Origin of the sequence: Thermatribacter velox, assembly GCF_038396615.1 — a bacterium.
Taxonomy (GTDB): domain Bacteria; phylum Atribacterota; class Atribacteria; order Atribacterales; family Thermatribacteraceae; genus Thermatribacter; species Thermatribacter velox.
The window spans coordinates 1,211,099-1,326,441 of sequence record NZ_CP121689.1 but is presented as its reverse complement, the minus strand read 5'-3'; the positions used below and the strand labels follow the sequence as shown (position 1 = coordinate 1,326,441).

Genomic DNA, 115,343 nt, shown 5'->3' with positions numbered 1-115,343 from the left:
GTGTCAACCACGATTTTCATTGTATCGCCCACATCAACGTGGGTCTGCATATCAAACACAGCCACAATGGTGTGTGCGCCACAGGTAAGGTAGACAATTTGCTCAGAACCCAGGGGTTCTACAACATCGACGGTAGCGTCAATAACATTGCCATCCTGGCGGAGCATTTCTTTCGATACTGCAAGGTCGTAAATATCTTGAGGTCTGATGCCAAAGGTTACCTCTTTATTCGCGTACGGTTCCAAAGCAGCTTTGTATTCCTCTGGAACAGTAATTTTGAAGGACTGCCCATCGAGTACTAAGGAATCGCCTTCTTTTTTCAGCACGACGTCCAGGAAATTCATGGATGGAGTTCCTATAAATCCGGCTACAAACTTGTTTGCAGGTTTGTTGTAAAGTTCAAGTGGGGTACCCACTTGCTGGATGATGCCATCTCGCATAACCACAATGCGGTCTCCCATAGTCATTGCCTCAACCTGGTCGTGAGTAACGTATATCATGGTGGTTTGGAGGCGGTCATGGAGCTTGGAAAGCTCAGCTCTCATCTGCACACGCAGCTTTGCATCCAGGTTGGAAAGAGGTTCGTCAAAAAGGAAAACTTTGGGATGGCGCACAATAGCTCTTCCTACTGCCACACGCTGCCTCTGTCCACCAGAGAGCTGTTTGGGCTTTCTTCTTAAGAGTTCCTGGATACCCAGTATTTCAGCGGCTTCCTTCACACGCCTGTCTATTTCATCCTTTGGGAACTTACGCAGTTTGAGACCAAAAGCCATGTTGTTGTAAACATCCATGTGGGGGTAAAGAGCATAGTTTTGAAAAACCATGGCAATGTCGCGATCTTTGGGCGGGACATCATTCACCAGGGTGTCTCCAATGTAAATTTCTCCCTCGTCAACTTCTTCAAGACCAGCAATCATTCTTAAGGTAGTAGTTTTTCCACACCCCGAGGGTCCTACCAAAACGATAAATTCTTTGTCCTTGATTTCCAGATTCACCTTGTTGACGGCAACTACATCTCCAAACCGCTTGACTACATCTTTCAAAACAACACCAGCCATCTATATTCCTCCTTTTTAACAAAAATTAAATATGGGTACTTCAAAATATACAAAACTATTGTAAAATATCTCATTTGATGTGTAAAGATTTAGATTCTACCAATTTTTCTATTGTTCTAAGTCTTCGGTATGCTTCACCCTTAGAGATGGGAGGCTTACAAAGCTTGCCCAGTTCTTTCAGGGAAGCAAGAGGATGTCTCATTCGCAAAAGTGCGATTTCAAGCAATTTGGGTGGAAGTGTTTCCAAGTCAATTCGTTGCAACTTTTCCCTCAGGCGAATTGAGTAAGCAACAGTCCTTTCCAAATTAGCGGTTTCGCAGTTAACCCATCTGGTCAGCTCGTTAAAGGTAGCCTTCTCGGCAACCAGCTTTTCCAACATGAGGTAGGTGCGTGTTGCCCCTACGGAATGCACAAAACTGGCAATGGTGCCTATGTTCTTAGAATATAAAATAAACTTGTTACGGTAAAACCTTTTTTTAAAGTCCAGGTTCTGTTCCCGGAGAAATTCCAACACCCTATCGCAAATTTCCTCCGAAGCAAGGCGTATTTCCAGCTGGTAAGATTTGTGAGGCTCTCCAAAATAGCCTCCGGCTTCAAAAAGGCCTCTTAAAAAATGGAACCCTCCTTCATGAAGATTGCCGATGGAGTACTTCAGGTCAACCTGTAATTTTTCCCATTCCCTGCCCAGTTCAAAGTCAACCTGATAGAATTTACCTCTGTTAAGACCCCTTCTATCAAGAGCAAGAATCTGATGCCCTGGTGAGCCGCCTTGAACTTTTTTCTGAACGGTTATTATCTTTTTTATCAGGGCTATATCTTGGTGGGTGAAAAGAAGATGAAACTGGTCGTTTCTTTTTTTAAGCACACCCAAACCATGAACAATCCCCATCCACTCGGCTTCCAGGTTCTTGATATTATCGGGAATGATTGAGTAAAGTTCTTCCTTAAGAAGGTTCTGTATGTCCACTGTTTTCTGAAAAATATTCCTGAACTTTTTCTTTGAGCTTTTGGGCCAAACTCTTTGAAATTCCCAATCTTCCACTTATTTCCTGAGCATCAAAACGTATTATTTCCTCCAAATTGTTGAAAGTAGAAAGAATGAGCTTTTTCCGCTTCTGACCTATTCCTTTCACTTCCTCCAAAATAGAATGGAAAAGTCTTTTGTTTCTTTTTGCCCTGTGGGAAGCTATCGCAAAGCGATGAGCTTCATTGCGTACTCTCTGCAAAAGCTGAAGTGCTTCAGAATGAAGGGGCAACCGAATTGGCTCTTTTTGAAAAGTGGTGTAAATTTCTTCGTTTTCTTTGGCAATAGCCACCACTGGGATATACCGTTTTACCACCTCAAAAGCCCTCAGAGCAGAAGTTAACTGTCCTCGACCTCCGTCGATTAAGAACAAGTTGGGGCACTTCAGGTTGTTCTTTGTGATGTGTCTCAAATATCTTCCGACGGTTTCTTCAATCATTAAAAAGTCGTCGGGATGTTCCAATCCAGACAGGTTGAATTTTCGGTACTCACTTTTGTGGGGCTCTCCATTTTCAAAAACCACTACAACCCCTATTGCTTCTTTCCCTTGGAAGTTCGAAATGTCCACGCCGGCTATCCTTTCCGGATAGCAGTCGAGGTGTAGAACTTCCTTCAATTCCAAAAAGGATTTTTGAAGAATTCTTTCACGACGGAGTATTTTTGCTCGTTCGGAATTCAAACTCTTAACTGCATTTTCCTTAGCAAAGGATAACAGATTTTCTTCCTCTTTGCTTTGAGGTTGCCTAATTGGAAAAGGCAGATTGATTTCCTTTCGAAGCGATTCCAAAATGTGTTCTGGATATTCAGGACTCAAGCATATTTCCTCAGGGGGCAAGAACTGCCCGGAATAATACATATCGAGAAACTGTGCCAGAATTTCTTCTTCCGTCTCAAAACTGGAGACTGTGGCCAGGAAGTTTTCGCTATTTATAAGTTTCCCTTTTCTCACTTTCAAAATTACTATGGAAGCCAGGCGGGCTTCCCGCGCTAATTCCACTCCAACAAAGTCTGCATCAATGGATTCATCAAGCACCAAGCGATATCGGGAAGCAATTCTTTTCACTGCATCAATCTGGTTTCTATAACGTGCTGCCTTTTCGAACTCCCACTTCTCTGCCCTGCGCCACATTTCTCGCTCCAGCTGCTCCAGCACTCTCTGGTAGTCCCCATTCAAAAAAAGGAATGCATTGTGAAGGTTTTTCTGGTACTCCTCCTTGGATATTAGGCCTGCGCAGGGTGCCGAACACAAACCTATTTCATAATCCAGACAAGGTCGCTTGATTGGAAAATTCTTTTCGTCAAGGCTGCAGCCTCTTAAAAGAAAAATCGACCTCAAAACCTTTAACCCCTCTCTGGTCTTTTTGCTATTGGCAAAGGGACCAAAATAGAGGCCATCTCCTCCTGTCTTCTTGCGAGCGATTTTAACAGCCGGAAAGTCTCCTTCTCGCTCAAACTTTAAATAGGGGTAACTCTTGTCATCTTTTAAGCGGATGTTAAAAAGGGGTTTGTGAACTTTAATTAATTCCTCCTCGAGCAAAAGAGCCTCGTTCTCGTCCTTGGTTAAAATGCTCTGAATGAGAGCAATGCGTTCGCGCATTTCCTTTTTAAAGAAGGTGGCGTCGTTTTGAAGATGCGCCCTAACTCTTTTTTGGATGTTTTTTGCTTTGCCCACATAGATTACTTTCCCTTGTGCATCCTTAAGCAAATAGACTCCACAGCGTTCAGGCAATTGAAATACGGTTGAGGGATCAACCTCAAACCGGGCAAACTTCTCTATTTTCAAGTTTTAGCACCTCTTTAAGGAATTGACCAGTGTAAGATTTCGGATTTTCAGCTACTTCTTCCGGGGTTCCCTCTGCCACAATGTATCCGCCTTTTTCTCCACCTTCGGGTCCCAGATCGATCAGGTAATCACAGGATTTGATAACATCGAGATTATGTTCAATCACCAAAACAGTATTACCTTTAGAGCGCAGTTCCATCAGCACCTTAAGTAGTTTCTCAACATCTGCAAAGTGAAGTCCTGTGGTTGGTTCATCAAGAAGATACATGGTTCTCCCGGTAGCCACTTTTCCAAGTTCTCTGGCCAGCTTTATTCTCTGGGCTTCTCCTCCAGAAAGTGTTGTCGCGGGTTGTCCCAGCTTAATGTATCCCAGACCCACCCTCTCTAAGAGTTCGAGTTTTCTCCTGATAGCCGGTATTCTTTCAAAAAAGCGCAGTGCTTCAGAAACACTCATGTCAAGAACTTCAGCAATGTTTTTACCTTTGAACTTTATATCCAGGGTTTCTCGAGCATACCTCTTACCCTTACACTGATCACAAGTTACAAAGACATCAGGAAGAAAATGCATTTCAACTTTAATGACTCCATTGCCCTGACAGTGTTCACAACGTCCTCCTTTCACGTTAAAGCTGAAGCGTCCTGCTTTATACCCCCTGGCTTTTGACTCGGGTAGTTTTGCAAAAAGATTTCGTATTTCAGTAAAAACCCCGGTATAGGTGGCCGGATTAGAACGAGGAGTTCTACCAATCGGTGATTGGTCAATTACGATAACCTTGTCGATGTTTTCGCTGCCCAGTATAGCCTCAAATTTTCCTGGTTCTACCTTAGAGTGGTAGAGCCTTTGAGCTAAAGCTTTATAGATGATTTCTTCCATGAGGGTACTTTTTCCAGAGCCAGACACTCCGGTAATGCCCACCAGAAGACCCAAAGGAATTCTCACATCAATATTTTTTAGATTATTCGCTCTTGCGCCTTTTATGAGCAACCAAGCGTCTTTTGGTTTTTCTCGGTGCGCAGGAACTGGTATTTCTCTTTTTTTGCTCAAGTACAGGCCAGTTAAGCTCTGGGGATTGTTCATTATTTCCTGAGGCGTGCCCAGAGCGGTAATCCTTCCACCTTCTTCACCTGCCCCCGGTCCTATATCAATAACGTAATCGGCACTTTTAATGGTTTCCTCATCGTGTTCCACCACCACTACTGTGTTACCCAGGTCACGAAGCTTCTTAAGGGTAGCAATGAGCTTCTGGTTATCTCGAGGATGAAGACCAATAGTGGGTTCATCCAGCACATAGAGCACACCTACCAGTCCAGAACCTATTTGAGTAGCCAGCCGTATCCGCTGGGATTCTCCCCCAGAAAGAGTCGAAGCAGGTCGATTCAGGGTCAGGTAATCCAGGCCTACTTCTTCTAGAAACGCCAGACGGGAGCGTATTTCCCTTAACAAGGGTTCGGCTATGGCTTCTTGGGTGCCAGAAAACCGCAAATCTGCAAAAAATCTTTTTAGCTCGCTGATGGTTAGTCTGGAAAGGTCTCCTATGGAAAAACCTCTAATCTTCACTGCCAGACTTTCTTTGCGTAACCTATCTCCATTGCACTGGGGACAGGTTTTAGTTGCCATAAAAGAAGCTACTTCTTCTCTCTCCCACCAGTATTCAGAGTTTAACTTTCGTTCAAGAAAAGTGATAACTCCTTCAAATTCATCTTTACCATAGAATATGACCTTCCGCTCCTCTTCACTAAGTTTTTCAAGGGGTACATTGGTAGGTATTCCCATTCGTTCCAGCTGTTTTCTCAGCTTGTTTTGCAAATAAGAGCTTTCTTCTTCCCAGAGAACAATCGCTCCCTCTTGAATGCTTTTTGACCAATCAGGCGCTACCAGCCCAGGGTCGATAAAAGTAAGATACCCAATGCCCCCGCAAGCAGGGCAAGCTCCGTAAGGATTATTGAAGGAAAACATGCGGGGAGTTATCTCTGGAAAGCTTATGCCACAGTTTGGGCAGGCAAAATGCTCGCTGAAAATCTCCTCGCTTTCTTCTCCATCATGGTAAACTTTTACCTTCATCAGTCCCTTGCCATACCTAAGCGCAATTTCTACTGAGTCAGCGATTCGGCGATGAGCGTCCTTCTCAATCAGCAAGCGATCTACGACCAAGTCTATTTCGTGCTTTTTGTTACGGTCCAGCTCTATGTTTTCCCAATCCTCAAGTTCCCGCATCTCGCCATCTACTATCACTCTTGCAAAACCGTTTTTAAGCAGGTCACTGAGTAACTTTCGGTATTCTCCTTTCCTACCTCTTACCAAAGGAGATAAAATCGCTATTCTGCTGCCTTCCGGTAATCGCATTATCTCGTCGGTGATTTGTTGAACAGTCTGAGAGGTTATACGCTTTCCACACTCTGGACAGAAAACTTCTCCACATCTTGCAAAAAGGACCCTCATGTAGTCATAAATTTCGGTCACTGTACCCACGGTGGAACGAGGATTATGCGAAGTTGCTTTCTGATTAATTGCTATGGTCGGAGAAAGACCTTCTATTGAGTCTACATCGGGCTTTTCCATCTTTTCCAAAAACTGGCGAGCGTAGGAAGAAAGTGATTCAAGGTAACGTCTCTGTCCTTCTGCATATAGTGTGTCAAAAGCCAGGGAAGACTTTCCAGAACCACTTAATCCCGTGATAACCACCAGCTGGTTGCGCGGTATGGTAACATTGATATTTTTTAAATTATGTTCCCGGGCTCCCTTAACTACGATATATTCAGATTTCATTTCCCGACACCTTTCGGAGATTATTTTTTGTCTTTTTAAGACGCATAATTTCATCTCGTAAAAGAGCAGCTTTTTCAAATTCAAGATTTTGAGCCGCTTTCCACATCTCCTGAGTGAGAAGCTCAATTCGTTTTTTAAGGCTGGTAGAGTCGGTTTTTTCAAGAATCTGCAGAGCAGCCTCTTCTTCTCTGGTCAATCCTACAACTTCCGGTATAAGGCTTTTAATCTCCTTTTGAATGCTTCTGGGTGTAATGCCATGCTTGCGATTGAATTCTTCCTGAATTTTTCTCCGACGCCTGGTCTCTTGCACAGCTCGCTCTATCGATTCAGTCATCTTATCAGCATACAGAATGGCTCTTCCTTCTACATTACGAGCTGCCCGACCAATAGTCTGGATTAAGGCAACCTCCGACCGTAAAAAACCCTCTTTGTCTGCGTCAAGAATGGCTACTAACCCCACTTCAGGGAGGTCAAGTCCCTCACGCAGCAAGTTCACTCCCACCAGCACATCAAATTTTCCCTCTCTCAGCTCTTTAATTATTCGTGCTCTTTCCAAAGTATCAACTTCTGAATGCAAATATTTTACCCGGATTCCTTCTTCATTTAAGTAGTCACAAAGGTTTTCTGCACCCTTCTTAGTAAGGGTGGTTACCAGTGTTCGGTTGCCCTTACGAATTTCAGAACGAATTTCTCCCAGTAGGTCTTCAACCTGGCCAGTCGCAGGTTTTACTTCCACCTGGGGATCCAGCAACCCTGTTGGGCGAATGAGCTGTTCAACAACCTGGTCACTGATTTCAAGTTCATAGTAGCTTGGAGTAGCGGATACAAAGAGACACTGGTTAATTCTGCTGGTGAATTCTTCAAAAGTCAAAGGCCGATTATCAAACGCAGAGGGAAGACGAAAGCCAAACTCCACCAAAGATTCCTTACGAGAACGGTCTCCTTCGTGCATTCCTTTGAGCTGAGGGACAGTAACGTGTGATTCATCGATTATAACTAGAAAGTCTTTGGGAAAATAGTCAAGAAGTGTGTAGGGCGGTTCGCCAGGATTCCTTCCGTCCAGGTGGCGAGAGTAGTTTTCGATTCCCGGGCAGTAGCCGGTTTCTCGAAGTAGTTCGAGGTCATAAAGAGTCCTGCGTTTTATCCTCTCTGCCTCAGTAATTCTGCCCTGGGAAAGAAAATACCGCACCCGTTCCTCCATCTCTTCTTCTATGTTTTTCAGCGCTTTTTCAAAAATGAGTTGATCGGCAAGGTAGTGTTTCGCCGGGTATATAAACACTTCGTCAAGTTTTTGAATAGTCTTACCGCTGACTGGATCAGTAACCTTTATGGTTTCCAGCTCTTCTCCCCAGAACTCAAAGCGGAGAGCCTTTTCGCTGTATGCCGGGAAAAGCTCGATAGTATCACCTTTAATTCTGAAAGTACCGTTTCTAAATTCAATCTCGTCGCGTTCGTAGAGGAGATCGACGAGTTTTTTAACAAAAGCGTCCCTCGAATAAGAGTTGCCTCTTTTAAGATGAAAAACTCTTTTCTGATATTCTGTTGGAGAACCAATTCCGTAAATACAGGACACAGAGGCCACTATGATTACGTCCCTTCTTTCCATGAGTGAACTGGTTGCCTTGAGGCGCATTCTGTCTATCTGCTCGTTGATGGAAGCATCTTTTTCAATGTACAGGTCGTATTCTGGTACATACGCTTCAGGCTGATAGTAATCGTAGTAACTCACAAAGTATTCAACAGCGTTTTCGGGGAAAAAAGTCCTCATTTCGCTGTACAGCTGGGCTGCCAGGGTTTTGTTGTGGGATATAATGAGTGTAGGCCTCCCCAAAGCTGCGATGACATTTGCCATGGTAAAAGTCTTTCCTGAACCCGTTACCCCAATCAGGGTCTGGTACTTATACCCTTTCTCAAAACCGGTTTTAATTTTCTGAATGGCTTGAGGTTGATCGCCACAGGGCTTGAATTGAGAAACTAACTTGAAAGTCCTCATAGGTTGCCTTGCTTCCTTTCTCATCTGAAGAAAAAACCAGTTTATTTTTTATCTATTCCCACTCAGTGGTTGCTTTTGCAACCCAAACGGATGTGAATAATTTCCATCAACCTTCGAACTTCGGGTTCCAACTCTTTCAGGCAACCATAATTATTTTCAATAATCAGGTTTGCTCTTTTCTCCAGACATCTCTGGAAAAACTGGCTTTGCACCAACCATTCTGCTTCGGAAGCGGACAAACCCCTTTTACGAAGTCTTTCTTTTTGCACTTCAGGATGTGCTCTAACAACCACAAGGTAATCCAGCATTCGGTAAAATCCACCTTCCCAAAGGGTAGCTCCATTAATAACAATCAGAGGGTAATTGCTTGATTGGGCAATAATCTTTCTCGTTTCTCGGTATATGAGGGGATGTGTTATCTGGTTAAGTAAAAGTAACATCTTTCGGCTCTTGAAGACTATCCTTCTCAACTTATGTCGGCAAAGGTTGCCCCTCGAGTCAAGAATTCCTGTTCCCCAAGTTTTAACAATCTCTTTCCAAATGGGACCCCCTTTTCGGGAAAGATTCTTGGCGACAGCATCCAGGTCAATAACTCTGGTTATTCGAGGGTCAAAGAACGAGCACAGAGTATTCTTGCCGGTGCAGCTACCACCACTGACACCAATAATCAAGGGTTTTTCAGGAGCTGTAGTATAACTCGACATACTTATCGATGGCCTTATCCCACGAAAAATCAGATTCCATAGCGTTTTTGATTATCAGCTTCCATAAATCTTTGTTGTGCCGGTAGATTTCAAAGGCCCTCTGTACGGTTTTCAGCAGTTCCTCGGTTTTATATTCGTAGAAATGAAAACCGGTATTAAGTCGCGGATTGAACGGGTAATCTACAATTGTGTCAGCAAGTCCTCCCACCTTCCTGGCCACGGGAATACTGCCGTAACGCATTGCAATGAGTTGACTTATTCCACAGGGTTCAAATCGCGACGGCATCACAAATATATCCGATGCGCCATAAGCCAAACGGGCCAGTTGTTCATCAAAACGTATTTCCACCCTCACATTGGAATACCTTTTTTCTAACTCCTTAAGTCCCATCTCGTAGATTTCCTCTCCTGTTCCCAAGAAAAACCAGAAAGCGGGGATTTGAAAGAAAGAGTCGGGCTGGGCAAGAATAAGTTCTGACCCTTTCTGTCTAACCAAGCGTGCAATCATGGTTAAAAGCGGTTTGCTTTCAAAATCGGTATCAACTTTCCAGTTAAAGAAATCCTTCAAAAAGTGCCTTTTGTTCTCCAGCTTACCTTCCAGATTGTTTGATGAAAACCCTTTCACCAGGGAGGAATCACTCTGGGGATTGTATTCTTCGATATCGATACCATTAACAATGCCGACGAATCTTTTTTTGCTGGCGAGAGCTCTTATTAGACCGTCCAGGCCTTCTCCAAACTCGGGAGAAGTGATTTCCTTAGCGTAAGTGGGGCTCACAGTGGTGACTATATCTGCAAAAATGAGGCCCGCCTTTAGGAGATTAAGGTTGCCATAATATTCGAGGTATTCATGGCTAAAGAAGTTGTAAGGCAGATTTAACAACCGGAGAAGATCGCTTTTGCCTATCCCCTGATAGGCAAGGTTGTGAATTGTGAAAATTGTCTTTGCCGGTTTGCCCCGGTAAGGAGGCCAGTAGATTTTGATGTAAGCGCAAAGCAAGGCGCTTTGCCAGTCATGGCAGTGAAGGATAAATTCTTCTTCCTGAGTACGCACCAGGTATTCAAAAATGGCTCTCGAGAAAAAGATGAACCGTTCTATATCATCCTGATACCCATAGATGTGTTCACGGTTGAAAAACCGGTCATTACAAACTGCAATCAAGCTCTGTTGAGGTCCCAGTTCCAACTGGTAAAAGCTTGCCTTGATGGGGGTTTCTCCAAACAGGAAATCCACATCTTTCTCCATTGCCTTCAAGGGGTAATCAAAAAGACCTGGATAGCCTGGAACAAAAAGACGAGTTTTTATTCCGCGTCTGGGAAGGTATTTAAACAAAGCTCCCACTACGTCACCCATTCCACCAGCTTTAGCATAAGGATATGCTTCTGGAGATACCAGAATTACCTCCATTACCGAACCTCCTCTACGGCTTCTTCGTTAATGCGGACATGCACTTCAAAACGACTCTTTGTTTCGAATTGAATAACCCTGCAAACGGGTAGCTGAGGACCATGCTTCATCAAAAATTCTGATAGAGTGGGCAGAATTTCTTCCCCATAGGGTACTGCTATTGTTTCTCTCCCGATATTTATTTTTTCAAAATTACAACAGAGAAGAGCCCATAAAAGGGTTTTCTTGAGTTCATCAACCATGATTGTTGTGAGTTGTCTTCTGGTAATTTCCTGTTCTGCTTTTGGCAAGTATCGCAATCCCAAAAAAGTCGGATAGCGTATCCAATTTTTCCAGGTTTCATACCCTTTTCCTTCAAGAACTTGCTCGCTTTTCCTGCATAGTGCTAAAGTATCTATGGTAAAAAGGATTCTGGAATTCCATTCAAAAAGAGAGAGTTCTGATTGGGTGGTAAACAAGTTCTTCGTTTCCTGACCGGAAAAAAGAGAATCCATTCGAACTTTTGCTGACAATCGTCTTTGCAAAGTTAATTCGACCTTCAGATAGAATTCAATCAGAGAAGGTTGCACTTCGAAATTTTCTTTCGCTTTCTCAAATATTTCCCAATAACGGCTAAACAACGAAGGCTGAATTGCAAAAAGTGTGTTACCAACAAAGATTCGACGCTCTTCCACCAAAGTTGGAAAACTTAAAAAGAGAATCGTTTCCGCGTTCAGATACTTGAGGGGTTTTTCTTTACAATAACTCACAAGTTTCTCGGAAGAAGCAAAAACCGGGCTATGTATCATAACTGTTCCGGGTGTTTTTTTAAGTAGTTCTGCCAGTTCCTTCTCCTCAAGCTGTAATCCCCCTGTTTCCCCTTGAAAGAAGTAGTAGCGGGGCTTCTGGTTGGAAAAGTGATCGGCAAAAACCAGACTCAGGGTTGGCGTCGAGGAACGGCAGTTACTGCCTGCATCTTGAGTATGGGAGTACTCATCGCGTTTTTTGATAAGCCTTTCGATAATTTTATTGAACTCCAGATTCTGGAGTTTGGCAAAGAGAGCATCCCAATGCACACTTTTCCAGCTCCAGGGTTTGGTTAACTTTTCCCAATCAAGAGATAAGTCTCCTTTTATGGTTAAAAGTTGGCGGTTTTCATCAATAGTAGCTATGTTTTCCTGAATGGCCTTCTTCAATCGAGGCGGCAAGCGCTCGATGTGTTTTATCAAGTTATCCAGGTCGCCAAATTCTTTAATGAGGCGCAGGGCGGTTTTTTCTCCAATGCCGGGTATACCCTTTATGTTGTCCGATGGATCACCACAAAGAGCTAAACAGTCAACAATTTGTTTTGGGGATATTGACCACTCTTTCACAAAATCCTGTAGATCTATTTTTCTAAGCTGGGTTACTCCCTTTAAAGGTTTCAACAAAGTTGTATTTTCATCAAGGAGTTGCAAAAGATCGAGGTCTGAACTGAAAATAAGAATTAGGAATTTACCACTTAACCTTTTCTGGATGCTTCCTATGATATCGTCAGCCTCATAACCGGGTTTTTCGATAACCGAGAAACCCAGAAGTTCGGCAATTTCTTTTGCGTCCTCTATTTGGAGCTTTAGGTCTTCAGGCGTCGCAGGACGCTGTGCTTTATAGTCTTTTTGAATACGATGGCGAAAGGTTTTTTCGGGATGATCGAAAGCAACCACTACCGAAAAGGGCTGGTGGTCATCAAGTATGCGCAGAAGCATGTTGAGAAAACCGTAAGTGGCGCCAGTAGGTTTGCCTGCCGAAGTTTGGAATCGTGGCAGGGCAAAAAAAGCCCTATAAAGGAGCGAATTCCCATCAATGAGGACGAGTTTTTCTTTTTTGCCAGCCATATTGACAGTGCGTTCCTTTTCCTTATAATTCTTGATAGAGTGCCGAAGTGGCGGAACTGGCAGACGCACTAGACTCAAAATCTAGCGAGCCTTGCGCTCGTGCGGGTTCGACTCCCGCCTTCGGCACCAATTTAGGGTTGATTAATAAAAAAACCAAGCCCTGCTTCATCTCCGCTTTCTTCGGTTGAAACTATCCCTTCTGCACTTATTTCCAGAGTCTCCGTTGTTGCCGCCTTTTCTTCTGAAATCCCTGCTTGATGCGCAAACAAGAGAGTGAAGATTTTTTCAGTTTCTTCCCGAGCGATGAGGTTTTTCTCCTTCAAATAAAAGAGCAGCTGATAGGTAACTATATCCCCCGGCTGAGGATTGTCCGATATGTTTTGGATCGCTCGTTTCACGGCAGATCTAAGGTACGGAGCAAAGAGATTGCTTACCTTTTGAGTTGCCCAGTCAAGCGTCTGAATTGCAAGCAGCAACTGGTCAAGACTTTCACTTCTGCCCAACACGATTGCTCGAGGAAGGAATTCCTTCCACAGCTTTTCTAGATCCAGCTGATTTTGTCCACTAAGTAAGGAAGTAAGGTCAACATCGTTGCTACCCCAAACCCGGGGAGCATACACAACCCACTTCTGAAATGCATCCCGATTACTGGGAGAAGAAACAAGAATCATAGTCCACTCATTCAAAGCTTCAGGCAAATCACCGAGTTGCTCCAGAGTTTTGCCCAACCAGTAGCGCGCCTCCCAAAAATCAGGATCAAGCTCCAAAGCTTTCTGATACGCTTCCTTGGCTTGTTCGAATTTCTGCTGGGAGAAAAAGAGATACCCATTTTGATAATATGTTTTTGCTTCGTTTTGCGCTCCGAGAGAACCAGCCAGAAGGAATAAAGCCCACAAAACGACTGCCAGAAGAATAAAATAGCTTTTCACCATTTTCGGCTTCAAAAGGCCTCACCTCAGCCAGTAATCCAGATTTGATTTTTATCCACAACTCCTTCCAGAGCACTGATTAAATCCTCATTCCAGGCGACCCGAAAGTTCTTGCCAAGTTCTATGGACCACTTCTTTTCCCTTTCGGCGAGATTGAGTACCACGGGATGTTTGCCTGGAAACCTGGACAGACAGTCTTTTAAGTAATGAATGGTTCGACGTATATCTTTCGAGGTTTCCAGCTCTATAAATATACTCGGATATGCCTCCTGGGATAGTTCGTCAAGACTAATCAGCCTCTCTGCAATGATTTTATTGTCACTGTTATCCATGGAGTCGATTTTACCCTCAACACACAACACATTATTTACTGCAAAGTTCTCCTGAAACTGCTCAACAAGATTCGGGAAAACAATAGCCTCTATAGCGCCTGATTCATCTTCCAGGGTCACAAACAACATGTCCTGCCCCTTTTTGGTTACTATTTTACGAATAGCAGTAACTACTCCTACCAGGCGCACGTTAACCTTATCGTTCAGAAGTTTTGCGTCTTCGATGGACAAAAAGTTCAGATGTGGATACTGAGAAAGTATTTTCGATACCGGATGATCGCTAACGTAAAGCCCCAAAGTCTCCTTCTCCATTCGTAAGATTTCTTGGTGTTCGAGTTCTCTGGGTTCTTTAAGCAAATGCTCTGGGTTTTCTGCGTCGTGCTGGTCATTGCCAAAAAGAGAAATCTGCCTTTTAGAGTCTTTCTTTTTACTTTGTGTGTAATGTTTGATAAGGTCTTCAAGTGAATCCAAAAGCTGTGCTCGGTTGGGGTGCAGGGAATCAAAGGCACCAGCTTTTATCAAGCTTTCCAAAACCCTCTTGTTCACTATTCGGTTGTCGACTCTCTGCAGAAAGTCGAAAATGCTCCTGTATTTTGATTCTTCACGATGGGAAAGGATTTCCTCGACGGCATTTTCACCAACATTTTTAATCGCTGCAAGACCAAAACGAATCTTTTTCTCGCCCACCACGGTAAAATTCGCCAGACTTTCGTTAATGTCAGGAGGTAAAACCTTTATGCCCAGGTTCTTACATTCCGTTATAAACTTGGCTACCTTATCGGTGTCGCTGGCTACGCTGGTCAAGCAAGCGGTAAGATATTCCGTAGGATAGTGAGCTTTCAGGTAGGCTGTTTGATAGGAAATCAGTGCGTAAGCCGCACTGTGGGATTTATTAAAGCCATAGCCCGCAAAATACTCGATAAGATCAAAGATCTCCGCAGCAATTTTGGGATCATAACCTCTTTTACGAGCTCCCTCAATGAATTTTTCACGTTGTTCTTTCATAACTTCGGGTTTTTTCTTACCCATAGCTCTCCGAAGGATGTCAGCTTCTCCCAGGGTAAAACCAGCCATATGGCTGGCAATTTTCATAACCTGCTCCTGGTAAAGGATAACGCCATAGGTTTCTTGTAGAATCTCTCTAAGATGAGGATGGGGGTATTCGATCTTAACTTTTCCATGTTTGCGCTGGATGAAATCGTCAACCATGCCGCTTCCCAGGGGTCCAGGGCGATAAAGAGCCAAGAGAGCTATAAGATCTTCAATACCTTCTGGTTTTAATTTTTTCAGGAGCTCTTTCATGCCCGAACTTTCAAGCTGAAATACCCCGGTTGTCTCTCCTCGCGCCAGAAGCTCTAAGGTTTGAGGATCGTCAAGGGGTATATTGTCGAGGTCGATTTCCTCCTGCTGCGTTTTTTTGACAATGTTCAGCGTTCTTTCAATTACCGTCAGGGTGCGCAAGCCAAGAAAATCCATTTTAAGGAGACCCAGCTCCTGGAGAGAGTCCATATCAAATTGGGTTACTATTTCCTGGCCGTTCATTTTTTGAAGCGGTACATAGTAGGTCAGTGGTTTATCAGAGATGACTACACCTGCCGCATGTACTGAAGCATGTCGGCACAATCCCTCAACTTTGAGAGCAATCTCTAAAAGCTTCCTGGTCTGTGCATTGTCTTCCCAGAGCTTGCGCAATTGAGAATTTTCCTTTAATGCCCTTTCCAGTGTTACTCCTGGCCCCCCAGGGATTAACTTTGCTATCTTGTCAACATCCCCATAACTCCAACCCAAAGCTCTTCCTACATCTCGAATTGCCTGACGAGCCATCATTCTACCAAAGGTAATAATCTGTGCAACATTGGTGCTTCCGTATTTTTCAGCAACGTATCTTATGACTTCGTCTCGACGCTCAAAACAAAAATCGATGTCTATATCCGGCATGCTCACTCTTTCCGGGTTTAAAAAGCGCTCAAACAAGAGACCGTACCTGAGTGGATCAATATTGGTTATTCCCAGTGTATAGGCGACAATACTCCCTGCTGCAGAACCCCTGCCTGGACCTACCATGATGCCCTTTTGGCGCGCGAAATTTATAAAGTCCCACACAATCAGGAAATAAGCAGTATAACCCATGTCGTGAATGATTTTTAACTCGTATTCCAACTGTTTCTGGGCTACTTCAGGAGGAGGATCTCCATATCGCTTTTTCAGGCCCTCAAGACACAGGTGACGAAGGTAGCCGTGAAGATCAAACCCTTGGGGAGGTTTGAAATCTGGAAGCAGGGTTTTACCAAGCTCAAGTTCTACATTGGACTCAGTCGCAATCAACAAAGTGTTTTCCAGCGCATCAGGGATGTTTTGAAAGCTCTTTATCATTTCTTCTTTAGTCTTTAAATAAAACTGCTGAGTGGGAAAGCGCAGCCGTTTAGGGTCTTCAAGAGTGGTCGCAGTTTGAATAGCCAGTATAACATCATGTACGGCAGCATCCGCAGCTTCCAGATAATGAGCATCGTTGGTAGCTATCAAAGGAATACCCTGTTTGCGGCTTATTTCCAATAAAGCTTGATTAACGACTTTTTGTTCAGGTATGAGATTTTCCTGTAGTTCGAGAAAGAAATTACCCTTGCCAAAGATTTCTTGGTATTCAAGGGCAATTTGAGTTGCCTTCTGAAGTTCACCAGAGAGTATCGCCCTTGGTATTTCACCAGCCAAACAGGCAGATAAAGCAAACAAGCCTCTGGAGTGTTCTCTGAGTAATGTCTTATCAACCCGGGGCTTATAGTAAAAACCCTCAAGATATGCCTTACTTACCAGCTCAACCAGGTTCCGATATCCTTCCTGGTTTTTTGCTATAAGTACCAGATGATAAGCTGGTTCACTTCCTTTAAGAGCTGTTTTTTCAAATCTACTACCTGGGGCAACGTAAACTTCACACCCTATAATGGGTTTGATTCCTCGGGATTTGGCCTTTTTGTAAAATTCGACAATTCCATACATGACGCCATGGTCAGTAAGGGCCACGGCTTCCATATCGTTTTGCTGGACTTTGTCTAACAGGTCATCAATGCGAATTGCCCCATCTAAAAGGCTATATTCACTATGGACATGAAGATGTACAAATTTCATTTTCCGCCTCTTTAATCCTCTCCAGAAAGTTTTTTAACCAAAATGTTTTTAACCATCTCAGGATCAGCCTGCCCCCGTGTTGCTCTCATAACCTGGCCTATAAGATAGTGCAGCGCTTTTTCTTTGCCACTAAGGTAATCAGCCACACTTTGCGGATTCTTTTCTATGACTTCGAAGACGATTTTTTCCAGTTCTTTCTCGCTACTTATCATTGAAATGCCTTTTTTAGCAATGATTTCCTTCGCTGTCAAACCACTTTTGAACATTTCCTCGAGAATTTCCTTGCCTATATTAGCGGTTATTTCTTTCTTTTCAACAAGCTTCAAGAGTTCCACAAACTTCTGAGGTGTTATTTTACTTTTATCAATGCTCTGGTTCATCATATTTAAGTTTTTACGCACTTCTGTCACAATCCAGTTGCAGATAAGTTGAGGTTTAGGCATAAGCTTTACACACTCTTCAAAAAAGTCAGCAATTTCTTTTTCCTGGGTCAGAACTTCAGCTTCGCCTTCTGTAAGTTCATACTCTACCATCAACCGTTCTTTTCTCTCTAAAGGTAACTCTGAAAGGGTATTTTTTATTTCTTCAACAAGTTGGCTATCTATGGTAATAGGTAACAAATCAGGATCGGGAAAATACCGGTAATCTTCTGCTTCTTCCTTGCCGCGAGCCGAAACCGTAACCTGCTTCGCTTCGTCCCAGTGTCTGGTTTCTTGCTCTATGGTCTGGTGGTTCAAGAGCATCTCTCTTTGTCTCTCGACTTCAAATTTCAAAGCCTTGTAGACCGAACGAAACGAATTCATGTTCTTTACTTCTACTTTAGTCCCCAGACTCTGTCCGGTTAAAGAGACGGAAACATTGGCATCACAGCGTAGCGACCCCTCCTCCATGTTTCCATCACTTACTCCAATGTAACGCACCAGGCGCCGAAGCAGATTTAAAAACTCCCGAGCTTCCTCGGGAGAGGAAAGATCCGGCTCGGTCACTATCTCTACTAAGGGAATCCCACAGCGGTTAAAATCTACTCCTGAAGTTGAAGAGGGTAAGTCCGGGCCTTCATGGATTAGTTTTCCAGCATCCTCTTCAAGATGCACTCTCTTTATGTTGACCCTTTTGCGCTTGCCCTGAAAGGAAAATTCCATAAAACCGTCCTTGCCAACAGGCAGGTCGTATTGCGAAATCTGATACCCCTTGGGGAGGTCCGGATAAAAATAGTTTTTGCGATAAAATACCGCCTGAGGAAGTATGTCACAATTTAGTGCCAGAGCAGTTTTAATTGTTAATTTGAGCGCTTCAGCGTTAAGGACTGGCAAGGAACCGGGCAAGCCCGTGCATACCGGACAGATAAGGGTATTGGGCTCTTTTCCTATATAGTCGGTTGCACACTGGCAAAAAAGTTTGCTTTTAGTCAGTAGCTGACAATGGATTTCCAGACCTATGGTTACAAAAGCTTCTGTCTGTTCACTCATAGGTGTTCTCCTTTCTGAGAGGAATTTCTGGAAAAGGAGCCCCAAGAGCAAGTCCTTCTTCGATTAACAACCCCAAACCGAATAACAACCCTTCCTGAAATGGTCTGCCAATAATCTGAAGGCCAACGGGGAGGCTCCTGGCATAACCACAGTTAATCGAGAGTGCCGGTATGCCAGCCATTGCGGAAGGAATCGTAAACACATCTGCAAGGTACATTTGGTAGGGATCCTGGGTTCTTTCCCCAAACAAAAAGGGAAGACACGGCGAAACAGGTGTGAGCAGAAGGTCACAAACCTCAAAAGCTTTTTCAAAATCCTGTCTTACCAAGGTTCTGACCTTCATTCCCTTGAGATAAAACTCATCATAGTAGCCAGAGCTCAAAGAATAGGTACCCAAAATTATACGCCTTTTAACCTCTTTACCAAACCCTTGAGTACGGGTTTTAAAATACATTTCCTGTAGCTCGGCTGCTTCCTGGGCTCTGAAACCATACAACACCCCGTCGTAGCGAGCCAAGTTGGAACTGGCTTCAGAAGGAGCAACGATGTAGTAGGCTTCCAAGGCGTAAACGGTGTGGGGCAGGGAAACCTCAACCAGTTTAATGCCTTCTTTTTCCAGAAAATCTATGGTGTTTTGAATGCTCTCGATAATCTCAGAATCCACGCCCTCCGAGAAATACTCTCGGGGCAATCCTACTTTTAATTTCTTGACCTCCTCTCGAGAAGGTATTTCCTGGGCTTGAAACGCTGGATAGGGAGCGCAAGTTGAATCTTTTTCGTCTTTACCACTGATGACTTCAAAAATAGTTACACAATCCTTAACCGTTCTGGTAATTGGTCCTATTTGATCCAGAGAAGATGCGAAACTAACCAGGCCAAAGCGAGATACCCGGCCATAGGTAGGCCGTAAACCCACCACTCCACAAAAAGCAGCTGGCTGCCTTATGGAGCCCCCGGTATCTGACCCCAAAGATACAGGAGCTTCCAAAGCAGATACGCAAGCACTTGAGCCTCCACTTGACCCCCCGGGTACTCTATTAAGGTCAAAAGGGTTTCTGGTGGGTCCAAAAGCGCTATTTTCAGTTGAAGATCCCATGGCAAACTCGTCCATATTGGTCTTGCCAAGAATAAGAGCCCCCTGAGCCTTGAGTCTGGAAACTACAGTGGCATCATAAGGAGGAATAAAACCCTCCAGGATTTTAGAAGCACAGGTAGTTGGTATATTTTGGGTGCAAATATTATCCTTGATGGCAATTGGAATTCCAAAAAGAGGTGGGATTTCCTCAGGATTTGCTTTCTCGAGCTGCTCATCCAGAGATTGTGCTTCATCAAGAATAGACTCCCGATTAACAAATAAGAAAGCGTGCAAATAGGGGTCAACGTTTTCAATTCTTTGCAAAAATAGCTGAGCCAGTTCTTTTACCGATATTTCCCTGTTTTTGATAAGTTTTTGGTAATCTTCCAGGGAAAAATCCTTAAACTCCTTGATATCCATTGCTTTCCACCTACTTGTCAACTATTTTGGGAACGATAACATAATTGCCACTAACTCGAGGAGCACGTTCCAGAATTTTCTGGTAATCAGGCCACTGTACCGGTTGGTCTGGATTGGTCGGGGGAGTGCTCCAAGAAATATGGGATGTTGGTGAAACATTTTCCAGATCCAGCTCTTCAAGCTTGGCAAAGTGAGAAACAATGTTGTTAATATCTTCGAAAAAAGTTTGCAGCTCCTCTTCTTTAAAACTGAGTTTTGCAAGCTGTGCCACTTTCTTTATCTCTTCCAAGTTGATTTTTGGATCCACAACAGTCACCTCTCTCTTTCAAGGGGAAACTTAGCCTTCCTGGTCCAGGATTCTGTAAAACTCTTCCTCGGTTAAAATGGGGATTTTTCTGCTCTCTGCCTCTCTCAGTTTAGAACCAGGGTTCTTGCCCACTATAAGGAAATCTGTCCGCGAGGAAACGGTATTGGCTACTTTTCCGCCCCTTTCCTCAATAATGCTTTTGGCTTCATCTCTGGAGAAACGCTCCAGTGCACCAGTAATGACAAAGGTTTTATCAGCAAAGAAGCTGCTCTTGGGCTTTTCTTCCAAGGGTTGAGGCTCAATACCCAGGTTAAGTAACTCGTCAATCATTCTCTGGTTTTCAGGGTTAGCAAAAAATTGTGCTATTGAATCTGCCACGATAGGGCCTATGCCCTCTATTTTTAAGAGGTCCTCTTTGGTTGCCTTCCTAAGTTTTTGAATATCTTTAAAATGTTTGGCAAGTAACTGGGCTATATACTCTCCAACATGCCTTATGCCAAGGGCGAAAATGAACCTGAAAAGAGGCCGCTTTTTAGAACGCTCTAAGGCATTGATAAGGTTTTCGGCAGATTTTGGGCCCATTCGTTCCAGCCGCTCCAGCTGGCTTTTGGTTAATCGGTAGAGGTCGGGAATGCTTTTCACAAGCCCTGTGTCCACCAGTTGTTCTACAATTTTCTCTCCCAAACCCTCTATATCCATAGCTGCTCGAGAGGCCCAGTGTTTTATTCTCTCTTTGATTTGGGCTGGGCAGCTGGCATTGATACAGCGCCAAGCGACTTCTCCTTCTTCTCTGTATACACGGCTACCACATACCGGGCACTTATCAGGCATAGTGAAAAACTTCTCTTCCCCACTTCTCCTTTCTTTAATTACCTTTACTATTTCTGGAATTACTTCACCTGCTCTCCCCACAACCACCCAATCTCCTATACGCACGTCTTTTCTGCGAATTTCGTCTTCGTTGTGCAGTGTGGCTCTTTTAATAACCACCCCACCCACTTCTACTGGTTCCAACACGGCTACTGGGGTAAGGGTTCCAGTCCTTCCTACGTTGACTTCTATGTCAATTACCCGGGTTATTCCATAAGTCGGCTGAAATTTAAAAGCAATGGCCCAACGGGGGCTTTTGGTCGTCGCGCCCAGCTTTTCTTGCTGGCGAAGAGAATTAACCTTTACAACCAGGCCGTCTATATCGTAGTCCAGAGATTTTCTTTTCTCTTCCCACTCCTTATGGAGGCGTATTACTTCTTCTACAGAACTGACCAGTGTGGAGTGAGGATTCACTTTAAAACCCAACTCCTTCAGATATTGAAGCGCTTCCCAGTGAGTTTCAGGTTGGTAGTCGCTTTCGATGAAAAAGGCTGAATACACAAATATATCAAGATGTCTCTTAGCGGTTATGCTGGGGTCAAGCTGCCTCAGGGAACCAGCAGCAGCGTTTCTGGTATTAGCAAAAGGCACTTCTCCATTGTTCTTTCTCTCTTCGTTTAATTTTTCAAAGTCTTTTTTGGGCATAAATACTTCGCCCTGAACTTCTATTATGCGCGGTGGCGCAGAACCCTGAAGTCTTAATGGAATGCTCCGTATAGTCCGGAGATTGGGGGTTACATCCTCTCCGGTTAACCCATCGCCTCTGGTTCCACCTCGAACAAACACTCCATTTTCATAGCGCAGGTTTACCGCCAATCCGTCTATCTTGAGCTCTACAACGTACTCAATCTCGTTTTCTCCAAGCCAGCGCTTCACTCGCCGATCGAATTCTCGTATTTCCTCATCTGAAAAAGCGTTGTTTAAGCTCAACAGAGGTCGACTATGGATAAACGGTGGGAAAGCTTCCTGAGGCTTTCCTGCGACTCTCTGGGTGGGAGAGTCAGGGGTAATAAACTCCGGATATTTCTGCTCCAATTCTTCAAGCTTTCTCATTAGGGCGTCATATTCAGCATCGGAGATTTCCGGAGAGTTCAACACGTAGTATCTGTAGTCGTGGTAGTGGATTATCTCCCGGAGCTTTTCAATTTCCCGGCGTACTTTTTCTTTTTCTTCCACAGGGACCACGCTCTTTCAAAATAGTTCTTTCCTTATTATTGTATCACGTCTATCAGGACCTACCGAAATCAACGCTACCGGGACACCGCTTAAGTCCTCGATGAATTCTATGTACTGTCTGGCTTCCAGGGGGAGATTGCGGTATTCTCGTATACCAGAAATATCTCCCTTCCAGCCCGGAAAAGTTTCGTAAATCGGTTCACAATAGGTCCAGTACAGAGGGTTGACGGGAAACTCTTCAACTTCAGTTCCCTCTATCTTGTAGGCTCGGCATATTTTCACTTCCGGCAGGTTGCTTAAAACATCCAGTTTGGTAAGGGCAAGCCATTTAATGTTGTTAATACGTACCGCGTATTTGAGTGCCACCCCATCAAGCCATCCGCATCTTCTGGGACGACCGGTGGTAGCTCCAAATTCCTGACCCTTTTCTCTAAGAAGCGTTCCAGTTTCATCTCTAAGCTCTGTGGGGAAAGGACCCTCACCAACTCTTGAGGTGTAAGCTTTGCAAATTCCTACCACTTCAATGTTTTCGAGCAGCCCTATTCCTGAACCCAATATAGCACCGCTTGCTATGGGATGCGAGGAAGTAACGAAGGGGTATGTACCGTGATCGAGATCCAGCATTGAACCCTGTGCTCCCTCAATTAGGATTTTCTTTCCCTCTCTGGCTGCTTGATAAACCATCAGCGAAGTATCTGCAATCCACTCTTTAAAAATCTGGAAATACTCATAATACTTACGCAATATTGCATCAAACTTCAAAGGAGGATGTCCAAAAACTTTTTCAAGAAGGGCATTCTTATAGCATATAGCCATTTTGAGTTTGGTAGCAAAGTTTAGCTCATCCAGCATATCTCCTACTCGTATTCCCCAGCGGGCAACCTTATCTTCATAACAGGGTCCAATCCCTCTCCCTGTGGTACCTAGTCTCTGTTCACCCCTGAACTCTTCAACCAGCCTATCCAGGATTTTGTGATACGGCATCACCAGATGAGCTTTACCGCTAATACGGATACGCTTTACGACTTTCTTGTCCTGCTTTCGTAAAATATTAACTTCTTCAATGAGTGCTTCCGGGTCTATGACCATCCCGTCACCAAGTATGCATATACTATTTCGGTGGAGGATTCCCGAAGGCAAAACGTGGAACACATATTTTTTACCATCCACCATAACTGTATGACCAGCGTTGCTACCTCCCTGGGCCCTTACAACCAGGTCCGCATTTTCGCTAAGATAATCGACGATTTTCCCTTTACCTTCATCGCCCCAGTGAGTACCTACAATGATATAAACAGACACCCAAAAAACCTCCTATCATTCCCACTCGATTGTTGCAGGTGGTTTGGAAGTAATATCGTATACCATGCGTCCGATGCCTTTAACTTCATTAACCACTCTTCTTGCAATGACATCCAGAGTGTCATAAGAAAGACGAGCCCAGTCCGCAGTCATTCCATCTTCGCTGAGCACCGCTCTCAACACCCCTACATACTCGTAAGTTCTTTCATCACCCATAATACCTACGCTCCGCACCGGAACCAGCACTCCAAAAGACTGCCATATTTTGCGGAATACCGGTGATTTACTCAGTTCCTGAAATATTATATAATCCATTTCTCGCAATATTTCCAATCGCTCAGGCGTCACCTCTCCCACAATTCTCACTGCCAACCCAGGTCCCGGGAAAGGCTGTCGCCATACTATTTTCTCGGGTATCCCCAGCTGTTGCGCCAGAGTCCTCACTTCATCTTTAAAAAGAAATCTGAGCGGTTCCAAAACCTTAAGCTGCATGCGTTCAGGTAAACCTCCTACGTTATGGTGGGTTTTAATGCGAGCAGAAGGACCCCAAACTGAGGTACTTTCTATGACATCCGGATAAAGAGTACCCTGGAGAAGATAGGTTATGTTTCCCAGCTTCGCTGCTTCTTCTTCAAAAACTTCGATGAACGCTTTACCTATTATTCTTCTTTTTTCTTCAGGATCAAGGACCCCCCGAAGTCTGGAAATAAAGCGCTCTCCAGCATCTACGTAAATAACTCTCTCTTTGCCCAGAAGCTTTTGAGTACTCTTCAACACTTCTTCAGCTTCGCCTTTTCGAAGCAATCCGTTATTTACAAAAATGCAACTTAGCTGGTCTCCAATAGCTCGGTAAGTCAACACTGCTGCGGTTACCGAATCCACGCCACCGCTCAATGCACATACAACTCTTTCCTGCTTCACTTCGTTGCGGATATAATTGATCTGCTGTTTCAGAATGGACTCTGGAGTCCATTCTGGATTACAACCGCATATGAAAAATACAAAGTTGGCTAACATTTCCTTGCCCAGAGGGGTATGAGACACTTCGGGGTGGAACTGGATTCCCCATATCTTCCCATCCTCACTACGGATTGCGGCAAACTCGCAATCCTCGGTCTTCGCAATCTTTACGAAACCAGGGGGGAGGGCAACGACGCTATCTCCGTGACTCATCCAGCAGATAGTTTCTCCTCCCATTCCCTCAAACAACCCCTTTTTCTCAAGAATGGTCAGGAGAGCCCGTCCATATTCTCTTTGGGCGGCTCTTACGACTTTCCCGCCCAAGCTCTTTACCAGAAGCTGCATTCCATAGCAAATCCCCAGGACTGGTTTCCCGCTTTGCAATACTTCTCCAGGAAGGGTTGGAGCTTCTTCGCTGGTCACACTGTACGGACTTCCTGAGAGGATTATGCCTTTGACTTCTGGACTGTTCAGGTTATACTCCTGACCCTTCATGTGACAGGGCCACACTTCGCTGTAGACTTGTAGCTCTCTAATCCGGCGGGCGATAAGCTGAGTGTATTGGGACCCAAAATCGAGAATCACGATTTTATCCATGCTGTTTTCATCTCCCCATTCCCACGCCCTGGCTTTTTTGAAGCAACTTCCCCTCAGTCCATATACTTGGAGATATAGCAATCTCTACCTGATGCATTTCTTGAATGTTTTTTGCACCCAGAGACCCCATTGCACCCTTGAGTGCTCCAAAGAGATTCATGGTACCGTCGGTAAGATGGCTGGGGCCAAAAAGTATTTCCTTTAATGAACCTTTAATGCCTACTTTCACCAGAGTGCCACGTGGTAAACTCGGATCAGGGGTCGCCATACCCCAATGGTGTCCTTTGCCCGGCGCTTCTTTAGCACTTGCAAGGGGTGAGCCAAGCATTACAGCATCTGCTCCACTAGCAAAAGCCTTTGCTATGTCACCCCCTACTCTCATTCCTCCATCGGTTATCACTGCTACATAACGTCCGGTTACACTGTAAAAATCATCCCTGGCACAGGCTACATCTATGGTTGCGGTAATCTGGGGTACACCTATACCCAGCACTGCTCTGGTGGTGCAAGCTGCTCCAGGACCTATACCTACCAGAATTCCCGAAGCTCCAGCTTTCATAAGCTCCAGGGCCGCTTTGTAGGTTGCACAGTTGCCAACGATTACCGGCACATTGCTTTCTTGGCAAAACCTTTCAAGATCAAATTCCTGTTGTGTCGAAGAAACAAAACGCAAGGTGGTAACTGTGGATTGAATGACGATCACGTCCGCACCAGCTTTTAAAGCCAGCTTACCCAGTGTTGCGGCTTTGGAAGGGGTGCAAGAACAGCAAGCAAGAACTCCTGAAGATTTAATTTCCTGAATTCTTGCGAAAACCAATTCTTCTTTCACGGGTACCTGATAAACCTTTTGAATAAAACTGGTTACCTTTTCCTTGGGTTGAGCTATAATCTCATCGATGATTGAGTAAGGGTCTTCGTATTTGGTAAAAATACCTTCCAGATTCAGCACACCTAAGCCGCCCATTTTGCCCAATTCCACAGCCATTTTGACGTCAATAACACCGTCCATGGCGGCTCCTAAAAGAGGAATGCTTAGGGAAACATTGCCTATCCGGGTAGAGATATCCACATCTTGTGGGTCAACAGTAACTTCACCAGGAACCAGCGAGACATCATCAAATCCATAGGTCATCCTCGCTGTGCGGTTTCGTCCTATGAACCAGTTTTCCATCACAGCTCACCTTCCTGTTTTTCAAATTGCTTATTTCTGTTTTATTGGAAAAAATTGGTCCTGTGCAAGTGATTTAGAAATTATACTATCGGTTTGAGATAATCTCAAATAAGAAGCTCGAACGTCTGGATTAACTTCCCCAGGAACCGCTTTTGAGTGGTCCCTGGGGAAGGTTTATTCTTTCAACTCTGCAACGATGGCCTGGGTGGTTAAAACAAGAGAAGCCATACTGAATGCGTTTTGAAGAGCGGTAAGTACTACTTTAGTTGGGTCTACGATACCTGCATCTTGCATTTGAACAAAGTTACCCGCCATGGCATCAAAACCCCATCCAACCGGTTTTTCTTTTATGGTAGCCACCACAAGCGCACCATTAAAACCCGCGTTCTCTGCAATTCTTTTTGCGGGTTCTTCCAGAGCTTTGCAAATTATATTGGCTCCCACCCGCTGATCTTCATTTTCAAAATTTAGGTTACTAACTCTTTGAGAAGCATGTACCAGAATAGCTCCCCCACCTGGAACTATTCCCTTTTCTGTCGCTGCCTGGGTAGCAGCGAGAGCGTCTTCAACTCGAAATTTTTTCTCTTTAAGTTCTGTCTCGGTTGGTGCTCCAACTTTAATAACGGCTACGCCTCCTACCAGCTTAGCCAAACGCTCACGAAGTTTTTCTCTATCATATTCGGAAGTAGCTCGATCGATTTGGACCTTGATTTGCTTTATACGTTCCTCAATGTCTTTTTTGTTCCCCTTACCCCCTATAATGGTGGTCTTTTCTTTGGTGGCCACAACTTTGTCAGCTCGCCCCAGAAGGTCAAGAGTCACTTTTTCAAGTTTCATGCCCAACTCTTGAGAAATCACCTGAGCTCCGGTCAACACTGCTATATCCTTAAGAATTTCCTTTCTGCGCTCTCCAAAGGCAGGAGCTTTTACCGCCAGGACCTTCAAAACACCCTGGAGTTTATTGACCACCAAAGTAGTTAGGGCTTCTCCTTCCAACTCCTCAGCAATGATGAGCAAAGAGGCTCCCCTCTGGTGGATTTTTTGTAAAAGAGGAAGCAGGGCTCTGCTAGTACTTATTTTAAAATCCGTAACCAGTATATAGGGGTTCTCAAGCACTGCTTCCATCTTTTCTGGATTGGTGATCATATATGGGGAAAGGAAACCACGGTCAAACTGAATCCCCTCTACTAATTCCAGAACAGTTTGGGATGAAGGTGATTCTTCAACGGTGATCACTCCATCTCTACCAACCTTTTCCATTGCCTGGGCAATGAGTCTGCCAATTGCAACGTCGTTGGCAGAAATGGAAGCCACCTGAACAATCTGTTCCGAGCTTTCTATGCTGATACTTGAATTTTCTATAAACTCAATCACCTGCTTGAGCGCTTTTTCCATGCCTTGTCTAAGTAAAACCGGATTGCACGCTATGGTTGTTGCTTTGAGGCCTTCTTCGATCATTGTTTGGGCAAGTACCAGGGCAGTCGTGGTGCCATCACCAACAACGTCGTTGGTTTTGGTGGCTACCTCTTTTGCAAGTTTACTACCCAGCTCCTCGAGGTAGTTTTCAATTTCCACCTCTCTGGCTATAGTCACACCATCATTACTAACCAACGGAGGACCATACTTCCTCTCTATAACCACGTTCCTGCCTTTGGGACCAAGAGTTAGCCTTACCAAGTTTGCTACTTTGTTTATCCCATTTTTTATGGCCTTCTGAGCCTCAATTCCAAGAACTACTCTTTTTGCAGCCATTCAAAGCACCTTCCTTTCCGGTACCAGCTAAGGTTAAAGTTACCCAAAAGTTGCTCAATCTATGATAACAGAGTGCCCAGAGAATGCAAGTTTCTCGGCTTAAAAATCAGGTTATGCCAAGTTTCGGATCTGGTTCCAGTGTTTTAACCGAGAAATAGCGCTGAGGGTTTCGAACAAAATGAAAATAACCGCACGCGGCTACCATTGCTGCATTGTCGGTGCAGAAACTTTTTGAGGGGAGATAGACCTCGAGTCTTTCTTTCTGGGCTTCTTCCTGTAACCTCTTTCTGAGAGCTCTGTTCGCAGCCACTCCCCCTCCTACGACTATCTTTTTGACGTTCAGTTTTTTGGCAGCGAAAATAGTTTTTTTAGTAAGCACCCGAACCACACTTTCCTGAAAGGAAGCTACCAGGTCTTTGATGTCTCCAGGCCCAATTTCCAAGCTCTGATAAGCCCTTATTACCGCTGTTTTGAGACCGCTAAAACTAAACTCAAAGTTGTCTTCATCTTCGAAGCCTGCTTTAAAGATAAAGCGCGATGGGTTGCCCTCTTGACTGAGGAGGTCAATGATTGGCCCCCCAGGATAACCAAGTCCCAAGAACTTGGCTATCTTATCAAAGGCTTCTCCTGCCGCATCATCTCTGGTTCGCCCCAAAAGATGATAGATGCCCCACTCTTTAACGGCTATCAATTCGGTATGTCCTCCCGAAGCGATTAGAGCGACAAAGGGAGGGACAAGGTTCTGATGTTCGAGGTACGCTGCAAACAGGTGGCCCTCAAGGTGGTTCACACCAACGATAGGTACATTGAAGCACAGCGCCAAAGATTTTGCCCAACAGGTGCCCATAAGTAGCGAGCCCATCAAGCCTGGTCCCATAGTTACTGCTATCAGATCTATAGCTTCAAGACCAATTTTTGCCTGAGAAAGTGCCTCCTGGGTCACCCAGGGAAGAAGTTCCAGATGTTTCCGTGACGCCACTTCAGGGACCACTCCTCCATATTTGCGATGAAAATCCACCTGACTGGATACTACACTGGAAAGAATCTCTCTCTCATCTTTAAGCACTGCACAACAGGTATCATCGCAGCTGGTTTCAATTCCTAAGACGTACACTTTTGCCTCCTTTGTCTACAAGTTCTTTCTCATAACCAAAGCATCTTCTCCATCACTATAATAAGCTTTGCGAATACCTATTTCAGAAAACCCAAACCTCCGATAAAGCGCTTGGGCAACCTTATTGGAAACTCTTACTTCCAGAAGCACTTCTTTACAACCTTTGCTCTTCGCAAACTCAAGCGCATAATGCATAAGTTTTGTACCATAACCCTTTCTACGAAAGTTAGGATGAATAGCAAAAGTTGTAATGTGGGCCTCGCGAAGATAAATCCAGAGCCCAACATATCCTATTACTCTGTTACCCAGGAAAGCGACAAAATAGTGAGCTATTTTATTGGAAAGTTCACTCAAAAATAGAGAGTAACTCCAGGGATGTTTGAAGGACTTCTTTTCGATGGCCACCACATAGGGCAGGTGCTGGAAATGCATCCTCTGAATGGTAAATGGACCTCCAGCATTAGCTGGTTGCGTTTCATTCTTAAAAAAGTTTCGCACCATAGATGGGTCCAACACGAAAAACGTTTTCAGTACTTGCAATTTCTCTATTTCCGCGTTGATGGTAAAGCTCGATTAATCGTAAGGCTTGTGGAAAGGCCTGCATAAAGAGAAGGTTGCCTTCGCACCCCTCAAAATGGCTCTTGAGAAAGGAAGAAGGAGATACAACCAGTCCCCTGTAGCGGGCATACTTTGCTACAAAATCCTGAATATTCCCGGTTTCGACTTTGGTAATTGGCTGTATTTCTTTCCAGGGCGTTTTCCAATCTAAGTCTACCCAGAAGATTTCGTCCTTTTTATGGTGAATTATCGGGAAGATTTTTTCAAAGTCCTTTGAGAAAAAGCTTGACCTCATTGCTTCGAGAGCCAAGCTTTCCAGGGTGGAAAATCCCACCAAAGGGAGCTGATAACCAAAAGCGATCGCTTTAGCAACACAAACTCCAATCTTCACTCCGGTGAAGGAACCAGGCCCTATCCCAACTATAACAGCTTCCAGATTAGTGGACTGCAAAGCATACTCTTTTTTAAGATACTCAAGATGATCAAACAGATATCTGGAATGGTTCTCACGAGCATAGTGCAGTAAAGAAACTTTTACTTCCTGGCCTTGAGCAAGGGCCACAGAGAGCCAGGGGGTACTACTATCAAAGGCAAGAATGTATTTTTCGTATTTGTCGGCTTTCATTTCCAGTACTCCACAATTATTTCTCGAGCAGATAAATCCTTCCAGGATATTTTAACTGTAATGTAAGGATTTGGAAAATGATGCATGAATTTATCGGCCCACTCTACCACCACTACCCCAGATCGACTGGTATATTCTTCAAAACCCAGCTCCAGCACTTCTTCCCAACTATCAAGACGATAGAAATCCATGTGGTACATAATCCCCTGCTGTCCCTGGTACTCGTGTATCAACGCAAAAGTGGGGCTGGTTACTTTTTCTTGTGGAATACCCAGCGCCTCTCCAATACCTTTGGTCAGGGTAGTCTTACCTGCTCCGAGAGCTCCCACAAGCAAAATCAGGTTTGTTCCATATTGCCTTGCCAAATCCAAAATTCGTCTCCCTACTTCGAGGGTTTCCCTCTCCAGCACGGTTTTAACACACAAAAGTATTTCGCCTGTTCTCTTTTCTTCTTTCATATTACTTTCCGACATTCAATCTTTCCAAAATTGCAAAGTATTTCGTGAGGAATGGTTGCAGATCTTTCAGCCAATTCTTCAGGGCGAACCATTTCGCCACCGTCTTCACCCATGACAGTAACCACATCCCCCTTTTGTACCCCTTCAACCTCGGTTACGTCAATCACGACTTGCTCCATAGTAATGGTTCCCAGTACGGGAACTCTCTTCCCCTTAAGGATGACTTCTAATTTGTTGGACAGATTGCGCGGTAATCCCCAGTAGTAACCAATGTGAGCAATTGCCACCTTGGTAGTCCTCCAGGTAGTAAAAGTAGCTCCATAGCTTATTCTGTAGCCCGGAGGGAGTTCTTTAAGATGAGTCACCCGGGTTCTGATGTTCATTACCGGCTTTAACCCTAACTCCTCAACTTGTGAATAATCTGTAGTTGGAGAAACACCAAAAAGAGCTATGCCTATTCGAGCCCCATCAAGGCGAGCTTCAGGTAAGGTTAAAAACGCTGCACTATTGGCACAGTATCTTTTCAAGGGTTGTCCATAGATTCTTTCCATCTTATGGCAGGTTTCAATAAACAGATGCAACTGCGCTCGAGTGTATTCGGGATCGGTTTCAGCACAAGCAAAGTGTGTCATTATTCCTTTTAATTGAGGAAGCAATCCAAAGAAACGTTCTTTGAAAGGTTCTGCCTCCAGCTCCAAAGGCAAGAAACCCATTCTTCCCATCCCAGTATCTATGAAAAGATAGAAACCCAGTGGTAGTTTCTCAGAATTTTCTCTCAAAAGTTCCAATTCTTCGCAGGAAGAAACGACAGGCGTCAGTTCATAAAAAAAAAGAGCTTCGATCTCTTCTGGCATGATGCCTTCCAAAACTATCACTTCTCCCTTAATACCACTTTTTCTAAGTTTGACGCCTTCTTGCACACTACCCACTGCAAAACTCGAAAGACCACATTCTGCAAGAACTTTTATAGCCTCAACGCCATGTCCGTAAGCGTTGCTTTTTACTACACCAATTATTTTGTATTCCTTGTTTTGGACCAGTTCATTAAGAATCAAATAGTTATTACGCAAGTTCTGTGCGTTAATCTCCATCCATGAAGGGTATTCTATATTGTCCATCACGAACCACCTTCTTTGCTGCAGGAATTTGGTAGGCTATCTCCTTGGCAGTAATTTCTTTTTTGTTTCGAGCCAGCATATCTCCTGCTAATCCATGTAGAAAAACACCACAAATAGCACTTTCTAAGTGTTTCCCTGTCTGCGCCAGTATGCCCGCAATAACTCCAGAGAGAACGTCTCCACTCCCAGCGGTGGCCAGCTCTGGACCGCCAGTGGGGTTTACGAATATATTTCCTGAGGGATCGGCTATCAACGTTGCTGGCCCTTTCAAAACCGCTATACACTGGAAATAGTCAGCTAACTGCTTAACCGCCTCAAATCGATTTTCCGCCACTTCTTTTGGAGAGCTTCCAAGCAATCTCGCCGCTTCTCCGTGGTGAGGAGTTATAATCCAACCCGAGAGTCTCCCTTTCCACAACTGCCGTTCGCCGGCTATGCAGTTTAGAGCATCCGCATCAATCACTCCACCAATATGAGAGCTGGCCTGAACAATTTTTTCGACAAAAAAAGACGTTGCAGGAGATACTCCCAAACCCGGCCCAATTATCAAGCTCCTGCACTTTCTCTCTGCAAAGTTTTTTCCGAGGAATTCTGCAACGGAGGGCATATAATAGCGCTGTGCCTGAGTACTTTCAACCAAAGGTGTTACCACTTCAGGCAAATGTATTTTAACCAACGAAGCAGCGCTAAAAGGTAGAGGCCAAACTACCATTCCCGCACCAGCACAATAGGCCCCCAGGGAGGCTAAAATACCTGCCCCAAGCATTGATGGGGAACCAGCAATTACACCCACCACACCTGCGCTTATTTTGTGAACATCGGGATTGCGTTCTGGCAAATATTCAATTATAAGATGCGGCGTGATGAGAATATCTTTGATCGGAAAAGCTTCTTGAAGGATAATAGGTATACCTATGTCAGCTACTTTGATTTTCCCTGTGTATTCCCTGGCAGGAAAGACAAAGAGCCCTCTCTTGGGTAATCCAAGGGTAACTGTATAGTCAGCCTTGACGGAGGAACCCATCACTGCACCCGATGTAGCGTTAATTCCCGAAGGAACATCAACCGAGAGCACAAAAACGTCTCTGGCGCTGTTAATCTTTTCTACGGTTTCCCTGTAAAGACCTGTAACGGGCTTGGATAGACCAGTGCCCAACAATGCATCAATTACCAGAGATTGTGGATAAATTTCTATATCTTTCACAGAAGCAACTTCTATTATTCGGGCTGACGTGTTTTTAAGCACTCGATAGTTATAAAGAGGGTCCTTCTTTAGTTTCTCCGGATTGGCAAGAAGGTAAACGGTAACGGGATACGCTGAAGATACACTGAGTAATTGTCGTGCCGCTACCAGTCCATCGCCGCCGTTGTTGCCTCCTCCGCAGAGGATGATGACTTGTTTGAGGTTTTTCTCTTTTAAAATAGAAAGCGCTTCATTGGCTACATTTTTCCCTGCATTTTCCATGAGTAACAAAGTGTCTATTCCATATTGCTGACAAAGGTGCTGCTCTATTTTCTGCATTGCATCAGAAGTCACCAGATGCATTTTTGGCCTTCGCCTCCTCAAAACAAAAGCCCACAGCCACTGCACATACCTCCTTAGGAGTGTGAGTAACCGAGAGGCATATCTTTTCAAAAACGGGTGGCACCTTGCTGCTGATTTTCACCGCAATTTTTCTCTTGTGGTCGTGCAATATAAAAATATCCTTCCAGCCCGGGTTAATATCTTTTTGCAAATAAAGCTTTTTCACGGCTTCTTTACTTGCAAAAAGGGTTGCCACTCCCTCCAGGAGGCGCTTAGGGGTATAATAATGCAACTCTTCTTCATTAAAAAGCTTTTCTAAGAACCGACTACCAAACTTCAGAAACGCCTCTTTTACTCTCTCAATATCTACCAAGTCCACACCTATGTAAATATCCGGGATTGTCAACCCTCTTCTTTTTCCTTTCGAGCTTTTTCAATGATGGCTTCAGCAATTTGTGGAGGAACTTCTTCGTAATGGTCGAATTTCATGGTAAAAGACCCTCTACCCTGGGTTATGGAACGAAGATCGACAGAATATCTGAAAAGTTCAGCCAATGGAACCAGGGCCTGGATTTTTTGGTACCCGTTCTGGGGTTCCATTCCCAGAATTTTACCTCTTCGACTGTTGAGATCACCTATAACATCACCCATATTCTCTTCGGGAACCAGGACCTCTATTTTCATTATTGGCTCCAGCAACACAGGATTTGCTTCCTGGGCTCCTTTCTTAAAAGCCATTGAACCAGCTATTTTGAATGCCATATCTGAAGAGTCAACAGGATGGAAAGAACCATCAAAAACAGTCACTTTGACATCTATAACTTGGTATCCGGCCAAAATCCCTTCCTGCATCGCTTCCTGTACGCCTTTTTCCACCGCCGGGATGTAATTTTTGGGTATGACTCCTCCTACAATCTTGTCCACAAACTCAAAGCCCTGTCCCCGAGGAAGAGGTTCGATTTCCAGCCAGGCGTGACCATACTGTCCCCTTCCACCAGATTGCCGTTTGTACTTCCCTTCTGCTTTCGCACTCTTTTTAATGGTTTCTTTATAAGGCACTTTGGGGATGCTTAGTGTCGCTTCTACTCCAAATTTGCGCTTCATCTTATCAACCAGCACATCAAGGTGGATATCGCCCAGACCATACACCAGTTCCTCCTTCGTATCCGGATCCCGGGCCACTTTCAGAACTGGGTCTTCCTCTATAATCCGAGATATTGCAGCGCTGATTTTCTCCTCGTCACTTTTACCCGCTGGTTTGATAGCGGCTATATAGTTGGGTTCGGGCAACTCAAGAGGAGGAAACACAACAGGATTCGCAGGATCAGAAAGGGTATCCCCAGCACCAATGTTAGCCACTTTAGCTACCACACCAATGTCTCCAGCTCCAATTTCCTGGGTTTGCTCCTGATGCTTGCCCCTCAAAAATAGCAGCTGACCAATCTTTTCTTCGCTATCCCGGGAAGCGTTGTAAAGTTTGGCATCCGCTGTAATTTTCCCAGAAAAAACTCTAAACATTGCCATCTTACCCACATAGGGGTCGCTGATTATCTTGAAGACAAAAGCAGAGAAAGGTGCTTCCTCACTGCAGGGTATTTCCACTTCCTCTTGCGTTTTGGGATTTAACCCTTTAACCTTTCCTCTCAAGCCCGGATCAGGCATAAATTCAACGATAAAATCGCTTAAGAAACCAACTCCTTTGTTTTCTAAACCCGAACCGCAAAGAAGAGGAAAAATTTTTCTTTCCTTTATTGCCTCTTTAAGGGCTTTTTTGAGTTCCTCGTTGCTTATTTCCTGCCCTTCGAGGTAGGCATTCAGAAGGTCGTCGTTAGTTTCGGCGACATTTTCGAGAAACCTTTCCCGAACCTCAGCTACTACTTCTTCAAGCTGGGACGGGATTTCTTTCACAGACACCTTACCTTCTGCGTCAAAATACAGAGCCTGCATGGATATTAAATCCACAATACCCTGAAAATTGCTTTCCTTTCCGATGGGAATGGTTATTGGAGTTATTTTTCCAGAGAGCTTACTGGAAAGCTCCTGATAGGTTTCTTCAAACTTTGCTCCCTCACGGTCGATTTTGTTAACAAAGAAGACCACAGGTAAATTTTCTCGCTCAAGATACTTCCAGGCTTTCTCAGTACCTGCTCCCATGCCTGACGCAGCACATACAGCAATTATTCCAAAATCTACTGCTCTTACTGCTGCCACCACATTTCCTTCAAAGTCCATATACCCCGGTGTGTCTATAAGATTTATCTTGCAATCTTTCCATTCAAAGGGCAACAAAGAAAGGTCGATGGACATTGTCCTTTTGGCCTCTTCTGGCTGCCAGTCCGAAACAGTATTGCCATCTTCCACTCTTCCCCTGCGATTGATGACTCCAGCGTTATAAAGCATGGCTTCAGAAATCGTAGTTTTACCTGAACCTGCGTGACCAAACAATCCTGCATTTCTTATGTTGTTCATGGAAAACTTTTTCACTATCAATTTCCCCCTTTCTTCTCAAGCTTTGGTAAATCGAGTTTGTTTTGGCTGGTTCGATATCGAAACAGTTCCAGCTTAAGTAATTCCCAATTCTCTCACTTTTGCAGATACGCCTCACTCAACAGAAAAAACCATAAACTCACTGCCAGAAGTAAGGCATACCAAAGAATGCCATACTCCTTTTTAACTCTTTTAAAAAGAAACTTTTTGAAGGATGTCAACCAGCCTTTGAACCTGCTAAAACTAATGATTTCCTCATCATACCTTTCTATACAGAATTTTAAGCATTTTTTTAAGAGCGGGGGTCTCGATACCCCAGGCCATTTTACCATGTACCGCTAAAGAAATTTTACCGGTTTCCTCGGAAACCACAATAGCCAGTGCATCAGTTTGTTCAGTTATTCCTATACCGGCACGGTGCCTGGTACCCACCAGTTTTTTGCCCTCTACCACTTCAGCAAGAGGTAAAATGCACCCTGCAGCTAAAAGGCGATTTTCTCGCAGTATGATTGCCCCATCGTGAAGTGGTGATTCCACCAGAAAGATGGAAATCGCCAGCTCTGGCGAGAATACTGCATCAATAAGTATTCCAGTTTGTATGAAATCTTTCAGACTATTAGAACGCTCAAGAACAATGAGCGCTCCTATTTTCTTTCTGGAAAGAGTCTGGCAAGTTATCACCAGGTCGTCTATCAGCTTCCCACGTAATTCTTCGTTGTGGAAAAGCAAGCCACTCATCACTGGAGTGGTTTCCCTGTGGTAAGCGCGGTTGGTGTATATTCGCCTTATCTCAGGTTGAAAAACAATGAGCATTGAGGCAACATATCCGGCAAGCAGGACTTTCCAGAAAAAGTTAAGCTCCTTGAGTCCTGCAAAATTTGATACACCGGCTGCAATAAAGATAAAAGATAAAAAATTAAGTGGTGCAACTAGCGGCGTTCCGTGCAGAAAACGGAGCAGGTAAAAAACAAAGCAGTACAGAACTATGAGTTCAAGTATGTGACGCCATCCTAAAGCGAACAACGCTGCCTCCACTCAACCTAATATTAGGGCTAAAATGGCTTTCTGGGCATGAAGACGGTTTTCAGCCTGTTCGTAGACCACGGACTGTGGACCGTCCATTACCTCATCAGTGATTTCTTCTCCTCGGTGTGCAGGCATGCAGTGCATCACTATAGCATCTTCTGCAGCTTGGGAAAGCAAATCGCTGTTAACTTGGTAGGGTTTGAAGTGCTGAATTCTGGTTTCATATTCTGCTTCTTTGCCCATGCTTACCCAGACATCAGTGTAAACCACGTCAGCATTTTCTACAGCCTTGCTGGGGTCAGCCTCATAAACAATTTTGGCTCCGCTCTTTTTAGACAAGCTTTCTGCCCACTCCCACACCCCAGCATCAGGTTTATACCGAGGAGGCGTTGATACCCAGGTTTCCAACCCTAATACAGCACTGGCAACGACCAGAGAGTTACAAACGTTATTACCATCGCCTACAAAGCAAATCTTGAGATCTTCAAGCCGCCCTTTTTTCTCTTTTATGGTAAGCAGGTCGCCCATAATCTGACAAGGATGATGAAGGTCAGACAACCCATTGATAACTGGTACAGTAGCATAGTTTGCGAGTTCCAGCACATTACTATGGGCAAAAGTACGTATCATTATTCCATCAACCATTCTGCTTAAAACCAGAGCAACATCTTTGATAGCTTCGCGTTTTCCCAAACCCACCTCTTGAGGGCCAAGGTAAAGAGCTTTTCCTCCTAACTGAAGCATAGCCAACTCGAAAGATACTCGGGTACGCAGAGAAGGCTTTTCAAAAAGAAGAGCCAGGACCTTCTCCTTAAGAAGACTTATCTCCTGTTTAAGAAACAGCCTTCTTTTAAGCTCTAAAGCAGTGTAGAGAATGTATTCTATTTCTTCTTTGCTGAAATCAGCAATATCTATAAAATCTCGGCCTTTAAAGCTTTGCATCTTATGTCCTCCTCCTGGCTTTGGGATTCAAAAGTAAATTTTACTGACATACGGTGAAAGAAAAGCCCTCAAAACGGCTCCATACCCAGCCCTGAAACTCAGGGTATCACCTGGCTTGTAATTTTGAGAACTTTTACTTACATCCAAAACGAGATAATTGCTTGTTGCACCAATTATTGTAACATTTTTATCTTCAGGGTATAATTGGTTTTCATCAACATCCTGTTTCCCTATGGCTACCAATGCTCTCTCTTTTTCCTCCCCGCTAAGCAAAAAAGCTGATGTTTTACCAAAAGCATCGAATCCCCTGGCTTTGCCCCAGAGAGGTTGCTTCCGTTTAACTTCCACAATTTCAGCCACTACCTCGAAAGCGTCCTGATTCAACCAGGAAAAAGCCTTCTTCCTGCTTATATCGTGGCCAAACAGGAATGCTTCCCCCATGCGGATTTCATCGACTCCTCTGGGAAGTGGTTCTCCTTCCCACAATTCCAAAAAAGTGGTCCCTCCTACCGACAGCGTCAACTCTTTATCAAGTTTTTCCTCCAACTGCTTTTTAAGCGCGACCAGTCGGGTAACGATGTCCAAGTCAGGCAATACTCCATTTAAGCAGGCTAAAGTGGTGCCTAATCCAACAATGTCGACGTACTTTAAGGCTTTGAAATTGAAATTACCAAGTATTTCTTCTTCAAGAAATCCTTCCCTTGCGTCCCCTCCCTCGACCGCCAGAATCACCTTCTGAAACTTACCTACCTTATACGCTGCATGATTCAGCAGTTGTAAGCTCTCGAAATTCGATACGAAAGGTACTATATTGTTGTCAACAATGAGTTGAATTTCCGAGCTCATGGGGAGGCGAATCAGGTAAAGCTGCAAATCGCTATTTCTGGTAGAGAAAGTGTGTTTGATTTTCAGCAAATTGCCGGGATTAGAATCTCCAAAACAGGTAATTCCCTCTTCCAGAAATAGTTTGACCAGAGGCAAATCGGCACAAAAACCTTTGGTAATTGCCACCGCCCTGAGCTGCCATTGGTTAAGTTTTTGCAGAATAGCCCTTATGTTGTGCCGAATAGCTTGCGTGTGAATCTTTAAAAGAGGATAATGCATCATTTTTCGTCAGGAAGCAACTGGTGAAACTGGTCGAAGACAAAAACGAATAAAAAAACACAATAGGCTTTCTCCAGCTGGAGAAAGCCTATTGTGTTTATCGCTTTGAGAACTGGAAGCTTTTTCTTGCTGCGGGCTGGCCATATTTTTTGCGTTCTTTCATTCTCGGGTCACGGGTTAAAAGCCCAGCTTTCTTAAGAGTTGGTTTCATACTCTCATCAATTAAAAGCAATGCCCGAGCAATACCATGGGCTATGGCTCCTGCTTGCCCACTCAATCCTCCACCTTCTACCTTTGCTTCTACGTTAAATCTGCCCTCGCTTCCAGTTAAAACAAGCGGTTTCTCTACCAGAATTCGATGAGTCTGACGTGGGAAATAATCTTCCAGAGAACGGCCGTTTACAGTTATTTTGCCACTACCCAGGGTAAGCCATACTCGAGCTACCGAGGTTTTTCTTCGTCCAGTCGCATAATATTTCATGTTTTTTTCCACTGCTTTCACTCCTCAATCGCAAGGGGAATGGGTTGCTGGGCTTGATGAGGATGCTGCGGACCAGCATAAACTTTAAGCTTACGAATTAAACGTCTTCCAAGGCGGTTGTGGGGAAGCATCCCCCATACTGCCCGGCGAATAACTGCTTCGGGCTTACGAGCTAAAAGGTCAACTAATTTCTCTTCTTTAAGATGTCCAGGGTATCCGGTGTGATGACGATATAACTTCTGCTCCAACTTCTTCCCGGTAACTTTTATTTTTTCCGCGTTAATGACGACCACAAAGTCTCCAGTATCAAAGAAAGGTGTATAGTTACTCTTGTGCTTTCCCATCAAAAGAGTAGCAATCCTGGAGGCTAAACGACCCAGAGTAAGCCCTTCAGCATTAATGAGATACCATTTTCTTTGTATCTCTTGAACTTTCGGGATATAAGTTTTTTGCTCCATGTTTCCTTCTTCTCCTTGATTACTTTTCGATGTTAGTACCTATAGATTTACCAGGCCAAAGACAAGTTGAATTTTAAGGTAGGCTGGGGTAAATGTCAAGAAGATTGTTTAGAATTTATTTTTATCTCCATTGCAATTCCTGGTTCTTCATGTTAAAATGCAACTCGCACTTCTTTCAAATACTACGAGAGGTGATCAGAGTTATGCCAAACACTAAATCGGCGCTAAAGAACTTGAGAAAAAGCGAACGGAGAAGATTGCGCAATAAGTCAATAAAGAGCGCTACTAAGACCTATATCAAAAAGTTCCTGAACATGCTTCAGAGCGGAAACATAGATGAAGCAAGGGAGTTCTTTCTGAAAGAAGTTGTAAAGAAAATTGATATGGCTGCCTCAAAGGGCGTTTTTCATAAAAACAAAGCAGCCAGACTGAAATCCCGTCTCTATCAAAAGCTTAATAAAGCGCTTGCTTCTTCCCAGGTTTGAATCAAAGACCAGTCAGTTTTATTACCATATCAAGGAGTGTATCTTCTGGTGGAACTGAAGATGTTTTGAGTATTCTATCGCTTTCTCGCAGAATGCGGAAAGCGGTTTTGATTTTTTGGAGTGAGAATTTTTTACATTGTTGTGCAATTTTGCGTAATTCATAGTTGCTTACTTTTCTTTCTGTCCAGAGGTCAACCGGTTGCTGTTCCTCCAGACACTGTAAGATTAGCCTTAACTTTCTGGTAAGGTTGGAAACTAAAAGCGTATGAGGAAACCCTCTCTTTAATAGCAAATCGAGATAGGTTAGGGCCTTCTCTGTTTTCCCTTCGATAGTAGCATCCAGAAAGTGAAAGAGAATGCTTTTTTCCTCACTTTCAAAATACGCTTCCACATCTTCTGGTTTTATGTTCTGCAAATTGGGGAAACAACCCAGAAATTGAATCACATCTTCTTCTTTAAGGTCCATTTCATGCCAGTAATGAATAAGTTTTTTAACGGAAGCTGAAGGCATTCTGGATAGTGACTGGGCAATGGAGCGCGGAAGGGTGTTGGCCGGGGAGAGATTGCGCAACACAACCTGTGGTACGTCATGCAGGCGTTTGGGTTTGTTCTTCAAGACGCCTATAAGAATTAAAGCTGAGTCGTGAGTTAACAATTTCTTGACTTTGAAGAACGTGTCTTCCTCTGGCTCCTGGAAGAGAACGATGGTTCTCTGATTTCCAAAAAGTGATGCCTGCAGCAAATCCTTGCTTTGCTCTTCCCATTCCTGAGGTGTTTCTATCTTAATAATTCGGGACACACCAAAATGTTTCATCAAAGGTTCGAGATAGGCTTTTCTGAAAAATTCCTGATTTACCTTCCCGACAAAAAGAAGAGCATTACCCTTAAACTTCTCCTGGAGCCACTTTTCAAAAGCGGTTGCCTTTACCCTGGCTTGCAAAGCTCATTCCTCCTCTCGGTGCCGTCCAAAAACAAACTGCTCCTTCTTTCCGGGTTACCAGCGTTTTTATGTCAAGTTCATTAAGTAAAGCTATTGTTTCAGGGTTGGGATGTCCAAACTCATTTTCGCCACAGGAGATTATTGCTAAACGTGGCTTCACCTTGTCAAGAAACCATCTCAAGTTTTGAAGATACTTACCATGGTGTGGCATAACTATGACCTCGCTCCTCAAACTTAAAAGAAAAGGAGCAAGTTCGGCAATTCCCTCTTCTTCAATGTCTCCTGTTACCAATATACTAAAGGAAGGGAAGCATATTTTGAAGAGCAGTGCCTGGTTATTGGTATCTCCACCAGCTTTGACTGGGAAAATTTTTAGCACAACGTCCTCAAAAATTGGCAATTCCTGGTAAGAAGATAGCTCAAAAACAGGTCGGACGCCCTGCGCAAGATTTGATTTCCCAGACGCAGGAACAAAAGTAGAAAAACGCCCAAAGGCATTCATTAATCCCGTTATTCCATTGGTGTGGTCTTTGTGGAAATGGGTTATAAACACACTATCGATTTTCTTCACACCTTTGAAATGCAAAAATCGTCCAATGACGTTTTTGCCAATATTCCCATACCAAGGCACATAACCACCGGCATCTATTAACACAGCTTTCTCCCCTTTGATCACTCCTATGGAAAGGCCCTGTCCCACATCAAGAACCCAAACTTCGGATTTATCTAAAGGTTTCCATATAAACACCGTCAAATACAAAACAAGGCCTGAAAAGACCAGCACTAATACAATTTTTAACCAGGCTGTTTTTTGCTTTCTAAACAGGGACAAGCCAATTGGAATCATCAATAAAAGAAACCAGAATAACCATCCTTTGATTACATCTTTTTGAACGGAAAAATCCCAGAAAAAATGAGGTAGAAAGGTTAATTCCTGAGCTATGAAACACAATGCTTTAAAGAGATGGTACAACATTCTTCCCAAGTACTGTGACATTTGGGGGGTAATAAAAGCGACAGGTTGGATAAAAAGCGAGAGGACAAGAACTACCTCCAAAAAAGGAGCAACTACGAGATTGCCTACAAAAGCCAGACTGGAAAAAGTGAATCCCTTGACAAGTAAAAAAGGCATATTGAAAGCTATGGCAGAAAGGGTTATTCCCAGTGAATTCCAAACCACCTTTAAGTACACGTTGAGAAACGAAAGGGAACGGATTTCACTCTGGAGAAAGAAAATGATTCCCAAAGTGGAAGCAAAAGAAAGCTGAGCGCCAGTATCGAATATAAGCCCAGGATCCAGAGCGACCATCACTAATAGGGCTACCAGGAAATAACTTATTTGACTTGTGTTCCTACCCAGGCGCTGGCTTAAAAGGTAAGAGCTAAACATTATCCAGGCTCGCAAGGCGGAAGGAGCCATATTGGCCATGCAGAGATACAAAAAGGTGAACAAAACAACTATCAGGAAAGAAACAAGGTGTCTGTGTGGAAAGAGTTTTTGAACCAGCCAGAGTACAAGACCCCCAACCAATCCGAGGTGAAGTCCCGACACGCAAAAAAGGTGAAAAACTCCTACTTCCTGAAAGACATTGCTCTGTCCATAGAATTCCCTCGTCTTTTGTCCTGTTAAAAGGGAGAGAAACAGCGGGAAGGTTTCCTTAAGGTAAGCATCCCACTTCTTAAAAAGTTTCTCCCTCAACTTTTCTACTGCCCCCATAAACTGATACCAAGGGTTATTTTTCTGGATGGATATAATTTTGACCTTCTCTAAGTATCCCACTGTACGCTTCTGGAAATAAAATGTCCGTACATTGGTAACCCCTGGATTAGCACAGGAAGGGAATAACCTGAAGACCCCGCTTAGCTGCACTTTCTGGTAAGCAAGTTTATTAGTTAATTCGCTGTTTCCAGCGATAAGTATCTGTGGAGAATACACGAAAAATCTATTAAGGTTGACCAGGAACAGGTTTTCGTTTTCAGGAAGAAGAACCCCCTCAAGTGTAATCTGCTGTCTGTCGAGCTCCAGAAAAAAGTCAAAAGGCTCTAAAAAAGTTACCGAATAAAACATCGTACCTCCCAGCATCCAGAAAGCGAAGAAGGCTACAGCAAACATCCAGCGTTTCTTGAAAGCTAAAAGCATACAAGTAGTGAGCATAACAAGTGCCAGAACCCATACCTTATTGAAAGGCTTTTGCAGAAAATGTCGAGCAAGAAAAAAGCCAGCAAAAAAAGCACTTGCAAGCTGAAAAACGGGATAATGCTTAAAGCTGAGCAGGGAGGGCTTATTCAAGGGATGACAGTGCGTTTAACCGGGGGTAGTACCCCCGGTTAAACTACCACTCTGTCGCTTTCTGAAACTTCTTCTTGAAGGCATCCTTACTCAATCCGCTTAAGCTGGCCAATTTATCCAGGGTGTTAGGATCTTCAAGGTCCTCTTTTTCAAGTCGAATCATAAAGGAACGAGCCACGCGATATGAGTAGGAGTTAATATCCACCGTTCGTACCTTTGTTCTCCCGGTTTGGGGATCCCGAATCTGCTCAAAAGGTATGGGATTAAGTTTACCCTCAAAAATACTAATTAGAGCTCCTTTCTGTTGATTCTTCAAACTATATTCATTGCTTAAAAGATATTCAACCGCTCCGAAGCCCAACTCCCTGGTGTATTCGATATCAAAAGCATTCGGAGGTGCACAGCGCAGTTCGTAGCCGATATCTTTGGTCACAATGGTAATCTTTTCTCCACGCTCGTTGAACCTTCTCTCTATTTCGCTTTTCAAAAGCTCACCAAGCGGTACTTCGGCAAGCCTCACATGACCATGAGGGTCCCTGGGTATAGGCTTGCCAAGAATTTGCTCGATTTCCTCAACGCTTCCAAACTTAAGAGCCACTCCTTCAGCAATGACGGCTACTCCGTCCTTTCTTCCCAGCAACCTCCTCTTAAGCATGGCTCCTTCTAATATGTCACAGACATCCTCTACTCTGATTGTCTGCTGACCAAATTCCTCAGGTATTATGGTCAGGGTCGCTCCTGCTGATTTCCCAACCCCCAGGGCAAGATGACCTGCAGATCTTCCCATCATCACCACAAAATACCAGCGATTTGTGGTTTTCGCATCTTCCATAAGGTTTTTGACCAGTTGAGTAGCCAGATCTCTCGCGGTCTGAAAGCCAAAAGTAGGCATGTTGCCTGGGAGCGGTAAGTCATTATCGATGGTCTTGGGAACATGAGCAGTGAGAAGTGCTCCCTGCATTTCTGAATCCAAAATGCTGGCGCTGTAGGCGGTATCGTCGCCTCCTATGGTAACCAAGTAGCTTATTCCCAGGGTTTTCATTGCTTTCCTAACATTGGCTACTTTTTCCGAATCTATTTTTCCTCCCTTTACCAGGCTGTCTCGAGCGGTACGGAGAATAGAACCTCCCTGAAGGTGAATACGGGAAACATCCTTGATTTCCAGCTTCACAGTATGCTGTACGGGGTCAAAAGAAGAACTGGAGATCCACTTGAAACCGTCATAAATTCCAATTACTTCCAGACCTCTCAGATTGGCGGCAATGGCCACCGAACCTATGACGCCGTTTATTCCCGGTGCTGGGCCTCCTCCCACCAGAATACCCAATCTCTTTTTGTGCTCCATTCTGGAACCTCCTTTTGTCGAAATTGGCGGTAGAGTTTTTTCAGGTTTACAGCTTCACGAGAAAAGATATCAGAAAAGCCATTGCTGGTCAACCTGAATCATCGACGCTATCAAAAGAAAGTAAAAGATGAGCTCTGTGCTCAGGCGCTCGGGATATCGGTAAACTATCGATTACTGGCTACCAACAGCTTCTGAATCCATTTCCTGTGAGTGGGGAAAAGATTGGAGGGTAACTCATCCAGCGCAAAAAATCTGGCTTCTCTAATCTCTTCTCCATCAGGACGAGGTTTACCATTGAGAGCCCGACATTCATAAACTACCACCACAAACTGGAAGGGTTTCCCCAATTCCTTTGTAAAGACCAGTTCCTCGGGATCCGTAAACACCCCCCTGCAAATTATCGACTGGGGGTCAATACTGATTCCTGTTTCTTCGCGAAGCTCTCGCTGAAGACACCCAGTGAGCGTTTCACCTATTTCCATCGTTCCAGCTGGCAATCCCCAATCTTTACTGCCTCTTTTAAGAGCAAGAAGTACTCGTCGTTTACAATCAAGAACTATGCCACAAGTAGCAACTTTTATTCCGTCGGGAAGGACTGGGAAGCTCCTGTCCAAATGCATTAGCTCCGTGACTCGCTTTTCTTGAAGTTCTTCGAAGTCCTGGACCCACAAATCTGGATTTCGCGGATCTCCCGTAGCGGGAAAATATTCAAAGTGCTGAGCTACCAGTACGGATGACATGCGCATCCAATGCGCACCAACTATATCGGTCTGGGGATTATCACCAATCACGACACAGCGCAATTTTTTGAGAGAGAGCTCTCCAAGCGCCGCAAAAAAGAAAAACGGATTCGGTCTACCCAAGCACACAGCTCTGGTAGAAGTCATTTTCTCAAGAACATCCACAATTATGCCGGTACTCGGAACAACTCCCCAGCAAGTATTAAACTGGTAATCGGGATTGGTAGCTATTAACGGAATACCTTTTATTGTGAAAGCGGCTGCTTCCTTTATCTCCCGAAGGGAAATTGCTTCGTCAAAACCAACCACTACTGCCTGGGGATCGTGTTGCGTAACTTCAATGCTTGTATCAAGCAGCTCTTTTCTTAACTCCTGATTCCCTAAAAGATATATTTTGCCCAATCTTTGAAATTTGAGAAAAAGCTTAAGTACCCAGCCGGGAGTGATAATTTCCTCCAGGGTAACCTTGAATCCTAATTTCTGCAGTTTTGCATATATCGATTCTCTGGAGTAGTAGGGATTGTTGGTTAGCAAGCGTAGTGTTTTTCCAGCTTCGTGAATCTGGTCAATTACCTTACCTACTTGGTGGTGCACGATTTCGTTGTGCACGAACCCATCCAGACTTATGAAGAACACATCAAAGAAATCTAATATCCTTTTCATGAACAATGAAATAAACAATTTGTTTTCCAAAGTCAAGGGATAGCCAGAAAGACACTTTCGTCCCAAGGGGAAATTCAATCCGCAGAACCGCTTTGGGGAAAAAGATGGTGCCGGGCGCGGGATTTGAACCCGCACGGGCAAAAACCCACTACCCCCTCAAGATAGCGTGTCTTCCTGTTCCACCAGCCCGGCCCTATCGCGAAGCAATTATAGCAAGTAAAGGCGGGATCGTCAATCTTTACAAGTGAAAGCTGGTAACAAAATTTGGAAGGTTACCTTCCCTCCTTTATGAAGTTTGAAGTCCCAGGCTCCATTTCTTTTTTGCAGAATTTTGCCAACCAGAAGCATTCCCAATCCTTTTTCAAGCGCTTTTTTAAGTCGATAGGAAACTTCTCCCAGACTGCTTCCCAGGTCACCCGTTGCGTCTATGTGGTTACTCAGCTCTATCAAGCAACTGTTGCTTTTTGGGGCATAGGAAAGTTCCAGGCTAATGGCACTCCCTTTTGGGCTGAACTTTACCGCGTTGGAAATAAGGTTGGAAAATAGCAAAAAGGCTTCCCCTTGGCTGAGGCCAAGATGCAAGGACTCATTTTCTGGCCTCATTCGGAAGTTCGTCATTTCAAAGTGGAGCTCCTTCTCGTCAATTTCTTCGTGCCATTGCGTAACGATTTCCTCAATTATTAAAAAAAAGTCCCGCAAAGGGAGTTTTGAATCTGAACTCTGATAACCAAGATGCTTAAGATATTTCAAGATGCTTTTTATTTTCTGGATTTGCTTTTGCATTTTGGGCACGAAATGATGCCATTTTGTTTCTTCCCCCTCGAGTATCTGAAGATATCCTTCAATGATGGTCAGTGGGGTTTTAATTTCATGCCAGATACTTGAAAGAAGAAATCGCAATTCCTCCTGATCATTGCTTCCAGCCTCTTCAAGTATGAAAATTTTTTTTCCTTGGTAATCAAGGCTTTTCAAAAAATACGAATTGCGATCGCTTGTAAAAAGCAATTTTTTAGTGTTTAGTCCCTTCTCAAGCAGAGGAACATCCAGAGAGTTTACAACGAATAATCGTTCTTCTGATTCTGAAATAGGGAGGTTTAGAATTTTCCCCAAATAAGCGTTGTATAACACTATTTTTGTTTCTGGATCGAAGATGAAAGCTGGTTGAGCAAGCAAGCCCAATAGGCGATGCAGGAAGTGCTCAATATCTTCTTGATGTTCTGTTTCTCTTATCTTATCCTTTTTTTGCTTGCGGTTGGAAACGTAATTTTTTGCAGTATAACCACCCACTAAAAGAGAACAAAAAAACAATATTGACAACCAAAGCACTTCATTTAGGGACAAACCGGTACCCTACCCCCCTTACAGTTTCTATTTGTTGCCCGTATCGGCCAAGTTTTTTGCGCAAATTGGCTATATACACATCAACTATCCGATCAGTGACAAATTCCTCTTCGCCCCACACCCGATCCAGAAATTGATTCCTTGATATAACCTGTTTAGGATTTTTCATAAAAAGTTCCATTATTTTATACTCCCTCAGTGAAAGAGGTATCTCTTTTTCTTCTACCTGAAGAGAAAAAGTATCCCGATTCAAAACCAGCTTTCCTGCACTCAGTAAGTTTGCTGAGGAGGTTTTTTCTTTCGAAATTCTCCGGGTAACCACTTTGATTCTGGCCAATAACTCCCGGAGGTTAAAGGGCTTGGTAATGTAGTCTTCTGCACCAAGCTCCAGACCGAGCACTATATCAAGCGTGTCATCTTTGGCCGAGAGTATGATTACTGGAACATCTTTATAACGTGGTTCCCTCTTGAGGTATTTTAAAAATTCTACGCCGTCCATCCCAGGAAGCATGAGATCAAGAATAAAAAGCTGAGGTACTGGTAGCTCCTGCACTTTTTCCAGGAAGCTTTCAGCGCTTTCAAAGGTCAAAGTTTCAATATTTTCCTTTCGCAAAAAGTGGGCAATGATATCGGCAATTTCGGTTTCGTCTTCGATGACGAAAACTTTCACCCTAAATCCTGACCATCCAGTTTTCGCAACCTAAGGCTTTTCATGTTCAAATTATAATGGTTTGGGTTAAAATTGTCTTAAGGATTTTTTAAAAAGCTTTAATTTTTGAAAGGAGGTCATTTTGGTGAAACAAACCTTTGGTTTGATTGTAGGTAATCGAGGATTTTTTCCTGATGCCTTGGCCAAAGAAGGTAGGGAGCAAGTCATTAAAGTGCTCGAAGATATGGGTTATGGAGTGGTAACCCTTACCCCCGAAGACACCAAGTTTGGGACCGTAGAAACCTGGGAAGACGCTCGAAAGTGTGCACGGCTTTTCGAAGAGCACCGAAATGAAATTTCGGGTGTTATTGTTACCCTTCCCAATTTTGGTGATGAAAAGGGAGTTGCTTATGCGCTTCGTTTTTCAGGGCTTGGAGTGCCGATTTTGGTGCATGCCTTTCCTGACCAGAATACCGCCATGGACATTACGCAGCGCAGAGATAGCTTTTGCGGAAAACTGTCTGTATGCAATAATTTGAAGCAGTTTGGAATTCCCTTTTCGCTAACCACGCAACACACTGAAAATCCTGACAGCGAGCTTTTCAAGGAAGATGTGAGTTGGTTTGCTGCAGTATGCAGAGTTGTCAACGGTTTCAAAAATCTGAAAGCGGGTGCTATTGGAGCAAGGCCGAACGCCTTTAACACGGTGCGTTTTTCAGAAAAAATACTTGAGCACCACGGTATCTCGGTTGAGGTCGCCGATCTTTCCGAAATTTTTGCTCGAGTTGGAAAGCTTACCGACAACGACTCCAGGGTGCTGGCAGAACTTAAAGCTGTCAAGGATTACATTGACACTACTGGCATTCCCGAGGAAGCCCTGGTTAAGATGGCTAAGTTGCGGCTGGTTCTCAAGGAATGGATTGAAGAAACCGGGGTTTCGCTTATCTCCTTCCAGTGCTGGACTTCCATTCAGGAAAACCTGGGGATTATGCCCTGTACAGTCATGAGCATGCTTAGCGAAAGCTTAATTCCTGCTGCCTGCGAAGTAGACCTGACCGGTGGTTTGGCCATGTACGCTTTGCAGTTGGCCTCTGGTACACCGTCTGCCTTGGTGGATTGGAATAACAACTTCAACGATGACCCGGATAAAGCGGTGCTTTTCCATTGTAGCAATTTCCCAAAGTCGCTACTTCAAAACCCGCGTATGGGCTACGGAGACATTATTTCTTCTTCTGCGGTTCCCAAAGAGAAGGCTTACGGTACCTGCTACGGTAAAATACCGGCTGGTCCCGTAACCATTAGTCGCTTGGCCACTGACGATGTTTCAGGAAAAATTATTGGTTACGTGGCTGAAGGAGAAATCACCGATGATGCAATTGATACCTTCGGTGGTTGGGGTGTAGTAAAAATTGAAAATTTACAAAATCTCCTCTATGTTATGTGTGACAATGGGTTTGAACATCATGCTGCCATGAACCTTTCCTGGGTGGCTGATGCGCTGGTTGAAGCCTTCGAGAAGTACCTGGGATTTGATATTTATTGGCACAACGCAGAATAGAAAGAGTTCAGTTACCGGGTAGGAAGTATCCTACCCGGTAACGATAAGCATTCCCAGAAAGATTAAAGTGGCGATGGTTGCCACATAAAGAGGTATAAACTGTTCAACAAAGCGAACCCACAAAAGGTGTACCGCAAACATTATTACCACGCCGATAAAAATGCGATCCCAGAGATTACTTTTAAAAGGTAAAATGCGCATGTGTTCTCCACTCCTCAGTCTTTAACTGCTCCAAAGGTAAGACCTGCAATAATATGCTTTTGGGCGATGCCAATAAAGATTACAGCCGGTATCAAGCAGACCATCGACACTGCAGCCATCTCTCCCCAGTTAGTGCCGATAACAGTAACAAACTCAGCAAGGCCGGTGGTAATGGTCCGAGCATTGACGCTGGTTAGTATGGATGCAAAGAGATACTCATTCCAGGCAAAAATCCAGGTGAGTATTGCGGTTACCATAATCCCTGGCTTAGCAAGGGGAAGGATAACGTGAGTTAACACTCCCCACAGGGAACAGCCATCGATCAATGCTGCTTCGTCCAGTTCCTTTGGAATAGCATCCATCATTCCCTTGAGCAACCATATAGCAAAAGGTAGATTAAATATACAGTAAAGCAGTATCATGCCCAGTTTGGTATCTCTCAAGCCCACTCTGGTAAAAATAAGGAAAAAAGGTACGATAAACACTGCAGGAGGAGCCATACGGTTGGTTATGGTCCAGAAAAAGATGTTGTTGGAACCTGATATACGAAAGCGAGAGAAAGAATAAGTTGCCAGAACAGCAAGGGCAACAACTAAAGCTGTATTGCCGGAAGCAATGATTAAAGAATTTAGAAGGTATCTACCATAAATATCTTTAAAGAAGGGACGATAGTAGTTCATAGCGTAAAAAGAAGTTTGTATAAGCCTGGGGCCACTGAAAACTTCCAGTTTGGTCCGGGCAGACACCACAAACATCCAATAGATGGGAAAAAGAGTCGCTATGGCAATAACAATGGAAACGACATAGATAGCAAGCAACCTTAAGCTTTTTTTGCTCATTTAGGAAGCCTCCTGTGAGGATGATATAAAAGTCAGGAGTAACCAGCACATTACGATGGTCAAATATAGCAAGAACAATGACATTGCAGAGCTATAGCCGTACTCCATGGACTGTAGAACCAGCCGCACCAGATGAATGCTAACATAGCGAGTGGCCGTACCAGGACCACCACTGGTGAGCATCCATACCTCGTCGAATATTCTGAAGGTATCCATAATCCTTATAAAAAGAGTTGTCAGGAGAATCGGCTTGAGAAGGGGCAAAGTAACATAACGGAAAGTCTGCCAGCGATTGGCCCCGTCCACTAATGCAGCTTCGTAAGGCTGCTTGGGCAAACTTGATAGGCCAGCCATTAGGGTAAGAGTTACAAAAGGCGTCCAGTGCCAAACATCAACCAGCACAGTGGTAAAGAAAGCCTGGGAAGCATTAACACCAATATTGTAATCGATACCTACTTTTCTTAAATAAAATGGTATTGGTCCAATATCAGGATTAGTGAGCAAAACCCACATACTACCAATGCTGATGGGAGCCATAGCCAGAGGGAGGGTCATTATGGTTCTAAAAATCCCTTTCCCTTTGAATTCGAAGGTTAGTAAATTTGCTATCAGCAAACCGAGGGGCATTTCTATAGCGCAACACAGCACCACAAAAGTGAGCCCCAAGCGTAGAGACTTCAGAAAGTCCTGGTCGAACATTAATTTTCGGAAGTTGTTAAACCCGGTATACACCATTCCAACTCGTGAAAACACGTTGTACTTGAAAGCACTGAGATAGATAATGTATAAAACCGGAATTACGCCAATCAGAATCATTAAAGTAAGCGTGGGGGCAATAAGCCCCCACGCTTGTGCTTTGTTTTCTCTCACGGTTCTACCTCCAGTTAGTAGCCCAGCTCTTCCATCAGTTGGTCTACTTCCTGAGCAAGATTATCAAGGGCCTCTTCGGGGGAAATTTCCCCAGCTACTGCCTTGGAAATCCACTTAAGGTAAATTTCGTTCAGTGGCCGATGCATGGGGAGAGGAGGAGCACCAGCGAAGAGGTGACCCTGCTCTTTCAACAAGGTGAAGTAACCACCCATTTTGGGATCCAGTTCCTTAATGAGCGGATCGTCAAAAGTGGATTTACGTACCACACGAGTGGCCAGTTTGGCAAATTCTGCTTGCCACTCTTTGCGGGCACACCATTGAATGAACAACCAGGCTGCTTCCTTGTTCTTAGCACTGTGGGGTATTCCAAGAGCTCCACCATCATAATATCCTATGTAACCCTTGCCCGCCTTGGCTTCTTCAAGCACTCCAGGTGCAGTAGGTGGAAGTGCTACTCCAATTTTGCCAATTACTGCAGACCTGGTGGGGTCAGTTGCCAGCCAGCCTATGTTCTCAAGGTAGATAAGCCCTTGAGCAATTTTCCCAGCTCCAAAAACGGCAGCGGTCTCATCCCAGGTATAGGTACGCACACCAGGAGGAGCGTACTGAAGCATATCAACATACCACCTGAAAGCTTTCTTGGCTTGCTCGCTGTTAAGGGTGCCACCCTTGTCCACACTGGCTCGCATGGTTTCTAAATTTATACCCCAGTTGTAAATGCCCCATGCTGGCCAGATGCTCTCGCACATCTCATATGCCACACAGGGATGAGTCTTGGCCTGTGCAACGTGACCGTAAAGCTCTATCCCCTTTTCTTTGCCGTATTCTGTAAAGAACTTAGCGATATCGGTATATTGATCCCAGTTAGTCGGCACAGCAAGGTCGTATCCATACTTTTCTTTGAAGGCTTTCTGTATTTCTGGATCTTCAAAAAGGTCCTTACGGTAGATGTAGGACTTAAGGAATGCCTCAAAAGGAATGGCAAAGATGTTTCCTTCGGCGTCTTTGAAGTAATTGATAAAGCTGGTAAAGTCATCCAGGTCGAAGTTGGGTTCAGTTATTGCGGAGTTCTGAATGAAAGGTGTAAGGTTGGTTAACCAATTTTGCTCCAGGTAAGCGTAAATTATGTCCTGTTCGACATATATAAAATCATATATTCCTGCCCCAGACTGTAGGTCCTGGATGGATTTGTTGTACATCTCGTCCCAGGAAGTTACTTCAAACTGAACTTTAATACCAGTGAGCTTTTCAAACTCCGGAGCTGCTACTTCCACCATGGCTTTTGAAGGCGGCGTGCTTTCTGAAATACCTTTAATAACAACTCCCTTGTAAGGCTCAGCTGCTTTCTGCCACCATTCCGGATTGGCCACTTGTGCAAAAGCTAACCCTCCCAATCCAAGAACCAGCAAGACAACCAACAACACATTAATTCCCTTTCGCATGGCTTCAACCTCCTTCATCAAATTAAATAATTGTAGTGCTTGATACTTAAAAAGTACCTTTACCCGTTAATACGACTTAAAATCCGGTTACATCACCTCCTTACCATATTGTATACCCTCCATCCATCACCAAAACACTTCCCGTTACATATGAAGAAGCTGCAGAGGCCAGGAACACACACGGTCCTTTAATCTCCTCTGGTCGGCCAAGTCTACCCATGGGGGTTAACTCCTTCCATATGCGTGCATAATCGGGATAGCTCTTAAGAAGTTCAGCAACCAGTTTGGTCTCCATATATCCGGGAGCGATTGTGTTCACCCGTACATTGTATTTTACCCATTCCGAAGCAAGGGATTTGGTGAGCATAATCACTCCGCCTTTTGAAGCATTATAGTGGGATTGAGGCTGGGGTGTATTGGCAATCAGACCTGACATCGAAGAGATGGTGATGATACTCCCCTTTTTTCGTTTGATCATCTCTCTGCCCACTGCCTGACAGCATAAAAAAGTGCCAGTCAAATTAACATCAATTACTCTTTTCCAGTCCTCTTCACTCATCTCTTCGGCTTTCCTCCACTGGCCTATGCCTGCAGAGGTAATCAGAATGTCGATTTTTCCAAAACGAGATAAAGACTGACTAACCATTTGCTCCACTTGCTCTTTACTGGTGACGTCAACTCGAAGGGCCAGAGATTCTCTGCCTAAGGCCTGAATTTCGGAAGCAGTCCTTTGTGCAGTGTTTATATCCAGGTCAGCAATTACTACGTGCGCACCTGCTTCTGCAAGCCCCAGGCTCATTTCTCGGCCTAAACCTTGTGCACCACCAGTTACGATAGCCACTTCGTCTTGAAGAGAAAAAAGCTCTGCGATACTCATGAGGTATCCTCCTTAAAGAACTGGTTGGAAGGAAACTGGTCGGGGCGAGCCGATTTGAACGGCCGACCTTTCGCACCCCAAACGAACGCGCTAACCAGGCTGCGCCACGCCCCGACTCACATAAAATTTATAGCAGAGGGCTTTGTGGTTTGTCAATAGCGGAACAGTCTTCCATCGGCTGACTCTCCAATAAGACCCTTGATTTCTAAGGCCAGAAGTACTTTGTAAAAAGTGCTTTCCTCGAGCTTACTTTGGAGTAACAACTCTTCTTTATGGATGCCATCAAAGGGAATAAGTTGCAACAGATTTTCTTCTGCCAGGCTTGCTGGTTCTAAATGTTCTTCTCTGGTTGCTGTTTCAAGGGGTAGCTGAAAGAAATCATAGATGCTCTTTACAGAGACTACCGGATATGCGCCCTGAGCTATAAGGAGGTTGCTCCCTTCACAGGTTCTGGAAAATATTGGACCCGGCACGGCCAGCACTTCTCTACCCTGTTCCAGTGCGAAATCAACAGTAATCATGGTGCCACTTTTAATTGGAGCTTCGACAACCAGCACTCCATGAGACAACCCGCTGATTATTCGGTTCCTTTGCGGAAAGCTTTCTTTTGAGGGTTTTGTGGAAGGGGGGTATTCCGAAACCAGAAGGCCTCCTTTCTCAAGGATTTCCTGAGCAAGCTTTTTATGTATACGAGGATAAAGATGGTCAAATCCTGAACCCAAAACCCCAATGGTAGGCGCATCTGCATCTATAGCCCCACGATGGGCTTCTCCGTCAATGCCTGTGGCCAGACCACTCACTATCACTATGCCCTTTTCTGCAGCCGAACGAGAAAGAATGTGTGCAGCTCTGAGACCATAAGGAGTTGGTTTCCTGGTGCCGATTACGGCCAAGAAATGCTTAAAATCTTGAAAGTAGAAATCTCCCTTGCAGTAGAGAACATAGGGTGAATTACTAATTTCTCGCAAAAGCGGGGGATAAAGATTGTGATCTTCCAGAGTGAGTACTTGTATCTCCCTGGCCACTATTTCGCGATACAGTTTTTCCGGTTGCAACTTCTTCTTTTGCTGGTTTATCTCATAGGTCAGTCTTTCACCCAAAACGAGAAGCATTTCTTTCTCTGAAGCGTTCCAGGCATTGCAGGCACTGCCAAAATGGGAAAGGAGCTTTTGAAAGCGACTCGGGCCTATCCCTTTAACGTGGCTGAAAGCAACCCAGTGAGCTTTCTCCAGTTCATCCATTGTATCAGTACTCCAGGCGTTTTTTATCAAGCATGCGATACTGAATCGCTTCCGCAACGTGATGCTCCTGGATGTGCTCTTTACCCTCGAGGTCTGCTATAGTACGAGCAACTTTGAGAGTACGATGGTATGCTCGAGCGCTGAAGTCAAGCCTCTCAACCGCGTCTTTTAGAAGTTTTACTGCTTCGTTCTCTGCCACACAATATTTTTTAATCTGACGTGGATTCATTTCTGCATTAAGCGAGATCTGTTCCTTTTTGAAGCGTTCTTTCTGAAGTTCTCTCACTGCCTCAATTTTCTCGCGTACTTCTGAAGAGGAATAATCACTGTTTTCGGAAACCATCTCTTCAAAATCCAACCTGGGTATTTCTATTTGCAGGTCTATACGGTCCATTATCGGCCCGGAAAGCTTGTTGCGATAACGAATTATTTGCTGATAAGAACAGGTGCAATGCTTCTTACTATCCCCAAAAAAACCGCATGGACAGGGGTTACAGGCGGCCACAAGGATAAATCTGGCTGGAAAGGTTACCGCCATATTAGCTCGCGATATGGTTATCCTGCCCCATTCCAGAGGTTCTCGCAGAGCTTCCAGCGCATTTCTCTTAAATTCCAGCACTTCGTCGAGAAAAAGCACTCCGTGATGGGCCAGGCTTATTTCGCCAGGTTTGGGCCATTGGCCTCCTCCAATCAAAGCGACGTCTGATATAGTATGATGGGGGGACCTGAAGGGTCGATGAGTTATTAGAGGTGCATTGTGCTCCGAGAGACCAGCTATACTGTGAATTTTGGTTATTTCAATGGCTTCTTCAAGACTTGGCACAGGAAGAATCGAAGCCAGAGCTTTTGCCAGCATGGTCTTTCCAGCCCCTGGTGGACCCATCATTAAAAGATGGTGTCCTCCCGCAGCACAAACCTGCAGGGCTCTTTTACCTCTCTTTTGCCCTTTCACATCTTTTAAATCCAGCGCAAAATCAAGTTTTTGAGAAAAATCACACTGTAAAACGCTTTCTTTTTCAACTACTTCTTTTCCCTCAAGGAAAGCACAGGCGTGCACCAAAGACCTCAGCCCAAACACTGATGGATTCTCAAAAAGAGCCGCTTCTTTTGCATTGGCTTTGGGTAATATCAGTTGAAAGGATTGGTTGCTTTTGGAGAGAAAATGGGCTATGGAAAGAACTCCCCTGACTGGTTTTAGCTCTCCTGACAGGGATAACTCTCCAAGGAAAATTTTTGAGTGTTCTTGATCAAAATCAATTTGCTTACTGGCTTTGAGGATACCCAGGGCTATTGCCAGATCAAAGTCACTTCCTGTCTTTTTGAGAGACGCTGGAGCCAGGTTTACAGTTATCCTGCGGGCTGGGAACGAGAACTGAGAATTTTTGATAGCGCTACGCACTCTTTCTCTGGCTTCCTGAACGGCAGCATCCGGAAGTCCCACTATTTGAAAAGAAGGCATGCCCGAACTTACATCCACTTCTACTTCCACCAGTCTGGCTTCAATTCCTATCACTGTGGCGCTTCGTACTTTCGCCAACAAAGTGGCTCACCTCTCTCTGAGCGGATTAAAAAGCATCTGGAATACAGCGTATGTTGTAGTCTTTACCCTGCTTTTGAATAGCGACAATCCAGAAACTAAAGGTCGTATTCTCAGGATTGATACCCTTTTTCATCATAAAATGAATTGCAGTTTTTCGAATTCTGCCTTGTTTTAAGGAATTCACTGATTCCTCGGGATTGCCCATTTGAGTCGAAGTCCTCAACTTTACCTCAAAGAAGACAAAAGCATCGCCCTTTTGAGCAATTAAATCGATCTCGCCAAAAGGTGAGCGATAATTTCTGGCGATAATTTTCATTTTGAGTTTTTTCTCAATCCATTTGCTGGCTATTTCTTCTCCAAAGTGGCCTTGCGCTTTTGGTCTCATAGTTTTTACAAAAAGATTGGCGGTGACATTTTGCAATACCCAGCTTACGTATTACCTGAGTGTGTACCTTGGTTGCATAACCTTTATGTTCGCAAAATCGGTATTCGGGAAAAGTATTGTGATATAGCTCTTGCATCAACCTGTCTCGAAAGACCTTTGCAACAATTGAGGCTGCTGCCACGCTTTGACTCTTATCCTCGGCTTTGGGAAAAGCTAAGGAGGGTATGGGGATCCCCTTCACTTCCAGCCAGTCAAAGATTAGAAACTCTAAAGGCCGGGATAGAGTTGCCCTGGAGATGGCTTCTCTAAAAGCGTATAGGTTTGCGGCATTGATACCCAGAACGTCGATAAGCCTTTCACAGGCCATGCCTATACCTATGGCAATAGCGTGCTCGCAAATAAAAGAAAAAAGGTCTTCACGTTTTTGGGGGGAAAGGGTTTTGGAATCCTTTAAAAAGGGAAACGAGCTGAATGGGGGTAAAACAACGCAACTTGCAACTAACGGACCGCCAAGTGCTCCCCTACCGGCTTCGTCAACTCCTCCAATAAACCGATAGCCTTCGCTCCATAGTTTTTCTTCAATTTTTAATGTAGAAGCCGAATTTTTTGCGGAGGCCAATATACCAGAAAAGCCTTTCCCAAAATATTCTGCCTGGGCACGTAACCCCAGAAGCGGCTGTCGTCGCTGTTTTTGCTGTTGTCGCCCAATACAAAATAGCTGTTTTCAGGCACGATATGCTCTCCTTCTCCATAATACCCTGCTTCGTAATAAGTCCTGTTGAACAGCTCACCTTCCAGAGGCACGCCATTTACAAAAACTTTCCCGTCTCTTATCTCTATGCGCTCACCTGGTAACCCAACAACCCTTTTAATAAGGTTTCTCCTTTTATCTATGGGATAACGAAAAACAACGATGTCACCCCGCGAGGGCTCTGTAAAGCGATAAATAAACTTGGCCACCAGCACCCGTTCTCCAGGCACTAAAGTGGGGGCCATTGAGCTCGAAGGAATGTAATAACCTTCTATCACAAAGTAACGTACTAAAAGAGCAATGACCAGAGCCCATACTACAGTTTCAATTATTTCTCGCAAAGCAGACTTTCTCTTGGCCTTAGCGTCTCTCTTCAAGGCGAGATTCTTTAGCACTTTTCTCTCTAAGGTAGTATAATTTTGCTCGACGTACCTTGCCACTCCGCAAAACTTCTATTTTTTCTATACGAGGAGAATATAAGGGGAAAGTCCTCTCCACACCTACTCCAAAGGATACTTTGCGCACCTTAAAGGTTCGACCAGTACCTGAACCCCGGACTGAAATGACCAGCCCTTCAAAAACCTGAATTCTTTCTTTGTCGCCTTCTACAACCTTAAAATGCACTCGTACTGTGTCACCAGGTCTTATTTCGGGAACTTCTTTCAGATAAGACGCCTCAACACTTTGTATGATTCTCGCTTTATCCATCTCCATTATCTCCTCCCTCTACGTTGTAGCCCGGCTGCGAGACGGGAAATACTATATCATTCTTTCTCCTTTTTTACAAGATTGAGAAGTTCAGGACGAACTTTTTTTGTTTTCTCAAGCGCTTTTTCATACCGCCACTTGGCGATAAGCTGGTGGTTCCCAGAAAGCAAAACTTGGGGTACGGAAAGATTTTGAAATACTCGAGGCCTGGTAAACTGGGGAGGACCCAGGAGGCCGTCAGTAAAAGAATCATATTCGATGGATTCACCGTCTCCAAGCACACCTGGTATAAGTCTCACAACGGCCTCAATAATAACCAGGGTAGGAAGTTCTCCTCCTGACAAGACATAATCTCCAATGGAAATTTCTTCGCACTGTAAAAGGTCCAGCACTCTTTCGTCTATGCCCTGATAACGACCACATATGAAAAGTAAATGCCTCTCTTTGGCTAATTCTTGGGCCTTTTTTTGATGGAAAACCTTGCCCTGTGGACTGGGCAAAATTATTCGAGGAACACTCCGGGTGTAACTCCTGATAAAGTTGACTGCCCTGTAGATCGGTTCTGGCTTCAGCACCATACCTGGACCGCCACCAAAGGGATAGTCATCTACTGTTTGATGTCGGTCCAGAGTAAACCAGCGCAGGTTATGAACCTTTATTTTCACCAGGTTTTTCTCCTGAGCTTTTTTTAATATGGACGCACTGGTATAGTTTTCTATAAGTTCCGGGAAAATAGTCACTACGTCAATTCTCATTCCCAGAAACCTTCGGGGCAACTAACGATAACATAGTTTTCTTGCAGGTTAACCTCTCTCACGAACTCTTTGATAAAGGGTACAAAACTCTCTTTTCCTTGGTAGCTAACTACCAAATAATCATAGTTTGGCCCTTCTATAATATCCGTAACTTCTCCCTTAAACTCGTTTTTTTCAAAAACGCGAACACCAATTAGCTCAAAGTGGTAAAATTCTCCCTCCGGTAGAGGCGGCACCTGTTTTCTGTCAACGCTGAGCAGTGCTCCTTGGAACTTTTCTACTTGTTCTCTTGCGGTGTAGTTTTGAAAGCGGACGAACATAAACCCGCTTTTTTCGCTTCGCACGTCCTCAATTTTTACTTCTACGGCTTTCCCTTCCGGAGTTTCCAGCCAGAGCACTGCTCCCGGAGCAAAACGTCCAGGAAAAGAGGTAAAGGTGGCAATCTTAAGCCACCCCTTAAGACCTTGTATTCTGACTATCTTACCTACCACTACCCTGTCTCTCTTTTTGGTAGGCATGTTCAAATGAAAATTTCACTTACTCAAGTATTTCCACAATCGCCTTTTTACCGTTTTTAACACAGGCGGCTCGGACGATGGTTCTAATCGCTTTGGCAATCCTGCCTTGTTTGCCTATTATCTTTCCCATATCTTCTGGAGCCACTCTAACCTCATAGATTACCGACTGTTCTCCCTCGACTTCCGTTACCCTGGCCTGTTCAGGGTTATCAACCAGAGCTTTCACCAAATATTCGACCAATTCTTTCACTGTTTTGCTGCCTCCTCTGCTTTAAGGGTGCTTCTAAGGATTGATTGAACCTTAGGAGTGGCTTGTGCTCCTTTGGATATCCAGTACTGGACCCTTTCAGGTTTCAGGCCCCACACTGGTGGATTAGCAATCGGTGAATAGTTGCCCAAAACTTCTATCGGTTTCCCATCACGAGCTTCTTTTGCATCAGTAACCACAATTCGATAATACGGGGCATGCTTTCTACCTATCCTGGTTAACCTTATTTTGACTGCCACTTTTTATCGACGCTCCTTTCTCACCATTTGGACTGGTATTCTTATATTTTCCATCCAAAAATACCCCTCTTGCGCAGGGGAGAAAACTTGCCTTTGTGCATTTGTTTCCATAGTTTTTTAAACTCTTCAAATTGCTTAAGCAATTTATTTACTTCCTGAATGGAAGTACCACTGCCTCGAGCTATCCTTTTTTTACGGCTTGCATTGATTATAGAAGGGTTCTGTCTTTCCTGGGGAGTCATAGAGCATATAATCGCTTCTACTTTCTTTAAATTCTTTTCCCCGTCCACCATGCTCAGGTTGCTACGCAAGTTTCCAGGAAGCATACCTACTATCTCTTCAAAGGAGGAGACGCTGCGTAACCGTTTGATTTCGTCCAAAAAATCATTAAGCGTTATTTCTTCCTTTTTAAGTTTCTGAACAAGTTTTTCTTCACTTTCTTTTTCAATGGCTTTTTCTATTTTTTCTATCAAGGTCAGCGTATCTCCCAAACCCAGAATCCTGCTAGCCATTCTGTCAGGGTGAAAAGTTTCTATTTGCTCCAGCTTTTCACCTGTGCCTACCAGCTTGACTGGCCATCCAGTTTGAGAAACTATCGAAAGTACCGCTCCCCCTCTGGCATCAGTGTCTACCTTGGTGAGTATTATGCCAGTTGGTTTCACCCACTCTTCGAAACTCTTGGCCACTTTAACGGCTTCTTGTCCAGTCGTTGCGTCCAGAACCAAAAGTGTTTCCTGAAAACTTTCCTGCTCAACAAGTTCTCGAAGCTCTGCCAGGAGCATTTCTTCAACGTGCAACCTTCCCGCCGTGTCTACAATTACAACGTCATTGCTTTTTTGGCGAGCAAAAACACGAGCTTTCTTTACCACCTCAAGTGGCGATGTGGCATCCGGTTCGTCGAAGAAGTCAATCTGAGCATTCTGGGCCAGTGTCTTCAGTTGTTCCTTAGCTGCTGGACGCCTGGTATCGGTAGAAACCAGCAAGGGGAAGTGACCCTGCCTCTTAAGCCTCAAAGCAAGCTTGGCGCAAGTAGTGGTTTTCCCGGAACCCTGCAAGCCCACAAGAAGCAGGAAAGAAGGCAGTGCAGATATGTTAAGATTTTGAGTCTCTCCTCCCAAACATTTGCGGATTTCATCCCAGAGAATTTTTATAACCATTTCACCTGGGGTTACACTTTCCAGAACTTCCCTGCCTACCGCTCTTTCTTTAACTCTGTTAATCAAGTCCTTAGCAACTTTGTAATGAACATCTGACTCAAGAAGTACCATCCGCAATTCTTTAAGTATGCTCTCCACTTCTTGAGGAGACAATTTTCCTTTGCTTCTCAGCTTTTTGAAAATGCCGGAAAACTTATCAACCAAACTTTCAAACATACGTTTATATCTCTCTTTCTCCTTCCGAGTAATTTAGACGTTTGCTCAAAAAGAACAGATAGATAATAATCGCCCACACCTTTTATGTCAAGGAAGGACTTTTGTTGTAATCAATAAATTTAGTAAACAATCGCTCTTACAAATTCTTCAGGATCAAATACAAATAAGTCTTCTATCGTTTCGCCCGTTCCAACCAGCTTTATAGGTAAAGCAAGTTCTTGGTGGATTCGAAAAACGATTCCGCCTTTGGCTTGACTATCCCATTTAGTGAGCGCAACACCGGTGATAGGAATGAATTTGGCAATGTTTTCAGCCTGTAGGAAAGCATTCTGCCCAGCCAGTGCATCGATTACCAGGAGGTTCTCTACGTTTGAAGATGGTATTTCCCGGTAAATAACTTTAGATAATTTCTCAAGCTCGCTGAGCAAGTTTTTATTAACGTGAGAACGTCCTGCAGTATCTACGATGGCTACCGTATCGCCCCTCTTCTTAATCAACTGCAGGGCATCGAAAACGGCTGCTCCAGGATTGGTTCCAGAAGACGACTTTATTATATTTACTCCTGCACGCTTTGCCCAAATTTCGAGCTGTTCTTGAGCGGCAGCTCTAAAGGTATCTGCTGCAACAAGCGAAACCTTTTCTCCTTGGTCTTTAAAGAAGCGAGCAAGCTTTCCGGCAAGAGTTGTTTTACCCGCTCCGTTGATGCCCATCAAAACCACAATCTTGCTGAACTGTGGGTCAGCTTCCGGAAAGAGGCGAGCGTCGTTTTTTTCGATAATCGAATAGAGTTTCTCAAATAAGCAGCTCTGCCAGTCCTTGTGTTCGGATTTGGTGGCTTGAAGCTCTTCAATTATCTCCATGGCAAGGCGGGGTCCTATGTCGCTTTGAATAAGGGTTTCCTCAAGCTGTTCCCATTCCTCCTCAGTAATAGCTTCTCGGTTCCAGACTGCGTTTAAGCGTTCTTTAATTTGTTTCTTCATAGCATCGAGATTGCTCAACCACTTCTTAAAAAGTCCTTTTGCTGCGCTCACTACTCATTCCTCCCCAAAGTGTCTGCGTGGCTTATGTAAGCTTCAGAATCAATGTTTTTGAGATAAACGGCTTTTGACACACCGTTTTCCATGGTGATACCGATTATCCGCTGAGCTACCTCCATCACTTCTTCCTGGTGGGTTACCACTATGAGTTGCCTTTGCTGGGCAAAACTCTGAAGGAGCTTGGCTGTTTTCTGAGCATTAAAATGGTCTAAATTGGCATCCGCTTCGTCCAGCAATGCAAAAGGTAGCTCTGCTACCTCAAGTAGTGCAAGCACAAAACACAGGCTGCACAGTGCTTTTTCGCCACTTGATAAAAGCACGAAATCGCGTTCTCTTTTGCCAGGCAACTTTATGTAGGTCTCGACACTATTTTTTTTGAGAACCAAACGTGCTTTCCCACTCTCAAAAATTTCTGCAAAGTTTCTCATAAAAGCCTTTTGTAATTCCTTCATAAACCTCTCAAAACGATAGGTACTCATAGCGTAACACTTTTGTATCTCATACTGAGCAAGGGTGATCAATTTCTCAAACCCGGCTATCTGCTCGTTTAGCCATTGTTCTCTCTCTAAAAGGCGTTCCATTTCTTTTATAGCACCCTGTTTGGGTGAAAGGCTGGAAATTAACTGTTGCTTCTTTTTAATCATGTTCTTCAAGTCTTCAGGAGGTTGTTTTGCTGCTTCCAGGAATTCTTGGCTCTTTAAGTCGATGTTGCCCAAAGTTGCCCTTTCGGCTTCCAGTTCTTGAATTTCCTGCTGTATTCTCTCTTTGCGCATCAGGAGGCTGTTATAAAACCTTTCCTGTTTATGTAACCTCTCCTGCAGCGACCTGACTGCCTCACGCATACCCCTTAATTCTTCTTTAAGAGCGTTCTGCTTCCTTTGTTTTTCTCCAACCAGCACTTTCAGTTTTTCAATCAGCATCAGTACTCTCTGAAGCTTGGAATTTTGAAGATGCCAACCAGGGTTTGATACTTGCTCGAGGTCCGTAGAACCAAAATATTTTTTTATAAACTCTATTTTTTCTCTCAGCCTTTCAATTTTGGATAGATAGTTCCTTCGGGCAGCCTGGACTCGATCCAGTTCTTGTACTTTCTGCTGTTTTTTGTGGAGGATCTCCTTAAGCTGGTTTATTCTCCGCTGGAGTTTTTTTTCTAAGTGTGCCAGCTCAGCAAGGCGCTTTTCTCTTGCTTGTAATTCTCTGACAACCTTTGCTTTGTGCTTTTCTCGCTCCAAAACAAAGTTCTGGTTTTGCACTTTCTGGTCCAGAAAAAACTTCAATTTCTCTTCCATCTTGGCACAGTGTAACTTCTGTTGATGGAATGCTTGTTCTGCTTTTGAAAGCGAGTTTTCTGTGCTCCGCAATTCCTGCTCTAAAGCCCTTGCTATATCTTGCAATTTTTCTCTGCGCTTTTTCAGTACAATATGGGTTCCTGACCGTTTTCCTTGCAAAACGATTCTTTTTGGAAAAATTACGATCGCTCCACCCAGAATGATCAAATCACCTTTGGCGGTAAGTAGATTTAGCGGGGGAAGATTATCCCAAGCAGTCCCCGAAGATAATTCAAGTCTGCTTTCTTTCTGTAGGAAAGATACAAAATGCGGTGACAGGAAAAATTTGCCCGTTTTTTCGGAATCCTGGGCATAAAGCAAAGAGGGAGGTAAAACTTGAAGTTTGTCCAGTAACCAGGATATTGCCTCTATACTCTCTTCCGTAAATCCCTTACTGCGTAGCTCTCTTGCCAGGTTAATGATATGGTCTGCGATTTCTCTTTTTTCCTGGAAAACGCTTAGTTTTTGCTGTACTTTCTCTTCAAGGACTTTCAGTCGAGATAGTTTTTTCAGAAGTTCTCCCTTTCGAGCTTCAAGAGTTGAAATATGTAGAGACTTTTCCCGTATTGCCTGTTGTTCCTTCAAAATAGCATTTCTTACTCGGACAATTTCTTCCAACAAGGTCTGTAGCTTTTTTGTAGAGCTGGAGAGATCGCTTTCCAGATTTCGTTGCCAGCTAACCAGGGCAGCAATTTTTTCTTGAAGTCTAACCTTGTGCCTTCTTGCAGCACTCAAAGACTTGAGGTGCCTCTCGAGTTTTTGCTGTAGCATTTTTATTTCCTCAAGCAAACCCGTTTTGTTTTCAGCCAACCCAAAGCAAGGCAAGTTCTTCTCCAGTGCTGAAATTTCCTCTTCCACTTCAAGCAACTTATTTCGTGCTGCCAGAGCGGTCGCAATAGCCTCTCGTTTTCGCGTAAGATAAACATACAGTTCTCTCTCTAAGACTTCTTTCCTCATAAAAAGCTTCTCTTGGAGTTGTTTGATACGTTCTATTCTTCGAGAGAGCGTTTCTAATTCTTTTTCTTTAATGGTGTTTTGCTGGTAACCAGAGTTTATTTTTTCTTCCAACATTTGGTTTTCAAGAAGTACAGCTTTTTGGCGATTTATTAAATCTTTAAGAAGTGCTTTTTTGGAGACTATTTCTTTTTCCAGGTATACCGCCTTGATAAACCGCAATTCTTCCAGCTCTTTAAGATAGCACTTTTCTTCCTCTACCAAGGGTTCAATTTGCTTAACTTGAAATGCCACTTCTTTAGCTCTTTCTTGCAACCGCTGAAATTTTGCTTTAATTCTCTCAAGCTTCAAGCGCAAATTCGTCAGTTTTTCTTCCCATTCTTCAACCCCGCTTATGCTTTTTAGAAAGTGAAATCTCTCTTCAGGCGAGGAATGGAAAAATATCTGAAGCTGCTCCTGCCCAAGTGCCATAATCCTGGTTTTGGAAGAATTCATTCCTCTTCTGGCCAGTTCACTTTTAAAATCCCTATACCTCGTGGACTGTCCATTCACCAGGTACTCGGAGATACTGGAAGCAAAAACTCTTCTTCCTATGGAGAACTCATCTTGAGCGGGGTCACATACCAGCATTTCCACAAAAGCCATCCCCAACGAAGAAACAGTGGAAGAGCCCTGAAAAATAACTTCGTGATTTCTGGTGGTTCGAAGGAACCTTGACGGGTTAGCCAGGAGCCAGTTCACAGCGTCAATAAGATTGCTTTTGCCAGAACCATTGGGTCCTACAATAACATTCAGTCCCCGATCGAATTCTATGCGGGTTGGATTAGCGAAAGATTTGAATCCCTGCAAGAAGAGCTCTTTAATTTGCATGTATAGTGGACTAATGGGGTCTATGATTTTCGGCAACCAGGGCTTCCCAAGCTTGCCTCGCTGCAGCCTGTTCAGCCTTTTTCTTGTTAGGTCCTTCTCCGTAAGCGACTATCTTCCCATTTATTTTTACCCCTACCAGATATCTGGGGAAGGCCTTGTCTTCCTGAATTACCTCGTATTTAGGAATACATTCCATCTTCTGGAGACACCACCTCTGAAGCAAACCCTTGTAATTCAGAGGCAAGAACAAAAATTCCAGACTTTCTTCTTTTAGGAATATTTTTTCAAGCACCTTTTTGGTAGCTTCATAAGAACCTGAATCTACAAAGACAGCTCCAACTACCGCTTCCAACGTACTGGAAATTATGGAGTCCTTTTCTCTACCTCCGCTTTTTTCCTCTCCTTTTCCCAATTTCACAAAACTTCCTAAATCAATCCTACGCGCTACTCTCGCCAGGCATTCCTCACTGGCCCACTTTGATTTCATCAGTGAAAGCCAGCTCCGGGGTTTATCATAGTTATAAAAGAGGTAGTCGGCTATGAATAAGCCGACTACCGCATCCCCTAACCATTCGAGCTTATCGTTACACTCTCCGTCTCTACCTTCCAGGGCCGACTTGTGCTTCAGGGCAGTTTCCAACCACTTTGGATCCCTGAACTTGTATCCTAACTTTTCTTCCAGCCGTGACAGATTTTCACAAAACTGCCCGCTCATGAGCCCAGAGAGAATTCAATCAGCTGATTTTGGATTCTATGTATTCTACAGCCTCTCCGACAGTGGTGATTTTTTCTGCGTCTTCGTCTGGGATATCAATGTCGAATTCTTCTTCAAAAGCCATTATGAGCTCCACAATGTCCAGAGAATCTGCGCCCAGATCATCTATAAAGGACGCATCGGGAGTTACCTCGTCCTCATCAACACCAAGCTGGTCTACAATAATTTCTTTTACTTTGGAGAAAACGTCCATTGTTTACACCTCCTAAAGGAGAGCTTTGAGAATTTATATTATAACATCAGCATACCACCATTGACATGGATGGTCTGCCCTGTGATGTAACCCGAAGCTTTTGAAGCGAGGAAAGCAACCGCTTCTGCAACGTCTTCAGGATATCCACCTCTTCTCATAGGTATTTGGTCTATCCACAATTTTTTGACTTCTTCAGGCAACCTGCGGGTCATATCAGTGTCTATAAAGCCTGGTGCCACAGCGTTGACCGTTATACCTCGTGCAGCCACTTCTCTGGCTAAGGATTTGGTAAAACCAAGTATTGCCGCCTTAGCGGTGGAGTAGTTGGTCTGTCCCGCATTACCCATGACTCCCACTACAGAAGAGATATTTATAATGCGGCCGTATTTTTGTTTTACCATATATTTCAAAACTTCTTTGGTAAAGTTGTAGGTTCCCTGCAGGCAAACATCGATAACTTTTTGCCAGTCTTCGTCCTTCATTCTCAAGAACAACCCGTCTCTGGTGATGCCGGCATTATTTACCAGGATGTCTATCCTTCCCCAAAAACTTATTATATCCTCTATCATTTTTTGCACTGCATCTCGATTGGTTACGTCCACGAGATACCCTCTGGCCTCTATGCCTGCAGAACGAAATTCTTCCACAGTTTCGGTTATCTCTTCTGGCTGACCAACATCATTGAAGGCAATACGGGCTCCACCTTTACCAAGTTTCAGAGCAATTGCTTTACCAATTCCTCGCCGTCCTCCAGTTATTATGGCCACCTGATTTTCAAAAGCACTCATGAAAGTTCGCCTCTTTCCAGTAGTTCTTTCAAATTCTTGCTCGTATGAGTAAAGGCAACTCTCACATCTGGATATTGTTTTTTAAGGAGGTTACCAAGGACCTTTCCAGGTCCTACTTCTATAAAAGTCCGATAGGCATGGTGATAGAGGTAATCAATTATCTCTCTCCAGCGAACCGTGCTGGTCATCTGTTCTATAAGTAGTTCCTTAATAACCTGAGGTTCTTCCACAGGCTTAGCGGTGACATTGCTTATGTAGGTATATTTTGGTTTTTTAAAGTCTATGTTTTCAAGAAAAGCGGCAAATTTATTTTTAGCTGGTTCCATAAACGAAGAGTGAAAAGGAGCGCTCACGTTTAAGGTTACCGCTCTTTTAGCCCCTCGTTCTCTGGCTCTGGACAAGAGGTCATTTTCAAGGGTCTTTTCCAAGGATATCACGACCTGATCCGGGCCATTAATGTTCGCAATTTCTATTCGTCCTTGCTGCAAAAGCTCACTAACCATCTCTTCCACTTCTTCTAAATCAAGGCCAATTATCGCCACCATGATACCTGTATTGGCTTCCACAGCTTCTTGCATTAACTTACCTCTTTGATGTACCAGGAAAACTGCTTCTTCAAAACCGATACTCTTTGCACAGGCAAGAGCCGAGTATTCCCCCAGACTGTGTCCGGCCACTACTTCAGGCTCAAAAGCATGTTTCTCCAAAATTGAAAAAATTAAAAAGCTGGTCGTCAGTATAACTGGTTGCGTGTAGTAAGTCAAGCTTAGCTCTTCCTCAGGTCCTTCCAGTGCAAGTTTCAGAAGGTCTCGATTGCAGATTTGGTTCGCAGTCTCAAATAGCTTTTTGGTTTGAGATGGAAAATCTTCTAAAAAAGTGCTTATCATACCTACTTTCTGAGAACCCTGACCAGGAAACAGAAACACAGATTTCTTCATTGCTCCACTACCTCAGCGTATAATCTGCTAATAGTCTGTTTGCACTCCTCCAAAAGCTCAGCAATAATTGCTTTAACGGGTTTGATATCATTAATCAATCCTGCAATCTGTCCCATCATTACTGACCCATCCTGAACATTACCGCAGGTAGCTTCTTTCAGTTTGCCAGCACCCAGCGCCTCTATTTCTTCCCTGCAAGCACCTTGCTTTTCCAGAAGTTCAAACTTACGAGCAAGCTTGTTTCTGAGACAGCGTACAGGATGTCCCGTAGATGTTCCTGTTACCACAGTAGAACGGTCCGAAGCTTTCACTATAGCTTCTTTGTAGGCAGGATGCACTTCACACTCCTCACTGCATATAAAACGGGTTCCTATTTGAACACCCTCTGCTCCAAGAGCAAAGCACGCTGCCATACCCCTTCCATCTGCTATTCCTCCTGCAGCAATAACTGGTACATCCAGAGCGTCTACCACCTGGGGAATCAAACAGAGCGTAGTAATTTCTCCCACGTGTCCCCCTGACTCCATTCCTTCTGCAATGACCATTCTGGCACCGTTTTTCTGCAAGCGCTTCGCTAAGGATACAGAAGCAACTACAGGAATGGTGATTATTCCGAGCTTTGCAAAATCCTCTATAAGGTGACCAGGATTGCCTGCTCCAGTAGTGACCACAGGAACTCTTTCTTCCTTAACCACCTTTATCTGCTCCTGAATTTGAGGAGAAAGGAGCATCAGGTTAACTCCGAATGGCTTGCTGGTAAGCGACCGGGTTCTACGGATTTCCGAGCGCAGCTCCTCTCCAGTCATGTTGCCGGTACCAATGACCCCCAATCCACCGGCTTCAGATACCGCAGCAACCAGTGGGGCGGTAGCCACCCAGGCCATTCCTCCCTGAATGATGGGCACATCGATTCCCAGTATTTCAGTAACCCTTGTCTTCATTTTGCACCTCTTGCCTCTTCAGTGTTGAGTCTGGATAGTCGTTCTCGAATAGCAGGAACTATGCCATTTTCCACCAGTTCTTTGGCTTTCAGAATTGCGCTTTTAATACCTTTTGCCCTTGTTTTCCCATGACATATCAGGCAGACCCCCTCCACTCCGAGCAATGGTGCTCCACCATATTCACTCCAATCGAAAGCCTTCCAGGTCTCTTTGATTCTCATTACCAAAGCTGGTTCTGTGACGTTCTCCCGTATGATTTTGAAAATCAGTTCTATGATGCCTTCTCCAAACTTAAGCAACGCATTCCCCGTAAAACCATCACAAACCACCACATCTGCCTTGCCATCAACAATGTTGTAGCCCTCAACATTACCAATAAAATCAAAATTAAGCATATGCTCTCTACTTTTTAGGAGCTTATAGGCAGCCTTGGAAAGCTCGTTTCCCTTATTCTCTTCTTCACCTATGCTGAGGAGACCTACTTTGGGGTTGTCCAGACCCAGGGTGATTTTGGCATATTCTGCTCCCATAACTGCAAAGTGGAGCAGATGTCGGGGTTTACAATCAACATTAGCCCCTACATCGAGCAGCAAAGTATATGCCCTGGAGTTCGGTATAGAGGTAACAATGGCTGGTCTTTCTACGCCGGCAATTCTCTCCAACCCCAGCCAGGCAGCTGCCATTACAGCTCCTGTGCTACCTGCAGACACAAAAGCATCGACTTTTTTCTCCGCCAGCAACTGAATTCCTCTACATATACTGGACAATGGTTTTTTGCGCACCGCTTCAGTAGGGTTCTCGTCCATGGCAATAATCTGGGGTGCATTTTCTATGGGAAACCTGGCCTCATCCATCTGGTATTCCGAATAAAGGCGGATTAGCTGTTCCCTTGGACCAACCAGGATTAAGCTACAGTCTTCAGTGTAGCTTTCTTTTACTCCTTTTAAGATCTCATGGGGTGCAAAATCTCCACCCCAGGCGTCAATCGCTATTTTCATGGGTGACGATGATTACTCCTCTTTTTCAACTATCTGCTTACCGTTATAGTACCCGCACTCAGGGCAAATTCGATGAGGTAGTTTGGGCATGTGACAGTGGGGACAACTCACCAGGTTCGGTGCTTTTATGACCCAATGAGTTCTTCTTTTGTTTCTCCGACAGCGAGAAGTTTTATTGGTCAAATTCGCCATGATATCACCTCTTCCAATCCAGGTTGTAGGATAGTATAAAACATTTCTCGACTGCTTGCAAAAGAAATACTTGGTTAAGGTCGCCAGTTTTTCAATATTGCAAGACGAGGATCTATTTCCTCCCTCTGACAACTACAGCTTTCACGGTTACGGTTCTTCCCGCAAACTGGACAAATACCTTTGCAATCCGGCTTACAGAGAGGCTTCATAGGCAAGTTGACGATGACACTTTCCCTGACTTCCTGAGTTATATCAAGGTAGCTCTCCTCTTCGACAAAATATTTTATTTCGTCAGCTTCTTTTGCTTCTGCTTCGATTTCAGATGAGCGGTGCAAGCGGTTCAAATTGCGACATTCAAGGCGTAAGTTCGCTGATAGGTCGTAAACAAACGGCTCCAGACATCTGGAGCAGGTGAGTATTAAAAGAGTGTTGATTTTGCCCTCGATCATTATTTCGGTATCACAGTTGGTTATATCCAGCGAAGCATGAACTTTATCGGCAAAAAGAATCTTTTCCTGACGAAAATAAAAGGAATCCATTACTTCCTCTATTTCTTCGTGACTTTTCCCCCCGGCTCTTTTTTTAACATCCCCAATATAAACCTTCACTTCTGTCACCTCTTCTGAGCAACCAGCCTCCAGGTGTCCCGGGCAATCATCAGTTCCTCATTGGTAGGGACAACCATCACTTTTACGGGTGCCCCATCTTGGCTAATAACCGCCTCTTTTCTCCGAACGGTGTTTTTTGCTTCATCAATAGTTATACCCAGATGTTCAAGTCCTTCACATATTGATTTCCTGATATATGAGGAGTTTTCTCCGATTCCGGCCGTGAAAACCAGAGCGTCTAAACCACCCAGTACAGCATAATAGGCTCCAATGTATTTTTTTGCCCGATAGGCTATGAGGTCCAAGGTGAGTTGTGCTCTTGGATTGCTGGGTGCAGCATCTTCGATATCCCGGGTATCACTGCTGATTCCAGACACACCCAGAACTCCACTTTTTTTGTTAAGGATTTCGTCCATTTCTTTGATGGAGAGACCTTCTTTTTCCATCAAGAAAAGAACTATGGCAGGGTCAATATCTCCACAGCGAGTTCCCATTATCAGTCCCTCCAGGGGAGTAAAACCCATAGAGGTGTCAATTGATTCCCCGTTTTTTATCGCTGCAAAACTCACTCCGCTTCCCATGTGGCAGGTAATAAGTTTTAGAGAAGACAGGTCTCTTCTCAGTATTTTTGCAGTTCGTTCAGCAACGTAGCGGTGGGACGTTCCATGAAATCCGTATCTCCTGATGCGATACTTTTCGTAATATTCATAAGGAATAGCATAGGTATAAGCATGGGGTGGCATAGTGGCATGGAAGGCAGTGTCAAAAACTGCAACTTGAGGAACATCAGGCAATACTGAGCGACAGGCTTCAATGCCCAGAATGTTGGGGGGATTATGAAGCGGAGCAAGCTGAACGTACTCGCGAACGGCTTCGATAACCTTATCGTCAATCAGCACTGACTCGCGGAATTTTTCTCCTCCATGTACCACTCTATGCCCTACTGCTTCAATTTCTTTCACATTCTGGATAACGCCTATTTGGGGATCAGTGAGCACCTCCAGTATCCACTCCAGAGCAACTTTGTGATTGTTCACTTCGCGTTCCCTAATTACTGATTTTTCATCATAATAGTGCTCAAGACGGGAACCAGGCAACCCTATGCGTTCCACAATACCCTTAGCAATGACCCTGCCCTGTTCTGGGTCTTGCATGTCAAAAAGCTGATACTTGACGGTAGAACTTCCACAATTTACAACCAGTATGAGCATCTTTCTACATCCTTTCTATTTCGTGGTTTTTATTCAAAATTGGGTTTGTAGCACAGTTACCGCTATCTGCAGCACAATATCTTCAGCCTTGCAACCTCGAGAAAGGTCATTAACCGGTTTCGCCAGGCCTTGCAAAATTGGTCCTATAGCCGTAGCTTTAGCCAGACGTTCTGTAAGCTTGTAAGCAATATTGCCAGCGTTGAGGTCTGGGAAGATTAAAACATTAGCCTTACCGGCAACGGGGCTATCTGGTGCCTTCCTCTGCCCCACTTCAGGAACTAAAGCCGCATCCGCCTGCAATTCTCCATCCAAAAGTAGCTCTGGGTTTAAAGAACGTGCGATTCTGGTAGCTTCTATCACTTTATCTACCAGTTCATGCTTGGCACTGCCCTTAGTTGAGAAAGAGAGCATGGCGACACAGGGAGTTACCCCGAGTAAAAGCTGTGCAGTCCTGGCAGTGGTTATCGCGATATAAGCCAGCTCCTCGGCACTGGGATTGGGGTGAAAGCCAGCATCTGCATAAAGGAAAGTTCCGTTTGCGCCATACGGGCAATCAGGAACCACCATCAAAAAGCAACTTGAAGCAAGTTTTATTCCTGGTGCGGTTTTGATGATTTGCAGAGCGGGTCTTATTACATCCGGGCTGGAAAGCACTGCTCCTGCAACGACCCCATCTACACGCCCTTCATAAAGCATCATACAGGCATAATACATTGGATTTTTCAACCATTCTCTGGCTTGATCCAAGGTAAGTCCCTTTTGCTTTCGTAGCTCGTGAAGTTTCTGGGCATATAGCTCCTTTTTTTCATCATCTTGAATGTTGAGGATTTCCACTTTCCCAAGGTCCAGACCCATGCTTTTTGCCTTGTTGCGTATGTTTTCCTCTTCTCCCAACAGAGTTACAGTTGCCAAGCCCTCGTTGGCAGCATCGTGCGCTGCTTTAATAACTCGTTCGTCATCGCCTTCTGGAAGAACGATCCGCTTTTTAAGGTTCTTGGCTTTTTGTTTTAATTTTTCCAGAATGTTCATGTTGCGATCTCCTTTCTATGTTTGAAATTTTTCTTTTAATTTTTTTTCAACGAAAGGGGGAACCAGCTTCGCTAAGCATCCTCCAAAGCGAGCTATCTCTTTTACCACAGTCGAGTTCAGATAAGAGTATTCAGAACTGGTAGGCAAAAACAGGGTTTCTATCTCGGGAGCCATTTTGCGATTTATCACAGCTATTTGAGTTTCGTATTCGTAATCCGAGATAGCTCTTAGTCCTCTGATTATGATGCGACATCCTTTCTGGCGTGCGAACCGTACCAGAAGACCACTAAAGGTTTCAATCTGCACGTTGGGTAGGTGTTCGGTGCTTTTTTGAAGCATTTCTTTGCGCTCTTCCAGTGTAAATAGCGGGGTTTTCTGAGGGTTGCTGAGCACAGCAACTACAAGCTGGGGAAATATCTTGCTCGCTCGCTCTATTATATCCAGGTGTCCGTTGGTAACCGGGTCAAAACTACCCGGATATATGGCGATTTCTGCCTTCGTAGGACATACCTTATCCTCCATGTACTTCTTCCTCTCTTTTCAGGTGTCCAATTAAGACCACGTTTTTACCGTATTCGCGTTTGTCTTCGACTTTAAAGAAAGGCAATTCTCCGCTCTCTGAATCTTTTGTTCTGGAGTAGCGTATTACAATCAAAGATTGCCCAAAAACCACCCTAAAATTATACAACTTTTCGATGGTTTTTAAATGGTTACTTGCAAAAGGAGGGTCAACAAAGGTTAGAGAGGGTCTCTCCTCAAGGTGGGGGAATTTCCTAAGTTTCAGGAAATCCAGACATAGCACCCTGGAATGCTCTTTTAGGGAACAGATTTCCAGATTTTTTTCAATCACCCGACAAACACGAGGATTCTTCTCCAGAAAATAAGCTTTTTTAGCTCCCCGACTCAGAGCTTCAATGCCCAGCGCTCCACTTCCTGAAAATATGTCGTAAACCACACTTTCTTCCAGCTCAAATTTAAGGATCTCAAAAAGAGCTTTTCTCAAAAAACCTTGCATCGGCCTTACCGCTTTTCCAGAAGGAACCAGAATCTTTCTTCCCTTTAATCTTCCACCCACTATGTGCAGGTAACCCATTAGCTTACCTCACCCAGATCGAGGTACTTTCCAAATTTTCTTTCCATTTCCCGGCGCAAGTTCTGGTAATTCCTGAGTTCGGGATCTTTGGTAAGTATAGCTTCTGCTTCCTGGTGTGCTTTTTCAAGTAAAGGCCAGTCTTCAAAGGGGTCTGCCAGATAGAACTCCGGAACGCCGTGCTGCCGCACACCGTAAAACTCGCCTGGTCCCCGTAGACGGAGATCTTCTTCGGCTATTCTAAAACCGTCTTCAGTAGAAGTCATTATTTTCATTCGCTGCCTTGCTTCTTCTGTGGTGGGATTGGCCAGCAAAATACACAAACCACGCACACTTCCTCTCCCTATTCTCCCCCTCAGCTGATGCAGCTGAGCCAAACCAAATCTTTCCGCATTTTCAATGACCATGCAGGTGGCGTTAGGCACGTCAATGCCCACCTCAATAACTGAAGTCGACACCAGAACATCTATGGCACGCTTCTCAAAACTGGCCATAATCTCCTCTTTCTCTTTTGAAGGGAGCCTTCCGTGTATGATGGCAATTCGCAAACCCTTAAACCATTTTTCTCGCAGCATTTCAGCTATTTCCTGAACGTTGCTGATTTCTTCTTCGCTTTCCTCGATAGCAGGACAAACTACGTATGCCTGTTCACCTTCTTCTATTCTGCTTCTCACTCTATTGTAAGCTTTAAAACGCTCCTTTATCGGGAAAAAGAGAGTTTCCACACCTTTCCGACCTACGGGTTTTTCGTCAACAACCGAAACATCCAGATCCCCATAAAGGGTTAGTGCCAGGGTACGGGGAATGGGAGTGGCCGTCATGACCAGGGTATGGGGAACGTGGGCCTTCTCTTTTAGTCTCGCCCTTTGCATGACTCCAAAGCGGTGCTGTTCGTCAACGATGACCAGGCCCAAGTTAGCAAACTGTACTTTCTCTTCTAAAAGTGCGTGAGTGCCGATAATCAGATTTATTTTCCCCTGAGCTATCTGGGATAATAACTCTGCTTTCTGCTTGCTATTGCCACCCTTGATTAGAGCAACCTTCAAGCCGAGTTCTTCCAAAATGTCCCGGTAACGATGATAATGCTGTTCAGCAAGTATCTCAGTGGGAACCATGAGTGCTACCTGTTGCCCAGAGTCAATCACTTTCAGAGCAGAGAGAATAGCAACCAGTGTTTTCCCGGATCCCACGTCTCCCTGGATAAGTCGGTTCATAATAAATCCACTTTCCAAATCTCTGGATATCTCTTCAAAGACTCTCGATTGGGCACCAGTAAGTTTAAAAGGCAGTTTTGCAGTAAATTCTTTTACCAATCTCGAACCTGATGGGCAGGGTGCCACTCTCAGCTTTTGCAACATACTTTTGCGAAGCTTCAAACTTAGGGCAAAAAGGATAAATTCTTCAAAAATAAGAGTAAGATGAGCCCGACTCCGGCGTTGTAGTAGTTCTTCGATGTTTTCCTCGCCAGGGTTATGCAGAAGATAAATAGCCTTTCTTTTCGGCAACAAATTGAGCCTCTGAACAGTCTCCTCGGGTAAGGTTTCTTCAAGGCTCGGCAAGTAGTTTTGCAAGGCGTACTCTACCAGGGAACGAATCTTTTTTTGGGAAAGCCCTTTGGTCAGACTATAAACGGGCACAATTTTTTCGAAATTCTCTTTTTTAACTCGAGAAGCTGGCTCATACTCGAAATTGCTGGTCTCCATGCGGCCGCTGACAGAAGACCTTCTGAAGCGTCCCGTAACCAAGATTCTGGTTCCAGGACGCAGTATCCTACTCAGGTAATCTTGGTTGAAACACAAAAGGTCTGCAAGACCTGTATCATCGCCAATGGTTATTTTCAAAAGAGTACCCCTACGGATGTTTCTTCTGCGGACACTTATGACTTTTCCCTCTACCGTTTGGAGCATTCCTTCTTTAAGCGTGTCAATAGTGGTAGGATGTCCTCTATCCCGATAGGTTCTGGGGAAGAAGTAGATGAGATCTTCAAGGGTTTTAATATTAAGTTTGTTCAGCTTTCTCTCAAGAGCTGGACCAACCCCTTTGAGATAACGTACGGGTGTTTCAAGGTTTAAAGGCTTTTTTTGAGAGATAGATGCTCTGCTTCTTTGCGGTGCTGTTGCATTATTTTTTTGCAGAGCAGAGATGGCATTTTCTATCTCTTGTAGAAATCTTATTTTTTCGCTTTTTGAGAATAAAGGGTAGTTTTCTGCTTCTTCCACTAAATCAGAGGGTAAAATTGTAGACAGATGGTTTTTGATGAAACGATTGAACCCACCAATTACCGACAAGTTGTCTAACTTTTCTTTTTCCCTATGCAGGACTTTTTGCAAAAAACTCTTTTCTACACTCACAAACTTTTATTTTAATACTTTTTTCAACAATGAAAAGTCGAATTGCCCCTTGCCTTGTTTATTCTAAATTGTTAATATTGTAGCCAGTTGTAACCACAGAAGCAGAAAGAGGGTGACAGCATGGCCAAGTGTGAAATATGCGGCAAGAAACCGTCTTTTGGAAATCAAATCAGCCATTCCCATCGGGTAAGCCGTCGGATATGGCGTCCCAATATTCAAAAGGTAAGAGCTCTGATTAATGGCCAGCGGAGAAAAATAAGTGTATGCACTGCTTGTCTTAAGGCTGGAAAGGTTCAAAAAGCTTAAAGAGCGTGGTTTGGGCCACGCTCTTCTCGGGGGTTCTTAAAAACAAGGAGCCAAAGTTCTTAAGCCAACAAAACCCGATGGGATTTAATATGGCTTTATTTTTAAGGAAAGCCGTCTTACTTTTTCTTCAATTGCTTCTTCATCCGAAAAAACCAGCGATCCCGCAACAATAATAGAAGCTCCCCTTGAAGCCAGATATTCGATATTTTCTTCTTTTACTCCTCCATCAATTTCAATCTCTGTCCTCAAACCCCTGCGGGCTATTTCGCGGCGTAACTTGAGGATCTTTTCATCCATACCAGGCAACAATGTTTGCCCTCCAAAACCTGGGTTCACAGTAAGCAACAAGACCATTTCCAGCTTGGAAATAATCTCGGATACAAATTCTACCGGTGTTCCAGGGCAAAGAGCCACCGCTGCTTTTTTGCCGTGTTTTTTAATCAGGTTTATCGTTGCATCGAAATCCCTTTCGGCTTCCACGTGAAAACTGATGATATCAGCACCAGCCTCTGCAAATTCAGATATGTAACGACGTGGGGTTTCAATCATCAGATGCACGTCTATAGTGGCCTGAGGTAAAATTTTTTTCACCGCTTTGACGATGGGAACACCAAAGGTTATATTGGGTACAAAGTGGCCATCCATGACGTCTACGTGGATTACCTCTGCTCCTCCAGCTTGAGCAGCAAGCAATTGCTCCCTCAAGCGGGAAAAATCACAAGACAGTATGGAAGGCGCAAGTTTTGCCATCCCCTCGTCCCCCTTCTTTTATCGCAATTCTTTCTCCCAGTAATAATAATCGTTAAGGTATATAATCACCCTACCAGCACCCTTGCTGGGAATGCTGATTTCAACCGTTTCTCCCCCTTGGTGGATACGACGATAGGCAACTCTTTCTCCAAGCTGGTCGTTAATGACCACCTTGACTTCTATGGGTTGTTTTGCCTCAGGAAGAGGGAAGCGCAGTTTTACTTCTTTCAGTCCCTCAATCTTTTTGTTGACCGTAAGATTAATAACTCCTCCTGGGGCAAGTTTTTCTCCTGGCAGGGGTTTTTGTGCTATCACTACTTCAGGAGCCTTCTCTGGAACCTCCACTTCTTCTATTTCGCCCAGGCGCAGTCCTCTTTGCTGGATGACGTTCCTGGCTTCCTGGATTCTTAAGCCTACCAGGTCGGGAACTTCAATCAGCGCAACCTCCTCTTCTCCTCCTTTGCTTACCAGAAGATTAATTGCCACATCCTTGTTTACCTTGCTTCCCGCAGGCGGACTCTGTGAGATAACGCAGCCTCTGGGCACTGACTCATGGAAAACTTCCGAAATTTTACCCACTTTTAACCCTTCGCTTTTTATAAGCTCTTCAGCTTCCTCCACCGGGAAGTTGCGTAAATCAGGAACAACGATGGTCTCAGCAGTTTCTCCAGGCCCTCCTTCCTGAGAAGAGGCAACGCTCACCTGATTGATGACTACTTTGACTCGGTTACCCTTTTTCAGCTTGCTCCCCGGAGGAGGTATCTGATGGATAACCACCTGAGGTGGTAGCTGAGGGTTACTTTCGGTTCTCATTACTTCCACATAAATGCCCAGCTTGTTTGCGGTGTTCAGGACGCTGAGCAAATCCTGGTTGGAAAAATCTGGCACTTCTATTTCACTGGTTGCGAAATAGGCGTGCAAAACGAAAAGGCCAAGGTAGCCGCTCAAAAGAAGACCAAAACCAAAAAATATGGCTGCTACAAAAGGACGAATGAGTTTCCAGACAAAAGTTTTCCCGACTTTCTTTTCCTTCTTTTTCACCCTCATCTCTTTCTCCAGGCAACAATAAACAGTCCATCCGAGCTAAAGTAGTGAGGCCATATTTCAATGCCTTTTTGCTTGTTTTCTACCAGGACCTTCCACCGCTCACTGTTTCGAAGCCTTTTTCTGATTCCTTCTGGCAGGTAAATTTCCAGATTTACTTTTTCCAGGTTAGGAACATTTTTTTCAAAAAACTCTACAACTTCCCAAGTTTCTTCATCGGTCAGGGTACATACACAGTATACCATGGTGCCCCCTTTTTTAAGATAGTTTGCAGCGTTACAAAGCATCTGTTTTTGAACCTCGGCTAATCTTCGCAGCGTTTGCTGATTGTTACGAAAGAGCACTTCCGGGTTTTTCCTGATAGTTCCACATCCAGAACATGGAGCATCCACCAGGACCCGGTCAGCAGTTTCCTTAAGCTCTGGGATGGGCGATGTCGCATCCCTGGACAGGGGTTTTACAATTTCAATCCCCATACGTTGCACATTCTTGAACAACTGTTTCAAAAGTTCCTTCTGTTTATCAATGGCAATGATTTCTCCTTGATTTTGCATTAGTTGGGCAAGGTGGGTCGTTTTACCTCCGGAACCACAACCCACCTCGATCACTACTTCTCCTGGTTGAGGCTGAAGCAAATGTGCTACCAACTGAGAAGAAAGATCCTGAATGTAAAACATTCCATTTCTATATTCCTGAGTTTTGCAGAGCTCATGGTAATCACCCTTTTTTACTGCCAGTGCCTCGGGTGGAAAAAGTAAAGGTTCGGCCTCAATATCTCTTTTCGAAAGCAAATGGGCAAGCTGGTCAGCACCCACCTTAAGGGTGTTGGCCCTCAGAAATAACACAGGTGGCAGAGCAAGAGACTTCACTACGTTCTCCAGTTCCTTGCCAAGTTTGTTCATCCATTGCTCGTGGAGCCAGGGAGGAAGCTCTACTCCTCCTTCCAAAATTTTAAGGTACTGATCAACCTGTCCAGCGATGTTTCTAAGTGTAGCGTTAACCAGGGCGGAGAAATTTCCAGCGTATAACCCTTTACTTATTTCTACAGCTTCATTTACCACAACGCCTTTAGGAGTGCTTACATTGAAGAGAAGTTGGAAAGTAGCCAAACGTAGCAAATTCTGGATGGATAAAGGAAGCTTCTCCCATTTGGGAAGAAAAGTCCGGCATATAGAGTCGAGTTGCAGGGAGTGTTTAACCACACCCCTGCAAAGCCTTATCAAATTTTCTTTATCCGTTCCCCGGTTCCTGGAAGATTTTAAATAAAGGTTGTATGCCTGGTCCAAGCGTTGAACCTTGCCCTGATAAAATGCATCGAGTATTTTCAGTATATCTCTTTTGAGAACTATAAATTCCTGCTTCAATCTCTGCTCTCACGCAACAAGAAAAGTCTAAGGAGTTGTAAGGCGGCCATTGCAGTGGCTGCTACATAAGTCAGAGCTGCCGCATTAAGCATTTTTTTGACCAGTGGTTTCTCATCTTCGCCGACTATACCGGCTTGGGCAAGGAGTACATAGGCCCTGCGACTGGCGTCGTACTCAACTGGCAAGGTAATTAACTGGAAGAGCACTGCTGCACTAAAAAATATGATTCCGATATCCATTAAAACAGGGATGTAAAAAAGAAAACCGATGAAAAAAAGAGGCAACGCTAATTGAGAACCAAAGCTGGCTACTGGTACCAGAGTTGAACGTAGAGAAAAAGCTGGATACGCTTCCCTTTTTTGTAAGGCATGGCCCACCTCGTGAGCAGCCACGCTATAGTCGGCTACAGAGCGTCCCCGAGCCACAGAATGTGAGAGCCGCAAAACTTCATGGCGAGGATCGTAGTGATCATTGAGTGTTCCGGGTATTTCCTCAATCCGAATTGGCAACCCCAGATTCTGAATCAAGAGCTGGGCTACTTCTTTGCCGGTAAGACCCGTCCTGGCTCTCCTCCTGGATAGCTCTGCGTAGGTTCCAGAGACCTTGCTTTGAGCGTAAAAGGCAAGAATCAGAGCCGGTATCAGAAGTAAAAAGGTGTAATCAAAAAAGAAGGGATAAAACATGCTGCTCACCTCCTATTCAAAGCGTTCTCCAGTTTTCAAGCGATAGCCACAGCAAAATTCCCAGGAGTAAAGAGGTTTCTTGCTCTCCGGATGTAGCCTTTCAACCAGTAGATTTTTATCCAGAGCACTCACGACAATCCCCTCTTTTCTGATGTCTACGATAGTCCCTGGTTCTTGGATGCTTTGAGTGGTGTCTTCTTCAAGCCTGATTTTAAGGATTTTTACCTTCCTACCTCGAAAATAACAGAAAGCCCCGGGAGTTGGTGCAAAAGCTCTCACCTGGTTAATGATTTCCAGAGCTGGTTTGGCCCAGGAGATTCGCAACATTTCCTTTTTTATTTTTGGTGCATAGCTGGCTTCTTCTTCACTTTGGGGAATGGGCTTTATCCCACCCGACACCCAAGCAGGTATTACCCTAAGTAACTCCTGACCGCCGATTTGTCCCAGTTTTTTAGTGAGACTGCCGTAATCATCTTCAACCTCAATGGGAAGTGCTTTCTGGCCGAGTATTGGTCCAGTATCCATTCCTTCATCCATAAGCATAATTGAAACGCCGGCTTCCTTCTCCCCGCGAAGAAGCATCCATCTTATTGGGTCTGCTCCTCGGTAACGAGGTAGTAAAGAAGCATGCACGTTGATGCATCCCCACTTGGGAATTTCCAGCACTTCTCGCTTAAGAATCTGCCCATAAGCAGCGACAACGATCAGATCTGGACTTTCCTGTTTTAGGAACTCTACAAACTCTCGTTGATTAACTTTTTCTGGTTGAAAAACGGGGATCTCTTTGTTTTCAGAAAGAACAAATCTTTTCAGAGGAGGAGGCATTATCCTGCGTCCCCGCCCACAAGCGCGGTCAGGCTGAGTTACTATGCCCTTAATTTGATCCTGAAACTGACTTTCAAGAAGGACTTTAAAGACTTCTACCGCAAATTCCGAAGTACCCATAAAAAATATTTTCATGGTTCTTCCTTTTCTCTCCGAGCTATCTGTTTCAATTTCCCATTGATAAGCAATCTTCTCGCAGGGGCCAGACGGTCTATAAAAAGCGTTCCGTTTAAATGGTCAATTTCATGCTGGAGAATTCTTGCCAACAGACCTTCTGCAGCTATCTGAATCTCCTTTCCATTGATATCCAGAGCCTTAACAAAGGTCTTTTCGGGTCTCTCCACTTTGGCATACAAGCCTGGCAAGCTCAGGCAACCTTCTTCCTGAAGTTCTCCATCACCGGATTTTTCCACTATCTCCGGATTTATAAGGTGCAAAACTTTTTGTTGTTCCGGGTGCACCAGAGTCACCAGGCGCAACAGAACTCCCACCTGGTTCCCAGCAAGCCCGATACCTGAAGAAGCCAGCATGGTCTCTTCCATATCTTGAAGTATGGAAACGATTCTACCATCTATCGAAGTGACGGGCTGCGCCTTCTCTCTTAATAAGGGGTTCCCATAGAGAACTATTTTACGAACCATTTTATTTTTCCTCCACTTTTTCTATCTTCCTAATAGGATACCTTACAGCGCACCTTTACGCTACCTGCTGATTTGAGCAGGGGTTCGGCCTTCAGATATATATCTTCCAGGTCCTCTTGAGGCACCAATACAGTAAGCTCTGCCTGCAGTGTGCCTCTTTTTCTAAAGCCTTCTCCAGAATAGGGACCAAAGATATCAAATTTCTTCTCTTGAGCGCTCACTAAAAGCTCACGCAATTGATTTAAAACCTGAAAAGATTGCCTTTTATTCCTTCCCTCTGCAGCAATGCGAACCATAGCTCTAAGGGGAGGGTAACCACCTCTCTTGCGTTTCTCAATTTCTTCTTGAAAGAGCGTTTGCCACTTTTTGGGAAACTGGTTCAGAAAATCTTGAAACTGCTTTCTGGTCTGGATAATGATTTTTGTTTGGTAAGCAGGCACGTCTTCTCCCAGAAAAAGAAACGCTTTGTAAAAGGACAAAAGAAATCGTTCTCGGGCTTCAAAGTCGGGCAAAAGAAACCAATCTTCCAAAGACTCTATTATTAGTAAGGAGGACTGACGCAGTAATTTTTCCTGCAATATCGAAGTGGTTCCTACCAGAAGAAGCGAATCTTGGTGAATTTCAAGCTTGCCTTTTTCAAGAGTTTCAAAATCAATTCTTTGAATTCCTACCCCGGGAAAAAGTTTTTTGAGCTCTTCTTCAACTTTTTCTGTTCCTGCTCCCCAACCCTCAAACCAGGTTCCTCCACAACGTGGACAAACCGGAGCCGGGGATAATTTCTGACCACAGAGGGGACAAATCAGCTGCTTGGAATGGGCGTGGAAACGCATGGCTATGTTACACATCGCGCATGAATAGTAAAACCCGCACTCTTTACAACCCAGTGCGGTAGCATATCCGCTTTTTTGAACTAGAATTAAGCTCCTGGTACCTGCTCTAAGATTTTCTGAGATGGCTTTTTGAGCAAAAAGAGAAAAAATCTTACCGGGTTTTTCTTGGACCACAGTAGTTACCTTTTTGGAAGTAGCACCTCGAAGTTCAAAAACAGGCTTGAGAGAAGCCCATTTTCCTTCCAGGAGACAAAAATACAGATAAAGGTTTGGAATACGACACAAGGCTATCAGCGTGCCTCCAAAGACTTTGACTTTGGCCTCCAGAATAGTCAGGGAATTGTAATAAGGATGTTTCGAAGAAAAGTGACCTCGCTCTTCAGGGTCGATAATAAGGTAATTATGAATGCCCTGGGTTGGTAGAAAGAGAGAAAGACATGACCCTGCGATAATGTCAAAAGTTCCGGCTACAGCCTCTTGATGAAGCTTGAGTCTTTTGGAAGGGGATACTCTGCTATCAAAGCGAATGAGCTTCAAACCTGGAAAGTTTTCCTGTATAAACTCTACATAGCGGTCCAGCATCGCAAGCTCGGGAAAAACGAGGTGAACTTTCTCTTTTTTTTCTGCAACACGTTCCCGCAGAAACTGCTTTAAAAAACGTAATCGGTCTTCTTCAAAGGCCAGTTGACAACATAGGAACTGCTTGTGAGGCAGGAAACAATCCCGAGGACAAGATTCCTTACTCGGTAGAGCACTTCTCTTAAGGGTGCTTACTTTGGGAACATACAGAGCTAATATTTCGCCAAACGGCGCAAAGAAAGCTATGGAGAGTCTTTTTGCCAGATCAAGGTAAGCAGTCGTCAATGGCTGCAAAGGTAAAGGCTGCAAGATTTCCTTAAAGTTCTCCACGTCGTGGTATTCGGCAAGCTCAACTACCACTCCAGTTAGCTTTCGAGAATGAAATTCTACCTGAACAATGCTTCCAGGAATTATTTCGTTGATAAACCTTTCTGGAACGAGGTAAGAAAAAGTTTGGAAAAGGGGTACTGGCAAAGCAACCTGTGCCAAAAGCATTACTGTTGCAGGAAGTCTTTTAAATGCAAAAAAATCTTTTCTGCCAGGTCTCTTTTATCAAGAAGCGGAAGTTCCACTTCTTTACCCTTGCGGTCTATTATCCAGGCCTTGTTGGTTAAAACCTCAAAACCAGATTTGTCTTTATCGACCAAATTGGCAACTATCAGATCAAGATTTTTTTCCTGCAGCTTCCTCCTACCCTCTTCAAGAGGATTATCGGTTTCAGCGCAAAAACCCACCACCACTTGCTCAGGTCTTTTAGTTTTACTCACCATCGAAAGGATATCAGGGGTAGGTACTAATCGGAGTTCAAGCGTTTCCTGCTGATGCTTCTTAATCTTCGAAGGTTTCTGCGTCTCGGGCCTGAAATCCGAAACCGCTGCACTCATAAACAGGAAGTCATAGCTCGGAAAAAGCTTTTGAGTCTTTTCCGCCAGTTGCAAAGCGGTGTCTATTTCCTCCCTCTCCACAGAAGCGGGAACACGAAGGTGAGTCTTGCCGCTAATCAAGGTAACCTCCGCACCCAGTGCTTTGGCCTGAGCAGCTAAGGAATAACCCATGATGCCGCTTGATGGATTAGAAACATAGCGCACAGGGTCCACCCATTCACGTGTTGCTCCCGCAGTGACCAGTACCTTCTTCCCCAAAAGAAATTTGTCGTTGTATACAAAATAGAACATTTTTTCGATTATATTCTCTACTTCAGGTAGTCTACCTTCTCCTTCTTCCCCACAGGCCAGCTTTCCACTCTCCGGTAAAAGAACACCAATGTTCCGCTTCTTAAGCACATTCAGGTTTTCCTGTACGGCTGGGTTTCTCCACATTCTATGGTTCATAGCAGGTACAATGAGCAATTTCTGTGGTTCTACCAAACACAGAGTTGATAGCAAGTCGTCTCCAATGCCACAAGCTATCTTAGCTATTATGTTAGCTGTAGCTGGTGCAACAAGGATCAGATCGTTTTTTCGAGCTAATTCTATATGCAGAATTTTTCCTTCGGCATTAAAAAGGTGGTCATAGACTTTTCTGCCTGTAAGAGCTTCAAAGGTGCTTTTGCCAACAAAATACTGGGCATTGTCCGTCATCACTACCTGAACGTTGGCTCCAGATTTTACCAGGTAACTTACCAGATGCGCTATTTTGAATGCAGCGATACCTCCACAAATCCCAACCAGGATGTTTTTATTCTTCCAGAGGTTGCTCGGGTGATAAATCATCTTCTTGGGGTTCGTAAAACTCAATTTTGTCCTCAACTACTTCCTGAATAGCTACAAAGATAGGCTTATGAGGTTTGTCCAGCTCTACCAAGGGGGTGGCTCCTTCGCTTATTTGTTTTGCCCTTTTGGCAACAACGGTGGTCAAGGTATATCTATCTCCAGTTTTTTCAAGCAGTTTATCTATGGGAATCATGGCTACTTTTCGCCTCCCCAAAAATGAGGTTTCCTTATCCTGCACCGTTCAGCAATGATAATTGACAATAATTTGTTTACCGCTTCTTCAAGCTGGTCGTTAACCACTAGATAATCATAATCAGAAATGCACTGCATTTCAATACGTGCATTAGTCATGCGAAGGAGTATTTCATCCTCGCGATCCGTATTCCGCTTTTTCAACCTTTCCTCCAAGGCCTTAAGTGAGGGAGGTGCTATAAAGATAAAAACTCCTCCCTTAAAATTTTTTTTGACCTGTTTCGCTCCTTGGACATCTATCTCCAAAATTACGTCTTCCCCTTTTTTCAGCCATTCCTCAATGGGTTTGCGAGGGGTTCCGTAGTAATTACCGTGCACTCTGGCCCATTCCAGGAACTCCCCTTGGCGTTTCATCGCTTCAAAAGTCGAAAGATCCACAAACAAATAGTCTACCCCATTGATTTCGCCTTCACGCGGAGGCCTGGTAGTACAGGAAATGGAGTATCGAAGCCCCGAACATCTTTTCATTACTTCTTTTCTAACCGTGCTTTTCCCCACCCCTGAGGGTCCCGAGATGACAAAAAGAATACCCGCCATTTTATTCTATGTTTTGAACCTGTTCCCGTAGTTTCTCAAGAGCTGTTTTGAGGTCAATAACCATTTCCGATATCCTCAAGTGAGCCGATTTAGCTCCAATGGTGTTCACCTCACGATGTATTTCTTGCAACACAAACTCCAGTTCCCTACCAACCGGACCTTCGGCATTAAGAAGAGAACGTATTCTTTCTACGTGGGCCTTTATGCGCGTTATTTCCTCGTTGATATCGCTTCGTTCAACGTAATATACCACTTCCTGGGCCAGAAGAGTTTCGTTTACAGGCAACTGCGGTAATAGTTCAGCAATTCGCTTGGATAGTTTCTGGCGAAAAAACTCAGTAACCTGGTCGTTGTGTTTTTTTAGTTGTTCTGCAGCTTTGCTAATCTTTTCCAGGTGTTTCTCTATATCCTCTTTCATCTTTAGGCCTTCGCTCTCTCTTGACTCCAAAAAAGCTTGAATAGCTTTTTCAAAAATTGCCCTAAAAAGATCCCACTCCTCTTCCCAGCACTGATTCTCCTTGTTCAGTTTGATTATTTCTCCCAAACTGAGGATAAGCTCTATATGAGGGCTAAAGTTGAGCCCCAGTTCCTTGCAAAGAGTTTCAAGGGCATCGAGGTAAGAACGAGCAAGCCGGGGATTCACTTCAATGGTAAAGTTTTCCAGCCGAGGCTCAAAGTCAATGCGCAACTCAACCTTTCCCCTGGAAATGCGGGATTTTATAGACTGGTTGAGCAGTTCCTCCCAAACATAGAGTTCTCTCGGCATTCTGATGTTTATATCCAGAAAGCGGTGGTTGACACTTTTGATATGCACTCGGTAAGTGCCAAGTGTGCCCTCACCTTCGGCAAAACCAAAACCGGTCATGCTTCTCATATGATGACTCCTTTACAAAACTGGATACTTGTCGCTATATTACTTGAAAAAGCTTAAAACTGTCAACGGATAGAAAAATGCAAACTCTGGAAGGATTGCCCCTGAGATTTTTGATTAAGGAATTAAAGACCACGATAACTGGAGCTCGCATACAGGATGTTTTGTTGCTTCCTCAGAAGGGCTTTGCTTTAAGGCTTTACACTCAAAACACATCCAGTGGTTACTTGGTTACTTATTTTCACCCCAATGTGAATGTCTTATTTTTCTCGAGTCAGTGTCCTGATAAGAAACTCAATCTGGTTAACCACTGGATACAAACTACCAAGAAAAACCTTGTAGGTGGTCATATCACGGAGATAGAACAGATTGGTTGGGACCGGGTGGTGAGATTGTTTATCAGAAATCCCAGTCTATGGGAAAGTGGCGAAAAACAGTTTTACTTGATTTTTGAACTAACCGGCAGAAATGCCAATTTGGTTCTTGTCGAAGCTGACTCACAGCGTATTTTAAGTGCTGCACGGTTCATCGGGCAAAAGGAAAGCAGTCTCAGGCATATACTTCCAGATCTTGTTTATTCCCTACCTCCTTATCCAGAAGGTAAACTGGACCCCTTGCTTTTTTGGGAAAGCAAGGTTTTTGTTCCAGGAAGTGAAGCAATAGTTGTTGATGGACCAGGCTGGTTTATCAGGAATTTTGAAGGCGTGGGTTCTTTTCTTGGCAAATACCTGTGGCGTAAAATAGGGGACAGACCCACTTCACATCAAGAGATACGGAAAGCATGGGAAGAAATCCTGCAACCCCTGTTCAAGGAAAACTACAAAGTTTATCTTTTCTTTGAAAAAGCACACCAAAGACCTCTGGGCATCTTCTGGAAAGAAGATGGGTATTCCGATGCCCAAACACTGGCATTTTCCACCTTCTCCGAGGCGGTGGAAGCTTATCTTCGTGCTTTGCACAACTGGCAAAAACAGCATGCGTTGAAAGAAAGTCGACTTAAGGAACTCCAGAAAGAGTTAGAAACTATAAGGTGGGAGAAAGAAAAAATTGTTTCTTCTTTGCCCGATGAAGAAGAAATAGAAACAACGCGCCTTAAGGGAGAGCTCCTCAAATTGTGGCCAAATCTTGAAATTGTTAAGAGAGACGATGCGGGACTAATCGTTCGCAATATTTTTTCTCCCTCTCAAGAAGAAATTCACATCGCCTTGGATTCTGCTTTGAGTGTTACCCAGAACATGCAGAATTACTTCCAGCTTTACAGGAAACTTTTGAAAAGGGCTACCATGGCAAAAAAGAAACTTGCTATACTTGAGAAAAGGGAATCAGAAATACTGGGCAAACTTGAAAGCCTCGCTGAAGATAGCACAAAAATAGCATATTATGAGCAAAGTGAGGGCGGAACCTTTTCCCCACGACGTTTTCCTCCAGGTATAACAGGCTACCGTACACCCCAAGGCAATTACATTTTGATAGGAAAGAACGCCAGAGCTAACCACCTTTTAATTAGCAAAGTGGCTTCCAGGAAAGACTTGTGGTTCCATGCTCGAGACATACCCGGTTCTCATGTAGTCTTGAAAATTATAAACACCTCACAGAAATTGAGAGAAGATGTGGAACGTGCGGCCAAATTGGCAGCTTTTTATTCCAAAGGAAGAGCCGAGAGTAGCGTTCCAATAATCATGACTGAAGTAAAGTATTTACGATTTGCTCCCGGAAGCGATTTGGGCAAGGTTTTGTTTAGGAACGAAAAAACGCTTTTTGTACAGCCAGAATTTCCTCTGGGGTTGGAAGCTTTTTAAAGTGTTTAAGCAAGAACTCCTTCATATCCTCGGGAAGATCTGCGTAAAAAGCGAGTTTCTCACTTCGAGTAGGGTGTTCCAAACTCAGGGAAAAAGCATGAAGGGCTTGCCTTGGCATTTGCTGGGCACCCCAGGCGGTACCGTACCGCTTGTCCCCTACAATTGGATGACCGATGAAACTCAGGTGGACACGTATTTGATGAGTACGGCCAGTTCGGGGACTAACTATAAGCAGTGAATAGTTTTCCCCGCTCAGGTAGGGTTTAATAAGCGTGTGAGCCTCTTTGCCCTGCTTAAAATTGACTTCCATCAAACAGGGATTCTTTCTGTTTCTGGAAATGGGTAAAGTCAGTTCAGCTGAGTTTTCTTCCCATTTCCCTTCAACAATGGCGAGATAAACTTTGTTGACTTTCCGTTTTCTGAATTCCTCTATCAGTTTGAGGTAGGCCACGTCTGATTTGGCAAAAACCATAACTCCAGAAGTTTCCTTATCAAGACGGTGCACAACACCTGGACGCAAGGGAGCTCCATACCGAGCCAACCCTACCCCGTGATAAAGCAGTGCATTGACCAGGGTATTTTTTTCCAGAAGGCTCACCGGGTGAGTGGCTATGCCCGCTGGTTTGTTGATGACCAAGATATCCTCATCCTGATAAACTACTTCCAGGGGAAGAGGGAATGGCTCAAGTTCTAAAAACTGTTTTCCTTCCCAGGTAATTTCTATGACGTCTCCAGGATTCACTTTCTTACTGGTTTTCGTGATAGTGGTGCGATTTACTCTAACCTTGCCGTCTTTGATGAGTCTGGCAAGTAGAGAACGAGATGCTTCGGGAAAGTTTCTTGCCAACCAGGCATCCAAGCGGGCCCCCGCTTCATCATAAACCAGAATCTTCTGCTTCTTCATCCTTTCCTCTGTAAAGAAAACCTAACAGGATAAGCCCCATTCCCAAAACGATCAGAACGTCGGCCAGGTTGAAAGTAGCCCAAAAAGGCGTATAGAAGAAATCAACAACATATCCCAGACGTAACCTATCGATAAGATTGCCCCAGGCTCCCGATATGTAGAAGCTCGCACCCCAGGTAAAGAGGCGCTGATTTTTGGGGTTTCCTGCCTTATCCAGCGCAAAAAAGAGAAGAAATACGACAGTTACAGCAACCGTAATGACGAGAAGCTGGGGTGTACTCAAAATCTTTATTCCAAAGGCACTACCCGGGTTGTGCCTTAAGCGCAGCTCAAAAAAACCCCTTATCAAGGGATAGGGAAGGTTAATGAAATTCTGTATACACCATTTCGACACCTGGTCAGTGGCAATGCCCAGAGTGACAATTACGATGATAATCAGCCACTTCCGGCCCATTTCACTTTTTTTCCTGAAAATCCTCGAGAGAAAAACGGACAACTTCCCCAATTGAGTCCTGCGATGCATTGGAGTCAAGAAGTAAAGAAATTTCTGGTAGTTCTTTCTCATACTGGTTCAAGCTCTCCAGGAAAGTTTGCAAAAGGGCCTTAAAGCGCAATTGGAACTGCCGATACTGCTCCAGTAACTTCCGATACTCAAGTTCCAATCTGTATTTCTTTCTTTCCGCTTCGCCGAGAAGATTCTGGGCTTTCAGGCGAGCTTCAGCAACAATCATCTGAGCTTCCTTCTGGAGCAAATCTTTCTCGGCTTCAATTTGTTTTTTCAATTCTTCCTGTTTGGCTTTTAGTCTCTGGATTTCTGTTTCCTGTTGATGAAGTTTTTGTTTCAGAAACTCATTTTCTTGAGTCAATTTAGCTTGTTGATTGAGCAGTTCCTGAAAATAGCTGGCTATCTCTTCCAGAAACTCATCTACTTCCTCTCTGTTATAACCTCGAAAGGCGGTTCCAAATTCTATCTGCAAAAGGTCTTCAGGTTGTAAAGACATCTGACTCACTCCTCAGAGGTTAAACTTTTAGCTCGATTAAATGATACCTCAAGGGCTTTCATAACCGTACTCTTTAGCTTGCCCTCTTCGAGGGCATGCAGCCCAAAGATAGTGGTACCTGCTGGAGAAGCAACTCGACTCCGGAATTCTCCAGGATGGAGGGCTTTTTTCTTCAAAAGTAGTGCTGAACCCAATACTGTCTGAATAGCAACTTTGAGGCTTTTCTCCCAGGGTATTCCCAGCTTCACTCCTCCGTCCATCATTGCTTCTATGAAGAGTGCTACAAAAGCAGGACCACTCCCACTTAAAGCAGTAAGAGAATCAATTTCGGCTTCCTGAACTTCAAAAACCCATCCCAGCGATGCCAGAAGGAACAGTAAGTCTTCTCGGTGTTCTTGAGGAACAGTATCCGAAAACACTACCGGGATCACCGCTTCTCCAACTTCAACGCAAAGGTTGGGCATTATGCGTACGTATCCTTGTGCTCCAGGTAACGCCTCGCTAACTTTGTTTATACTGGTTCCTGCCAGAAGAGAAACAATGGTGCTTCCAGCCAGGTTCTCAAGGAGTGGGGTCACTGAAGGCAAGTCTTTGGGCTTGACTGCCAGAAATATGAAATGGTACTGTTTGCCATCAAACGGGGGTTTGGCGGTTTTCAGGTTGAAACGCTGGGATAGCACCTCTGCTCTGGAAGGTATCCTGTCAAAAAGGTGGAACTCCATTTTTTTGTGCCAGCCGTCTTGGCACAAACCCTCTACCAAAGCGCTACCCATATTTCCGCAACCTATAAACAAGATTTTCTGAGTAAACTGCTTCACTTAAGGGTACTCCTTTCTCCAAAGATTGCCCTTCCTAAACGTATCATAGTTGCACCTTCTTCTATGGCAATTTCGAAATCCTCGCTCATGCCCATAGAAAGTTCGCGCAGGTAAACGCCAGGTATTTTCAGCGTGTTAATTTCCTCCTTCAATTCCCAGAGCTTGCGAAAGACCCGACGTGTTTCTCGCTCATCCACTGGATAAGGCCCTATAGTCATCAAGCCCCGAACATCCAGTTCTGGATATCTGACCGCTCTTTCTATAAGAGGAACAAGCCCTTGCTCATCAACCCCACCTTGCGTCTCCTTACCGGTAAGGTTTACCTGAATCAGCACTGGGAGGCGACTCTCAATGTTCAGTTTAACCGCTTGAGCATGTATTGCTTCTACCAGCTTTATTCTATCAAGAGAATGGAGATAATGAAAGTGTAATAGCATCTGTTTCACCTTGTTGGTTTGAAGCTGCCCCACAAAATGGAACTCGAGTCTCTGGTGAGGCAAAAGAGGTATTTTCTCGAGTGCTTCTTGAATCCGGTTTTCTCCTATCCGTACTATACCACATTCAACCGCTTCCAGTATCCTCTCCGGGCTTTGGCCTTTAGTAACAGCAACAATCTTTATCTCGCTTTCGTCCCGACCCACCTTATGACAGATTTTGGAAATTTTGCTAAAGATCTTTTCCAGGTTTTCTTTTACAGATGATGGGTTCAAGCTGGTTCACCTCAATCTCCGGTGGGGTTGACACAAAACCCAGGGATTAATATCCCAGATGTGGACTGCGGAAAAGAAAAAGTGACTGTTTGCCAGGGCTTGAATCCCTCTTTCCAGGGGTTGCGAGCCCATTCTCTTATATCTCTCTGCAGTTCCTTGAGCAAATCACGCCAGTGACCCAGAGAAAAGGGATGACTGTAATTGAGCAACTGGGGTAACTTTTCAGCGAGCTTTCGGTCTCCTCTTGACAAAATAAGCTGCACCAGAGAAAGCCTCGGACTCTCTCCAGCAAAGTTTATTTTCAAATGTTGCAAGCCTTTTTGGAAAGCTTCGCTTTCTTCTAACCACTTCTCAAGGTCTGGAATTTCCAAATCTTCAAAGGGGGTATGGGGTTTGGGCACCAGGAAACTATAGGAAACCGAAAGCAACTCTTTCCTTCCGGTGACGCCAATGATGGTACGTAAAAAGTCAAGGTGTTTCTGGGGAGAAAGTACTGGATGTCCTAAAAGAAAATACAATTTTACTTTAAATTTTTTCTCCAGAAGTTCTCTTATCAGATCCAGCCACTCTTGGTCCTTTAGGTTTTTGCCCAGAAAGCGCCTACCTTCCTCGTCTCCGCACTCCGGAGCGAGGGTAATGGTTTCATGCTGAAGGGAGGCAAGCAAAGTAAGTAATTCCTTTTTCTTGTAAAGCATCAAGGCACTGAGAGATGAAGTGGTTACCCTGGCCTTCTTTTGAAGAAGAAAACTTAGGATTTCTTCAATCTGAGGATGTCCAAGGATGTCCGAACCGACCAAACCTATTTTGTGGGTGAATTGAAGTCCATATTCGAAACTCTGCTTAATTCGGTCTAAGTTTCTGTATCGTACCGGAGCATAAACCTTGCTTACGGCACAAAATTTGCAGGCATATTTACATCCTCTGCTTATTTCCACCAGAAACGTGTTTTTGAAGTAACCGCAAGGAGCATAGATAAAGCTGTGTGCCCCGAAAGCGTCAACATCAGTTCTCTGGGCCACTACGGGCAAGGAAGAAACTCCATTTTTTAGGCTGAAATCCACTATGAAATCTCCTTTGTACACCGGTTCGACAAATTCAGGCACGTACACTCCAGGCAACTGAGCCAGCCGCAACTTGGTTTCTTTTCTGTCTTCGGAGCTTGAGAAAGAATTCCCCAAACTTTCAAGAACCTTGGGGAAAGTTTCTTCGGCTTCTCCCACAATTAGGAAATCCGCAAAGGGAGCAAAAATTTCCGGATTCAGAGAAGCTGCTACTCCACCAAAAACAACCCATGGGTCACGATCGGTTCTCTCTCGAGAAAAGAGAGGAATACCTGAAGCTTGAAGCATCTCTATCGCCTTAAGCAGGTCTGTTTCGAAAGGGACCGAAAACCCCACCAGGTTAAAGTTGGTCAAGGGTATTCCTTTTTCCAGAGAACGGGGTAAAGTTTCCGGAAATGCTCGCTCCACTCTCCACTCAGGCACCCGATAAGCGGTATAGAGCAGGGTCTGAAAACCCAGATTGGCCATGCCCAGAGAATAGCCTCCCGGAAAACAGAGAACGAAGGAAAAAGCTCCACCCTTGGAACCAAGCCTGATACCCAGTTCTTTTTCGGTGTAGGAAGTGAGCCTTTCCTTCTTATCTCCTTTGGCCCGAGGCATGTGCTACTCTAACTTTGCTTTCGCCAGAAGGCTGGTATATCAAGGTCATCTGGTGAAAAGGTGGCAGCGTCGTCTTTTTCTTTCTTGTCGCTTTTCTCTTTTTGCTGGTCAAAGCCAGTAGCAATAACCGTAACTCTCACTTCATCTCTTATTCTTTCGTCGATTACTGCCCCAAAGATTATGTGTGCATCATTGGAGGCTGCCTTGGTAATGATATCGGCTGCCTGCTTTACTTCAAATAAACCCAGATTGGCTCCTCCAGTAATATTGAAAAGAATGCCCCTTGCTCCCTCAAAAGAAGACTCGAGCAAAGGACTACGAACGGCATTCTGAGCCGCTTCCTTAGCCCTGCCTTCACCAGTTCCTCTGCCAATACCCATCAGGGAAGTTCCTGCATTACTCATAATCTCTTTTACATCAGCAAAGTCGAGATTGATCAAACCCGGTGTATTGATTAAGTCGGAAATACTCTTTACTCCCTGCAGGAGCACTTCATCGACCATCTGAAACGCTTCAACCACTGAAGTCGAGTGGTCCGCTATCTCCAGAAGTTTATCATTGGGAATGACAATGAGCGCATCAACTACCTTTCTCAGGTTTTCTATTCCTTCCTTAGCCTGACGGTTTCTTTTCCCTCCTTCGAAAGCGAAAGGTTTAGTAACCACTGCCACAGTAAGAATGCCCAGCTCCTTAGCTATAGAGGCCACCACTGGTGAAGCGCCGGTACCAGTACCTCCTCCCATTCCTGCAGTGATAAACACCATATCTGCTTTTTCAAGAAGTTCGTATATTTGCTCTCTATCTTCTTCGGCAGCTTTTCTGCCAATTTCCGGATTGGCTCCAGCTCCAAGACCTCGAGTCAGCTTTTTTCCTATTTGTAACTTGGTTTCAGCAAGAGAACGGCTCAAAACCTGAGCATCGGTGTTCATAGCCACAAAATGGACGCCTTCAAGACCCGCTTCAATCATGCGGTTAATTGCGTTGCCACCACCACCACCAATACCAATGACTTTTATCTTCACGTCACTACTCTCTTTCATTCTTCTATTTTTTGTACTGGCCATAAGACTGTCCTCCACTCTATTCCAGCATAAAATAATCTTTTAACTGCTGAAGAAAGTTTTTACCTTGATTTGCCTGACGGTGGAAGAAAAACCTCGTACTATCCTGAGAAGAACCTAAAAACGTTCCCAGCTGTAGAAGACCACAAGCAGCAGCAAACATGGGATGGGAAAGAGTTTGCACCATACCATCAAGATTTGTGTTTTCCGGCACACCGATCCGAGTAGGCAAACCAGTAACCGCACTAAGGAGGTCGCTAAAGCCTTCCAGAGCTGCCGCACCCCCTGTAATGACCAATCCTCCTTTCAGAGAACGGTAAAGGCCCGATTTACGAATCTCTCTTGCCAAGAAAGTTCCAATCTCCCTGGCTCTGGCCTCTATTATCTGACACATGAGTTTTCTGCTTATAGATTGAAGAGAGGAACTTCCCAGATCTCTTACTTCAATAGTGTCCTCTTCACTCAAGTGGTGGCTGAAAGCGCAACCATGTTGCACCTTGATAGTTTCAGCTTCTTCTTTAGTAGTCCTCAGGCCAATCGCCAGGTCCGAAGTAATATGTTCTCCTCCCAGCGGTATCACTGCAGAATATCTGACCACGTCCCTGTGGAAGATTACTACATCAGTGGTGCCGCCTCCAATGTCTGCAAGCACGACACCCATTTCTCGCTCAAGCGGCGTGAGGACAGAAACAGCAGAAGCCAGAGGTTGAAACACCAGTTCAGAAACTTCCACACCCGCTTCCTGGAAGCTCTTCAGAAGGTTATGATACTGGGTATCCATAATGCTTATCAAATGAACATATGCTTTAAGCCTGGTGCCAATCATTCCCTGGGGATTGGTAATTCCCTTTTGCTCATCAAGCTGATAAGCCTGAGGAAGCAGATGGATGACCTTTTTCCCTGTAAGGTCAACTTGAGCTTTTACCCCCTGGATAACCTTCTCTACTTCTTTTAGAGTTACCTCTTTGCCAGTTCTACCCAGCAGAATTTCGTTTTCTACATTGGCCGAACTCCAATAACTGCCAGCAGAGCTGACCAGGAAAATCTGCGGCTCCTCCTGTGCGATTTCCTTTGCCAAGAAAATCGCTTCATTGATTGCCCGAGAGGCTTTCTTAATGTCGATAATATTCCCCTTGCTAATGCCTTTAGCGCTACTTAATCCTATGCCCAGTATCTCTATGCCTTCCTGTTTTTTCTTGCCAATGAGAGCACAGATTTTAGTCGTTCCCACGTCTATAGCTCCGATTATCTGGTTGCTCCTGTCTTTAAGGTTCCAGATTTTCATTTCTCTCCACCAGAAGGAATAACAAAAATTTCTTCACCAGTGCGTATATCAAAACCTCCAACCTGGATGGCTTGAATCACGGCATCTTTGAGAACAGCTTCAAGAACCAGAGCTTTTTGCTCTAAATTGCTGGCACTCTCGCATTTAATAAATATACCATTTTGAAGTTTTAAAATAAACAATTTCTCATTTATAGCCTCGACTTCTGCAAGGGGGGACTGAAACTTTTCCCGCCAGACCCTCACCAGCGCCAAGGATTCTCGAAGTAAAATACTTTCGAGTCTGGGAAGACGAACCAAGGGTTTTAGTGATTGCTCACCTTCGGAGCAAGGAATTTCTTGCCCCTGCTCATCTACACAAAAAGATTGATTTCCAACTACAACCAGAGCAAAAGGTTCTCTTAGCTGCACAACTATTTTCAGTGTGTCAGGCAGTACTTTTTCCACGCGAGCTTCTTTCACCATGGGAAGCAACTCAAGCTTTCTCTGGATTTCCCAACCCTTTACACGAAAGATGTTTATCCCGCTTGGCATGTCAAGAACATCTATTATAGTTGCTGGATTCTCTACGCCGACTATCTCAAGATGCTTAACTCTGAAAACAGCGCTCCTAAAAAACATGCTGAAACCGAAAAAGGCAACCAGTCCTATAAGGAGGTAAAAAAAAAGATATCCCTGAAAATGGAAAACCTATCTTTTATTGTTAATCCCATAGCTCCACTTCTCTTTCCAAGAATAAATTTTCGCGCAAGTATATTTCTTTCTGCACCCATTCTATAAGATACCGTATCTGAGAGGCGGTTGCCCCTCCCAGATTGACCACAAAATTAGCGTGTTTTCTGGATATCTGGGCCCAACCGAGTCTGAGACCCTTGAGGCCGTGTTTTTCTATCAGCAAAGCTGCGTAACCATTGCGGGGATTTTTAAAAACACTTCCTGCGGAGGGAAACTCAATAGGTTGAGTTTCCTTCCGTTTCAGAAAGTAAGTACGAATCCTATCTTTAATTGCCTCCCGTTCTCCCGGACTTAAATTTAGGACAACTCCAGCTATTATGGCTTTACCCTGCAAAGAACAGTAGCGGTAACCAAAATCAACTTCTTCTCTGTTGACTTTCAGCACTTCACCGTCTCTATTAACTATCACTAAGCTATCCAGAAGCTCTGCTACCTCCCGCCCAAAACACCCTGCATTGTTGATAATTGCCCCTCCTACAGTACCTGGAATGCCAACTAGAAACTCGCTACCCGTCAGGCTTTCTCTAATGGAAAAATTTATCAATTGCTTAAGGAGCACTCCCCCTCCACACTCTACAAAAGATGATGCACTTCTTTTAATGCCAGTGAACTCACCATCAAGTTTGATTATTACACCATTAAATCCCTGGTCTCTCGGTAAGATGTTTGAACCATTACCAATCACTCTCCAGGAAAGCTCCTCTTCGTTTAACAACCGTAGGCAACGAACTAACTGGGACAGATTGGCAGGTTTAATAATAGCAAGCGCCTTACCTCCAACTTTCCAGGTGGTGTAGTGTGCAAGCAAGGGATTTTCAATTATTTCCACCTGATTTCTTCTTAGCTCTCGAGCAACATTTTGCCACTTTCTCTGCACATGGCAATAGCTATCTTCCATACGTCTCCTGCTCCCATGGTAATAAGGATGTCGCCGGGTTTTATGATTTTCAAGCAGTACTCGGTAACTTCCTGAAAGTCTTCAACCAGTCGGACTTCGGAATATCCTGCCTCAAGCAGTTCTCGCAAAATAAGCTCGGAAGAAACCCCCTCTATAGGAGCCTCTCCAGCAGGGTAAATCGGCAACAAAACAACCTGGTGTGTATTCTGAAGGACTTGAGCCATTCTCTTATAGAGCCTTCTGGTTCTTGTGAAACGGTGAGGCTGGAAAACCACTATCACCCTACCTTGAGCCTGCTCCATGGCAGTTTTGATGACTACCTCCATTTCAGTAGGGTGATGCGCGTAATCATCCAGAATCGTGGCGCCATCTATTTCTCCAACTTTCTGAAAACGCCTTTTTACGCCTTTGAAAGAAGCAAGCGCTTCTTTGATGAATCTGGTGTCTATACCGAGTTGTAGGGTAGTCGCAATGCAGGCCAAAGAATTGCTGACGTTATGCAACCCGGGAATGTTCAGAACGAATTTTCCTATCACTCCAGAAGGACTTTTCACCTGAAAGCGAAACCCGCAAGAAGTTTTTTCCAGAATTTGAGCCTGGAACTCAACGTCGTTACTTGTCAGGCCATACCTAAAAATTTTGGTATCGAATATCTCTTGCGCAAGTATTTCCCGAATTTCAGGGCGGTCTCCGCATACTACTGCAAAACCACTGCGTTCTACCCTTTTCAAAAAACCAACGAAGGCTTGGCGTGTTTTTTCAAAGCTTCCGTAATAATCTATGTGGTCGTCTTCTATGTTAGTTACCACCCCACAGAAAGGTTTCAAATAAAGGAAAGACCCATCACTTTCGTCAGTTTCGGTCACGAAAAAGTCACCGTTGCCACTTTTGGCATTGCCTCCTATATCTTCGAGTTCGCCTCCTATAACTACCGTGGGATCCAAATTTGACCATTCCAGCACCATAGAAATCATGGAAGTTGTGGTGGTTTTACCATGAGTTCCAGCAATAGCAATGCTTTTCTTCTTGCTGCATAGCTGAGCAAGCAAATTTCCACGATGGATAACTGGAAGATTTAGCCTCCGTGCTTCTTTTAGTTCCTCGTTATCATTAGGAATTGCTGAAGAAACCACTATCGCTTCCTGCTGGTTTATTCTCTCTTTAGAATGCCCTATAAAAACCTGTATTCCTTTCTTTCTCAGGCGATTAATAGCTTCATTTTCCACTATATCCGAACCACTGACCTGGTATCCCATCTCATGAGCTATGAAGGCCAGAGCACTCATTCCCGTACCACCAATGCCTATGAAATAAAGGTTTTTAGGCAATTTCGTAAACGCACTTACCAGTTCATTCAAAACTTTTTCCTCCTTTTAAATCTTCAACAATTATCTCAGCAATGATTCTTGCAGCTTTTTCCAGACTCGGGTTGATCGTTTTTACGTCCAGGTCTTCCCGGCGTTGCTTCGTATTCTCTTTGCTTGACTGATATAGCTTTTTAATAGCCTCTTTCAAAGAATTGGGAGTAAGTTCTTCTTCCTGAATTATTTCAACTTTTTGCTTTTTTTGCAACCACAGCGCATTGTAGTATTGATGATTTTCGGCTGCCTCTTTCAGAGGAACCAGGATACTCGGGATGCCAAACCAGAGCAATTCGAAAATTGTGCTGGCACCAGATCTGCATATGACCAGATCAGAAGCAGCGTAAAGAATGCCGGGCGAATTTGAAAATGGAATCGGCCGGTAACGCTCTGAAGAGGTAATTTTACAAGCAGTGGCAAAGTCTCGGTTGCCGGTAATATGGAGGATTTGAAATGATTCACGAACCAACTCGTCGAGTATTTTCCACAAAGTAGTGTTTATTATTTCCGCTCCCAGACTACCTCCCATTACTAAAATAGTAGGGTTGTCGGGCTTCAGGGCTAACTTTTCACGTGCTTCAGTTTTACGATTCTTCCAGCACAGCAAGTCTTTTCGCAGGGGATTTCCAGTAACAACTACTTTTTCCTGTGGAAAGTGAGGCTTACTTTCAGGAACTGACACGAAAATTCGTTTAGCCCACCTGCCTACAATCCGGTTGGCCATGCCCGGAAGTGCATTCTGTTCGTGCACAAAGATGGGAATACCCAGAATTTTCGCCCAGAAAGCGGTAAGCAAGGAGGGATAACTTCCCATGCAGAGGAGAGCATTAGGACGAGTTTTCAAAATCACATAAAAAGCCTGCCATATGCCCACTGCATTGGTAACCAAGGCCTTCAACAGGTCAATATCCAGAGTTCGGTTCCAACCTCTGGCTTTGATGGCGAAAAAGGGAAGCTTTTGTGACGCAAAAAGTTCTTTTTCCAGCTTTCTTGTACTCCCAACGAAAAACACTTTTCCTCCCGGATTTAACTCCCGAAGTTCCTCCACTATTGCAAGGGAGGGAAATATGTGTCCACCCGTCCCCCCTGCAGCAATAAGGATGTTAAAGCCTGTCATTTCGTAATTTATTCTCATAGGCTATGTTAAAGAGCATACCCATCTGAAACATAGTAATAATGAGAGAGGAGTTTCCATAGCTTACCAGGGGTAGCGTTATCCCGGTAACAGGGATAGTCCCCGTTACTCCTCCTATATTGATAAAAGCTTGTAGTGCAATACTGGCTGTAATGCCCATCCCCAAAACAGCTTGGAAATTATCTCTGGAGCTGGTTGCTATTTTCCAGCCTTTCCACAAGATTATCAAAAAGAGGACGAGCACCAAAACGGCACCTACAAAACCCAATTCCTCTCCAATAATAGCAAAAATAAAGTCGGTATGTCGGTCTGGTAAGAAGAAAAATTTTTGCCTGCTTTCCCCAAGACCTTTACCAAAGATACCACCGGAACCAAGCGCTATCAGAGATTGAATGATTTGAAAGCCCTTTCCTTGAGGATCGTTCCAGGGGTTGAAAAAGGCTTCTATGCGCCTCATCCAGTAATCTTTACCACTGAAAAGTATTAAAAATATGCCACTGGGAAGTAGGGCTCCAGCACAAACGAAGAGATGCAGAAGTCTGCTTCCACCAATAAACAGCGTTATTAGTGTTATCGCAATGATGAAGGAAGCAGTACCCAGGTCCGGCTCAAGGAGAATAAGCAGGCATATGGTGCCTATCATAAGAAAAGAGGGCAAAACTCCCCACCAAAAGTCTTTGATTCTCTCTTGATGCGTGCTTAAAGCAGAAGCCAGGTAAAGCAGAACGCTAAACTTGGCAAACTCCGATGGCTGAAAGTTAAGTGAGCCAAATGAAAGCCAGCGCGCCGATCCTCCCCCTTCACGTCCAATGACTGGAACAAAAACCATCAAAAGTAGTAAAAGGTTAAGTAGAAGAATTCTCGAGCTCAGTTGTCTAAGCTTCTGAAGAGGAAACAGGGAACCAAGAAGAAAAAAGGGTAAAGAAAGCAAAACACCAAAAAGATGCCTTTTTAGGAAAAACAACGCATCGTGGTAAGCATATATACTGGTAGTCATACTGGCGCTGAAAACCATAATGATACCTAACGATAGTAAAATCACTATACTCCAGAAAAGCAGTGGCTCTGACTTCCAGCGCGCAAGCCAGTGCTCTCCTACCCTGCTTAAACTGGTTGATGACATTTTTTGAGTGTCAACCTTTGACAAGTTCATGGACAATGTTTTTGAAATGTTCTCCCCTCTCTTCAAAGTTTTTGTACTGATCCCAGCTGGTACAACCCGGGGAGAGCAAAATGGAATCCCCCTTCGAGGCTTTGAGAAAAGCCTGCTGCACCGCCTCTTCGAGGTCGCTGCAAAGTGAAAGGTCATAAAAACCTGACAGGGACTGGTAAAGGAGTGGTGCTGATTCTCCAAAGAGGATTATAGCTTTGACTTTATCCGGTTCAGAGAGTGCTGTAAGTTCAGAAAAATCTTTTACCTTAGCCCTGCCTCCCATTATCAAAATTATCGGTTTGTTCAAGGCTTCGAGTGCTACCTTGGTTGCTGAAGGCGTTGTTGATTTGGAGTCGTTAAAAAAGGTTATTCCTTCGATTTCACATACCTTTTCCAAACGGTGAGGCAATCCCCGAAAGCTATGCAGAGAATTAGCTATTGCATCAGGGCTTATTCCAGCTCGACGACAAATCGCTGTCGCACAGGTCAGATTTTCAAGGTTGTGTTTACCAGGAAGACTCCAGCCCGAAATATGAAAAAGGATTTTTTTGATTCCACTTTTCTTTTCGCACAGTTGATTCTGGTCTATAAAGAAACCCTCTTGCAGAGCTCCAGTCACCGAAAAGGTTACCAGCTGGGACTTCAGATCAGGGATATTCTTTGTTACCCATTGAGGATGGGTCAAATTAATAACTGCTATATCTTCTTTTCGCTGGTTCACAAATATTTTTCGCTTGACAGAAAAATAGTTTTCCATGTCTCCATGTCGGTCAAGATGGTTGGGGAATATGTTGAGCAGGGCTGCAATGTGAAAGCGAGCGTTGATAACCCTTTCCAATTGGAAACTGCTTACTTCCAGAATTGCCCACTCGAAAGCAGCCTCGCCAAGCAGGACTTCAGCAGCTGGCGTTCCAAAATTCCCTCCCGTAAAGACCGAAATTCCATTTTCTTTGAAGATATGGCTTACCAGAGCAGTGGTTGTGCTCTTTCCGTTGGAACCGGTTATGGCAATGGTGGGAATTTTCAACTCTTCCATAACCAGTTCTAAATCGCTAATCACTGGTATCCTGGTTCCAGACAATTCATCGATAAGAGGATGTTGCCCAATGCCCGGACTTACAATGCATTTTGCAAGGGGAATATCTTTTACTTTTTGCCATTCTGATTTAATCAGAAAAGAGAAGTTAGGATTTCGAGCCAGAAAAGCTGGTAGCTCGTGAATAGTTTTATAATCATCCGTTGCCCAGACCCTTTCTCCTCTTGAGAGAAGCAATCTGGCAACCGAAACACCTGCTTTTCCCAAACCTATCACCAGATAATCGCTCATCTTTATCTCCCCATTCCATAAAAAGCTAACAAGCAACCCAGGGCCTGAACAATCCAGAAACGAGCAGTTATCGCACTTTCTTTCAACCCTTTGAGCTCAAAATGATGGTGAACTGGACTCATGAGAAAAACCCGTTTTTTGAAAAGCTTGAAGTAAAGAACTTGGATTATCACTGACAACGTATCGACGATGTAAATAATGCCTGAAAAAACGAGCAGTAGAGATTGTCCCGATAATAAAGCCGCTACAGCAATGAGAGCACCCACAAAAAGAGACCCCGAATCTCCCATAAATATTTTTGCCGGCCAAACGTTAAAGTATAGAAACGCCATCAACGAGCCACTTATCGCAAAGCAAAACCCTGCATACTGGGGCAAGTCTTTGAGAAGGAAAAAGCTACCCCAGAAAAGCATGGTTAACATTCCACACCCTCCAGCCAAGCCGTCCAAACCATCGGTTATATTAAAAGCATTAGTGGTAGCAGTTAAAAGGAAAATTCCGTAAAGAAGAAAGGACCAGGGTGCTAAAGTAAACTGTTTTTCAGAAAAAGGAATGCCCACCTGGGCAGGGAAGACGCTTTTACCCAGAACCATTATCAGGGTACTGAAAAGGAGCTGGAAAAACAGTTTGTTCCTGGCTTTTATTCCCCAGGGATGGTTATAAAAGGTTTTCAGAAAATCATCAATGAGACCTATTCCAAAGAAGCCCAGAGTTCCCAAAAAAACAGGAATAAGGAATGAATGACCAGCTGTTCCAGAAAACAGCAAAACAACCAGGGTGGTTATCAAAACAATGACCACACCACCTCCACTGGGCGTGTTTTCTTTGTGGAGATGCAATTCTGGCCCTTCCTTTTTGATTTTCTGGCCTACCTTTCTTTTATTTTGCCAGCGAATGTAAAAGGGGAAAATGGCAAAACTCAACGCAAAACTGACCAGGAATAAAAGCACAACTTCTTTTAGAGCCGGATACATTCGTTTTGCCTCCACTCTTTAGGAATGGCCTTTTCTATTTCGATTTGTCGTGAAGCCTTAAAAGCTACCACCCACTTATCTTTTCTAAAAGACAGGTTTTCAACCAGAATTTCTCGAATCTCCTGGTGAGAATGAGCAAGCTGAAACTTTTCTTTTTTGGAGAAGAATTGTTTGGTTAGTTCCCAATAAGCTTGATGCATTTGCGTTCCAAGCAGGATGGCCTTGTTAATAGGTGATTCGGCAATGCTCTTGAGCAGTTTCAGGTGTTCTTCCAGAGAGTAACTTCCCAGCTCAAGCATGTCTCCAGCAACGAGCCAGGTTTCCATCTGCAAGCTGGAAAATCTGGTAAGAAGATTGAGCATCTTTCGGTAAGATAACGGGTTAGCATTATAGGCATCGTTGAAAACGATGCCTTGGTTATAGCGGAACCAGTTACCCCTTCCTGCTGGCAGGGTTAGTTGGGCGATGCCCTCGTATATGGTATCTTGAGGTACTCCCAACCTGGTAGCAATGTCAATGACTGGAGCAAGCAGAGAGATCAATTCAGGAAAAAGCAAAGGTGTTTGGTAGTTAGCGATCTTTTTGTTTCCCCACAGAAGCTGAAAGCAGCTTTTCATGCTATCCAGCTTTAGCTCAATATGTGCAATTCGGAGCCTGCTTTCAGGGTTCTGACCGAAAGTTATCACTGGTATTTTGTGTTTCAAGGCCTCTTGCTTAATAATTGGCCACCAGGTATTATCGATGTTAAGGTAAGCAAGTTTGGTGTACTCACCCATGAGCTGTGCTTTTTCATATGCTACTTCCTCTTCATTGCGCAAGCCCTCAAGATGCCCCCTCCCCAAGGCTGTAAAAATCACAATCTCAGGCTTAATAACTTGGGAAAGCTCTGCCATCTCGCCTTTTTGGCTGATGCCAGCTTCGAAAATCCAAAGGTCACTCGTTTCTCGAAAGTTGCACGCCGACCAGGAGACGCCTATCAGGGTGTTGTAGCTTTTGGGGGTTATATCTACATTTAAATTTTTACCCAAAATCTGATACAAAAAGTTTTTACAACTGGTCTTACCAACGGTACCAGTTAGGGCTATTTTGGTCTTGGGATATTTGATGATTATTCGTTCAGCAAGCTTTTTCAATGCCTGGACGGTATCCTTTACCTTGAAAACGTAGACCTCTTTCTGAACCGTTGAAGAGAGATCCTTTTGCACCACCAGCCCGCTGGCACCTTTATCCAGCGCTTCCTTTACAAAGTAGTGGCCATCGCTTTTCTGACCGGGAAGCGCAAAGAACAACTGATTCGCTCTACATTCTCTACTGTCAATGGCGATTCCTTCGAAAAATCCATTAACACCTCTTTGGGCGGGTTCTACCTGAAAAGCTGTTGCAACTTCTTCAACACTAATCTTCATCTTCTCTCAAAAGCTCCTTGGCAACCTGGTAATCATTATGGGGAAAGCTACGATTGGCAACTATTTGAAAGCGTTCGGGTCCCTTTCCAGCAAGGAAAACAACATCTCCTCTTTGTGCTTCCTTCAAGGCTTTGCGTATAGCTTCTCTGCGATCTGGCACAACGTAGTACTTTACTGCTTTTTGTCCAGCTATCTCTTTCACACCCTCCAGAGCATCCTGAATGGTTTGCATCGGGTCTTCATTGCGAGGATTGTCGGTGCTTATGACACAAACATCACTGTATTGGGCAACAACTTTACCCATCAGCGGTCTTTTAGCACGGTCTCGCTCTCCCCCACATCCAAAAACCGTTATCAGTTTACCCTTTGCATGCTCACGAATTAAAGATAAAGCCTTCTGTAAGCCATGCCAGTTATGTGCGAAATCAACTATTATCTCTACACCCTTTTTATTTTCTACTCTTTCCCACCTTCCAGGTATCTTTCTGGTATTTTCGAGGCCTTCCCCAACCTTTTCAAGAGGTACACCGGCTGCAAGAGCTATCCCCGAAGCAGCCAGTGCGTTGTACACGTTGTGTTCTCCAGGAAAGTTGATGACGACTTTCATCCTTCCCCATGGAGTGTGCATAACAAAGCTGGTCTGATAAAGCGAATATTCGATGCACTCAGCGCTGATGTCCGCTTTTTCTTTCAAACCAAAGCCAAGACGAGCCACTCCCAATGATTGGAACATTTTTCGGCAATTCTGATCATCCGCGTTAAAAAGTGCCATGCGGGGATAGGGCTTATCAAAATTTTCTTCAAGCATTTGAAACAGCTTCCTTTTACTCTGAAAGTAATCCTTAAAATTACGGTGAAACTCAAGATGCTCCGGAATAAGGTTGGTTATCACTGCATAATCAAATGACACACCTTGCAGTCTTCCCAGGGCCAGACCGTGTGAAGAAACCTCAATTACAGCATTCCGAATGCCCATCTCTACCATGGTACGAAGGTGATCCTGGATGTTTATCGATTCTTCAGTGGTGTTTGCAGGCTCAAGTTCCAGAGGCCCCATAGCGTTCAAGCAGGTGGTGAGAAGACCCGAGGGAGTTCCCGATGCTTCCAGGATATTTCTTAGGAAGAAACAAGTGGTTGTCTTCCCATTGGTTCCAGTTACCCCAAAGATTCGCATCTTTTGAGCAGGGTTACCAAAGAAAGGACCGGCTATTGCGTTCAGCGCATCCCGAGCTCTTTCAACGAGCACCCAAGATACCCCTTCCTGCTTTGGCAAGGAAGAGCTTCTCTCCACTATCAAAATCCCTGCTCCCCGTTCCAGCGCCTCCTGAAGGTACTGATGTCCATCCACGTTGTTACCCGGAATAGCAAAAAAAGCAAAACGGGGTCTTACCTTTTTAGAGTTTATGGCAATACCCAGAATTTCCTCTTCAGGATCAACTATGTTTTTTGCCTTGTAAACAGGGAAAAGCCCCACGAAATCTTTCACTTTCACATCGTCTTTACCTCCGCGTCTTCTGGCATGATGTTACTGTATACGGCTATGTCCTGAGCGATGTTTTTGAAAACAGGAGCCGCCGTATCTCCTCCATAATATTCACCTTGAGGTTCATCGAGCACTACAATAATACCAAAACTTGGCCGGGGAAGAGGAAAAAAGCCCACAAAAGAAGAAACAAATTTATTGTTGGCATAGCGACCATCAGGGTTAACCTTTTGCCCGGTGCCGGTTTTTCCTGCAATGCGGAGACCCGGCAGCGAAGCCTTAATACCAGTTCCTTTTTGTACCACCTTTTCCATCATGCTCAACACTTTCTGCGCTGCTTGTTTGGAAATTACGCGTTTATTCGCTAAGGTGCCATTCTCCGACAGACTGGAAAGAGAATCGCTGTCTTTGATGATTCGAGGGGGCACGAATACACCCTGATTGGCAATTACTGAAAGAGCCACCAGCATCTGAAGAGGGGTAGTCATGATTTCTTGGCCTATGGATATAGCTGCTGGAGAAAGACCAGACCACTGCTTTGGGGGACGCAAAATACCGGTCTCTTCCCCGGGAAGATTTAGGGCTGTTTTCTGTCCCAGTCCCAGTTCTTTTAAATAAGCGTAGATTTTTTCTGGATTCAAGCGCATCGCTATGGTTATGATGCCCGTGTTACAAGAGTTGATAATGATATCTTCCAGCTTTTCTTTACCGTGAGATTTAATGTCCCTAATCCGGTGTCCTCCGACCTTTATGGAACCATTACAATAAAACTCTTCTTCAGAATCTACCACTCCTTCTTCAAGTGCCAAAGCCATTATGAGGGGCTTTACAATGGACCCCGGCTCGAAAAGTAAGGCAGTAGCTAAATTCTTCCAGTTTTCACGGGGATAGTCTGCAAAGTGGTTATTATCATAACCAGGGTAAGAACACATAGCTAATATTTCTCCCGTTTGGGGATTGTTGACGATAACCACTCCCCTTTTGGCATTGGTTCGAGCAATTGCTTCTTGTAACCTTCTCTCTGCAAAAAACTGAATGGTGCTGTCTATGGTGATTGTCAGATTTTTCCCGGGCACAGGTGGAATTTCCCTGATAGTGGTCGGAATTTCCTGCCCCAGTGCATCTTTCTCACTAATGCGGTATCCAGCTTTTCCGGACAACAGTTTGTTGAAAGCAAACTCCAGTCCCTCCAGACCCCGATGGTCAGTGCCTACAAACCCCAGAAGATTGCTTCCGTTAGGAGCCTGAGGATAAAAACGAGCATATTCTCTTACCAGGCCAATACCCTGCAATTTAATCCTGTCCAGTTGTTCACAAACTGTAGCTGGAGCCTTTTTGACGATGAGTACTGAACTCAATTCGGAATTCAGTTTCTGGTAAACTTCTGTATAGGGAATTTTTAGTATCTGAGAGAGTGCCCTGGCTGTTTGCTCCGGGTCTTTTATTATCTTTGGATAGGCATAAAGGGATACGGTTTCAACATCTCGAGCAAGAACGTTTCCCTCACGGTCTACAATCTCACCGCGCGGAGCGGGTATTTCCTCTATCCTTAGACGCTGAGCCACCTTTTCCAAATAAAAATGATTATTGATTACTTGAAGAGAAAAAAGGCGGAAGCCAACCAGCAAAAAGAGCCCAGTAATAAATACGCTCAAAAATAAAGACCGGTAGAAAAAGCTCCTTTTGTTCACTGCAGAAAGAATCAGTCTGTTATCTCAAAAGGATGTTGTTTCTCAACTACACGCGCAGTCGCAGATTGAGGTATTCCGGGTAGACTCGCCAGAAAAACCCTTTTTGTGGGGGGTTGCATTCCCAGTTTTTCTTGAGCAATTTTCTGTATGCGCTCCAGAGAAGCTAAAAATTTGACTTCTTTCTCCAGTTGCTCAGTTTGTGCCTTCAAAGTAGTAATCTTTTGCTGACACGCCTCAAGCATAAGGGATTTCTCAAGCAATTTAGCCTGAAGATAAAGATAACCAATCGACAGAACACAGATTAGGACAACAGACGTTAAAATGTAGAGGTTGACCTTTGAGCCTTCCATCTCCGTTTCCCCCTCTATATTTTTTGTGCTGCTCGGAGACGTGCGCTCCGAGAGCAGGGATTTCCTCTGCGTTCCTCAGGACCTGGCAAAAGAGGTTTTTTGGTAAGCACCGCCAGTTCTGTTGAGCTTTTAAAAAAGTTTTTGACCACCCTGTCTTCAATTGAATGATAGGCAATCACTACGATTGTGCCTCCCTTTTTGAGGAAGGGCACGCTCTTTTGAAGAGCCTGTTCAAGGTTTTCTATTTCCCGGTTAATAAAAATTCGCAAAGCCATAAACGTGCGGGTTGCTGGATGAATACGATGTCTGCCAGGAGGATATGTCTTACTAATCAGCTCCGCTAATTCTACAGTTGTTTGTATAGGTCTTTTCTGGCGCCTTCGGACTATAGCTCGGGCAATGCGCCTGGCAAAGCGTTCTTCCCCAAAGACAGAAATGATATGTTGTAATTCTTTCTCGGGGGCTTCGTTTAACAGCTGATAAGCGGTTTCCCCCGGAGAAGAAGTATTCATTCGCATATCCAAAGGGCCGTTTAGCTGAAAACTAAAGCCTCGCTCGGGTGTTTTAAGTTGATGAAGAGATACACCCAGATCAAAGAGAATGCCCGAAATGTCAGTGATCCCAAGACTTTTCAGGATCTGGTCCACTTGGGAAAAATTACCTTTAACCAGAGTTACTCTTTCTGTAAAAGGAGCCAACCGTTTGCGAGCGAATTCTATGGCTTCTGGGTCCTGGTCTATACCAATGACACGAACTGCCGGAGAGGAACGCTTTAGAATTTCCAGGGTATGTCCGCCTCCCCCCAATGTTGCGTCAACAAATATTCCCTCCTCTTCAGAGAGCGGTAGGAAACTACAAACTTCCTGAACCATTACCGGTTTGTGAAAAATTTCTTCCATGGAATTTCTCACAGGTTGGTTTCAAATATTATCTTTTCCGCAATATCTCCAAATTTTTCCTCAACTTCTTTCATGTGTTCTCTCCAGTTCTGTTCCGACCAAATCTCGATTACCTTTCCGGCACCAGCAATAACTGCTTTTTTGTCGATTGAAGCATATTCTCTGAGGTGTCGGGGAAGCAGGATTCTACCCTGAGAGTCAATTGATTCTTGAGAAGCGTTAGCGAAAAAAAAGCGGGTAAATTCTCGAGCATCTTTTTTGGTGAAAGAAAGGTTTGCCACTTTTTGACACAAGTTCTGCCAGGATTCTTCGGGGTAAACAAGGATGCATCTTTCCACTCCTTTAGTTAGATATGCTTTGTCGCTCAAATCCTTACGAAAGGTGCTGGGAATGGTTATTCTCCCTTTGGCGTCTACGGAATACTCGAACTGACCAAGGAACATTATTCCCCACTTTCCCCCACAAAAAGACATAACACTCCACAAAAAGGATAGAACATGAGGGTGAAAAGAGAAACAGAACAAAAGTTTGAGTACTCAAGAAAGCCAGAAAAAAATTAGCTCTGATGTGGAAAGAATTTCCTGGTGGTCAAGGCCTGGAGCAATGACGTCCAATCTCTTTTTTGAATTTCAAGTAGTGTGAAGGTACGACCAATTTCGGAAAGAGAATGGGCGTCAGAAAATGAGACCAGAACGTACTCTCCGAGACTAACATTTCCTCGAAGGGTTTCTGCTTTCTGCCAGGAAGAGATTTCTATCGTTTCAATACCCCACTCCCGTGGTATAAAACCCAGGTTGGCAAGCACGCTGTAAGAAGCTCGGTCAATGTGAGAGGGAACGACAAATCCCTGGTATTTGCGAGCCAAAGTAATGAGTTCTTCTGCCGACAATTGCGTTGGATACGTCAACAGGTATTTTTTCTTCGCTTTAATCCCACCTTCTTCATCAATAACCCACTCCTCGCCCCATATTTCTTCATTGATAGGAATCCGTGAAAGATTAGCGTCGACTTCTCGGTTGAAGAGAGCGAGCAAATCTAAAGTAGGGAAAAAACACAAAAAGTGTATTTCTTCTTTGCTTTCCACTTCAATCCCTGGTACCACCCATAAACCAAAGCGTTGCCCTAATTCCATGGTGAGTCCAACGTTTTCGCACGCATTATGGTCTGTTACCGCAATAACGTCCAGTTTCTTTTGCAGGGCTTCAAGAACTATGCAGTGGGGCAACATTTCTCTCTGTGCACACGGTGAAAGCACAGAGTGAATGTGAAGGTCAGCACGCAACAAGGTTTCAGGCATTGCGTCTTAAGCCTGGTAAACCAAGCCGAGAAAGAACAGCAACCGCTTGATAGGTGGTAAGAGGGGTTTTGAGAATGGTAATACCTTCTTTTTCAGCGCGCTGCGAAGTTTGTTCATCAACATCCTGGAAGTTGGTTACTACGATACAGGGGATACCAACCAACTTTGCTACTGCGACAACGTTAGGGTGGGATTGAATAGTCACCCAAACAGAGCTTTCTTTCGCATTTGCTATAACATCACTTAACAGGTCTCCTGCATAACCTCCAGAGACTTCCTGTTGTTCCAGATCACCTTTTGCAATAACTTGAGCCTGGAGAGGTTCAATAATCTCGATTATCTTCATGTCAATCCTCCTTCTTCCCAGCCATGGTTTGAGGAACTCTACTTGCTAATTCCTGAATTTCCCTGGCTTTCTCAAGCAGTTGCTCTCTTAACAGAAAAGGACAATCGGTTTCCAGGGCTTTGCCAAGCACTATATCTTCAGCAAGAGCTCTGCAGGTCGGTGAACCACACGCTCCACAATCAAGCCCTGGCAATTTTTCAGTTAGCTTCTCTATTGTTTGATACTTTTGCATGGCTTTTCTAAAATCTTTGTCAAGTTTTAATACTTCCTTGGCCTGATATGGGGTACTTCTCAGCAGTATCCCTTTTTGTTGCCACTCCAAAAGTAAATCTTTTTCTATGGGCTTGTAATTACTGTATTTTTTAATCAAGTGGTTTACGCTAACTTTGGCGATAAAGGGATTGCGAACCGCTAAAACCCCGCCAATGCACCCTCCAACACAGGCCTGGGCTTCGCAATAAACCACTTTCGAGAGCTCTCCCATTTCTATCTTTTCCAGAACTGAGATAACGTTATGAATTCCATCCACCGCCATAAACTCCCCCTCCCCCAGGGATTCCTGTTCGCCACCTGAGCGCGCCCATCCTATACCCTTCCAGCTTGCCATCTGAAAAGAAGCAGCAGGCTTTGCCTGGTCAAGCCTATTGACGAGTTGAGAATAAACTTCCGAAATGGATATGGCGCCATCAATTCTTGAAAGGTCCTCTTTACTCTGCCTTACCTCGGTAACCTTGGCAGGACAGGGAGTAATAAAAAAAACACCTACTTCTTCAGACTTAAAGCCCTGCTTGAGTGCTTCCAGGCGGGCAATTTTTGCTGCTACTCCCAGAGGCGAGTCCATCGGCAAAAGGTTTTCAATGAGCGAAGGAAACTTCACTTCGATAAGTCTTACCACAGCGGGACAGGCCGAGGAAATGACTGGTTTTGGAACCTCTTTTCTGGACAAGTATTCAGCCGTGGCTTCAGCAAGTATTTCAGCTCCTCTGGCAACTTCAAACACACTTGAAAAACCCAGTGTTAGTAGTCCACCAAGTATTTTCTCCAAAGGGGTATCCACTCTGAACTGGGCATAAAAAGAGGGAGCCGGAAGTGCTACCGAGTATTTAAACCTTCGAATGCTTTCCAATGGGTCGCTTTGAGCATATTTTGCATGGTTGGGACAAGTCCTGATACACTCGCCACAATCTATGCAACGTTCTTCATCAATGCGCGCCTTTCCTCCCCTCACTCTTATTGCTTCAGTGGGACAGCGCCTGATACAATGAGTACAACCTTTACATTTTTCTTCATCCAGGCGTACTGAATGAAAAAAGGTAGCAAGTTCCATAAACCCACCTAAGCCTTGTTTTTAAGAAGAAAGTCCATAATCACCTTAGTTCCTTTTCCAACCTGGGTTTCGATGTTGAGCTGGTCTGAGCATTTCTTCATATTGGATAGTCCGTATCCTGCTCCAAAACCCATTTCCCTTATGTGGGGTGGAGCTGTCGAATAACCTTCCTGAAAGGCTAACTCCAAGTCTGGTATACCAGGTCCTTCGTCGTCCACCACAATATGTACTCGGTCGGGATATATATCTACAGAGAAAACACCTCGATAGGCATGGATTACAACATTCATTTCTGCTTCATAGGCAGCAATAACCACTCTTCTTGTAAAGTTAGGCGGAAAACCGGTTTGCTGAAGGATTTTTTTTATTTCACTGGAAATATCCCCTGCACTCTGAAAATCTCCACCGTTTATGTTGCGCTGCAAGGAAATAAGCGGTTCATTGTTTGTCTGTTTCATCGGGCGTACTGCAGGCAGTAGAGTTTAGTTCACTACAGCCTTTAAGGCCTTTCATATAAAGTCTTCCACAGGCTTCATACATAGGTAGTTTGGTAGCCAAAAGAGGTATTTTCTTGATGTTGGCAAGCTCTATAGTTGCAGAATCAGGCTTTTTGCCGCGTACGAATATTATCCCCACCAGATCACTCATTTCTGCAGTGCGAATTACCTGGGCATTGGTTAAACCAGTAAGCAACACCGATCTCTCTTTTGTAAAAGCCAACACATCACTAAGCAAATCACTACCACACGCTGATACAGGTTCCTGATCCAGAAACTCTTCCCCTGCAAGGACTTCAGCATCAAGAATTTCCTTGATTTCTCTTAAAGTCATGACCAACCTCTCCTTATTTACCGGCAAATGCTTCTATGCCCTGACTGGCAAGTTTGCTCACTGTTTGTTTGGCCTCTTCGAAAGTGGTAAAGCCGTATATTCTCACTTTGTAAACATTGTTGTCTTTTTCTATAGAAGCTGTAAAACCAAGTTCCTTTAGCAAAGAGCGCATCCTTTCTGCATTGGCAATTTGGGAAAAGGCTCCAGCCTGAACGTAATAACCTTCTTTCTGCGACACCGAGCTCGCCTGGTCCGACCGGGTTTCTGAAGCGGGGCTTTTCTGAACGGGAGGTGCTGAGGTAGGTTTGGGCGTGCTTTGATTTTCTATCTGAGAAACCGTTATTGAGTCCGACTCCTTTTGAACTGTTTGCAATGGGGATGGTGGAGGTGTCTCAGGCGGAGGCAACACTTCGGGACTTTTCTGAACATTCAGAGCTTTCTGTCCAGTGCTTCCAGAAACTAATCGGCTGGCAGGACCAGTGTCTGCCCTTTCTTTTACCCAGCTTCCTGTTATCATGGAAGTATAGGCTTCAAGGTCTCCACGCGCTGCGAAAAAAGCAAAGACCACTATTACCAGGCCACCTGCCAGAATAACAATAGTTTCAACAGGGTCTTTTTTCCTGAAAGGAGAAATCATCATTTTGCTATAGCCTCTTTCAGGCGAACAAGCTTGGCTTTCTCTGCATTCAGCTCAGAAAATCTCCGCTTTTCTCTTTGCACGGTTTCTTCCGGAGCCCGATTCAGGAAATCTGGATTGTTGATTCTTCTGGAAACTCTTTCCAGCTCTTCATCAACTTCTTGAATTTTTTTCTCAAGACGCTGCAATTCCTGACCAATATCAATGGCCCCTTCAACATTAAGGTAAATTTCTGCTCCCTTAGTACTGGATATTGCAAAGCCTTCTGGTCTTTCCAAGCCAACACCTATTTCTTTAACAGTGCACCTGGCCAGCGTTTCAATGTAGTTCTTATAGGTGTTAAGTTCCTCTACGGGAGAGCTGGCATCGGTAAGGTTGATAATCACTTCGCTTTGGTGCGTAAGCGGTATGCGTAACTCAGACTTAAGAAAGCGTATTTCACGAATAATTGCTTGAAAGATACCAATCAACTCGTCTACCTCGAAGTCAATCTTCTCGGGCGAGCTTTCGGGCCAGGGAGCTATCATGATACTCTCAGCTTCGCTGAGGGGAAGATTTTGCCATATCTCCT

General features: G+C 44.3%; 111 protein-coding genes and 3 tRNA genes (2 of these 114 running past the window's edge). 5 read left to right on the top strand and 109 right to left on the bottom strand.

The genetic code is table 11. The features are described from left to right. From QBE54_RS06585 to QBE54_RS06550, 8 genes are all read right to left on the bottom strand, one after another. Window positions 1–1,058, bottom strand: the 5' portion of a protein-coding gene (locus QBE54_RS06585; protein WP_369017407.1) for an ABC transporter ATP-binding protein. The gene continues 49 nt to the left of window position 1, outside the view; only the first 1,058 of its 1,107 coding nucleotides appear in the window; its start codon is at window positions 1,056–1,058; its stop codon lies off the left edge, out of view. 70 nt (window positions 1,059–1,128) lie between these two features. Next, a complete protein-coding gene (gene whiA / locus QBE54_RS06580) occupies window positions 1,129–2,025 on the bottom strand; it encodes a DNA-binding protein WhiA (RefSeq protein ID WP_369017406.1) in 897 nt (298 codons plus the stop codon). After that, window positions 2,003–3,865: an excinuclease ABC subunit UvrC gene (uvrC, locus tag QBE54_RS06575; RefSeq protein ID WP_369017405.1), complete on the bottom strand. Its 1,863-nt coding sequence runs from the start codon at window positions 3,863–3,865 to the stop codon at window positions 2,003–2,005. Before uvrC ends, whiA begins: the two co-directional genes overlap by 23 nt. Beyond that, complete coding sequence (gene uvrA / locus QBE54_RS06570; protein ID WP_369017404.1) at window positions 3,837–6,632, bottom strand: excinuclease ABC subunit UvrA; 2,796 nt, start codon at window positions 6,630–6,632, stop codon at window positions 3,837–3,839. The genes uvrC and uvrA overlap by 29 nt, the downstream gene beginning before the upstream one ends. Further along, window positions 6,622–8,625, bottom strand: coding sequence for an excinuclease ABC subunit UvrB (uvrB, locus tag QBE54_RS06565; protein WP_369019406.1), 2,004 nt, complete (start codon window positions 8,623–8,625; stop codon window positions 6,622–6,624). Before uvrB ends, uvrA begins: the two co-directional genes overlap by 11 nt. 62 nt (window positions 8,626–8,687) lie before the next feature. After that, the gene (coaE, locus tag QBE54_RS06560) at window positions 8,688–9,329 is read right to left on the bottom strand and encodes a dephospho-CoA kinase (RefSeq protein ID WP_369017403.1); all 642 of its coding nucleotides are present in this window, start codon (window positions 9,327–9,329) and stop codon (window positions 8,688–8,690) included. Continuing rightward, window positions 9,304–10,737 carry a glycogen synthase gene (locus tag QBE54_RS06555; protein WP_369017402.1) on the bottom strand — a complete coding sequence of 478 codons (1,434 nt, stop codon included), beginning with the start codon at window positions 10,735–10,737 and terminating at the stop codon, window positions 9,304–9,306. The genes coaE and QBE54_RS06555 overlap by 26 nt, the downstream gene beginning before the upstream one ends. Further along, window positions 10,737–12,590, bottom strand: a complete 1,854-nt coding sequence (locus QBE54_RS06550) for a 5'-3' exonuclease H3TH domain-containing protein (protein WP_369017401.1) — start codon at window positions 12,588–12,590, stop codon at window positions 10,737–10,739. Before QBE54_RS06550 ends, QBE54_RS06555 begins: the two co-directional genes overlap by 1 nt. A 41-nt stretch (window positions 12,591–12,631) precedes the next feature. Between QBE54_RS06550 and QBE54_RS06545 the strand changes: the two genes are divergently transcribed. Continuing rightward, window positions 12,632–12,719 (top strand) — tRNA-Leu (locus QBE54_RS06545). Between the two features lie 2 nt (window positions 12,720–12,721). Here QBE54_RS06545 and QBE54_RS06540 read toward each other — a convergent pair. The 23 genes from QBE54_RS06540 to rplM form a co-directional block, all read right to left on the bottom strand. Beyond that, entirely contained in the window at window positions 12,722–13,519 is a 798-nt protein-coding gene (locus QBE54_RS06540) for a tetratricopeptide repeat protein (protein ID WP_369017400.1), read from the bottom strand. 26 nt (window positions 13,520–13,545) lie between these two features. Beyond that, window positions 13,546–16,974: a DNA polymerase III subunit alpha gene (locus QBE54_RS06535; RefSeq protein ID WP_369017399.1), complete on the bottom strand. Its 3,429-nt coding sequence runs from the start codon at window positions 16,972–16,974 to the stop codon at window positions 13,546–13,548. Window positions 16,975–16,985: 11 nt separating this feature from the next. Continuing rightward, window positions 16,986–18,443 (bottom strand): Asp-tRNA(Asn)/Glu-tRNA(Gln) amidotransferase subunit GatB, encoded by a 1,458-nt coding sequence (gene gatB, locus QBE54_RS06530; protein WP_369017398.1) that lies wholly within the window; start codon window positions 18,441–18,443, stop codon window positions 16,986–16,988. Beyond that, entirely contained in the window at window positions 18,436–19,938 is a 1,503-nt protein-coding gene (gene gatA / locus QBE54_RS06525; protein ID WP_369017397.1) for an Asp-tRNA(Asn)/Glu-tRNA(Gln) amidotransferase subunit GatA, read from the bottom strand. The genes gatB and gatA overlap by 8 nt, the downstream gene beginning before the upstream one ends. 10 nt (window positions 19,939–19,948) lie before the next feature. Then, window positions 19,949–20,245, bottom strand: a complete 297-nt coding sequence (gene gatC, locus QBE54_RS06520; protein ID WP_369017396.1) for an Asp-tRNA(Asn)/Glu-tRNA(Gln) amidotransferase subunit GatC — start codon at window positions 20,243–20,245, stop codon at window positions 19,949–19,951. Between the two features lie 30 nt (window positions 20,246–20,275). After that, window positions 20,276–22,291, bottom strand: coding sequence for an NAD-dependent DNA ligase LigA (gene ligA, locus QBE54_RS06515; protein ID WP_369017395.1), 2,016 nt, complete (start codon window positions 22,289–22,291; stop codon window positions 20,276–20,278). A 15-nt stretch (window positions 22,292–22,306) separates the two neighbouring features. Then, entirely contained in the window at window positions 22,307–23,593 is a 1,287-nt protein-coding gene (locus QBE54_RS06510) for an adenylosuccinate synthase (protein ID WP_369017394.1), read from the bottom strand. A 15-nt stretch (window positions 23,594–23,608) separates the two neighbouring features. Continuing rightward, complete coding sequence (gene guaA / locus QBE54_RS06505) at window positions 23,609–25,150, bottom strand: glutamine-hydrolyzing GMP synthase (protein WP_369017393.1); 1,542 nt, start codon at window positions 25,148–25,150, stop codon at window positions 23,609–23,611. A gap of 7 nt (window positions 25,151–25,157) precedes the next feature. Beyond that, complete coding sequence (locus QBE54_RS06500) at window positions 25,158–26,321, bottom strand: GuaB3 family IMP dehydrogenase-related protein (RefSeq protein ID WP_369017392.1); 1,164 nt, start codon at window positions 26,319–26,321, stop codon at window positions 25,158–25,160. A gap of 174 nt (window positions 26,322–26,495) precedes the next feature. After that, window positions 26,496–28,073, bottom strand: coding sequence for a chaperonin GroEL (gene groL, locus QBE54_RS06495; protein ID WP_369017391.1), 1,578 nt, complete (start codon window positions 28,071–28,073; stop codon window positions 26,496–26,498). A 106-nt stretch (window positions 28,074–28,179) separates the two neighbouring features. Then, window positions 28,180–29,187, bottom strand: a complete 1,008-nt coding sequence (tsaD, locus tag QBE54_RS06490) for a tRNA (adenosine(37)-N6)-threonylcarbamoyltransferase complex transferase subunit TsaD (RefSeq protein WP_369017390.1) — start codon at window positions 29,185–29,187, stop codon at window positions 28,180–28,182. Between the two features lie 15 nt (window positions 29,188–29,202). Next, complete coding sequence (rimI, locus tag QBE54_RS06485) at window positions 29,203–29,688, bottom strand: ribosomal protein S18-alanine N-acetyltransferase (protein ID WP_369017389.1); 486 nt, start codon at window positions 29,686–29,688, stop codon at window positions 29,203–29,205. Beyond that, entirely contained in the window at window positions 29,669–30,370 is a 702-nt protein-coding gene (gene tsaB / locus QBE54_RS06480) for a tRNA (adenosine(37)-N6)-threonylcarbamoyltransferase complex dimerization subunit type 1 TsaB (protein ID WP_369017388.1), read from the bottom strand. Before tsaB ends, rimI begins: the two co-directional genes overlap by 20 nt. Next, window positions 30,367–30,828: a tRNA (adenosine(37)-N6)-threonylcarbamoyltransferase complex ATPase subunit type 1 TsaE gene (tsaE, locus tag QBE54_RS06475; protein ID WP_369017387.1), complete on the bottom strand. Its 462-nt coding sequence runs from the start codon at window positions 30,826–30,828 to the stop codon at window positions 30,367–30,369. The genes tsaB and tsaE overlap by 4 nt, the downstream gene beginning before the upstream one ends. Continuing rightward, a complete protein-coding gene (gene alr / locus QBE54_RS06470) occupies window positions 30,825–31,946 on the bottom strand; it encodes an alanine racemase (RefSeq protein WP_369017386.1) in 1,122 nt (373 codons plus the stop codon). The genes tsaE and alr overlap by 4 nt, the downstream gene beginning before the upstream one ends. Further along, complete coding sequence (locus QBE54_RS06465) at window positions 31,909–33,492, bottom strand: NAD(P)H-hydrate dehydratase (protein ID WP_369017385.1); 1,584 nt, start codon at window positions 33,490–33,492, stop codon at window positions 31,909–31,911. Before QBE54_RS06465 ends, alr begins: the two co-directional genes overlap by 38 nt. Beyond that, window positions 33,473–33,850, bottom strand: coding sequence for a holo-ACP synthase (locus QBE54_RS06460; RefSeq protein WP_369017384.1), 378 nt, complete (start codon window positions 33,848–33,850; stop codon window positions 33,473–33,475). Before QBE54_RS06460 ends, QBE54_RS06465 begins: the two co-directional genes overlap by 20 nt. 23 nt (window positions 33,851–33,873) lie before the next feature. Next, window positions 33,874–35,955 (bottom strand): elongation factor G, encoded by a 2,082-nt coding sequence (gene fusA, locus QBE54_RS06455; RefSeq protein WP_369017383.1) that lies wholly within the window; start codon window positions 35,953–35,955, stop codon window positions 33,874–33,876. Between the two features lie 261 nt (window positions 35,956–36,216). Next, window positions 36,217–36,981, bottom strand: a complete 765-nt coding sequence (cdaA, locus tag QBE54_RS06450; RefSeq protein WP_369017382.1) for a diadenylate cyclase CdaA — start codon at window positions 36,979–36,981, stop codon at window positions 36,217–36,219. Window positions 36,982–36,993: 12 nt separating this feature from the next. Continuing rightward, a complete protein-coding gene (gene argF, locus QBE54_RS06445; RefSeq protein WP_369017381.1) occupies window positions 36,994–37,926 on the bottom strand; it encodes an ornithine carbamoyltransferase in 933 nt (310 codons plus the stop codon). Between the two features lie 27 nt (window positions 37,927–37,953). Further along, a complete protein-coding gene (locus QBE54_RS06440; RefSeq protein WP_369017380.1) occupies window positions 37,954–39,030 on the bottom strand; it encodes an alanine racemase in 1,077 nt (358 codons plus the stop codon). 97 nt (window positions 39,031–39,127) lie between these two features. Continuing rightward, complete coding sequence (rpsI, locus tag QBE54_RS06435; RefSeq protein ID WP_369019405.1) at window positions 39,128–39,511, bottom strand: 30S ribosomal protein S9; 384 nt, start codon at window positions 39,509–39,511, stop codon at window positions 39,128–39,130. A 17-nt stretch (window positions 39,512–39,528) separates the two neighbouring features. Beyond that, the gene (gene rplM / locus QBE54_RS06430) at window positions 39,529–39,969 is read right to left on the bottom strand and encodes a 50S ribosomal protein L13 (protein WP_369017379.1); all 441 of its coding nucleotides are present in this window, start codon (window positions 39,967–39,969) and stop codon (window positions 39,529–39,531) included. Window positions 39,970–40,172: 203 nt separating this feature from the next. Between rplM and rpsT the strand changes: the two genes are divergently transcribed. Next, window positions 40,173–40,454, top strand: a complete 282-nt coding sequence (gene rpsT, locus QBE54_RS06425; protein ID WP_369017378.1) for a 30S ribosomal protein S20 — start codon at window positions 40,173–40,175, stop codon at window positions 40,452–40,454. Window position 40,455: 1 nt separating this feature from the next. Here rpsT and holA read toward each other — a convergent pair whose 3' ends face one another. The 7 genes from holA to QBE54_RS06390 form a co-directional block, all read right to left on the bottom strand. After that, window positions 40,456–41,394: a DNA polymerase III subunit delta gene (holA, locus tag QBE54_RS06420; protein ID WP_369017377.1), complete on the bottom strand. Its 939-nt coding sequence runs from the start codon at window positions 41,392–41,394 to the stop codon at window positions 40,456–40,458. After that, a complete protein-coding gene (locus QBE54_RS06415; protein WP_369017376.1) occupies window positions 41,363–43,534 on the bottom strand; it encodes a DNA internalization-related competence protein ComEC/Rec2 in 2,172 nt (723 codons plus the stop codon). Before QBE54_RS06415 ends, holA begins: the two co-directional genes overlap by 32 nt. Window positions 43,535–43,727: 193 nt before the next feature. Next, window positions 43,728–45,029 carry a diphosphate--fructose-6-phosphate 1-phosphotransferase gene (pfp, locus tag QBE54_RS06410; RefSeq protein WP_369017375.1) on the bottom strand — a complete coding sequence of 434 codons (1,302 nt, stop codon included), beginning with the start codon at window positions 45,027–45,029 and terminating at the stop codon, window positions 43,728–43,730. Between the two features lie 164 nt (window positions 45,030–45,193). Next, a complete protein-coding gene (locus QBE54_RS06405; RefSeq protein WP_369017374.1) occupies window positions 45,194–46,432 on the bottom strand; it encodes an HAD-IIA family hydrolase in 1,239 nt (412 codons plus the stop codon). Between the two features lie 105 nt (window positions 46,433–46,537). After that, window positions 46,538–46,624: transfer RNA gene (locus tag QBE54_RS06400), tRNA-Leu, on the bottom strand. 39 nt (window positions 46,625–46,663) lie between these two features. After that, a complete protein-coding gene (locus QBE54_RS06395; RefSeq protein ID WP_369017373.1) occupies window positions 46,664–47,719 on the bottom strand; it encodes a sensor histidine kinase in 1,056 nt (351 codons plus the stop codon). A 40-nt stretch (window positions 47,720–47,759) separates the two neighbouring features. Further along, window positions 47,760–48,443, bottom strand: a complete 684-nt coding sequence (locus QBE54_RS06390) for a response regulator (RefSeq protein ID WP_369017372.1) — start codon at window positions 48,441–48,443, stop codon at window positions 47,760–47,762. Between the two features lie 121 nt (window positions 48,444–48,564). On the opposite strand from QBE54_RS06390, the gene QBE54_RS06385 reads away from it, so the two are divergent. Further along, window positions 48,565–49,980: an L-fucose/L-arabinose isomerase family protein gene (locus tag QBE54_RS06385; RefSeq protein WP_369017371.1), complete on the top strand. Its 1,416-nt coding sequence runs from the start codon at window positions 48,565–48,567 to the stop codon at window positions 49,978–49,980. Window positions 49,981–50,010: 30 nt separating this feature from the next. Here QBE54_RS06385 and QBE54_RS06380 read toward each other — a convergent pair whose 3' ends face one another. The 32 genes from QBE54_RS06380 to recG form a co-directional block, all read right to left on the bottom strand. After that, entirely contained in the window at window positions 50,011–50,181 is a 171-nt protein-coding gene (locus QBE54_RS06380) for a hypothetical protein (RefSeq protein ID WP_369017370.1), read from the bottom strand. 14 nt (window positions 50,182–50,195) lie between these two features. Further along, window positions 50,196–51,020, bottom strand: a complete 825-nt coding sequence (locus QBE54_RS06375) for a carbohydrate ABC transporter permease (RefSeq protein WP_369017369.1) — start codon at window positions 51,018–51,020, stop codon at window positions 50,196–50,198. Then, complete coding sequence (locus tag QBE54_RS06370; RefSeq protein WP_369017368.1) at window positions 51,021–51,890, bottom strand: carbohydrate ABC transporter permease; 870 nt, start codon at window positions 51,888–51,890, stop codon at window positions 51,021–51,023. It lies immediately after the preceding gene. 14 nt (window positions 51,891–51,904) lie between these two features. After that, window positions 51,905–53,332, bottom strand: coding sequence for an extracellular solute-binding protein (locus QBE54_RS06365; protein WP_369017367.1), 1,428 nt, complete (start codon window positions 53,330–53,332; stop codon window positions 51,905–51,907). A 100-nt stretch (window positions 53,333–53,432) separates the two neighbouring features. Beyond that, window positions 53,433–54,209, bottom strand: coding sequence for an SDR family NAD(P)-dependent oxidoreductase (locus QBE54_RS06360; protein ID WP_369017366.1), 777 nt, complete (start codon window positions 54,207–54,209; stop codon window positions 53,433–53,435). Window positions 54,210–54,245: 36 nt separating this feature from the next. Then, window positions 54,246–54,323 (bottom strand) — tRNA-Pro (locus QBE54_RS06355). Window positions 54,324–54,361: 38 nt separating this feature from the next. Next, window positions 54,362–55,450, bottom strand: a complete 1,089-nt coding sequence (gene dprA, locus QBE54_RS06350; protein ID WP_369017365.1) for a DNA-processing protein DprA — start codon at window positions 55,448–55,450, stop codon at window positions 54,362–54,364. Window positions 55,451–55,454: 4 nt separating this feature from the next. Next, a complete protein-coding gene (locus QBE54_RS06345) occupies window positions 55,455–56,987 on the bottom strand; it encodes a YifB family Mg chelatase-like AAA ATPase (RefSeq protein WP_369017364.1) in 1,533 nt (510 codons plus the stop codon). A 28-nt stretch (window positions 56,988–57,015) separates the two neighbouring features. After that, the gene (locus QBE54_RS06340) at window positions 57,016–57,375 is read right to left on the bottom strand and encodes a YraN family protein (protein ID WP_369017363.1); all 360 of its coding nucleotides are present in this window, start codon (window positions 57,373–57,375) and stop codon (window positions 57,016–57,018) included. Next, complete coding sequence (locus QBE54_RS06335; protein WP_369017362.1) at window positions 57,320–57,994, bottom strand: ribonuclease HII; 675 nt, start codon at window positions 57,992–57,994, stop codon at window positions 57,320–57,322. The genes QBE54_RS06340 and QBE54_RS06335 overlap by 56 nt, the downstream gene beginning before the upstream one ends. Continuing rightward, a complete protein-coding gene (gene lepB / locus QBE54_RS06330; RefSeq protein WP_369019404.1) occupies window positions 57,961–58,467 on the bottom strand; it encodes a signal peptidase I in 507 nt (168 codons plus the stop codon). Before lepB ends, QBE54_RS06335 begins: the two co-directional genes overlap by 34 nt. 19 nt (window positions 58,468–58,486) lie before the next feature. Further along, window positions 58,487–58,834, bottom strand: coding sequence for a 50S ribosomal protein L19 (gene rplS / locus QBE54_RS06325; protein ID WP_369017361.1), 348 nt, complete (start codon window positions 58,832–58,834; stop codon window positions 58,487–58,489). Window positions 58,835–58,890: 56 nt separating this feature from the next. Further along, complete coding sequence (trmD, locus tag QBE54_RS06320) at window positions 58,891–59,589, bottom strand: tRNA (guanosine(37)-N1)-methyltransferase TrmD (protein WP_369017360.1); 699 nt, start codon at window positions 59,587–59,589, stop codon at window positions 58,891–58,893. Continuing rightward, window positions 59,586–60,107: a ribosome maturation factor RimM gene (gene rimM / locus QBE54_RS06315; RefSeq protein ID WP_369017359.1), complete on the bottom strand. Its 522-nt coding sequence runs from the start codon at window positions 60,105–60,107 to the stop codon at window positions 59,586–59,588. Before rimM ends, trmD begins: the two co-directional genes overlap by 4 nt. Before the next feature lie 19 nt (window positions 60,108–60,126). Continuing rightward, the gene (locus QBE54_RS06310; protein ID WP_369017358.1) at window positions 60,127–60,357 is read right to left on the bottom strand and encodes a KH domain-containing protein; all 231 of its coding nucleotides are present in this window, start codon (window positions 60,355–60,357) and stop codon (window positions 60,127–60,129) included. Then, window positions 60,354–60,614, bottom strand: coding sequence for a 30S ribosomal protein S16 (rpsP, locus tag QBE54_RS06305; protein ID WP_369017357.1), 261 nt, complete (start codon window positions 60,612–60,614; stop codon window positions 60,354–60,356). The genes QBE54_RS06310 and rpsP overlap by 4 nt, the downstream gene beginning before the upstream one ends. 41 nt (window positions 60,615–60,655) lie before the next feature. Then, window positions 60,656–61,987 (bottom strand): signal recognition particle protein, encoded by a 1,332-nt coding sequence (gene ffh, locus QBE54_RS06300; RefSeq protein ID WP_369017356.1) that lies wholly within the window; start codon window positions 61,985–61,987, stop codon window positions 60,656–60,658. A gap of 119 nt (window positions 61,988–62,106) precedes the next feature. Continuing rightward, window positions 62,107–63,018, bottom strand: coding sequence for a signal recognition particle-docking protein FtsY (gene ftsY, locus QBE54_RS06295; RefSeq protein ID WP_369017355.1), 912 nt, complete (start codon window positions 63,016–63,018; stop codon window positions 62,107–62,109). Further along, on the bottom strand, window positions 63,018–66,212 hold the full coding sequence (locus QBE54_RS06290; RefSeq protein ID WP_369017354.1) for an AAA family ATPase: 3,195 nt from the start codon (window positions 66,210–66,212) through the stop codon (window positions 63,018–63,020). The genes ftsY and QBE54_RS06290 overlap by 1 nt, the downstream gene beginning before the upstream one ends. Further along, window positions 66,187–66,891: a ribonuclease III gene (gene rnc / locus QBE54_RS06285; RefSeq protein ID WP_369017353.1), complete on the bottom strand. Its 705-nt coding sequence runs from the start codon at window positions 66,889–66,891 to the stop codon at window positions 66,187–66,189. The genes QBE54_RS06290 and rnc overlap by 26 nt, the downstream gene beginning before the upstream one ends. A gap of 19 nt (window positions 66,892–66,910) precedes the next feature. Further along, window positions 66,911–67,144: an acyl carrier protein gene (locus QBE54_RS06280; protein ID WP_369017352.1), complete on the bottom strand. Its 234-nt coding sequence runs from the start codon at window positions 67,142–67,144 to the stop codon at window positions 66,911–66,913. Between the two features lie 38 nt (window positions 67,145–67,182). Continuing rightward, window positions 67,183–67,932, bottom strand: a complete 750-nt coding sequence (gene fabG / locus QBE54_RS06275; protein ID WP_369017351.1) for a 3-oxoacyl-[acyl-carrier-protein] reductase — start codon at window positions 67,930–67,932, stop codon at window positions 67,183–67,185. Then, complete coding sequence (fabD, locus tag QBE54_RS06270; protein ID WP_369017350.1) at window positions 67,929–68,870, bottom strand: ACP S-malonyltransferase; 942 nt, start codon at window positions 68,868–68,870, stop codon at window positions 67,929–67,931. Before fabD ends, fabG begins: the two co-directional genes overlap by 4 nt. Next, window positions 68,867–69,811 (bottom strand): enoyl-[acyl-carrier-protein] reductase FabK, encoded by a 945-nt coding sequence (fabK, locus tag QBE54_RS06265; protein ID WP_369017349.1) that lies wholly within the window; start codon window positions 69,809–69,811, stop codon window positions 68,867–68,869. Before fabK ends, fabD begins: the two co-directional genes overlap by 4 nt. Beyond that, window positions 69,808–70,809 carry a phosphate acyltransferase PlsX gene (gene plsX / locus QBE54_RS06260; protein WP_369017348.1) on the bottom strand — a complete coding sequence of 334 codons (1,002 nt, stop codon included), beginning with the start codon at window positions 70,807–70,809 and terminating at the stop codon, window positions 69,808–69,810. Before plsX ends, fabK begins: the two co-directional genes overlap by 4 nt. Window positions 70,810–70,821: 12 nt before the next feature. Beyond that, window positions 70,822–71,001, bottom strand: coding sequence for a 50S ribosomal protein L32 (gene rpmF, locus QBE54_RS06255; RefSeq protein ID WP_369017347.1), 180 nt, complete (start codon window positions 70,999–71,001; stop codon window positions 70,822–70,824). Window positions 71,002–71,075: 74 nt separating this feature from the next. Then, entirely contained in the window at window positions 71,076–71,609 is a 534-nt protein-coding gene (locus QBE54_RS06250; protein ID WP_369017346.1) for a DUF177 domain-containing protein, read from the bottom strand. A 5-nt stretch (window positions 71,610–71,614) separates the two neighbouring features. Next, entirely contained in the window at window positions 71,615–72,820 is a 1,206-nt protein-coding gene (locus tag QBE54_RS06245) for an acetate/propionate family kinase (RefSeq protein WP_369017345.1), read from the bottom strand. A gap of 33 nt (window positions 72,821–72,853) precedes the next feature. Beyond that, window positions 72,854–73,849 carry a phosphate acetyltransferase gene (gene pta, locus QBE54_RS06240; RefSeq protein ID WP_369017344.1) on the bottom strand — a complete coding sequence of 332 codons (996 nt, stop codon included), beginning with the start codon at window positions 73,847–73,849 and terminating at the stop codon, window positions 72,854–72,856. Between the two features lie 15 nt (window positions 73,850–73,864). Further along, window positions 73,865–74,371 carry a pantetheine-phosphate adenylyltransferase gene (coaD, locus tag QBE54_RS06235; RefSeq protein ID WP_369017343.1) on the bottom strand — a complete coding sequence of 169 codons (507 nt, stop codon included), beginning with the start codon at window positions 74,369–74,371 and terminating at the stop codon, window positions 73,865–73,867. Beyond that, entirely contained in the window at window positions 74,361–74,942 is a 582-nt protein-coding gene (gene rsmD / locus QBE54_RS06230; RefSeq protein WP_369017342.1) for a 16S rRNA (guanine(966)-N(2))-methyltransferase RsmD, read from the bottom strand. Before rsmD ends, coaD begins: the two co-directional genes overlap by 11 nt. Then, window positions 74,942–77,290 (bottom strand): ATP-dependent DNA helicase RecG, encoded by a 2,349-nt coding sequence (gene recG, locus QBE54_RS06225; RefSeq protein ID WP_369017341.1) that lies wholly within the window; start codon window positions 77,288–77,290, stop codon window positions 74,942–74,944. The genes rsmD and recG overlap by 1 nt, the downstream gene beginning before the upstream one ends. A gap of 120 nt (window positions 77,291–77,410) precedes the next feature. Here recG and rpmB point away from each other — a divergent pair, with 120 nt between their 5' ends. Continuing rightward, window positions 77,411–77,596, top strand: coding sequence for a 50S ribosomal protein L28 (gene rpmB, locus QBE54_RS06220; RefSeq protein ID WP_369017340.1), 186 nt, complete (start codon window positions 77,411–77,413; stop codon window positions 77,594–77,596). Window positions 77,597–77,680: 84 nt separating this feature from the next. Here rpmB and rpe read toward each other — a convergent pair whose 3' ends face one another. Genes rpe through QBE54_RS06165 form a run of 11 tightly spaced genes read right to left on the bottom strand, consistent with a single transcriptional unit; the run spans window position 77,681 to window position 87,687 of the window. Next, the gene (gene rpe / locus QBE54_RS06215; RefSeq protein WP_369017339.1) at window positions 77,681–78,346 is read right to left on the bottom strand and encodes a ribulose-phosphate 3-epimerase; all 666 of its coding nucleotides are present in this window, start codon (window positions 78,344–78,346) and stop codon (window positions 77,681–77,683) included. An 18-nt stretch (window positions 78,347–78,364) separates the two neighbouring features. Next, window positions 78,365–79,387 carry a PASTA domain-containing protein gene (locus QBE54_RS06210; protein WP_369017338.1) on the bottom strand — a complete coding sequence of 341 codons (1,023 nt, stop codon included), beginning with the start codon at window positions 79,385–79,387 and terminating at the stop codon, window positions 78,365–78,367. Window positions 79,388–79,389: 2 nt separating this feature from the next. Continuing rightward, window positions 79,390–80,754 (bottom strand): transcription antitermination factor NusB, encoded by a 1,365-nt coding sequence (locus tag QBE54_RS06205; RefSeq protein WP_369017337.1) that lies wholly within the window; start codon window positions 80,752–80,754, stop codon window positions 79,390–79,392. Next, the gene (locus QBE54_RS06200) at window positions 80,751–81,437 is read right to left on the bottom strand and encodes a zinc metallopeptidase (RefSeq protein ID WP_369017336.1); all 687 of its coding nucleotides are present in this window, start codon (window positions 81,435–81,437) and stop codon (window positions 80,751–80,753) included. The genes QBE54_RS06205 and QBE54_RS06200 overlap by 4 nt, the downstream gene beginning before the upstream one ends. 12 nt (window positions 81,438–81,449) lie before the next feature. Continuing rightward, window positions 81,450–82,397, bottom strand: a complete 948-nt coding sequence (gene fmt, locus QBE54_RS06195) for a methionyl-tRNA formyltransferase (protein ID WP_369017335.1) — start codon at window positions 82,395–82,397, stop codon at window positions 81,450–81,452. Next, window positions 82,394–82,903: a peptide deformylase gene (def, locus tag QBE54_RS06190; protein ID WP_369017334.1), complete on the bottom strand. Its 510-nt coding sequence runs from the start codon at window positions 82,901–82,903 to the stop codon at window positions 82,394–82,396. Before def ends, fmt begins: the two co-directional genes overlap by 4 nt. Window positions 82,904–82,932: 29 nt before the next feature. Then, entirely contained in the window at window positions 82,933–84,807 is a 1,875-nt protein-coding gene (locus QBE54_RS06185) for a hypothetical protein (protein WP_369017333.1), read from the bottom strand. After that, window positions 84,807–86,024, bottom strand: coding sequence for a bifunctional phosphopantothenoylcysteine decarboxylase/phosphopantothenate--cysteine ligase CoaBC (gene coaBC, locus QBE54_RS06180; protein WP_369017332.1), 1,218 nt, complete (start codon window positions 86,022–86,024; stop codon window positions 84,807–84,809). The genes QBE54_RS06185 and coaBC overlap by 1 nt, the downstream gene beginning before the upstream one ends. Next, window positions 85,990–86,217 carry a DNA-directed RNA polymerase subunit omega gene (gene rpoZ / locus QBE54_RS06175; RefSeq protein WP_369017331.1) on the bottom strand — a complete coding sequence of 76 codons (228 nt, stop codon included), beginning with the start codon at window positions 86,215–86,217 and terminating at the stop codon, window positions 85,990–85,992. Before rpoZ ends, coaBC begins: the two co-directional genes overlap by 35 nt. Before the next feature lie 2 nt (window positions 86,218–86,219). Then, complete coding sequence (gene gmk, locus QBE54_RS06170) at window positions 86,220–86,813, bottom strand: guanylate kinase (RefSeq protein ID WP_369017330.1); 594 nt, start codon at window positions 86,811–86,813, stop codon at window positions 86,220–86,222. Window position 86,814: 1 nt separating this feature from the next. After that, window positions 86,815–87,687: a YicC/YloC family endoribonuclease gene (locus tag QBE54_RS06165; RefSeq protein WP_369017329.1), complete on the bottom strand. Its 873-nt coding sequence runs from the start codon at window positions 87,685–87,687 to the stop codon at window positions 86,815–86,817. Window positions 87,688–87,764: 77 nt separating this feature from the next. Here QBE54_RS06165 and QBE54_RS06160 point away from each other — a divergent pair, with 77 nt between their 5' ends. After that, window positions 87,765–89,483 carry an NFACT family protein gene (locus QBE54_RS06160; protein ID WP_369017328.1) on the top strand — a complete coding sequence of 573 codons (1,719 nt, stop codon included), beginning with the start codon at window positions 87,765–87,767 and terminating at the stop codon, window positions 89,481–89,483. On the opposite strand, the gene QBE54_RS06155 is transcribed toward QBE54_RS06160, so the two are convergent. From QBE54_RS06155 to QBE54_RS06020, 28 genes are all read right to left on the bottom strand, one after another. Then, on the bottom strand, window positions 89,422–90,387 hold the full coding sequence (locus QBE54_RS06155; protein ID WP_369017327.1) for an RluA family pseudouridine synthase: 966 nt from the start codon (window positions 90,385–90,387) through the stop codon (window positions 89,422–89,424). The genes QBE54_RS06160 and QBE54_RS06155 overlap by 62 nt on opposite strands. Continuing rightward, a complete protein-coding gene (gene lspA / locus QBE54_RS06150) occupies window positions 90,359–90,841 on the bottom strand; it encodes a signal peptidase II (protein WP_369017326.1) in 483 nt (160 codons plus the stop codon). The genes QBE54_RS06155 and lspA overlap by 29 nt, the downstream gene beginning before the upstream one ends. A gap of 1 nt (window position 90,842) precedes the next feature. Next, a complete protein-coding gene (locus QBE54_RS06145; protein WP_369017325.1) occupies window positions 90,843–91,388 on the bottom strand; it encodes a DivIVA domain-containing protein in 546 nt (181 codons plus the stop codon). 5 nt (window positions 91,389–91,393) lie between these two features. Next, window positions 91,394–92,206: a pyrroline-5-carboxylate reductase gene (gene proC / locus QBE54_RS06140; RefSeq protein ID WP_369017324.1), complete on the bottom strand. Its 813-nt coding sequence runs from the start codon at window positions 92,204–92,206 to the stop codon at window positions 91,394–91,396. Next, window positions 92,203–92,847, bottom strand: coding sequence for a YggS family pyridoxal phosphate-dependent enzyme (locus QBE54_RS06135; protein ID WP_369017323.1), 645 nt, complete (start codon window positions 92,845–92,847; stop codon window positions 92,203–92,205). Before QBE54_RS06135 ends, proC begins: the two co-directional genes overlap by 4 nt. An 80-nt stretch (window positions 92,848–92,927) precedes the next feature. After that, the gene (locus QBE54_RS06130) at window positions 92,928–94,577 is read right to left on the bottom strand and encodes a radical SAM protein (protein ID WP_369017322.1); all 1,650 of its coding nucleotides are present in this window, start codon (window positions 94,575–94,577) and stop codon (window positions 92,928–92,930) included. Window positions 94,578–94,585: 8 nt separating this feature from the next. Further along, window positions 94,586–95,641, bottom strand: coding sequence for a cell division protein FtsZ (gene ftsZ, locus QBE54_RS06125; RefSeq protein WP_369017321.1), 1,056 nt, complete (start codon window positions 95,639–95,641; stop codon window positions 94,586–94,588). A gap of 16 nt (window positions 95,642–95,657) precedes the next feature. Beyond that, window positions 95,658–96,923 carry a cell division protein FtsA gene (gene ftsA / locus QBE54_RS06120; RefSeq protein ID WP_369017320.1) on the bottom strand — a complete coding sequence of 422 codons (1,266 nt, stop codon included), beginning with the start codon at window positions 96,921–96,923 and terminating at the stop codon, window positions 95,658–95,660. Then, window positions 96,920–97,543, bottom strand: a complete 624-nt coding sequence (locus QBE54_RS06115; RefSeq protein ID WP_369017319.1) for a cell division protein FtsQ/DivIB — start codon at window positions 97,541–97,543, stop codon at window positions 96,920–96,922. Before QBE54_RS06115 ends, ftsA begins: the two co-directional genes overlap by 4 nt. An 82-nt stretch (window positions 97,544–97,625) precedes the next feature. Continuing rightward, entirely contained in the window at window positions 97,626–98,555 is a 930-nt protein-coding gene (gene murB, locus QBE54_RS06110; RefSeq protein ID WP_369017318.1) for a UDP-N-acetylmuramate dehydrogenase, read from the bottom strand. Beyond that, window positions 98,498–99,913: a UDP-N-acetylmuramate--L-alanine ligase gene (murC, locus tag QBE54_RS06105; protein ID WP_369017317.1), complete on the bottom strand. Its 1,416-nt coding sequence runs from the start codon at window positions 99,911–99,913 to the stop codon at window positions 98,498–98,500. The genes murB and murC overlap by 58 nt, the downstream gene beginning before the upstream one ends. Then, complete coding sequence (gene murG / locus QBE54_RS06100) at window positions 99,906–101,051, bottom strand: undecaprenyldiphospho-muramoylpentapeptide beta-N-acetylglucosaminyltransferase (protein ID WP_369017316.1); 1,146 nt, start codon at window positions 101,049–101,051, stop codon at window positions 99,906–99,908. The genes murC and murG overlap by 8 nt, the downstream gene beginning before the upstream one ends. Beyond that, window positions 101,020–102,204, bottom strand: coding sequence for a putative lipid II flippase FtsW (gene ftsW, locus QBE54_RS06095; RefSeq protein ID WP_369017315.1), 1,185 nt, complete (start codon window positions 102,202–102,204; stop codon window positions 101,020–101,022). The genes murG and ftsW overlap by 32 nt, the downstream gene beginning before the upstream one ends. Beyond that, entirely contained in the window at window positions 102,185–103,531 is a 1,347-nt protein-coding gene (murD, locus tag QBE54_RS06090) for a UDP-N-acetylmuramoyl-L-alanine--D-glutamate ligase (RefSeq protein ID WP_369017314.1), read from the bottom strand. The genes ftsW and murD overlap by 20 nt, the downstream gene beginning before the upstream one ends. Window positions 103,532–103,533: 2 nt before the next feature. Then, window positions 103,534–104,505 carry a phospho-N-acetylmuramoyl-pentapeptide-transferase gene (mraY, locus tag QBE54_RS06085; protein WP_369017313.1) on the bottom strand — a complete coding sequence of 324 codons (972 nt, stop codon included), beginning with the start codon at window positions 104,503–104,505 and terminating at the stop codon, window positions 103,534–103,536. Continuing rightward, the gene (murF, locus tag QBE54_RS06080) at window positions 104,490–105,911 is read right to left on the bottom strand and encodes a UDP-N-acetylmuramoyl-tripeptide--D-alanyl-D-alanine ligase (protein ID WP_369017312.1); all 1,422 of its coding nucleotides are present in this window, start codon (window positions 105,909–105,911) and stop codon (window positions 104,490–104,492) included. The genes mraY and murF overlap by 16 nt, the downstream gene beginning before the upstream one ends. Beyond that, a complete protein-coding gene (locus tag QBE54_RS06075) occupies window positions 105,901–107,403 on the bottom strand; it encodes a UDP-N-acetylmuramoyl-L-alanyl-D-glutamate--2,6-diaminopimelate ligase (RefSeq protein ID WP_369017311.1) in 1,503 nt (500 codons plus the stop codon). The genes murF and QBE54_RS06075 overlap by 11 nt, the downstream gene beginning before the upstream one ends. Next, on the bottom strand, window positions 107,400–109,049 hold the full coding sequence (locus tag QBE54_RS06070; protein ID WP_369017310.1) for a peptidoglycan D,D-transpeptidase FtsI family protein: 1,650 nt from the start codon (window positions 109,047–109,049) through the stop codon (window positions 107,400–107,402). The genes QBE54_RS06075 and QBE54_RS06070 overlap by 4 nt, the downstream gene beginning before the upstream one ends. 47 nt (window positions 109,050–109,096) lie before the next feature. After that, window positions 109,097–109,435: a cell division protein FtsL gene (gene ftsL / locus QBE54_RS06065; RefSeq protein WP_369017309.1), complete on the bottom strand. Its 339-nt coding sequence runs from the start codon at window positions 109,433–109,435 to the stop codon at window positions 109,097–109,099. A 14-nt stretch (window positions 109,436–109,449) separates the two neighbouring features. Further along, on the bottom strand, window positions 109,450–110,334 hold the full coding sequence (gene rsmH / locus QBE54_RS06060) for a 16S rRNA (cytosine(1402)-N(4))-methyltransferase RsmH (RefSeq protein WP_369017308.1): 885 nt from the start codon (window positions 110,332–110,334) through the stop codon (window positions 109,450–109,452). Window positions 110,335–110,342: 8 nt separating this feature from the next. After that, on the bottom strand, window positions 110,343–110,807 hold the full coding sequence (gene mraZ / locus QBE54_RS06055; RefSeq protein WP_369017307.1) for a division/cell wall cluster transcriptional repressor MraZ: 465 nt from the start codon (window positions 110,805–110,807) through the stop codon (window positions 110,343–110,345). 83 nt (window positions 110,808–110,890) lie between these two features. Beyond that, entirely contained in the window at window positions 110,891–111,631 is a 741-nt protein-coding gene (locus QBE54_RS06050; protein ID WP_369017306.1) for a PHP-associated domain-containing protein, read from the bottom strand. Further along, complete coding sequence (locus QBE54_RS06045; protein ID WP_369017305.1) at window positions 111,624–111,977, bottom strand: DRTGG domain-containing protein; 354 nt, start codon at window positions 111,975–111,977, stop codon at window positions 111,624–111,626. The genes QBE54_RS06050 and QBE54_RS06045 overlap by 8 nt, the downstream gene beginning before the upstream one ends. 1 nt (window position 111,978) lies before the next feature. Further along, a complete protein-coding gene (locus tag QBE54_RS06040; protein WP_369017304.1) occupies window positions 111,979–113,304 on the bottom strand; it encodes a [Fe-Fe] hydrogenase large subunit C-terminal domain-containing protein in 1,326 nt (441 codons plus the stop codon). An 8-nt stretch (window positions 113,305–113,312) separates the two neighbouring features. Continuing rightward, window positions 113,313–113,762 (bottom strand): ATP-binding protein, encoded by a 450-nt coding sequence (locus QBE54_RS06035; protein ID WP_369017303.1) that lies wholly within the window; start codon window positions 113,760–113,762, stop codon window positions 113,313–113,315. Continuing rightward, window positions 113,743–114,135 (bottom strand): DRTGG domain-containing protein, encoded by a 393-nt coding sequence (locus tag QBE54_RS06030; RefSeq protein WP_369017302.1) that lies wholly within the window; start codon window positions 114,133–114,135, stop codon window positions 113,743–113,745. Before QBE54_RS06030 ends, QBE54_RS06035 begins: the two co-directional genes overlap by 20 nt. Before the next feature lie 13 nt (window positions 114,136–114,148). Continuing rightward, window positions 114,149–114,775, bottom strand: coding sequence for an SPOR domain-containing protein (locus QBE54_RS06025; protein ID WP_369017301.1), 627 nt, complete (start codon window positions 114,773–114,775; stop codon window positions 114,149–114,151). Next, window positions 114,772–115,343, bottom strand: the 3' portion of a protein-coding gene (locus QBE54_RS06020) for a valine--tRNA ligase (protein ID WP_369017300.1). Its footprint extends 2,098 nt past the window's final position; the window shows 572 of its 2,670 coding nt (coding positions 2,099–2,670); the start codon falls outside the window, past its right edge — the gene reads right to left on this strand; the stop codon is at window positions 114,772–114,774. Before QBE54_RS06020 ends, QBE54_RS06025 begins: the two co-directional genes overlap by 4 nt.

What these genes read in the sequence shown, in the direction of transcription:
- QBE54_RS06245 (WP_369017345.1), bottom strand. Translation starts at nt 72,820, where the DNA reads ATGCTCATACTGGTTGTAAATTGTGGAAGTTCTACCGTCAAGTATCAG.
- rpmB (WP_369017340.1), top strand. Translation starts at nt 77,411, where the DNA reads ATGGCCAAGTGTGAAATATGCGGCAAGAAACCGTCTTTTGGAAATCAA.
- groL (WP_369017391.1), bottom strand. Translation starts at nt 28,073, where the DNA reads ATGGCTGCAAAAAGAGTAGTTCTTGGAATTGAGGCTCAGAAGGCCATA.
- coaE (WP_369017403.1), bottom strand. Translation starts at nt 9,329, where the DNA reads ATGTCGAGTTATACTACAGCTCCTGAAAAACCCTTGATTATTGGTGTC.
- uvrA (WP_369017404.1), bottom strand. Translation starts at nt 6,632, where the DNA reads ATGAAATCTGAATATATCGTAGTTAAGGGAGCCCGGGAACATAATTTA.
- ftsA (WP_369017320.1), bottom strand. Translation starts at nt 96,923, where the DNA reads ATGAAAATCTGGAACCTTAAAGACAGGAGCAACCAGATAATCGGAGCT.
- alr (WP_369017386.1), bottom strand. Translation starts at nt 31,946, where the DNA reads ATGGACAATATAGAATACCCTTCATGGATGGAGATTAACGCACAGAAC.
- trmD (WP_369017360.1), bottom strand. Translation starts at nt 59,589, where the DNA reads ATGAGAATTGACGTAGTGACTATTTTCCCGGAACTTATAGAAAACTAT.
- rpoZ (WP_369017331.1), bottom strand. Translation starts at nt 86,217, where the DNA reads ATGATTCCCATAGATAAACTGCTTGAAAAAACTGGAGATAGATATACC.
- fabG (WP_369017351.1), bottom strand. Translation starts at nt 67,932, where the DNA reads ATGAGTGCTTTTGAAAATCAGGTGGCCATAATAACTGGAGGACGGCGA.
- QBE54_RS06375 (WP_369017369.1), bottom strand. Translation starts at nt 51,020, where the DNA reads ATGAGCAAAAAAAGCTTAAGGTTGCTTGCTATCTATGTCGTTTCCATT.
- QBE54_RS06535 (WP_369017399.1), bottom strand. Translation starts at nt 16,974, where the DNA reads ATGAAATTTGTACATCTTCATGTCCATAGTGAATATAGCCTTTTAGAT.
- QBE54_RS06415 (WP_369017376.1), bottom strand. Translation starts at nt 43,534, where the DNA reads ATGCTTTTAGCTTTCAAGAAACGCTGGATGTTTGCTGTAGCCTTCTTC.
- QBE54_RS06130 (WP_369017322.1), bottom strand. Translation starts at nt 94,577, where the DNA reads ATGCCTCGGGCCAAAGGAGATAAGAAGGAAAGGCTCACTTCCTACACC.
- QBE54_RS06185 (WP_369017333.1), bottom strand. Translation starts at nt 84,807, where the DNA reads ATGCTTTTGGCACAGGTTGCTTTGCCAGTACCCCTTTTCCAAACTTTT.
- QBE54_RS06035 (WP_369017303.1), bottom strand. Translation starts at nt 113,762, where the DNA reads ATGAAACAGACAAACAATGAACCGCTTATTTCCTTGCAGCGCAACATA.
- gmk (WP_369017330.1), bottom strand. Translation starts at nt 86,813, where the DNA reads ATGGCGGGTATTCTTTTTGTCATCTCGGGACCCTCAGGGGTGGGGAAA.
- pta (WP_369017344.1), bottom strand. Translation starts at nt 73,849, where the DNA reads ATGAACATTCTGGAAAAATTAAAACAAAAAGCCAAGAACCTTAAAAAG.
- rplM (WP_369017379.1), bottom strand. Translation starts at nt 39,969, where the DNA reads ATGGAGCAAAAAACTTATATCCCGAAAGTTCAAGAGATACAAAGAAAA.
- murG (WP_369017316.1), bottom strand. Translation starts at nt 101,051, where the DNA reads ATGAGAATAAATTACGAAATGACAGGCTTTAACATCCTTATTGCTGCA.
- ffh (WP_369017356.1), bottom strand. Translation starts at nt 61,987, where the DNA reads ATGTTTGAAAGTTTGGTTGATAAGTTTTCCGGCATTTTCAAAAAGCTG.
- tsaE (WP_369017387.1), bottom strand. Translation starts at nt 30,828, where the DNA reads ATGAAAGAAGAAAAGAGAACAGGCGAAATACTTTTGTGTGTTAAAACC.
- coaBC (WP_369017332.1), bottom strand. Translation starts at nt 86,024, where the DNA reads ATGATTTATCACCCGAGCAACCTCTGGAAGAATAAAAACATCCTGGTT.
- rsmD (WP_369017342.1), bottom strand. Translation starts at nt 74,942, where the DNA reads ATGGGTTACCTGCACATAGTGGGTGGAAGATTAAAGGGAAGAAAGATT.
- QBE54_RS06440 (WP_369017380.1), bottom strand. Translation starts at nt 39,030, where the DNA reads ATGCATTATCCTCTTTTAAAGATTCACACGCAAGCTATTCGGCACAAC.
- QBE54_RS06025 (WP_369017301.1), bottom strand. Translation starts at nt 114,775, where the DNA reads ATGATGATTTCTCCTTTCAGGAAAAAAGACCCTGTTGAAACTATTGTT.
- rimI (WP_369017389.1), bottom strand. Translation starts at nt 29,688, where the DNA reads ATGGTGCGAAACTTTTTTAAGAATGAAACGCAACCAGCTAATGCTGGA.
- rpsT (WP_369017378.1), top strand. Translation starts at nt 40,173, where the DNA reads ATGCCAAACACTAAATCGGCGCTAAAGAACTTGAGAAAAAGCGAACGG.
- QBE54_RS06160 (WP_369017328.1), top strand. Translation starts at nt 87,765, where the DNA reads ATGCAAACTCTGGAAGGATTGCCCCTGAGATTTTTGATTAAGGAATTA.
- QBE54_RS06155 (WP_369017327.1), bottom strand. Translation starts at nt 90,387, where the DNA reads ATGAAGAAGCAGAAGATTCTGGTTTATGATGAAGCGGGGGCCCGCTTG.
- QBE54_RS06340 (WP_369017363.1), bottom strand. Translation starts at nt 57,375, where the DNA reads ATGAGACCAAAAGCGCAAGGCCACTTTGGAGAAGAAATAGCCAGCAAA.
- QBE54_RS06115 (WP_369017319.1), bottom strand. Translation starts at nt 97,543, where the DNA reads ATGTTTTTTAGGAGCGCTGTTTTCAGAGTTAAGCATCTTGAGATAGTC.
- QBE54_RS06045 (WP_369017305.1), bottom strand. Translation starts at nt 111,977, where the DNA reads ATGAAGATAATCGAGATTATTGAACCTCTCCAGGCTCAAGTTATTGCA.
- mraZ (WP_369017307.1), bottom strand. Translation starts at nt 110,807, where the DNA reads ATGTCTTTTTGTGGGGGAAAGTGGGGAATAATGTTCCTTGGTCAGTTC.
- QBE54_RS06040 (WP_369017304.1), bottom strand. Translation starts at nt 113,304, where the DNA reads ATGGAACTTGCTACCTTTTTTCATTCAGTACGCCTGGATGAAGAAAAA.
- QBE54_RS06200 (WP_369017336.1), bottom strand. Translation starts at nt 81,437, where the DNA reads ATGTTTTATCCCTTCTTTTTTGATTACACCTTTTTACTTCTGATACCG.
- murB (WP_369017318.1), bottom strand. Translation starts at nt 98,555, where the DNA reads ATGGAAGATAGCTATTGCCATGTGCAGAGAAAGTGGCAAAATGTTGCT.
- rpe (WP_369017339.1), bottom strand. Translation starts at nt 78,346, where the DNA reads ATGGCAAAACTTGCGCCTTCCATACTGTCTTGTGATTTTTCCCGCTTG.
- QBE54_RS06465 (WP_369017385.1), bottom strand. Translation starts at nt 33,492, where the DNA reads ATGCATCTGGTGACTTCTGATGCAATGCAGAAAATAGAGCAGCACCTT.
- rnc (WP_369017353.1), bottom strand. Translation starts at nt 66,891, where the DNA reads ATGAGCGGGCAGTTTTGTGAAAATCTGTCACGGCTGGAAGAAAAGTTA.
- pfp (WP_369017375.1), bottom strand. Translation starts at nt 45,029, where the DNA reads ATGGAGCACAAAAAGAGATTGGGTATTCTGGTGGGAGGAGGCCCAGCA.
- QBE54_RS06050 (WP_369017306.1), bottom strand. Translation starts at nt 111,631, where the DNA reads ATGCCTGAAACCTTGTTGCGTGCTGACCTTCACATTCACTCTGTGCTT.
- rpsI (WP_369019405.1), bottom strand. Translation starts at nt 39,511, where the DNA reads ATGAAATATTATGCGACTGGACGAAGAAAAACCTCGGTAGCTCGAGTA.
- coaD (WP_369017343.1), bottom strand. Translation starts at nt 74,371, where the DNA reads ATGGAGGATAAGGTATGTCCTACGAAGGCAGAAATCGCCATATATCCG.
- ftsW (WP_369017315.1), bottom strand. Translation starts at nt 102,204, where the DNA reads ATGAACTTGTCAAAGGTTGACACTCAAAAAATGTCATCAACCAGTTTA.
- gatA (WP_369017397.1), bottom strand. Translation starts at nt 19,938, where the DNA reads ATGGATATCAAGGAGTTTAAGGATTTTTCCCTGGAAGATTACCAAAAA.
- gatB (WP_369017398.1), bottom strand. Translation starts at nt 18,443, where the DNA reads ATGAGTGAACAGACAGAAGCTTTTGTAACCATAGGTCTGGAAATCCAT.
- dprA (WP_369017365.1), bottom strand. Translation starts at nt 55,450, where the DNA reads ATGGATGAACTGGAGAAAGCTCACTGGGTTGCTTTCAGCCACGTTAAA.
- ftsL (WP_369017309.1), bottom strand. Translation starts at nt 109,435, where the DNA reads ATGGAAGGCTCAAAGGTCAACCTCTACATTTTAACGTCTGTTGTCCTA.
- lspA (WP_369017326.1), bottom strand. Translation starts at nt 90,841, where the DNA reads ATGGGCCGGAAGTGGCTGATTATCATCGTAATTGTCACTCTGGGCATT.
- tsaB (WP_369017388.1), bottom strand. Translation starts at nt 30,370, where the DNA reads ATGAAAGCCGACAAATACGAAAAATACATTCTTGCCTTTGATAGTAGT.
- plsX (WP_369017348.1), bottom strand. Translation starts at nt 70,809, where the DNA reads ATGAAAATAGCGATTGACGCCTGGGGTGGAGATTTTGCACCCCATGAG.
- QBE54_RS06550 (WP_369017401.1), bottom strand. Translation starts at nt 12,590, where the DNA reads ATGGCTGGCAAAAAAGAAAAACTCGTCCTCATTGATGGGAATTCGCTC.
- QBE54_RS06555 (WP_369017402.1), bottom strand. Translation starts at nt 10,737, where the DNA reads ATGGAGGTAATTCTGGTATCTCCAGAAGCATATCCTTATGCTAAAGCT.
- rimM (WP_369017359.1), bottom strand. Translation starts at nt 60,107, where the DNA reads ATGCCTACCAAAAAGAGAGACAGGGTAGTGGTAGGTAAGATAGTCAGA.
- argF (WP_369017381.1), bottom strand. Translation starts at nt 37,926, where the DNA reads ATGCAAAGCTTTAAAGGCCGAGATTTTATAGATATTGCTGATTTCAGC.
- QBE54_RS06360 (WP_369017366.1), bottom strand. Translation starts at nt 54,209, where the DNA reads ATGAGTATCGCAGAGCTTTTTTCTCTTCAAGACGAAGTGGCTATCGTA.
- rsmH (WP_369017308.1), bottom strand. Translation starts at nt 110,334, where the DNA reads ATGGAAGAAATTTTTCACAAACCGGTAATGGTTCAGGAAGTTTGTAGT.
- guaA (WP_369017393.1), bottom strand. Translation starts at nt 25,150, where the DNA reads ATGGATAAAATCGTGATTCTCGATTTTGGGTCCCAATACACTCAGCTT.
- murD (WP_369017314.1), bottom strand. Translation starts at nt 103,531, where the DNA reads ATGAGCGATTATCTGGTGATAGGTTTGGGAAAAGCAGGTGTTTCGGTT.
- QBE54_RS06280 (WP_369017352.1), bottom strand. Translation starts at nt 67,144, where the DNA reads ATGGACGTTTTCTCCAAAGTAAAAGAAATTATTGTAGACCAGCTTGGT.
- fabD (WP_369017350.1), bottom strand. Translation starts at nt 68,870, where the DNA reads ATGAAGAAATCTGTGTTTCTGTTTCCTGGTCAGGGTTCTCAGAAAGTA.
- uvrB (WP_369019406.1), bottom strand. Translation starts at nt 8,625, where the DNA reads ATGAGGACTTTCAAGTTAGTTTCTCAATTCAAGCCCTGTGGCGATCAA.
- fabK (WP_369017349.1), bottom strand. Translation starts at nt 69,811, where the DNA reads ATGAAGACAAGGGTTACTGAAATACTGGGAATCGATGTGCCCATCATT.
- QBE54_RS06030 (WP_369017302.1), bottom strand. Translation starts at nt 114,135, where the DNA reads ATGACTTTAAGAGAAATCAAGGAAATTCTTGATGCTGAAGTCCTTGCA.
- mraY (WP_369017313.1), bottom strand. Translation starts at nt 104,505, where the DNA reads ATGTATCCGGCTCTAAAAGAAGTTGTGCTTTTATTCCTGGTCAGTTTT.
- def (WP_369017334.1), bottom strand. Translation starts at nt 82,903, where the DNA reads ATGGTTCGTAAAATAGTTCTCTATGGGAACCCCTTATTAAGAGAGAAG.
- QBE54_RS06500 (WP_369017392.1), bottom strand. Translation starts at nt 26,321, where the DNA reads ATGGAAAACTGGTTCATAGGACGAAACCGCACAGCGAGGATGACCTAT.
- QBE54_RS06405 (WP_369017374.1), bottom strand. Translation starts at nt 46,432, where the DNA reads ATGAAAAGGATATTAGATTTCTTTGATGTGTTCTTCATAAGTCTGGAT.
- QBE54_RS06165 (WP_369017329.1), bottom strand. Translation starts at nt 87,687, where the DNA reads ATGAGAAGCATGACCGGTTTTGGTTTTGCCGAAGGTGAGGGCACACTT.
- QBE54_RS06380 (WP_369017370.1), bottom strand. Translation starts at nt 50,181, where the DNA reads ATGCGCATTTTACCTTTTAAAAGTAATCTCTGGGATCGCATTTTTATC.
- rpmF (WP_369017347.1), bottom strand. Translation starts at nt 71,001, where the DNA reads ATGGCGAATTTGACCAATAAAACTTCTCGCTGTCGGAGAAACAAAAGA.
- fmt (WP_369017335.1), bottom strand. Translation starts at nt 82,397, where the DNA reads ATGAAAATATTTTTTATGGGTACTTCGGAATTTGCGGTAGAAGTCTTT.
- QBE54_RS06145 (WP_369017325.1), bottom strand. Translation starts at nt 91,388, where the DNA reads ATGTCTTTACAACCTGAAGACCTTTTGCAGATAGAATTTGGAACCGCC.
- QBE54_RS06365 (WP_369017367.1), bottom strand. Translation starts at nt 53,332, where the DNA reads ATGCGAAAGGGAATTAATGTGTTGTTGGTTGTCTTGCTGGTTCTTGGA.
- murF (WP_369017312.1), bottom strand. Translation starts at nt 105,911, where the DNA reads ATGAAGATTAGTGTTGAAGAAGTTGCAACAGCTTTTCAGGTAGAACCC.
- ftsZ (WP_369017321.1), bottom strand. Translation starts at nt 95,641, where the DNA reads ATGGCCAGTACAAAAAATAGAAGAATGAAAGAGAGTAGTGACGTGAAG.
- rplS (WP_369017361.1), bottom strand. Translation starts at nt 58,834, where the DNA reads ATGGATAAAGCGAGAATCATACAAAGTGTTGAGGCGTCTTATCTGAAA.